This window comes from Streptomyces sp. NPDC002623 (genome assembly GCF_053592635.1).
Map to the genome: position 1 here is coordinate 1 of NZ_JBSFWB010000022.1, position 114554 is coordinate 114554.

A 114554-nucleotide genomic window follows, 5' to 3' on the forward strand; every position below is an offset into this window, starting at 1 on the left:
GCCCGCGAGCTCGGCTACGACGTCAAGGTCGCGAAGTTCCCGTTCACCGCCAACGGCAAGGCGCACGGTCTGGGCGACGCGACCGGTTTCGTGAAACTGATCAGCGACGCGAAGCACGGCGAGCTGATCGGCGGCCATCTCATCGGCCCCGACGTCACCGAACTCCTGCCCGAGCTGACCCTGGCCCAGCAGTGGGACCTCACCGTCCACGAGGTCGCCCGCAACGTCCACGCCCACCCGACCCTGGGCGAAGCCGTCAAGGAAGCGGTGCACGGCCTGGCCGGCCACATGATCAACATGTAGCTCCGCGTACCGCCTCCGGCGGTGCCGTTCACCCGAACGGCACCGCCACGCTCGCCGTCGCCGTACGGCCGGGATGTGCTGGCATCCACCGGCCCGACCCCGGACCGGACCGACGGCGAGGGAGCCCACCATGCCGGAAAGCGGTGACCCCGCCGACGCGGAGCTGGAGGCACTCAGGGCCCGCATCGCGGCGCTGGAGGAGGAGCGCACCCGTCGGCCCACCCACCACCGGGTCCGCTCGATCGTCGCGGTCGTCCTCATCGTCCTCGGCTGTGTCCTGGCCCCGCTGGGCCTGGTGGCGGCCTGGACCTCGAGCATCGTGGGCGACACCGGTCGCTATGTCGACACCGTCCGCCCGCTGGCCTCCGACAAGGATGTCCAGAACGCGGCCGCCACCCGCGTGACGAACGCGGTGATGGACCGCCTGGACCTCACCGCACTTCTGCAGGACGTGGCCCCGGCCCAGCGTCCGCTGCTGGAGAAGGCCCTCGGCAGGCTCGGTCCCTCGCTCGAGAGCGCCGTCCGCAGCTTCGTGCACGACAAGGCCCAGGCGGTCGTGGCCTCCGACGCCTTCGAGAAGATCTGGGTCGACGCCAACCGCCGGATCCACAGCTCCGTCGAGAAGGCCCTCACGGGCAGCGGCGGCGGCGCGGTGAAGATCGAGAACGACACGGTGACCATCGACCTCGCCCCGGTCGTCGACCAGGTCAAGCAACGGCTGGTCGACTCCGGGATGACGGTCGCGGGGAAGATCCCCGAGATCCACACGAACTTCACGGTCGTCGAGTCCGAGGACATCGGCAAGGTCAAGACCTACTTCCGGCTGCTCCAGCTGGCCGGTTTCTGGCTGCCCGTGATCGCGGTCCTGCTGGTGGCGGCAGGCGTTCTGCTCTCGACGCACCGCCGCCGCGTCCTGATCGTCGCCGCGCTCTGCTTCGCTTTCGCCACCCTCCTCCTGGGCGTCGCGCTGACCGTTTTCCGGGTCGTCTACCTGGACGCTCTCCCGGCCGGCGTCTCCCAGCCGGCCGCCGGGTCCGTGTACGACACGCTCATCCGTTTCCTGCGCACCTCCGTGCGGTCGGTGGTCGCCCTCGGTGTGGTGATCGCCCTCGCCGCCTGGCTGACCGGGCCCGGCCGCCATGCCGCGCTGGTACGGCAGCTCTGGCACTCGGGCATCGGCGCCGTGCGCGCGACCGCCGATCACGCGGGCCTGCGCACCGGTCCCGTCGGCCCGTTCGTCGACCGCTACCGCACCTGGATCACCTGGATCCTGGCCGCGGGTGCCGTCCTGGCCTTTCTCCTGTGGCCGTACCCGACCGGCTGGGTCGTCGTCGGCCTGGCCCTCGCCCTGCTCTTCGCGCTGGGCGTCGTCGACTTCCTCGCGACCCGGCCCCGCCGAAAGGACAGCCCCGCATGAGCTCGCAGACCCCGACCGGCGACCCGCACGGAGAGATCGGCACCGCGTGGTCCACCCCGCGCGGCGGACCACGCCGGGCGGCCCCGCACGACGACCGGGCCGGCGCCGGCGTCGTCTTCGCCGGCGTCCTGATGCTGTGCAGCGGGGTGCTCGCCGTCCTCCAGGGCATCGCGGCCGTCGCCGACGACGACGTCTACGCCCGCGTCGGCAGTTACGTCTACGAGCTCAGCCTCACCGGCTGGGGCTGGATCCACATCGTCCTCGGCGCCGTCGCGGCGGCGACCGGCGCGGCCCTCCTCAAGGAGCTGACCTGGGCCCGCTTCACCGGCATCCTGCTGGCCGCGCTCAGCCTGGTCGCCCAGTTCCTCTTCCTGCCGTACGAGCCGCTCTGGTCGGTCGTCGTCATGGCGATCGACGTGTTCGTCATCTGGTCACTGGCGTCATGGCAGAGATCCGAGATCTGACCGGCCGCGGTGCAGCACACATGAGGTCGATGTCGGATTCTCGCCAGCGCCGGGTCGGCGGCCGGGCGATGCTGAACGTATGCAGAACGGGATGTACACCGATCGCGAGCGCTGTGTGCGCGCCGTGCAGTCGAAGGACGCGCGGTTCGACGGCTGGTTCTTCACCGCCGTCCTGACCACCGGAATCTACTGTCGGCCCAGCTGCCCGGTGGCGCCGCCCAAGCCCGAGAACATGGTCTTCCACCCGAGCGCCGCCGCCTGCCAGCAGGCCGGCTTCCGCGCCTGCAAGCGCTGCCGTCCCGACACCACCCCGGGCTCCCCGGAGTGGAACCAGCGCGCCGACCTGGTGGCCCGGGCCATGCGGCTGATCGCCGACGGAGTCGTCGACCGCGACGGCGTGCCCGGCCTCGCCGGCCGCCTCGGCTACAGCACCCGCCAGGTGGAGCGCCAACTCCTCGCCGAACTCGGCGCAGGGCCGCTCGCGTTGGCCCGCGCCCAGCGCGCGCAGACCGCACGCCTGCTCATCGAGACGACCGAACTCCCCATGGCGGACCTGGCGTTCGCCGCCGGCTTCGCCTCCATCCGCACCTTCAACGACACCGTGCGCGAGGTCTTCGCACTGTCCCCGAGCGAACTCCGCGCCCGCGTCCCCCGGAAGAACCCCTCGACCCGCCCGGCCGCTCCCGGCACACTCACGCTCCGCCTCCCCTTCCGCGCGCCCCTCAACCCCGACAACCTCTTCGGGCACCTCGCCGCGACCGGCGTCCCGGGCGTGGAGGAGTGGCGCGACGGAGCGTTCCGGCGCACGCTGCGACTGCCCTACGGGCACGGCATCGTGGCGCTCACCCCGAACCCCGACCACATCGGCTGCCGCCTCACCCTCAGCGACCTGCGCGATCTCACCGTCGCCATCAGCCGCTGCCGGCGCATGCTCGACCTGGACGCCGATCCGGTCGCCGTCGACGACCAACTGCGCACGGACCCGCTGCTCGCGCCCCTGGTGGACAAGGCGCCCGGCCGCCGGGTGCCGCGCACGGTCGACGAGGCCGAGTTCGCCGTACGCGCCGTGCTGGGCCAGCAGGTCTCCACCGCGGCCGCCCGCACCCACGCGGCCCGTCTGGTCACCGCGCACGGCGAACCGGTCGACGATCCGGAAGGCGGCCTCACCCACCTCTTCCCGGCCCCCGAGGCACTCGCCGCCGTGGACCCCGAGTCCCTGGCGATGCCCCGCACCCGCCGCGTCACCTTCACCACTCTCGTCGGGCAATTGGCGGACGGCACACTGCACTTGGGCGTGGAGAGCGACTGGCCCGAGGCCCGCGCCCGCCTTCTGGCCCTGCCCGGCTTCGGCCCCTGGACGGTCGACGTCATCGCGATGCGCGCTCTCGGCGACCCCGACGCGTTTCTCCCCACGGACCTCGGAATCCGGCGTGCGGCCCAGGAGTTGGGCCTGCCTTCCACCCCGGCGGCGCTCACCGCCCGCGCGGCGGCCTGGCGACCCTGGCGCGCGTACGCCGTCCAGTACCTCTGGGCGACCGACAGCCACCCGATCAACTTCATTCCTGTATAAGGACGTTCAGTGAACCAGCAGCAATCGCCGCAGCAGGAGCAACAACGGCTACAACAGCTGCAACAGCAAAAGCAGCAGCAAAAGAAGCAGCAGAAACGGCACACGATCATCGGCAGCCCGTACGGCCCCCTCACCCTCGTCGCCGACGACGGCGTCCTGTGCGGCCTCTACATGACCGAACAGCGCCACCGTCCACCGGAGGAGACCTTCGGCCCCCGCGACGACACGCTGTTCGGCGAGACCGAGACCCAGCTGGAGGCCTATTTCGCAGGCGAGTTGAAGGAGTTCACCCTCGAACTCCGCCTGCGCGGCACCCCGTTCCAACGCACCGTCTGGGCCGAACTGCAGAAGATCCCGTACGGTGAGACCCGCACCTACGGAGAACTCGCCGAAGCCCTCGGGAATCCGTCGGCCTCCCGCGCCGTGGGCCTCGCCAACGGCAAGAACCCCGTCGGCATCGTCGTGCCCTGCCACCGGGTGATCGGCGCCGGCGGCAGCCTCACCGGCTACGGCGGCGGCCTGGAGCGCAAACAGCGCCTGCTGGACTTCGAGAGCGGTGCCGCCCCGGACGAAACGACGCTGTTCTAGCCTCACCGGCCGGGCGATCGCGGAATCCGCCACATCAGGAGCCCGTTCAAGCAGGCCGTGGCGATACGGTCGCCCTGCGGGCTCCAGGCGGCGGCCGACACCTCGTACTCACCGGACACCTGAAACACCTTGTTCCCGGTGTGGACGTCCCATGCGGCGATCTCCCCTTCGGAGTCCCCGCCCAGGATCAGCTGTCCATCGGGGCTGAAAGCCAACGACTCCATTCGCGAACCATGGGAGATGTGCGCCAGCCGTCGTTCCAGATCCGCGCCGAACACGAAGATGTCTCCCACCATGTCGGCGACGGCGATAAGGTCCTGCCGGGAAAAAGCGACCAGGTGGAGCAGCCCGTCCCCGACATCCTCATCACGGGCGGGGCGCGGATCGGAAAGGCTCGCATAACTGTAGAGCCCGTCGAGGCCAATGGTGGCGAAGCGCTCGGAGGACGGCGAGAACGTGACGGCCCGGTCCGACGACGTCCGCAGTTCACGATCGATCCGCCGGGTGCGCAGGTTCCAGACCCTGGTCGTCAAGTCGTCGCACACGGTGACGCACCAATCGGAACGGCGGTCCATCGAAGCGCTGCTCACCTCCTCGTCATGCACGAGAGAAGCCACCAGCGTCCCCGCCAGCACATCCCAGAGAAGAACAGCTTCCTGATCGCCGGCGACGAGGAGTTTGCGGCCGTCCGCACTGAACTCCATGCTTTTGATCGAGCAGTCGGATTTGTCGTACGCCTTCAGCGTTCGAATCGGCCTGCCGTCCGCGGAATCCCAGAACCTGATCGTTCCATCGCTGTGCGCACAGGCAGCGAGCGCGCCTCGGGGCCCGAAGCGGACGGCACAGCCCCAGGTGTCGTCATCGCCCCGGGCGAACTGGAACAGCGGCGGTGGGACGTCCGGGGCGACCGGGGAGGGACCGCCGTCCTCGCCGGACAGCAGATCGCGAATGAGCTGTTCGTTGCGATTTCCGGTGCGGAGCTGGGCGACCGCTCCCGGTAAGGAGATCGCGTTGCTCAGCACGCCCGAGGCGTCCCCCACCGCTCCGAGAGCACCGTCCAGATAGCCGAGCGGACTGATGTGGTTGAGGGATGTAGATATCGACTGAATGATGTCGGGGGAGGGCGGGGGCGCGTCGTTTCCCGGCGGGCTCAAATAGAACCGGTACGACCCGTCGGCGGTGTGCAGGTCGAATCGGGCGGCGGTGAACTTCGCCGACTTCAGCCATACGAGTTCAGCGGAGGAGAAGTCGGCGGCGACCATTTCCCGCCGTTCCATGCGATACGTCAGCCGTTCTCTGCTGATCTCGAGGACACCGACCCAGATTCCGGCCCATGAGTACCTGGCCCAGCGGCGTCCCGGATCGCACCAGGCGATCATCGTCAGCGTTCCGCTCATGCCGCCCCCCGGAAGAATCGCCCGCCAGTATGCTCCGCGCCCCGTTTCCTGGCCAGCCTTGTCGAGGCGCCGGGAATTCCCTCAGGACGCTGCGGTCACTCTGGGCCGTCTTCTTCTCCGAGATGGCGCGACAGCTTCTGCCGACTACCGTCAACGCTGTACGACAGAAGCCTTATCGCGTGCTACCCGGCGTGATACCAGGGCCTATTCGCCGCCGTCGGCGCCCAGCTCCCGCAGCAGCTTCGGCAGGGCCGTCCCGATCGGCTCGCGGACGACGTCGTCGGCGAGGTCGTCGTACGGCGTCGGCTCGGCGTTGACGATGATCAGCCGGGCCCCGTGGTCGGCGGCGACGCCCGCCAGCCCGGCGGCGGGCTGCACCTGGAGGCTGGTGCCTACGGCGACGAAGATCTGGCAGGCCTTGGTGATGGCGACGGCCTCGCCGAGGACCACCGGGTCCAGGCGCTGGCCGAACATCACCGTGGCCGACTTCAGGATGCCGCCGCACTCCAGGCACGGCGGGTCCGTTTCACCGGCCTCGACGCGGGCGAGGGCGTCCTCCATCGGACCGCGCACATGGCACTCGGTGCACACGAACTGCCGTGCGGTGCCGTGCAGTTCGAGCACCTTGCGGGCGGGCAGGCCGGCGAGCTGGTGCAGCCCGTCCACGTTCTGCGTGATCACCCGCACGGGCACGCCGGAGCGCTCCAGGTCGACGACGGCCCGGTGCGCGGCGTTCGGCTCGGCCGTCAGGGCCCGGTTCCTGCGCCGCAGCTGCCAGGACCGCCGCCGGATCTCCGGATCGCCCATGTAGTACTCGTACGTGACGAGCTTCTCGGCCTCGGGATCCTTCCGCCACACACCGTTCGGACCGCGATAATCGGGAATGCCGGAGTCCGTGGAGACCCCGGCCCCGCTGAGAATGGCGACAAGGGGCTTGCTCATGGGTGCGAGCGTAGGTCGGGGGAGTCGAGGGCCGCGAGCGGATATCGGGGTGGACGGCGAGGAGAGGTCAGTGGGCGGGGCGGCCGTTCTCCAGCTCCGCCGTCACCGAGCCCTCGGCCAGGGCGTCCAGCGCGGACAGGACCCGGTGGCCCAGTGAGCCGAGCAGGAAGTCGGTGATCTCCTCGCGCCCGACCAGCCGCCAGGACAGCAGCTCCGACTCCTGCAGCCGGATCGCCCCGAGGTCGTCCGCGCCGAGGACGCCGCCGTCGTACACATACGCCACCTGCGGCGGGCGGCCCGGGCCGAGCACCCAGTCCACCGCGAGCAGCCGCCCGAGCGGGCGGTCGAGGCCGATCTCCTCGAGCGTCTCGCGGCGCGCGGCCTGCCGCGGGCTCTCGCCTTCGTCGGACTCGATCGTGCCGCCCGGCAGCGCCCAGCCCGCCCGGTAGTTGGGTTCGACGAGCAGGACGCGCCCCTCGGCGTCGCGGAAGAGCGCGGCGGCGCCGGCCAGGACCCGGGGCAGGGACGCCACGTACGCGGCGAAGTCGGGCCGGTTGTCGTGCCGGTTGTCGTGCCTGTTGCCGGACTTGCTGTCGGGCCTGCTGGAGGTGCTCATGCAGGAAGGGTAGGGGGCGTCGGGCCGTCGGCCAGCCGTACCGTCCGTTCCGCCAGCTCGCTGATGCGCGCGCCGTCGAAGCCGGACACGGCGCTGCGCACGGTGTCCTGCAGCGGGTCCTTCCAGTGGGCCGGGATCGCCCGCGCGCCGGTCAGGACGCCGGCCACCGAACCGGCCGTCGCCCCGTTGGAGTCGGTGTCCAGGCCGCCGCGCACGGTGAGTGCGACGGTGCGGGTGAAGTCGCCGTCGCCGTACATCAGCCCGGCGGTGAGGACGCCGATGTTCGGGACGACATGGATCCAGCCGAGGCCCGCCGTCTCCCGGTCCAGCGTTGTGAGGGTGTCCTCCCAGGCCAGGCCGCTGTCGTGGAGGGCGACGGCCCGGCGCACGGTACGGGCCAGGCGGCTGCGCGGCGGGACGACGGCCAGCGCCGCGTCCAGCGCGTGGCGCACCGTCGGCGCGGTGAACGCCGCCGAGATCAGCGCGGCCGCGAACATCGCGCCGTACACACCGTTGCCGGTGTGCGAGAGCACTGCGTCCCGGCCGGCGTGCGAGGCGGCGCGGTGGGGGCGGCCCGGGCAGGTCCAGCCGTGGACGTCGGCGCGGATCAGGGCGCCGATCCACTCCTGGTACGGATTGTCGTAGGTGGCCGTCAGCGGCGGCTTGAGGCCGTTGGCGAGGTTGCGGTAGGCGGCGCGCTCGGCGGTGAACGTCTGCAGGAACGGCAGTCGCAGCAGCCACAGGTCGCCGACCTGCTCGGTGCTGAAGTCGAAGCCGTGCGTCTCCAGCAGGTCCAGGCCGAGGATCGCGTAGTCGACGTCGTCGTCGCGGCAGCTGCCGTGGATGCGGCCGCGGACGCAACTGCGCCATTCGGGGCGCAGCCGCCGGGCGTCCTCCTCGGTGGCCGGTTCGGGCAGGTAGTCGGTGAGCGGCAGGGCGTCGGCCCGCCGCAGATAGCCGTCGATGCGCTCGCGCGTCCACACCTCGCCCTGCTCGACCGGTTTGCCGAGCATGTTGCCCGCGATCCGGCCGAGCCAGCCTCCGAGGACGCGGTCGGCGAGTTCCGCCTTGCCGCCCACCGCCGTCATGGCTGCGGTCATGCCTCCGGTCTACCCGATTCCGGGCGCACGCGCGTTTCGACGGCCCCACAGACGGCGCTCAGGCTTGTTCCAGGGTCCGGGCACCGCATGACGGCGGGGTCGTCCGCCGGTTATGGTCGCAGCGGCGCGACTGGCCCCGATGTGCGTGGGGGGCCCGAAGAGCAAGGGGATGCAAGGTGGCGGACGCTGCAGCGCAGGGCACCCGACGGGTGCTCGTGGCCGCGGACAAGTTCAAGGGCTCGCTGACGGCCGTGGAGGTCGCCGAGCGGGTGACGGCCGGGCTGCGCCGGGTCGTGCCGGACGTCGAGGTGGAGGCCCTGCCCGTCGCCGACGGCGGTGACGGGACGGTCGCCGCGGCGGTCGCGGCCGGCTTCGAGCGCCGGGAGGTGCGGGTCGCCGGGCCCCTCGGGCACGAGGTCACCGCCGCCTTCGCGGTGCGCGGCGACACCGCGGTCGTGGAGATGGCGGAGGCGAGCGGACTGCAAAGACTCCCGGCCGGCGTCTACGCACCGCTCACGGCGTCGACGTACGGCTCCGGGGAGCTGCTGCGCGCCGCCCTGGACGCCGGTGTGCGGACGATCGTGTTCGGCGTCGGCGGCAGCGCGACCACGGACGGCGGCGCGGGCATGCTCTCCGCGCTCGGCGCGCGGTTCCTCGACGAGGAGGGCGAGCCGGTGGCGCCGGGCGGCGGCGGCCTCGCGGAGCTGTCCCGCGCGGACCTGTCGGGACTGGACCCCCGCCTCTCCGCCGTGGAACTGGTCCTGGCGAGCGACGTCGACAACCCGCTGACCGGTCCCAAGGGCGCACCGGCGGTCTACGGGCCGCAGAAGGGCGCCTCGCCGGACGACGTCGAGGCACTGGACGCGGCCCTCGCGCACTACGCGAAGGTGCTGGAGGCGGAGCTCGGGTCGAAGGCCGCGGAGTACGCCGCCGCGCCGGGCGCGGGCGCCGCGGGCGGCATCGGCTACGGAGCGCTGCTCGTCGGCGCCCGCTTCCGCGCGGGAATCGAGGTCATGCTCGATGTGCTCGGCTTCGCGCCGGCGCTGGAGCGGGCCGAGCTGGTGATCACCGGCGAGGGGTCGCTGGACGAGCAGACACTGCACGGCAAGGCCCCCGCAGGCGTCGCCGCGGCCGCCCGCGCGGCCGGCAAGGAGGTCGTCGCGGTCTGCGGCCGGCTCGCCCTGCCGCCGGTGGAGCTGGGGCGGGCCGGGATCCGCCGGGCGTACCCGCTGACCGACGTCGAACCCGACGTCGCCACCTGCATCACGGACGCCGGACCGATCCTGGAGCGGGTCGCGGAGCGGATCGCGCGGGACTTTCTCACCTGAGCGCCAGGGCTGAGCGCCAGCGGCCGAGCGCCGCTGGTGAGTACCTCGGCTGAGCATCTCAGCCGAGCACCGCGGCTGAGCACGCGGTATGCACAGCGGCATGCGAAACGGGTGTGGCCCGAGCCTGAAGAGGCTCGGGCCACACCCGTTTCGCGAGGGGACGAGGATCAGGGGGCCTGCGCCGCCCGGGCCTCACGTCGGTTGTCGCGGAAGTTGTTCACCCGGCGGGCCGTGGCGAACAGCGGGATGACCGCACCCATGACCAGCTGGAGCGCACAGCCCGTCTGGAGCAGGAGCTGACCGCCCGGGGCGTCGAACGCCCAGGCCGCCAGCAGACCCATCGACAGCACGATCCAGGAGAGCATCGCGCCGGCGAGCCGGCCGCGCGGCTTCGGGTACTCGACGCGGCTCACCATCAGCCAGGCGGTGCCCAGGATGGCCATCAGCGTCGCTGCGAAGGGCAGCTCGAGGAGCACGATCGAGACGACCGTCAACGCGCCGAACGGCGACGGCATGCCCTGGAAGGTGCCGTCCTTGACCGTGACGCACGAGAATCTCGCAAGCCTCAGCACCACCGCCAGCAGCACCACGATCGCTCCGACCGCGGCGACCCGCTGGTAGGCGTCGTCCGCCACCATGCCGTAGACGAGGACGAAGTACGCCGGCGCCAGGCCGAAGCTGACCAGGTCCGAGAGGTTGTCCAGCTCCGCGCCCATCGGGGAGGAGCGCAGCTTGCGCGCGACCAGGCCGTCGAACAGGTCGAAGACCGCCGCGCAGAGCATCAGGATGACCGCCGTGGCCGCGCTGTTGCGCGCCATGCCGGATTCCTGGCTGTCGGTGAGATGCGGGATCAGGATGCCGGTGGTCGTGAAGTACACCGCCATGAAGCCGCACGTGGCGTTGCCGAGCGTGAGGGTGTCCGCTATCGACAGGCGGAGAGAGAGGGGCATCTCCTCCTCTTCGTCCACCTCGTCGGCCTCCGGCACCCAGCCGGCCTGTGTCTCCGGGTCAATCACGGTCAATGCGAGTCACCCCCGCCGTGGTCTTCTGCCCGACCTCGACCGCGACCTCCACGCCCTCGGGCAGGTAGATGTCGACGCGGGAGCCGAAGCGGATCAGGCCGATCCGCTCGCCCTGCTCGACCTTCGTGCCCTCGGGGAGGTAGGGGACGATACGGCGGGCGACGGCGCCGGCGATCTGGATCATCTCGATGTCACCGAGCTCGGTGTCGAAGTGCCAGACGACGCGCTCGTTGTTCTCGCTCTCCTTGTTGAACGCCGGCACGAACCCGCCGGGGATGTGCTCGACGGACGTCACCGTGCCGGCCAGCGGCGCGCGGTTGACGTGGACGTTGAGCGGGCTCATGAAGATCGCGACCCGGGTGCGCCCGTCCTTCCACGGCATGATGCTCTGCACCACACCGTCGGCCGGGGAGATGACCCGGCCCTGGGCGATCTCGCGCTCGGGGTCGCGGAAGAACCACAGCATGCCCGCCGCGAGAGCGGTGGCGGGCACGGCGACGGCCTTGGCCACGCCCGAGCGGCGGGCGCGCAGAAGACTGACGGCTGCGGTGGCGACGGTCGGCAGAAGCCACGGCGATGCTCCGCGCGCGAGGCGTGCGCCCACCAGGCTGTCGCGGTGTGCAGAGGTTTGGCTGTGGGGCATGGATGACCTTCGTAGCGGATGATGCCGCGCTTCGACGGGGGGACGGCGGCTTTCCGCGATGGTAGCGGTTCGGGGCCACAACTGGGTAAGCCAGGAAGCCGAGTCGACGGCTGAGGGAAGTTGACAGGGTGTGATCTTCTTCTCGAAGAAAACACCCCCAACCCGGACAATCAGCCCTGGAACCGATACTCCTCGAGCAGTCTGCGTCCGATGATCATTTTCTGGATTTCGGCGGTGCCTTCACCGATCAGCAACATCGGGGCCTCCCGGTAGAGGCGCTCGATCTCGTACTCCTTGGAGAAACCGTAGCCCCCGTGGATCCGGAAGGCGTCCTCCACGACCTCCTTGCAGTACTCGGAGGCCAGGTACTTCGCCATGCCGGCCTCGAGGTCGTTTCGCTCCCCGGAGTCCTTTTTGCGTGCAGCATTCACCATCATCGCATGGGCGGCCTCGACCTTGGTAGCCATCTCGGCCAGCTTGAACTGGATCGCCTGGTGCTGGGCGATCGGCTTGCCGAACGTGTGCCGCTGCTGGGCGTACTGGACGCCGAGCTCGAACGCACGCTGGGCGACGCCGCAGCCACGCGCCGCCACGTTCACGCGGCCCACCTCGACGCCGTCCATCATTTGGTAAAAACCTCGGCCGGTGACCCCGCCGAGCACGCGGTCGGCGGGCAGCCGCAGCCCGTCCATGATCATCTCGGTGGTGTCGACGCCCTTGTAGCCCATCTTCTCGATCTTGCCCGGGATGGTCAGGCCGGGGCGGACCTCACCGAAGCCGGGCTCCTTCTCGATCAGGAAGGTCGTCATCGACTTGTGGGGCGCGGTGCCCTCCGGGTGTCCTTCGTCACTTCGCACGAGGACGGCCACCAGGGACGACGTGCCGCCGTTCGTCAGCCACATCTTCTGGCCGTTCAGGACGTACTCCTCGCCGTCCTTCACCGCCTTCGAGGTGATCGCCGACACGTCCGAGCCGAGGCCCGGCTCCGACATCGAGAACGCGCCGCGGACGTCGCCGGCCGCCATCCGCGGCAGGTACTCGTCCTTCTGCGCCTGCGTCCCGTGCTGCTTGAGCATGTACGCCACGATGAAGTGCGTGTTGATGATGCCGGAGACCGACATCCAGCCGCGGGCGATCTCCTCCACGCACAGCGCGTAGGTGAGGAGCGACTCGCCCAGACCGCCGTACTCCTCGGGGATCATCAGACCGAACAGGCCCAGCTCCTTGAGGCCGTCCACGATCGCTTGCGGGTACTCGTCGCGGTGCTCCAGCTCGGTCGCGACCGGGATGATCTCCTTGTCCACGAAGTCGCGGACGGTGGAGAGGATCTCCTGCTGGACGTCGGTGAGACCGGCGGTCTGAGCCAGGCGTGCCATTACTTCTCCTGCTCCTTGAGCTCCGGGCGGCCGGGCTGCTCGCCGCCGCGCTCCTTGATGTACGTCTCGGTCGGCACCATCACCTTGCGGCGGAACACGCACACGAGCGTGCCGTCCTGCTTGTAGCCCTTGGTCTCGACGTACACGATCCCGCGGTCGTCCTTCGACTTCGAAGGCCACTTGTCGAGCACGGTCGTCTGGCCGTAGATCGTGTCGCCGTGGAAGGTCGGCGCCACGTGCTTGAGCGACTCGATCTCCAGGTTGGCGATCGCCTTGCCGGAGACGTCCGGCACGGACATGCCGAGCAGGAGGGAGTAGACGTAGTTGCCCACGACGACGTTCTTGCCGAAGTCCGTCGTCTTCTCCGCATAGTTGGAGTCCATGTGGAGCGGGTGGTGGTTCATGGTGAGGAGACAGAAGAGGTGGTCGTCGTACTCCGTGATCGTCTTTCCCGGCCAGTGCTTGTACGTCGCCCCGACCTCGAACTCCTCGTAGGTGCGCCCGAACTGCATCGCGTCACGCCTCCGGGATCTCGAACGTGGTGGTGCGCTTCATGCCGGCGGCGCGGCCCTTGCCCGACACGACCAGGGCCATCTTGCGGCTGGCCTCGTCGATCATCTCGTCGCCGAGCATCGCCGAGCCCTTCTTGCCGCCGGCCTCGGACGTGTAGTAGTCGTACGCGTCCAGGATCAGCTCGGCGTGGTCGTAGTCGTCCTGCGACGGCGAGAAGATCTCGTTGGACGCCTCGACCTGGCCCGGGTGCAGCACCCACTTGCCGTCGAAGCCGAGCGCCGCGGCGCGCTGGGCGACCGCGCGGTAGCCCTCCACGTTGCGGATCTGCAGATAGGGGCCGTCGATCGCCTGGAGGTCGTTGGCGCGGGCGGCCATCAGGATCTTCATCAGGATGTAGTGGTAGGCGTCCGCCGGGTAGCCGGGCGGCTGCTCGCCCACGACCAGCGACTTCATGTTGATCGACGCCATGAAGTCGGCCGGGCCGAAGATGATCGTCTCGATGCGCGGCGAGGCCTGCGCGATCTCGTTGACGTTGTTCAGGCCCTGGGCGTTCTCGATCTGCGCCTCGATGCCGATCCTGCCGACCTCGAAGCCCATCGTCTTCTCGATCTGCGTGAGCAGCAGGTCCAGGGCGACGACCTGCTGGGCGTTCTGCACCTTCGGCAGCATGATGCAGTCGAGGTTCGGGCCGGCCCCCTCGACGACCGTCACGACGTCGCGGTACGTCCACTCGGTCGTCCAGTCGTTGACCCGGACCACCCGCGTCTTGCCCGTCCAGTCGCCCTCGTTGAGGAACTTGACGATGGTGTGCCGCGCGTCGGGCTTGGCGAGCGGCGCGCACGCGTCCTCGAGGTCGAGGAACACCTGGTCCGCCGGGAGTCCCTGCGCCTTCTCCAGGAAGCGGGGGTTGCTGCCCGGTACCGCGAGACAGGAGCGTCGCGGGCGCAGACGGTTGACGGGCGTGGTCATGCGGGGACCTCCAGAGGGTCGGGCAGGGGGGCGAGCTTGTTCGCTTTGCGGATCTCGTCGACGATGCGGCCGATGATTCCGGTGATGTCGAAGTCCTTCGGGGTGAAGACCGCGGCCACGCCCGCAGCCCTCAGCTGTTCGGCGTCTCCGTTCGGAATGATCCCACCGGCGATCACGGGTATGTCTGTGGCACCGGCCACACGCAGTCGCTCCAGCACGTCCGGGACCAGCTGGGCGTGCGAGCCGGAGAGGATGGACAGGCCCACGGCGTGGACGTCCTCCTCCAGCGAGGCTTCCACGATCTGCTCGGGCGTCAGCCGGATGCCCTGGTAGACCACCTCGAACCCGGCGTCACGCGCGCGTACGGCGATCTGCTCGGCGCCGTTGGAGTGCCCGTCCAGACCGGGCTTGCCGACCAGGAACCGCAGCTTGCCGACGCCGAGGTCCTGCGCGGTCGCCTCGACCCGGCGGCGGACGTCGGCCATGGCCGAACCCTCCTCCGCGGGCACCGCGACCGGGGCCGACGACACGCCGGTCGGCGCCCGGAACTCGCCGAACACCTCGCGCAGCGCCCCGGCCCACTCGCCGGTCGTGACCCCGGCGCGGGCGCACTCCAGGGTGGCCTCCATGAGGTTGCCGGTGCCCTTCGCGGCCTCCTTCAGCCGCTCCAGCGCCTTGCACGGGCGGGGGTGGTTGAAGGGCGGCTGGTAGCGGGTGTCGCGCCAGTTCTGCAGGGCGGCCACGACACGGGTCTCGACCGCCGGATCGACCGTCTGGATCGCCGTGTCGAGATCGGCGGTCAGCGGATTGGGCTCGGTCGTCTCGAAGACGTTGACGCCGACGATCTTCTCCTGGCCGGACTCGATCCGCGCCCGGCGCTCGGCGTGCGAGGAGACGAGCTGAGACTTGAGGTAGCCGGACTCGACGGCGGCCATCGCCCCGCCCATGGCCTCGATCCGCTTCATCTCCGCGAGGGAGTCCTCGACCAGCTGCGCGACCTTCGCCTCGACGACGTGCGAGCCCTCGAAGATGTCCTCGTACTCCAGCAGGTCGCTCTCGTGGGCGAGGACCTGCTGGATGCGCAGCGACCACTGCTGGTCCCAGGGCCGGGGCAGGCCGAGCGCCTCGTTCCAGGCGGGCAGCTGCACGGCACGCGCGCGTGCGTCCTTCGACAGCGTCACGGCCAGCATCTCCAGCACGATCCGCTGGACGTTGTTCTCCGGCTGCGCCTCGGTCAGGCCGAGGGAGTTGACCTGGACGCCGTAGCGGAACCGGCGCTGCTTGGCGTCCTCGATGCCGTAGCGCTCGCGGGTGACCTGGTCCCAGATGCGGCCGAAGGCGCGCATCTTGCACATCTCCTCGACGAAGCGGACGCCCGCGTTGACGAAGAACGAGATCCGGGCGACGACGTCGCCGAACTTCTCGGCCGGCACCTGCCCGGAGTCCCGGACGGCGTCCAGCACGGCGATCGCCGTGGACATCGCGTACGAGATCTCCTGCACCGGCGTGGCCCCGGCCTCCTGCAGGTGGTAACTGCAGATGTTGATCGGGTTCCACTTCGGCAGGTGGGAGACCGTGTACGCGATCATGTCCGTCGTCAGCCGCAGGCTCGGCCCCGGCGGGAACACGTGTGTGCCCCGGGACAGGTACTCCTTGACGATGTCGTTCTGGGTCGTGCCCTGGAGCCGGGTGATGTCGGCGCCCTGCTCCTCGGCGACGACCTGATAGAGCGCCAGCAGCCACATGGCGGTGGCGTTGATCGTCATCGAGGTGTTCATCTGCTCCAGCGGGATGTCCTGGAACAGCCTGCGCATGTCACCGAGATGGGCCACCGGCACGCCGACCCGGCCGACCTCGCCGCGGGCGAGGATGTGGTCGGAGTCGTACCCGGTCTGGGTGGGCAGGTCGAACGCGACCGACAGACCGGTCTGGCCCTTGGCGAGGTTGCGCCGGTACAGCTCGTTGGACGCCTCGGCCGTGGAGTGACCGGCGTACGTGCGCATGAGCCACGGCCGGTCCTTCTGACGCTCAGTCATCGATGACCTCAGGAGTCTCAGATGTTGCGGAAGCGGTTGATGGCGTCGATGTGCTGGGCGCGCTTCTCCTCGTCGCGCACGCCCAGACCCTCCTCGGGGGCCAGCGCGAGCACGCCGACCTTGCCCTGGTGGAGGTTGCGGTGCACGTCGTAGGCGGCCTGGCCGGTCTCCTCCAGCGAGTAGACCTTCGACAGCGTCGGGTGGATCTTGCCCTTCGCGACCAGCCGGTTGGCCTCCCAGGCCTCGCGGTAGTTGGCGAAGTGCGAGCCGATGATCCGCTTCAGCGACATCCACAGGTACCGGTTGTCGTACTCGTGGTTGTAGCCGGAGGTCGAGGCGCAGGTGACGATCGTGCCGCCCTTGCGCGTGACGTAGACGGAGGCGCCGAAGGTCTCGCGACCGGGGTGCTCGAAGACGATGTCGACGTCCTCGCCGCCGGTGAGTTCCCGGATGCGCTTGCCGAAGCGCTTCCACTCCTTGGGGTCCTGGTGGTGCTCGTCCCGCCAGAACCGGTAGTCCTCGGCGGTGCGGTCGATGATCGCCTCGGCGCCCATGGCCCGGCAGATCTCGGCCTTCTGCGGCGAGGAGACGACACAGATCGGGTTGGCGCCGCCGGCCAGCGCGAACTGCGTGGCGTAGGAGCCGAGTCCGCCGCTGGCGCCCCAGATCAGCACGTTGTCGCCCTGCTTCATCCCGGCGCCGTTGCGGGAGACCAGCTGCCGGTAGGCGGTGGAGTTGACGAGCCCGGGGGCCGCCGCCTCCTCCCACGACAGGTGGTCCGGCTTCGGCATCAGCTGGTTGGACTTGACCAGCGCGATCTCGGCGAGGCCGCCGAAGTTGGTCTCGAAGCCCCAGATGCGCTGCTCGGGGTCGAGCATCGTGTCGTTGTGGCCGTCGGACGACTCCAGCTCGACGGACAGACAGTGCGCGACGACCTCGTCGCCCGGCTTCCAGGCGTTGACGCCCGGGCCGGTGCGCAGGACGACGCCCGCGAGGTCGGAGCCGATGACGTGGTACGGCAGGTCGTGCCGCTTGGTGAGCTCGCTGAGCCGGCCGTAGCGCTCCAGGAACCCGAAGGTGGACAGCGGCTCGAAGATCGAGGTCCACACGGAGTTGTAGTTGACCGAGGAGGCCATCACGGCCACCAGGGCCTCGCCCGGGCCGAGCTCGGGCACGGCCACCTCGTCCAGGTGGAGCGACTTGCGCGGGTCCTTGTCGCGGGTCTCCAGGCCCGTGAACATCTCCGTCTCGTCCTTGTGCACGGTGATCGCGCGGTACGACTCGGGGAGCTGCAGGGCGGCGAAGTCGGCCGGCGTCGAGTCCGGCGACTGGATCGCGTCCAGAATGTCCTTTGTGGTCACGGTGTTGCCTCCGGCGGTGAGCGCCCTGAGGGCGGGGCTCTGAGGGTTACGTCGGTGCTGCTGAGGGGTTTGGGGAAGTGCCGTCGGTTCGGCGGTGGTGCTGTTCGGCAGCGCTTTGTGGCGCGGGAGGTTGCCTGTGACGCAGGCGTCCGGGCGCGCAATCCATGAGATTGCGGGGACAGCCGACGTACGAAAGGTCTCTGCACGCCGGCCGCCCGGACACCTTCAACGTATGACACCGCGTGTCACCTCGCAAGGCACTGAGTGCCAGAACTTCCTCTCAGCTGAAATCTTTACGTAACAAATGAGCGATGATCGATCGAACGGGGTATGAAAGGTGCGCGAAAACGGGCTCTGACATGCCAAAACGGCCACCCGGTGGGGTGGCCGTCGTCACAGCGGTCGAAGGAGCTCGGGGTGGTTCAGCGCTCCTTGAGAGCCTGCTCGATGGCGCGCATGACCTCGTCCAGCGGCGCGTCGGTGCGGGCCACCGTCACCAGCACCTCGCCCTGCGCGGAGAGCGTCGCCGGGGCCTGCTGAGGGGCGCCGACGGTGCTGCGGCCGGCGCCGATGCCGGTCCCGAACGTCCTGCGGACGATCGCGAAGGCGTGGTCGAGCTGGGCCTCGACGTCGCCCTGGCCGCCCGCCCTGAGCCAGCGCCGCAGGACGTGGTTGTGGGCGGTGACCACGGCGGACGCGGCGACCTCGGCGAGCAGCGGGTCGTCGTTGGCGTCGTCGTCGTGCGCGTGCTCGTCGAAGTGGCCGAGGAGATAGCGGGTGAAGAGGCGCTCGTAGCGGGCCACCGACGCGATCTCCGCCTCGCGCAGGGTGGGCACCTCGCGCGTCAGCTTGTAGCGGGCGACCGAGATCTCCGGCCGGGCCGCGTACATCTTCATGACCTCCTTGATGCCCCGGCACACCGTGTCGAGCGGATGCTCGTGCGCCGGGGCCGCGTTGAGCACCGCCTCGGCCCGGATCAGGGTGTCGTCGTGGTCGGGGAAGATCGCCTCTTCCTTGGAGCGGAAGTGGCGGAAGAAGGTGCGGCGGGCGACCCCGGCCGCGGCCGCGATCTCGTCGACGGTGGTCGCCTCGTACCCCTTGGTGGAGAACAGCTCCATGGCCGCGGCCGCCAGTTCTCGGCGCATCTTGAGCCGCTGGGCGGCCGCGCGGGTGCCTGCGGCGCTCTCCGGCGCGTCGGGCGTGGCTGGTGTACGTGAGGACCTGGCGGGCTGGGACATGACCCGAACGTACTGCATGTCCGCAGCTCGGTGCGCGTGTCCGGGGTTTCCCCCGCCCTCTGCGGGCGGGGGTCCGCCGGTGGGGTCGAGCAGCCCGCCCCAGTCCCGGTCGTCGGTGAACCAGTCGCCGTCCCGCTCAGCGGCGGGCATATTCGCGGAAGCCACGGCCGGTCTTGCGGCCGAGGCAGCCCGCGGCCACCAGATGCTCCAGGAGCGGCGCCGGAGCGAGTCCCGGGTCGCGGAACTCGCGGTGCAGGACCTTCTCGATCGCGAGCGAGACATCGAGCCCGACGACGTCCAGCAGCTCGAAGGGGCCCATCGGATAGCCGCCGCCCAGCTTCATCGCGGCGTCGATGTCGTCGAGTGACGCGTAGTGCTCCTGCACCATCTTGATCGCGTTGTTGAGGTACGGGAACAGCAACGCGTTCACGATGAAGCCCGCGCGGTCGCCGCAGTCGACAGCGTGCTTCTTGATCCGTGTGCACACCTCGCGCACCGTGGCGTGGACGTCCTCGGCCGTCAGCACCGTGCGGACGACCTCGACCAGCTTCATCGCCGGCGCCGGGTTGAAGAAGTGCATCCCGATCACGTCCTGCGGGCGCGAGGTGGCGCGGGCGCAGGCGACGACCGGCAGCGAGGAGGTCGTGGTGGCGAGGACGGCACCGGGCTTGCACACCTTGTCCAGCGTCGCGAACAGCTGCTGCTTGACCTCCAGGTCCTCGGCGACCGCCTCCAGCGCCAGATCGACGTCGGCGAAGGCGTCGTAGGAGCCGGCCGGGGTGATCCGGTCCAGGATCTGCGCGGCGGCCTCGGCGGTCAGCCGCCCCTTGTCGACCGAGCGCGAAAGCGACTTGCCGATACGGGCCTTGGCGGTCTGCGCCTTCTCCTCGCTGCGGGCGGCGAGGACGACGTCGTAGCCGGCCTTGGCGAAGACCTCGGCGATGCCGGAGGCCATGGTGCCGGAGCCGGCGACGCCGACGGAGCCGACCGGACGGCCGACGGCCCCGGCCACGCCGGAGAGGGGCGTCAGCGCGTCCGGGACGACCGTCGCGCTGCCGGAGGCCTCGTAGGTGTAGAAGCCGCGGCCCGACTTACGGCCGGTCAGGCCCGCCTCGCTGAGCTGCCCCAGGATCGGCGCGGGGGCGTGCAGCCGGTCGTGGGACTCGGCGTACATGGCCTCCAGGACCGTACGGGCGGTGTCGACGCCGATCAGGTCGAGCAGCGCGAGCGGGCCCATCGGCAGGCCGCAGCCCAGCCGCATCGCCGCGTCGATGTCCTCCCGGGAGGCGTACCGGGCCTCGTACATCGCGGCGGCCTGGTTGAGGTAGCCGAACAGCAGGCCGTCGGCGACGAAGCCGGGCCGGTCGCCGACCGCGACGGGCTCCTTGCCGAGGTCGAGGGCGAGGTTGGTGACGGCGGTGACGGCGGCGGGCGCGGTCAGCACCGAGGAGACGACCTCGACCAGCTTCATCGCCGGCGCCGGGTTGAAGAAGTGCAGGCCGAGCACCCGCTCGGGGCGGGCCGAGTCGGCGGCGAGCCGGGTGACGGAGAGCGCGTTGGTGCCGGTGGCGAGGATGGTCTCGGGACGCACGATCCCGTCCAGCTCGCGGAAGATCTGCTGCTTGATCTCGTACGACTCCGGCGCCACCTCGATGACGAGGTCGGCGTCGGCGGCGTCGCGCAGGTCGGTGGAGACGCGGACCCGGGCCAGGAGGGCCCCGCGCTCCTGCTCGGTGAGCCGGCCGCGCTGCACGGCGCGGTCGGTGGAGGCCGCCAGCACGGCGAGGGACCGCGCGGTCAGCTCCTCGCTGACGTCGACGCCGATCACCTCGCGGCCGGCCTTGGCCAGGACCTCGGCGATGCCGGTGCCCATGGTGCCGAGGCCGATGACGGCGATCGTCCGGAGCGGGGACAGAGGGGTGTCGGACAGGGGAGCGACCATCGCGGGACTCCAGATTGAGGGTGACGACTGGGAACGCGCCCGGGTGCGCCGAAGGGACCTCTGCGAGGCCTGGGCGCACCGGGTGCGGAAAAAGCAGTGCGGGTGTAGTCGGGCTGCAGGCGCACACGCCCGGTGCCGTCGCCGTGGGCGTGCACACGCCCCGGGCGAACGGGAGATCCGACCGGCCCTGTCCCGTGGCCGGGTCGTACAGCGGTACCAAGTACCGAACCGACTTCTCGCGGCGACTGCGTCACCAGGCCGCCACGAGGAGGTGAAGCGAGTGGGTAACTCGCTCGTATGAGCTTAACCGGTGGGTAACGAGCGCGCCAGCCCCCACGACTGTGACGTATTCGGCCTGCCTGCGCCCAGCGTCCAGGACAGGTCCTAGGCTCGGCGTATGGACGAAGAGTTGCGATCACTCACGGAGCGCTTACGGCGCGAGTCCGGCGCGACGGCCGCCTATGAGCGGCTGACGGACACCGCGGACCACGACGAACTGGCGGACGTGCTCATCGAGTCGGGGCAGCCGCTGTGGGCCCGGGAGCTGGCCGCGTTCCGACTGGGGCTCGCCGGGGACCGGCGTGCCTTCGAGGCGCTCGTCCTGCTGCTCAACCACCGCGATCCGCCGCGCTGCGCCTCCGCCGCCCACGCGCTGGCCCGGCTCGGGGACCCCCGCACCGCCCGCGCCGCGGCCGCCCTGGCCACCAATGAACTGCGCGTCGCCTACGCCCTGCACCCCGTCCGGCTGCTGGTGGAGCTGCGCGCGCCCGAGTCGGTGCCCGCGCTGATCACGACGCTGCGCCGCCGGCTGCGGCCGCACGACCCGCACCGGCGGGTCGCCCTGGCCTGTGTGGAGGGGCTCGGCGTGCTGGGGGACGGCCGGGCCCGCCCGGTGCTGAACGACGCCCTCGCCCATCCGGTGCTCGCGGAGGCGGCCGTGCACGCGCTGGCGCGCATCCCCCGGCAGCGCTGAGCCGCTGCCGGACCGTCAGGTTCCGGTGCGCTGTCCAACTCCCTGTCCGCTGCGCGCAGTTCGCTTTCCCGATATTCGGAAGCTCGGCATTTATCGCCAATTAGTTCGAGATTCGAATACCTTCGCGAGGGGAAGATCGCCTTCCGGCCGAACTGCAATGGCTCGGCGCGCCCGTCGGGCTGCTGCCGAAGTGACCGCGGACGAGCCGGACCCGTCCGGCTGTGGAGGGTGATAGGCCGTGACCAGCACACAACTGCCCGACGAGATACCAGTCCTGAGACCGTCTCAAGACCCGGCAAAAACATTCGGGGAGTTCCTGGAGGACAAGTGGTCGGCAGTCTGCCGGGGCTTGGGGATAGACCCGTGGGAGACGAAGAGCGTGCTTCAGGAGCTGCGGGAAGTGCTCCACCCGTGGGCCGAGCGCCCCGTCGGAACGCGGTGCGAACCGCCTTCCTTCGTCTCGGCCGACGGCTTCCCCGCCGAACTCTCCGTCAGCTGGAAGGGCGGCCGGCCCGAGGTCCGCATCCTGTTCGAATCGCTCGGCTCCGACGGCACCCCGCTCGGCTGCCAGGAGGCCGGCCGGGAGCTGACGCGACGACTCGCCACGAGACCCGGGACGGACATCACGCGGTACCTCGGCATCGAGGACCTGTTCATCACGTCCGCCCCCGATCGCTACCGCGCCACCCTCTGGCACTCCTTGGCCTGGCGGCCGGGGGAGCGGCCGCACTACAAGGTCTACCTCAACCCGCAGGTGCACGGACTGGACCGCGCGTACGAGGTCATGGCGCAGGCCATGCACCGGCTGGGCCTGGCGGCGGCCTGGGAGCCGGTCGCGCGGCGCGCCGAGGAATTCGCCCGTCGGGGACATGAGCTGGAGCTCATGGCCCTCGATCTGGACGGCGGAGACACCTCCCGGGTGAAGGTCTACTTCCGGCACAGACCGATGCCGATGGCGGAGCTGGACACCGTGGCGGACCTGGCGCACCGCTACGACCCGGCCCGGGCGGCCCGAGCGCGCGCCGTCGTCTACGGGCGGGACAGCGGCGTCGTGAGCAACGAGCCGATGACCTGCCTGGCGTTTCGCGAGGGCGTGTCCGGCCCCGAGGAGGCCAACGTCTATCTGCGACTGCCGGACAACACCCACGGCGACGCGGAGGCGGCCGAACGCATCGCCCGGCTCATGGAGCTGGAGGGGATCGACCCGCGCCCGCACGCCGAGATCCTGGAGCAGTTGACGGCGGACCTGCCGGAGGGCGCCGGGCAACTGCAGGAACTGTGCAGCTACCGGACGATCTCCCCGGACCTGCCCGCGGACATCGGTCTCTACCTGCGGTTCAACACGTACGCCGAACCCGCGATCTGAGGTTCAGTCCCCCACGACCGCGAACGCCTCGATCTCCATCAGGAACTCCGGGCGGACCAGCGCCGCCACCTGGACGGCCGAGGCGGCGGGGAGGCGGTCGTCGGGTATGTGAGCGGCCCGGGCCGCGCGGATCGCCGGCATATGGGCCATGTCCGTGACGAAATAGGTGAGTTTGACGACGTCGTCGAACGTCGCCCCGGCTGCGGCCAGGCACCGCCTCAGGTTCTCGAAGACCTGGCGGGCCTGTGCCTGCGGATCGCCCTCGCCGACCAGTGCGCGGTGCTCGTCGAGCGGAAGCTGACCGGCGACGGCCACGAACCGGCCGGCGCCCATGACGACATGGGCGTACTGGGCCGCGGCGGCGACCCCGTCGGGGGCGGGAATCCTGGTCAGTTCGCTCATGGGTCCATGGTGGACCATGGGTCTGACAACGCCCCCGAGGGGTCGGCGGCCGACGGTTCAGCGCTCAGCCACGGAAGCCCAGCAACCCGTGCAGCGCCGAACCGTGGGCCGTGCGCGCGGCGACCTTCGAGCCCAGCGGCTTCGGGTCGGGCTGCGCCTTGCACACCGCGTCGACCTCGCCCGCACCGCGCGGCACCGTGCCGTTCGCCAGGTAGGTCGCCAGGTGCTTGTCCAGGCAGGTGTTCCCGCTCAGCGTGATGCCGTGGTTCTGGCCGCCGTCCTCGACCACGAGGCTGGACCCGCGCAGCAGCGCGTGGACCGTGGCGCCGCCCTCGTACGGGGTGGCCGCGTCTTCGGTGGCCTGGAACAGCAGGGCCGGCGGCAGCTCGACGTCGGCGAGGTTCACCGGCCCCAGCGGCCTGGTCGGCCAGAACGCGCACGGCGCGTTGTACCAGGCGTTGTTCCAGGTCATGAACGGCGCCTTGGCGTACACCGACCAGTTGTCCGAACGCCACTCGTCCCAGTCGCGCGGCCAGGACGCGTCACGGCACTGCACCGAGGTGTAGATGCTGTAGCCGTTGTCCCCCGCCGCGTCGACGGCGGCGAAGTTCTCGTACGCCTCGACCAACGGGTCGGCGTCCTTGTCGTTCACATACGCCGAGAACGCCTCGGCGAGGTGGGGCCAGTAGCCGTTGTAGTAGCCGCCGGGCAGGAAGGTGTCCTCCAGCTCCGAGGCGCCGACCTTGCCGCCGGCCGGCTTCCTGCCGAGGGCCGCCCGCATCGCGTACCACTCGGTCTCGACCTTCTCCGGGTCGGCGCCGAGCTTGTACGTCTTGTCGTACCGGGCGATCCACGCCATCAGGGCGCGGTGGCGGTCGTTGAAGGCGAGGTCCTGCGCGAGGTTGTCCTCGTACCAGACGCCGGTGGGGTCGACGATCGAGTCCAGGACCAGCCGCCGCACCCGCTGCGGGTAGAGCTTGGCGTACACCGCGCCCAGGTAGGTGCCGTACGAGTAGCCGAAGTAGTTCAGCCGCGGCGCGCCGACCGCGGCGCGGATCGCGTCCATGTCCCGTACCGCGCTGAGCGTGTCGATGTACGGCAGGACGTCCGCGTACTTCTTGCCGCAGGCCGCGGCGAAGGACCGGGCGCGCTCCAGGTTGGCCCGCTCGATCGCCGCGGTGCTCGGCACGGAGTCCGGGCGGACCGGGCCGAAGTGGCCGGGCCTGCAGTCCAGCGCGGGCGTGCTTCTGCCCACCCCGCGCGGGTCGAAGCCGATGACGTCGTACTGCGTCGACACCGCCTTCGGCAGCGCCGAGGCGACGAACGAGGCGAGGCTCAGCCCCCGCCCGCCGGGGCCGCCGGGGTTGACCAGCAGCGGTCCCTGGTACGTCTTCGCGGTGTGCGGGACGCGGGACAGCGCCACGGTGATCTGCTTCCCGTCCGGCTGTGTGTGGTCGAGCGGCACCTTCAGGGACGTGCACTGGAGCGTCGGCTGGGCGGTGGTGCCGCAGCCCTTCCAGGCGAGCTTCGCCGCGCGGGTGGGCTCCGCGGCGTGCGACGGGCTCGCGCCGGCGGGCACGGCCGTGACCGTCCCGGCCACGACGACGGCGGCGGCGCACAGCACGGCTGCGCGTTGGTTCATGGGAGTCCTCCCAGGACGGAGGTGGCCGGACCGCGCAGATCACGGTCCTGGCCGCATCGTCCCGGAAAGATCGTCCGGAAGAACCTGTTATTGCATGAGTTGACCCGTTCGGGTCGTCGGATGCGCTCGAACGCGCTCAGAGCAGCGTGAGTTGGGTCGGCCCCGCCTCCGTGGGCTCCTCGACCGGCTCGGGCTGCGGGATCCGGCGAGGCATCCCCGCGCGCGTGGGGCCGATGCCGTACTCCTCGGCGAGCTCGTGGACCTGGCGGGTGATCCGGCGCTGGTACCACTTCGGGGCGTAGGCACCGTCGGCGTACAGGCGTTCGTACCGGCGTACCAGGTAGGGGTGGTGCTGCCCGAGCCAGGCCATGAACCACTCGCGGGCGCCGGGCCGCAGATGCAGCGCGAGCGGGGTGACGGAGGTGGCGCCCGCGGCCGCGATCGCCCGCACGGTGGCGCGCAGTTGGGCCGGATCGTCGCCGAGGAACGGGATCACCGGCGCCATCAGCACCCCGCAGTCGATGCCGTGGTCGGTGAGGGTCCGCACCGCCTCCAGGCGGCGCTGCGGGGCCGGGGTGCCGGGCTCCACGGTGCGCCAGAGTTCGGTGTCGGTGAATCCGACGGAGACCGACACGCCGATGTCGGCCCGCTCGGCGGACTGCCGCAGCAGATCGAGGTCGCGCAGGATCAGGGTGCCCTTCGTCAGGATCGAGAAGGGGTTCGCGTGGTCGCGCAGGGCGGTCAGGATGCCCGGCATCAGCCGGTAGCGGCCCTCCGCCCGCTGGTAGCAGTCCACGTTCGTGCCCATCGCGATGTGCTCCCCGTGCCAGCGGGGCGAGGCCAGCTGCCGGCGCAGCAGCTCCGGCGCGTTCACCTTGACGACGATCTGGCTGTCGAAGCCGGTCCCGGTGTCGAGGTCGAGATAGCTGTGCGTCTTACGGGCGAAGCAGTACACGCACGCGTGCGTGCAGCCCCGGTAGGGGTTCACCGTCCACTCGAACGGCATCCGGGAGGCGCCCGGCACCCGGTTGAGGATCGAGCGGGCCCGGATCTCGTGGAACGTGATGCCGGCGAACTCGGGCGTGTCGAACGTCCTGGTCGTGACCGCGTCCGCGCCGAACAGCGCGGCGTCGGCCGGCCGGTCGTGGCGGGGCCGGTCCGTGAGGTTGTCCCAGCGCATGGCGCCTCCCTCGGTAGCACTGCACCCACAATAGAACATGTGTTCCCATGATCGTGCGACGGATCCTTCGGCGGTCGATTCAGGAGTCGATGCGGCGTCGGTGCGGCAGTCGATTCGGCAGCCTTTTTCGATCGCCGGGCGATCGCTTGTGCGACCCCGATTTGGGCGGCCGTGGACCGGGGTGGTTGGCTTGCCCCGCACTTGAGCAACCCTGAGCAACACGGACCTGGAGGAACCCCATGGCGCAGGTCGAGGCCACCACCGAGCGGGTCGTCGCTGCGGACCCGGAGAAGGTGTTCGACACCATCGCCGACTACAGCGGCACGCGCGCGAATCTGCTGCCCGAGCAGTTCAGCGAGTACGAGGTGCGCGAGGGCGGCGACGGCGAGGGCACCCTCGTCCACTGGAAGCTCCAGGCCACCAGCAAGCGTGTGCGCGACTGCCTCCTGGAGGTCGCCGAGCCGACCGACGGCGAGCTCGTCGAGAAGGACCGCAACTCCTCGATGGTGACCACCTGGCGCGTCACCCCGGCCGGTGAGGGCAGCTCCCGGGTCGTCGTCACCACCACCTGGACCGGCGCCGGCGGCATCGGCGGCTTCTTCGAGAAGACCTTCGCCCCCAAGGGCCTCGGCCGGATCTACGACGCGATCCTCGCCAACCTCGCCACCGAGGTCGAGAAGTAGATCAACACCCGTGTGCTCCCCGTGCGTTGATCCCCGTCACCGGTTCGAGTGGATCTCCCTTGTGACCGGGATGGCGCCGTAACTCGTCGCGCTTGCTCGTAGTTGTCGCTTTACGCGGGAATTGTGTGGCAGGTGCGACGAGGGGAGCGGCACATGGGCGGGACCACTCTGGTACAGGACGAGCCGGTCACGGCGCCTCCTGCCGAGGACCCGCCACCGGCGCCGACCACGGACACGGGACCGGGCGGACGCCGGGTGCGGCTGGTCTTCCTCGCCCTCATGCTCGCGCTGCTCCTCGCCGCGCTGGAGCAGATGATCATCGCCACCGCCCTGCCGAAGATCGTCGGCGAACTGCACGGCCTCGACAGGATGTCCTGGGCGATCACCGCCTATCTGCTCACCGCCACCGTCGGACTGCCCGTCTACGGCAAGCTCGGCGATCTCCTCGGCCGCAAGGGCGTCTTCCAGTTCGCGATCGTCGTCTTCGTCATCGGCTCCGCGCTCGCGGGCCGGGCCCGGACCATGGACCAGCTGATCGCCTTCCGCGCCGTCCAGGGCGTCGGCGCGGGCGGACTCCTGATCGGTGTGCAGGCGATCATCGCGGACATCGTGCCGCCCCGGCAGCGCGGCCGGTTCATGGGCCTCATCGGCGCCGCGTTCGGCCTCGCCTCGGTCGCCGGACCCCTGCTCGGCGGCTACTTCACCGATCACCTCTCCTGGCGCTGGTGCTTCTACTTCAACGTCCCCTTCGGCCTGGTCACCCTCGCCGTCGTCACCGTCGTGCTGAAGCTGCCGAAGCCGCAGGGCAGGCCCCGGTTCGACGTCCTCGGCGCCCTGTTGCTCGCCGTCGCCTCCACCTGCCTGGTGCTGCTGACCAGTTGGGGCGGCACCGAGTACGCCTGGGACTCCGGCGTCGTCGTCGGCCTCGGTACGGGGGCGGCCGCCGCGACCGTCCTCTTCCTCGTCGTCGAGGGCGTCGCCGCAGAACCCCTCATCCCGCTGCGTCTGTTCAGGGACTCCGTCTTCAACGTCACCGCGCTGGTGGGCCTGGTGATCGGCGTCGCGCTGTTCGGCGCCGCCGGCTATCTGCCGACCTTCCTGCAGATGGTCGACGGAGCCACCGCCACCGAGTCCGGGCTGCTGATGCTGCCCATGACGGGCGGCATCGTCGGCGCCTCGGTCCTCTCCGGACAGCTCATCAGCCAGACCGGCCGCTACCGGATCTACCCCGTCCTCGGCAGCGCCCTCGCCGCCCTCGGCATGTGGCTGCTGTCCCGGCTGGAGACCGACACGCCCCGGCTGCAGTACAGCCTCTGGATGGCCGTCCTCGGCGCCGGCATCGGACTGGTGATGCCCGTTCTCGTGCTCGCCGTGCAGAACTCCGTGCGCCCTGCCGACCTCGGCACCGCCACCAGCGCCAACACCTACTTCCGGCAGATCGGCGGCAGCGTCGGCGCGGCGGTCTTCGGCACCCTCTTCGCCGACCGGCTCGCCGACGCCCTGCGCGAGAGCCTGCCCGCGCGCGCGGGGGCCGGGCTCCCCGACCCCGAGTCGCTCACCCCGCAGCTCGTCCACGAACTGCCCCCGGCGCTGCGGGACGCCTACGTCCAGGCCTACGCCGACGCCATGCCGAGGATCTTCCTCTACCTCGTGCCGGTGCTCGTGCTCGGCGTGCTCATCGCCTTCTTCCTCAAGGAGAAACCGCTGGTGTCCCACAACGCCGCCGAAATCGCCGAGATCGCCGAGATCGCCGAGATCGAGCCCGCGCCCGTGAACACACCGGTCCTGGAAGCCCGTTCCCCCTACGCCGACATCCCGGTCCGCGGCACGGTGCAGCACCCCGACGGGTCCGTCGTGGCCCGCGCGGCGCTCACGCTCATCGACGTCGGCGGACAGCAGATCGGCCGGGGCGCCAGCGGCGACGACGGCCGGTACGCGCTGTCCACGACCGGCGCCGGGGCGTACGTCCTGATCGCCGCCGCCGGCGGCCACCAGCCGCAGGCCGTCTCCGTCACCGTCGGCGAACGCCCCGTCGAGCTGGACATCGTCCTCGGCGGCGCCGGCCGGCTCGCCGGGAGCGTGCGAGGCGCGGACGGCGCCCCGGTGCGCGAGGCCACGGTCACCCTCACCGACGTCCACGGCGAGGTCGTCGCCAGCACCCGCAGCGGACGCGAGGGCGGCTACGTCATCACCGAGCTCGTCGCCGGCGAGTACACGCTCGCCGCCAGCGCGGCCGCCTTCCGCCCGGCCGCCCTGCCGGTCAGCGTCCAGGCCTTGCGGGAGACCCGCCAGGACGTCGAGCTCGCCGGCGGCGCCCTGCTGCGCGGCACCGTCCGGGCCATCGGCGGGCGGTCCGTCGAGGACGCGCGTGTGACCCTGCTCGACGCGGCGGGCAACGTCGTGGACACCCTCACCACCGCAGGCGACGGCACGTTCCGCTTCGTCGACCTGTCCTCGGGCGAGTACACCGTCATCGCCTCCGGCTACCCGCCGGTCGCCACCGTCCTGCACGTGGCGGGCGGCGGCCGCACGGAACGCGATCTGCAACTCGGCCACGCGGACTGACCCTGTCGCACAGGGGCGGCGAGCCGGCTGCGGGACGTGCGGCGTACCCCGGCGCAACCGGCTGAAACCAATTCCAGCATTGCCGCACATGCCGACGGGCGTGCGCCGTACGGTGGTGGCTGGCGGGACAGATCTTGCACAGCTCTGGGGAGAGAGGGCCTGGGCCATGGACCGTGGCACCGAGAGGGACGCACCTCCCCGCCGCGGAGCCGAACACGAGGCGGCCGACTGGCCTGCCGACGCCGGACGCGTTCCCCTGGCCGTGGTCGTGGTGGACCGCGAGGGACTCGTCTCCCACTGGAGCACCGGCGCCCGCAGACTCTTCGGCGTCGTCAAGGAAGAGGCGATCGGTCGGCCCGCGATCGACCTGCTCCCCGTCTCCGGCGCGCTCCCCGAGCCCGACGACGACCTGCCCTACGGGGAGTACGCCGCCTACGACGGCCTCGGGCCCGGGCTGGACTCCTCCCTGGACCGCGGCCTCGGCTACCCGGCCGCCGGACGGGCCCGGCTGACCGTGCCCGAGCGAGGCAAGACGGCGGCACCCCCGCCCGCAGGGCCGGGGAACGACCGTGACCGTGTCGACGTGCTGTGGTGGGCCTACCCGCTGGTCGGGCCCGGCGCCGAACAGCTGCTGGTGCTGGCCGCGGACGCGGCGGCACTCCACCAGGACGCTCCCGACGACCCGCTGGCCGTCGAACGCATCGCGCCCGCCTTCGCGCTGCACACCGACTTCCCCGGCGCCGAGGAACTCGCCCGCCGACTGCCCGAGATCCTGCCCAGCATGAGCGTCGGCGAAAGCGCCCGCATCGTCGCCCAGGTCCTCGAACTCGGCTACCCCGTCCTGGAGTTCAGCCAGAACGACCGGGTGCCCGTGACCCCCGACTGGGGCGTCGCCCGACGCGTCGAGCGCAGAGCACGCCGTGAGCGGGCCGCCCGCGCCGCCGCCGAGGGGCTGCCCGTACCGCAGGAGTTCGTGGACGACGACGGCGAGGACCTCGAGTACGTCGCCGTCCGCGAACGGCTGGAGTTCCTCAACGAGGTCAGCGGCAAGATCGGCACCTCCCTCGACCTCTCCCGCACCATCCTCGAGGTCTCCAGAGCCGTCGTCCCGCGCTTCACCGACGTCGCCGGCACCTATCTGCGCGAACAGGTCATCGCCGGCGAGGGCTTCCCCGACGGCGTGCCGGACACGACCACCATGTGGCACCGGGTCGCCGTCGAGCACACCGACGAACCCGGCCGCTGGGAGGACGTCGTACCCGTCGGCGAGGCCATGCCGTTCCCCGCGCACACCCCGTTCTTCCAGTGCATGACCACCGGCGATCCCGTCCTCGTGCCGCGCATCAGCGAGCAGATGGGGCACGCCATCGCCTCGCAGTTCGAGAAGCGCGACATCCGGCCCCTCATCAACGGCCGCTCCATGCTCGTCGTCCCGCTGAAGGCGCGCAATGTCGTCCTCGGGTTCATGGTCCTGCTGCGCCACCCGGAGCGCGCCGTCTTCAACGACATGGACCGGGTCACCGGCGCCGAACTCGCCGCCCGCGCGGGCCTCGTGCTCGACAACGCGCGCATGTACACCCACCAGGAGAGCGTCGCCGAGACCCTCCAGGACAGCATGCTGCCGCACATCCCGCCGCGCATGGCGGGCTGCGACATCGCCACCCGCTATCTGCCGGGCACGCTGTTGGGGCGGGTCGGCGGCGACTGGTTCGACTCGGTGAAGCTGCCCGGCGCCCGCACCGCGCTCGTCGTCGGCGACGTCATGGGCCACGGCCTCAACTCGGCCGCCATGATGGGCCAGTTGCGCACGGCCGTGCAGACCATGGCCGCCCTCGACCTGCCGCCCGCCCAACTCCTGCGCAACCTGGACGACTTGGCGCAACGCCTGGGCGACAACTACCTCGCGACCTGTCTGTACGCGGTCTACGACCCGATCGAGGGCGAGCTGCACATCGCCAACGCGGGCCATATCCCACCCGTGTTGGTGCGGGCCGCCGACGGCCGCAGTGAACTCCTCGACCTGCCCACCGGCGCCCCCATCGGCGTCGGCGGCGTGCCCTTCGAGGCGGTACGCGTGCGCGTGGAGCCGGGCGACCGGCTGGTGATGTGCACCGACGGACTGGTGGAGGTGCGCGGCGAGGACATCGGGGTGGGGCTGGCGACCCTGTGCGAGTCCGCGGCGCATCCGTCCGCCTCCATGGACGACGCCTGCGACACCATCATCCGCGCCCTCGCCGCGACGTTCTCGGAAGCGGCCCGCGGCGGCCGCAAGGACGACGTGGCCCTGCTCATGACCCGGCTCAACGGCATCGAGCCGGAGGACGTCGCCGAATGGCGGTTCCCCCTCGACCCGGTCGAGGTCGGCCGGGCCCGCGCGGCGGTCCGCGAACAGCTCCACGACTGGGGGCTCGCCAAGTCGGCCGACGCCGTCGCTCTCATGGTGAGCGAACTCGTCACCAACGCGGTCCGGCACTCCCACCGGCGCCCCGTGGCGCTGCGCCTGGTGCGCGGCGAGACCCTGCTGTGCGAGGTGGAGGACGACGACCACGAGCTGCCGACCCTGCTGAGCGCCGGCGCGGGCGACGAGTGCGGACGGGGCCTGCGCGTGGTGAGCACACTGGCCCGCGAGTGGGGCACCAGCCGTACCGGCGCGGGGAAGACCGTGTGGTTCGAGCTGACCCTGCCGCGTCGTCGCGGCTAGGGCCCGTGCCTGTGCTTCGCTGAGCTCGGTCGATCGCGCGCACGGCCGGGTGCGGATCGCGAACGCGGCGTGAAGGAACGTGCGCCGCGCTTGTAGCGGAAACCAGGGAGCGATAGACCGTACTCGCCCGTCACTTACGGCGGATCGGCCTTGCATCCTGGGGAGTTGGGCATGAGCGTGGCGAGTAGATACCGGGCGGCGTGGGAGGGCTTCTGGAGCGAGGCCCCGGAGGAACCCGGCGCAGTGTTCTGGGACGCGGATCCGAGGCTCACCGCAGCGCTCCACCTCGCCCTGTTCGAACCCCGTCTCACCGACCCCGGGCTGCCGCTGGTGGACCTCGGCTGCGGCAACGGCACCCAGACCCGGTATCTGGCCGACCGCTTCCCGCATGTGATCGGCGCCGACCTGGCCGCCGCGGCCCTCGACCACGCCCGGCGCGCCGACCCCGCCGGACAGGCGACGTACCGGCTGCTGGACGCGGCCGAGAAGGGCGCCGCCGAGACCCTGCACGCCGAACTCGGCGACGCCAACGTGTACATGCGGGGCGTCCTGCACCAGTGCGAGCCCGCCGACCGGCAGCCGCTGGTGGACGGGATCGCCGCACTGGTCGGGGAACGCGGCCGGGCCTTCGTCGTCGAACTGTCGGAGGCCGCCCGTCCGGTCCTCGGCGCGCTGGCGCAGAGCCCGGCCGGTCCGCCGCCCAAGCTCGCGCCGATCTTCCGGCACGGGATCGCCCCCGGGGAGGTCGCCGACGACGCCGTGCCCGAGTATCTGCGGACCGCCGGGCTCACCGTCCTGGCCTCCGGCGAACTGCCCCTCACCACCACCGAGTTCACCCCTGACGGCACCCGGATCGAGCTGCCGTCGAAGTGGCTCGTGGCCGCCCGGGCCGAGTGAGGGCCCGCACCTCGGTCGCGGCTCGGTCGCACCTCAGTCGCGGCTCAACCGGCGCAGCGTCTCCTCGAACGAAGTGGCGTCCTCGGGCGGCCGGTTGTGCGGGAGCCGGGACAACAGGGCCGCCATGCCACAGGTGTTGGTCACCGCCGAGAAGACCAGGCCCGCGCCGACCAGAGCGGACAGCCAGTGCGCGCCCGGCACGGCCAGGCCCCCGGCGAAACCGGCGACCACGAGCGAGCCGGCGGCGAGCCGCACCTGGCGGTCCATCGGCCAGGGCGCGCGTCCGCCCGCCGGGCGCTCGACCGGGTGCCCGGCCGCCGCCCAACCGGCGGTGCCGCCCTCCAGCGTGACCGCCGCCACGCCGAGGTCCGCGAGCTGGGCGCAGCCCTTCGCGGACCGGGCGCCGGACGCGCACACGATCAGCAGCGGCCCGCGCGCGGCGGCGGCGCGCAGGGCGTTCGAGGCCTCGCCGAGCCGGTCCAGGGGCACGTTGTGCGCGCCGGGCAGACGGCCGCCGGCGTACTCGCCGGGGGTGCGCACGTCGACGACCGTGTACGCGTCGAGACGGGCGGCCGCGGCCCGGGCGGAGGTCGCCGAGGCGGGGGCGGTGGGGTGATCGGTCACGGAACAGAACCTCTCGGTGGGGTGTTGTCCCGCACGGGTAGGATACCCGCGGGGGTATATAGGAGGAGGAAGTGTGCAACTCGACATGTCGGCCGAGGATCTGAAGTCGGCGCTCAACCGGCTGCGACGCGCCCAGGGGCAGCTCGCGGGAGTGATCCGGATGATCGAGGAGGGGCGCGACTGCGAGGACGTGATCACCCAGCTCGCCGCGGTCTCCCGGGCGCTGGACCGGGCCGGCTTCTCGATCATCGCCACCGGGCTGGAACAGTGCATGACCAGCGAGGATCCGCAGGTGCGGGACTCCGCGCAGATGCGGGCCCGGCTGGAGAAGCTCTTCCTGTCGCTGGCCTGAGCGCGGGCCGGGGCCCGCTCATCGGACGGCCGTCACGCCCATGCCCAGGGCGACCGCCAGCAGCACGCTGCCGAAGACGCGTTGCAGCGCCGCGGCGGAGACCTTCGAGGCCAGCCGCCTGCCGTCCCAGGCTCCGAGGACGGCGGTCGCGAGGAACGGTGTGATCAGCGCCCAGTCCAGGTGGCCGGCCGTGACCGCCCGGGCCGCGAGGGCCGCCAGCGCGTTGGCGACGATGACCAGCAGACTCGTGCCCACCGCCGCGCTCATCGGCACGGCCAGCACGCTCACCAGCGCCGGCACGGCGAGGAACCCACCGCCGACGCCGAGGAACCCGGTCACCGCGCCCAGCCCGGCGCCGGCGCCCGCCGCCCGCGCTGCCGAGACGGTGCCGCTCCCGCGCGGGGCGCGGCGCCGCAGCATGCGCACGGCGGCCAGGGCGGCCAGTGACGCGAACATCAGCGTCAGCACGGGCTCCGGGACGCGGGAGGACAGCGCCCCCGCGGCCGCGGCGGGCGGCAGACCGGCCGCCGCGAACAGCAGACCCGCCCGCCAGCGCACCGCCCCCGCCCGCGCGTGCGCCAGCAGTGCGGTGAGCGAGGTGACGATCACGATGATCAGGCCCGCGGTGGTCGCCGCCGCCGGGCTGAAGCCGAGCAGATAGATCAGGGCCGGGACGGTCAGGATGCTGCCGCCCGCCCCCAGCGCGCCCAGCGCCAGACCGACCAGGCCGCCGGCCAGCAGCGCCAGGACGAGCGCGCTCATACGACGGTCCCGGCCGCCCCTTGGGCGTCCTCGACGGGAAGACCCTGGGCGGCCCAGTCCTGCAGGCCGCCGATCACGTCCGCCGCCTGCGTGCCGTGCTCGGCGAGCAGGGCGGCGGCCCGCTGCGAGCGGTTGCCGGAGCGGCAGACCAGGACGAGATCACGTCCCGCCGCCAGGCTCGGCAGGCTCGCCGTGGTCCGTGCCGACCAGGGCAGCGGAAGGTGCAGCGCACCGGGCGCATGACCGGCCCGGTACTCGTCGGGGTCGCGGACGTCGACCAGGACGGCCGTACCGTCCCGGAGCATGCGGTGGGCCTGGGCGGCGGTGACACGGGAAACGGGCATTTCGGATGGTCCTCGGGTTCGTCGGTCGCGGTCGGTCGCGGTCAGCCGCGGGGCGTGGGGCCGGCGAGGGCGAGTCCGGCGTCGGCCGCCGCGCCGTAGCCGTCGTCCACGGCCACCACGGCACGGCCCGAGGCGTCCAGCAGGGACGCGGCGATGGCCGCGCGCATACCGCCCGCGCAGTGCACCCAGACCGTGCCCGCGGGCACCTCGGCCAGCCGCCGGGGGAGTTGGTGGAGCGGGATGTGCACACTGCCCTCGATCCAGCCGCCCGCCCGCTCGCCGTCGCGGCGCACGTCGACCACCGTCACGTCCTCGCCCCGGCGGCGGGCCGCCGCCAGGTCGGCGAAGACGGCCCGCGGGAACGAGACCGGTCGCGCCCCCTCCTCGACCCAGTCGGCCGGGGAGCCGACGGCCGCTGCGGCCGGACGGTCGATGCCCACCCGGGCCAGCTCGCGCTGGGCGCGCCGGACGTCCTCGGCGCTCTCCGCGAGCAGCGTCACCGGCCTGCCCCACGGGATCAGCCAGGCCAGATAGGTCGCGAGCTGCCCGTCGACCTCGAAGTTGAACGCCCCGGCCACGTGCCCGGCGGCGAAGGCCACCCGGCTGCGCAGGTCCACCACCCACTCACCGGCCGCGAGCCGCCGGGCGATCTCACCCGCGTCGGCGCGCCGGGGCGCGGTCAGGTCCACCGGGGCGGGCCCGCCCGCGTTGGCCGGGCCCATGTGCGCGTAGTACGCCGGGACGTCGTCCAGCCCCGCGAGCAGCTCCTTGACGAACGTGTCCACGTCCTGGGCGAGCGCCGGGTTGGACGCCTTCTCGTCGCCGATCGTGCTCCGGTCGCCGCCTCCTTGCGAGGAGGAGCAGAAGCTGCCGAAGCCGTGCGTGGGCAGCACCGCCACCTCGTCGGCCAGGTCGTGCGCCAGCCGATGCGCGGAGGCGTGCTGCTCCCGGGCCAGCCGTTCGGTCAGCCGGGGCTCGACGAGGTCGGGCCGCCCCACGCCGCCGATCAGCAGCGAGCCGCCGGTGAAGGCGGCCACCGGCCGGCCCGCCTCCTCCAGGACGTAGGCGGTGTGGTGCGGGGTGTGCCCGGGGGTGGCCACCGCGCGCAGGGCGAGGCCCTCGTCGAGCGGCTCGACGTCCCCGTCGGCCACCGGCACGCGGGCGTACGCCACCTCGGCCCCGGCCGGCACCAGATAGCGCGCCCCGGTCAGCCGGGCGAGCTCCAGGCCGCCGGTCACGTAGTCGTTGTGCACATGGGTCTCGGCGACGGCCACGATCCGCACCCCGCGCCGCGCCGCCGCGGCGATCACGCGGTCGATGTCGCGCGGCGGGTCCACCACCACCGCCCGCTCGGCGCCGCCCGCCAGGTGGCTGCGGTTGCCCAGTCCCTCGGTCTCGAGGATGTCGACAAAGAACACGGCACACACTCCTTCGCGGAGAACTCGAAAATTACCCCGGGGGGTATCTGGTCCCCACCGTAACAGAGATACCCCCAGGGGTATTTTCACGCGTCGCTCCCAGGGGAGCCGGAGGCGGCCCGATAGGCTCGGATCCGCTGGATTTCTGGTCGTCTGCAGCGGAGGGGTCCGGACGTGAAGATCGTCATCAGCGCCGACATGGAGGGCGCGACGGGCGTCACCTGGCCCGCCGACGTGCTGCCGGGGACGCCCCAGTGGGAGCGGTGCCGGTCGATGTTCACCTCGGACGTCAACGCCGCCGTGCTGGGCTTCTTCGACGGCGGGGCGGACGAGGTCCTGATCAACGAGGCCCACTGGACCATGCGCAACCTGCTCCTGGAACAGCTCGACGAGCGGGCGCAGATGCTCACCGGCCGGCACAAGTCCCTCTCGATGGTGGAGGGCGTCCAGCACGGCGACGTCGACGGCATCGCGTTCGTCGGCTACCACGCGGGGGCCGGCTCGGAGGGCGTCCTCGCCCACACCTACCTGGCCAACTCCGTCACCGGCGTCTGGCTGAACGACGTGCGGGCCAGTGAGGGGCTGCTCAACGCACAGGTCGTCGCCGAGTACGGCGTGCCCGTCGTCCTGGTCACCGGCGACGACGTGGCCTGCGAGGACGCGCTCGGCTACGCGCCCGAGGCGCTGAAGGTCGCCGTCAAGGACCATGTCTCGCGGTATGCGGCCGTGTGCCGTACGCCGGCCCGCACTGCCGCCGACATCCGCGCGGCGGCGAAGGAGGCGACGCGACTGGCGGTCCGTCAGGAACCGCTGGACGGCGGGCCGTTCACCGTCGCGGTGGAGTTCGACGCCGAGCACCTCGCGATGTCGGCCACCGTCGTGCCCGGCGTCGCCCGCATCGGCGAGCGGAAGGTCGCGTACACCAGCGGCACGATGTACGAGGGCATCCGCACCTTCAAGGCGGTCACCACGATCGTCTCGGCCGCGATCGAGGAGCAGTATGGCTGAGCGGCGCAGACGGGACGGGCGGCAGCGGCCGGCCGAGCGGCGGAGGCGGGAGCGGCATGGTTGACGCGCAGGCGCGGGACGAGGTCGTCCGGTTCACCTCCGATCTCATCCGCATCGACACCGCCAACCGGGGCGGCGGGGACTGCCGGGAACGGCCCGCCGCCGAGTACGCGGCCGCGCTGCTGGCCGAGGCGGGCATCGAGCCGACCCTGCTGGAGCGCACCCCGGGCCGTACGAACGTCGTGGCCCGGGTCGAGGGCACCGATCCGTCGGCGGACGCCCTGCTCGTCCACGGCCACCTGGACGTCGTCCCCGCCGAAGCCGCCGACTGGAGCGTGCCGCCGTTCTCCGGGGAGGTGCGCGACGGCGTGGTGTGGGGGCGCGGCGCGGTCGACATGAAGAACATGGACGCGATGATCCTGGCCGTGCTGAAGGCCTGGTCCCGGCAGGGCGTCCGGCCGCGGCGCGACCTCGTCATCGCCTTCACCGCCGACGAGGAGGCCAGCGCCGAGGACGGTTCGGGCTTTCTCGCTGACCGGCATCCGGGGCTGTTCGAGGGCTGCACCGAGGCCGTCGGCGAATCGGGGGCGTTCACCTTCCACGACGGCTCCGGACGCGAGCTGTATCCCATCGCCGCGGGCGAGCGCGGCACCGGCTGGCTGAAGCTCACCGCTCGGGGGCGCGCCGGACACGGCTCCAAGGTCAACCGGGAGAACGCGGTGACCCGGCTGGCCGCCGCCGTCACCCGCATCGGCGAGCACGAGTGGCCGCTCCGGCTCACCCCGACCGTCCGCGCCGCCCTCACCGAACTCGCCGCGCTCTACGGCCTCGAGACCGACCTGCGCGACGTCGACGGCCTGCTGGAGAAGCTCGGTCCGGCCGCGGCCCTCGTCGAGGCGACCGTCCGCAACAGCGCCAACCCGACCATGCTGGACGCCGGTTACAAGGTCAACGTGATCCCCGGGGAGGCGGTCGCCCACGTCGACGGCCGGTATCTCGCGGGCCACGAGGCGGAGTTCCGCGCGACCATCGACCAACTCACCGGCCCCGACGTCGACTGGGAGTTCCTCCACCGCGAAGTCGCCCTCCAGGCACCCCTGGACACGCCGCTCTACGCCCGCATGCGCGCCGCCGTCGAGGAGTTCGCGCCCGAGGGGCATGTGGTGCCCTACTGCATGTCCGGCGGCACCGACGCCAAGCAGTTCTCACGGCTCGGCATCACCGGCTACGGCTTCGCACCGCTGAAGCTCCCGAAGGGCTTCGACCACCAGGCCCTCTTCCACGGCGTCGACGAACGGGTCCCGGTGGAGGCCCTGCACTTCGGCGTCCGCGTCCTCGACCGCTTCCTGCGGACGGCCTAGGTGAGCGGGATCGAGGTCGGCACCGGGAGCGGGGCCGGGGCCGGGGCCGGGAGCGGGATCGGGAGCGGGGCCGGGAGCGGGGCCGGGATCGGGATCGGGATCGGAGAGAACACGCAGGTCCTGCCCTACGGATCCTGGCCCTCGCCCATCGACGCGCGTCTCGCGGCCGCCCACGACGGGCGCCCCGAGTACGTCGGCTTCGTCGGCGACGAGGTGTGGTGGACCGCGCCCCGGCCCACCGAGAACGGCCGCCGCACACTCGTACGGCGACGCGCGGACGGCACGCAGGAGTCGGTCCTGCCCGCGCCGTGGAACGTCCGCAGCAGGATCGTCGAGTACGGGGGACAGCCCTGGGCCGGGGCCGTCCGCGAAGGCCGGCTCCTCGTGGTGTTCGTGCACTTCGCCGACCAGCGGCTGTACGTGTACGAGCCCGGGGCGGCGCCGGAGGCCGGGGGCGGGCCGCGTCCGCTCACTCCCGTCTCCTCGGTGGGCGGCGGACTGCGCTGGGCGGAGCCGCAGTTGCTGCTCGACCGGGGCGAGGTGTGGTGCGTGCTGGAGGAGTTCACCGGGGCGGGTCCCACCGACGTGCGCCGGGTCCTGGCCGCCGTACCCCTGGACGGCTCGGCCGCCGACGACCGCACGGCCGTGCGCGAACTCACCGACGACAGCCGCCGGTTCGTCACCGGAGCCCGTCTCTCACCCGACGGCCGCCGGGCCGCCTGGCTGGCCTGGGACCATCCGCTGATGCCCTGGGAGGGCACGGAGGTCGTCGTCGCCGACGTCACGGAGGAGGGCGCGCTCGGCGACGCCCGGGTGGTGGCCGGCGGGCCGGGGGAGTCGATCGCACAGGTCGACTGGATGCGGTCGACGGGCGACTGTCTACTGTATACAAGCGACCGTAGCGGCTGGTGGAACCTGTACCGCGACCATCAGGCCGTCTGCCCGCGCGACGAGGAGTTCGGCGGGGCCCTGTGGAAGCTCGGGCAGCGCTGGTTCGCGCCGTTGGAGAGCGGTCTGGTCGCGGTCCTGCACGGCCGGGGGGCGAGCGCCCTCGGGATCCTCGACCCGGAGACCGGCGTACTCGTCGACGCGGCCGGACCGTGGACCGAGTGCGCGGCCACCCTCGTGGTGCACGGCGAACGCGTCGTCACCGTCGCGGCCGGTCCGCGCAGCGCCTACGAGGTCGTGGAGCTGGACGTCCGGACCGGCCGGGCCCGGGCGATCGGCGCGGCGCACGAGGACGCGGTCGACCCGGCCCACTACCCCGAGCCCCGGATCCGCACCTTCGCGGGCCCCGACGGCCGGGACGTCCACGCGCACGTGTACCCGCCCCACCATCCCGGCGTCGTCGCCCCCGGATCCGAGCTGCCGCCGTACGTCGTGTGGGCGCACGGCGGGCCCACCGACCGGGCGCCGCTCGTGCTGGACCTGGAGATCGCCTACTTCACCTCGCGGGGCATCGGGGTCGTCGAGGTCGACTACGGCGGGTCCACCGGGTACGGCAGGGAGTACCGGGAGCGGTTGCGCGGACAGTGGGGCGTGGTCGACGTCGAGGACTGCGCGGCCGTCGCCCTGGCGCTCGCTGCCGAGGGCGTCGCCGACCGCGGACGGCTGGCGATCCGCGGCGGCAGCGCGGGCGGCTGGACCGCCGCCGTCTCCCTGACGGCCACCGACGTCTACGCCTGCGGCACGATCCGCTATCCCGTGCTGGACCTGGTGGGCTGGGCGACGGGCGAGACCCACGACTTCGAGTCGCGCTACCCGGACAGTCTCGTCGGACCCCTCGCCGAGGTGCCCGACCGGTACGCGGAGCGCTCGCCCGTCGAGCACGCCGACCGGATCACCGTCCCGTTCCTGCTGCTGCAGGGCCTGGACGACGTGATCTGCCCGCCCGTCCAGTGCGAGCGCTTCCTGGACCGGCTGGCGGAGCGGCCGGCGCCGCACGCGTATCTCGCCTTCGAGGGGGAGGGCCACGGGTTCCGGCAGGCCGCGACGACGGTGCGCGCCCTGGAGGCCGAGCTGTCGCTGTACGCTCAGGTGTTCGGGCTGCGTCCGCCCGGAATCCCCAGGTTGGAGCTGGTGCAGTGAAGGAACTCGTGCGGCCGGGGCGGCTCGCCGCAGGCGCCCGGGTGGCGGTCGTCGCGCCCAGCGGACCGGTGGCGGAGGAGCGGCTGCAGGCCGGGCTCGACCTGCTGCGCGGCTGGGACCTCGACCCGGTGGTCGCCGCGCATGTGCTGGACCGGGACGACCGGCTGCCCCACCTCGCGGGCGCCGACGCCGACCGTGCCGCCGACCTCCAGCGGGCCTGGTGCGATCCGGACGTCGACGCCGTGCTGTGCGCCCGCGGCGGGTACGGCGCCCAGCGCGTCGTCGACCTGCTCGACTGGGACGCGATGCGCGCGGCCGGGCCGAAGGTGTTCGTCGGCTTCAGCGACAGCACCACCCTGCACGAGGCGTTCGCCGTCCGGCTGGGCCTGGTCACGCTGTACGGGCCGGTGGCCGCCGGCATCGACTTCATCAAGAGCGCCCGGGCGCAGGAACACCTCCGAGCCACCCTGTTCGCCCCGGAGACGGTCCGCACGCTCGCCTCCGCCGGCACGGCCGTCGCTCCGGGCCGGGCGCGGGGCGTCACCCTGGGCGGCTGTCTGACCCTGCTCGCCACCGGCTACGGCACCCCGCACACCCGTGCCGGCGCCCGCGGCGGGCTGCTGCTGATCGAGGACGTGGGGGAGTGGCCGTACGCCGTCGACCGCAGCCTCACCCAACTTCTGCGCACCGGCTGGCTGGACGGCGTCGCGGGCGTCGCACTGGGCTCGTGGGACAGGTGTGGCCCCTACGAGGAGCTGCGCCCGGTCCTCGTCGACCGGCTCGGCGGCCTGGGCGTCCCCGTGGTCGAGGAGCTCGGATTCGGGCACTGCGAGGGGGCGCTGACCGTGCCGTTCGGCGTGCGCGCCGAACTCGACGCGGACGCGGGCACCCTCACCCTCGACGCGCCCGCCCTGCGCTGACGTCCCGACCGGGTGGGGGTGCGGCTCACCCGGAGGTCGCGTCTCACCGTGCGTGCGCACGGGCCAGGGCTCACCCTGGTGGTATGAGCCCGAAGACCTCCGAGACCCGTGGAAAGCACGGCGGCAGGAACCCGGCCATGACGCCCGGCCGGATCGCCGTTCTGGTGCTGGCCGTCCTCTGTCTGATCTTCATCTTCCAGAACACCGACGAAACGGAGATCCGGCTGTTGATCCCCCTGGTGACCGTGCCGCTGTGGACGGCCCTGCTCGCCACGGGGATCATCGGCGCACTGTGCGGGGCGTACTGGGCGTATTCCAGAACCCGGCGAAGGTGACGTGACCGGCGTCGTAGGCTGTTTCGATGCCGCACACCGCATCCCGTTACCTCGCCGAGGGCCCCCGTGTGGGGATACGTCACTTCACCTACGAGGACGGACCGGAGTTCGTCGCGCGCGTGCGCGAGAGCAAGGACCTGCACCACCCGTGGCTGTTCCCGCCGGCCAGCGCCGACGCGTACACGGCCTACGCGGGCCGGCTGATCGAGGACCGGTCGAAGGCCGGCTTCCTCGTGTGCACCCGGGAGGACGGAGCCGTCGCCGGGTTCGTCAACATCAACAACATCGTCGAGGGCGCCTTCCAGTGCGGTGCGCTGGGCTACGGCGCCTTCGCGCACGCGGCCGGGCGCGGGCTGATGCGCGAGGCGCTCGACCTCGTCGTCGACCACGCCTTCGGGCCGCTGCGGCTGCACCGGCTGGAGATCAACGTGCAGCCCGGCAACGCCGCCTCGATCGCCCTCGCCCGGGCCTGCGGCTTCCGGCTGGAGGGGTTCTCCCCGAAGATGATCTACATCGACGGGGAGTGGCGGGATCACGAGCGGTGGGCGATCACCGTCGAGACGCGGGCTTGAAGTTGATCTTCATGGTGTCGAGGTCCGTGACCGTCGACCGCAGCCCGGCGAAGCCGTAACCGAGCTCGCGCAGCGTCGTCTCGGCGCGCTCCTCGGCGAGCGCGCCCGCCATCTCCTCGCCGTCCGCCGCGTCCGACACCACCACATAGCGCATCGAGAAGTGCTTCAGCGGCGACGGCTCGTACGACAGCGTGCCCTCCTCGGTGAAGCGCATGCTCGTCAGGCCGTGGTCGGCGGCCTCGGCGAGCAGCCGGGCGCGGGCCTCCTCGGCGAGGCCGTCCCAGGCGCCCCGGACGATCACCCGGTAGGTGTGCTGCTCACTCACTGTGGCTCCTTGACCCCTGCGCGCCTGCGCCCGTTCGCGCCTGCCGTCGATCGCCCGACTGTACGGCCGCGTGGACGCACCGCACCGGGATTTTCCGGCGCCCGGCGGGGACCTGGGCGTCAGCGCCCGCGCCGGTCCGCGTACTCGTACACCGCTCCGTCCGGATGCCGGACGATCAGGTTGCGGCCCACCGGTGTCGGCACCGGGCCCGCGATGACGTCCGCGCCCAGCTCGGTGAGGGTGCGGTGCGCCTCGTCGACGTCCGTGACGGCGATCGTCGCCGCCACTTGGCGCAGCACCTCCAGCTCCGCCGGGGGGCCGCTCATCAGCAGGAAGCAGCCGACCGCCGCGACCTCCACCCCGCCCCGCTCGAAGCGGAGCGCGGGGGTGCCCGCCAGCCGCTCGTAGAAGGCGACCGAGGCCTCCAGATCGTCGACACAGACACGCAGTGCGGTTCCCAGAATGTCCATGCGCACGAGCCTAGTTGGGGCGGCCGCCGAGACGCCGTCCCTTCACCCGATCCCTTCTCGTCCCGCTCCTCCGGCGCCTTTCCGGCGGCCCGTCCGTGGCGTTAAGCGTCCGTGACGTCGGGTACCCGGCGGCCATGGACACCGCCGAACTCACCGAACTCGGGCAGCAGCTGAGGGTGGACAGCGTGCGGGCCTGCGCCGCCGCGGGGTCCGGGCATCCGACGTCCTCGATGTCGGCCGCGGACCTGATGGCCGTGCTGCTCGCGCACCACCTCCGCTACGACTTCGACCGCCCCGCGCACCCCGGCAACGACCGCTTCGTCCTCTCCAAGGGCCATGCCTCGCCGCTGCTGTACTCCGCCTTCAAGGCCGCGGGAGCCGTCGACGACGAGGAACTCCTGAGTTTCCGCACGCTCGGCAGCCGGCTCGAGGGCCATCCCACCCCGCAGCGGCTGCCCTGGGTCGAGACGGCCACCGGATCCCTCGGGCAGGGGCTGCCGGTGGGCGTCGGCATCGCGCTGGCCGGGAAGCGGCCGGACCGCCCCGGATACCGCGTCTGGGTGCTGTGCGGGGACGGCGAGCTCGCCGAGGGCTCGGTGTGGGAGGCCGCCGAGCACGCGGGACACGAGCACCTGGACAACCTCACCGCGATCGTCGACGTCAACCGGCTCGGCCAGCGCGGCCCCACCCGGCACGGCCACGACCTGGCCGCGTACGCCCGCCGCTTCGAGGCCTTCGGCTGGCACACCGTCCGGATCGACGGGCACGACGTGGACGCGATCGACCGCGCCTACGGCGAGGCGGTCTCCACCGAGGGGCAGCCCACCGCGATCCTGGCCCGCACCCTCAAGGGCAAGGGCGTCGCCTCCGTCCAGGACCGCGAGGGCCTGCACGGCAAGCCGCTGCCCGACGCCGACGAGGCGATCGAGGAGCTGGGCGGGGTCCGCGACCTGCGCGTCCGGGTGCGCGAACCGGCCGACGCCCGCCTGCTGCACTCCGTCCGGACCGGACGGCTCGACCTCCCCCGCTGGGCGCCGGGGGAGCAGGCGGCGACCCGTGACGCCTACGGCCGGGCGCTCGCCGCCCTCGGCGCCGCCCGCGAGGACGTCGTCGCCCTCGACGGCGAGGTGGGCGACTCCACCCGCGCCGAGGCCTTCGCCGAGGAGCACCCCGACCGGTTCTTCGAGTGCTACATCGCCGAGCAGCAGCTCGTCGCCGCGGCGGTCGGCCTCGCGACGCGCGGCTGGGTGCCGTACGCCTCCACGTTCGCCGCCTTCCTCACCCGGGCGCACGATTTCGTCCGCATGGCCTCGATCAGCGGCGTAGGAGTCAATCTGGTCGGCTCGCACGCCGGGGTCGCCATCGGACAGGACGGGCCCTCGCAGATGGGCCTGGAGGACCTGGCGATGTTCCGGGCCGTGCACGGCTCCACCGTGCTGTACCCCTGCGACCCGAACCAGACCGCCCGGCTCGTGACCGCCATGGCCGGCCTGCACGGCGTCCGCTATCTGCGCACCTCGCGCGGCGCCGGCCCGGTGCTCTACGGGCCGGACGAGGAGTTCCCGGTCGGCGGCAGCAAGGTGCTGCGCTCCTCCGACGGGGACCGGCTGACGATCGTCGCGGCCGGCGTCACCGTGCACGAGGCGCTGAAGGCCGCCGAGGCGCTCGACGGCCAGGGCATCCTGGCCCGGGTCGTCGACCTGTACTGCGTCAAACCCGTCGACCGGGCCACGCTGCGGCGGGCCGCCGAGGAGACGGGCTGCCTGCTGAGCGTCGAGGACCACCATGAGCAGGGCGGCCTCGGGGACGCCGTCCTGGACGCCTTCCTCGACGGACGGCCGCCGCCCCGGCTGGTGCGTCTCGCCGTCCGGACGATGCCCGGTTCGGCGAGCCCGGCCGAGCAGCTGCACGCCGCCGGCATCGACGCCGAGTCGATCGCCGCGTCCGCCCGGCTGCTGGTGGAACAGGCGATCGTGCCGTGAGCGGCGGCGCAGGCGGCCGGGGCGCGGGCGCGAGGAGCCGTGGGATGCCGAGGACGGCGGCCGGGAGGACGATGACCGGAGGACCTCCGGCGGGAGAGGAGTCCCTGTGACCGGACTGCGCTATGTGTACGCCGTCTGCCGTCCGCTCGGCGCGCCCCTCCAGGCCGACCTGACGGGCGTGGCGGGCGATCCGCCGAGACTGCTCGCCCACCACGGCCTGATCGCCGTGGTCAGCCATGTGCCGGCGCGGGACTTCGCGCAGGAGGCGCTCCGCCGCCGGCTGGCGGACGTGGACTGGCTCGCGGGAACCGCCCGCGCCCATCAGCAGGTGATCGACGCGCTCACGGCCGTCACCACACCGCTGCCGCTCCGGCTTGCCACCGTGTTCCGGGACGACAGCGGCGTCCGCGTGATGATGGAGGAGCGCGAGGACGACTTCCGGCGCACCCTGGAGCGGCTCGCGGGGCGGGTCGAGTGGGGGGTGAGGGTGTACGCGCAGTCCGCGCGGGACGCCGAGGACGACATCCGGCAGCGCGCCGAGCGATTCTCCGGGCGACTGCACAGCGCGCTGTCCGCGCACGCCGAGGACGTCCGGCTGCGTCCGCCGCAGGCCTCCGTCCTCGCCGAGGCCTGCGGGCAGAACGTGCTGAACGCCGCCTATCTCGTGCCGCGCGCGCATTCCGAGGAATTCGTGGAGACGGTGGACCGCACGAAGGACGAGGAATCCGGCGTACGCGTGGAACTCGCCGGACCGTGGGCGGCCTATTCCTTCGTGGAGTCCGCCGGGGAACCCTGGCCACCGGGCGAGCAGGCATGACCGAGGACGTATGACCGAGGACGTATGACCTGGGACGTATGACCTGGGACGGATCAGGCGGGACGGATCAGGCGGGCTTTCGGCACAGAATCTCGCCGTGCAGGACGCCGAACCAGCCGTCCTCGCGCCGACCCCACTCCCGCCAGGCCTCCGAGACGGCGCGCAGTCCGTCCACGGAGGCGTGCCCGCCCTGCGTGGCGCGCTCCGCGTAGGCCGAGGCCAGGGTGCGGTCGGCCCACAGGCCGCTCCACCAGGCCCGCTCCTCGGGCGTGCTGAACGTCCAGGTGGCGGAGGTGGCGGTGATGTCCGTGAACCCGGCGGCCAGCGCCCAGGACTTCAGCCGCCGCCCGGCGTCCGGTTCGCCGCCGTTGGCCCGGGCCACCCGGCGGTACAGGTCCAGCCAGTCGTCCATCCCGGGCGAGGCGGGGTACCAGGCCATCGCCGCGTAGTCCGAGTCGCGGACGGCGACGTAACCGCCGGGCCTGGTCACCCGCAGCATCTCGCGCAGCGCCTGTACGGGGTCGCCCACGTGCTGGAGCACCTGGTGGGCGTGGACCACGCAGAACGTCGCGTCGGGGTGGTCCAGGGCGTGCACGTCGGCGACCGCGAAGTCGACGTTGGTCAGGCCCCGTCCCTCGGCCGTGGCCCGGGCCTGCTCCAGGATCTCCGGCGCGCGGTCGACGCCGGTGACGTGTCCGTCGGGGACCAGGGCGGCCAGGTCGGCGGTGATGGTGCCCGGGCCGCAGCCGATGTCCAGGATCTTCATGTGGGGCTTCAGCGAACCGAGCAGGTAGGCGGCGGAGTTGGCGGCGGTCCGCCAGGTGTGCGATCGCAGCACCGACTCGTGGTGTCCGTGCGTGTAGACGGCGGTCTCCTGCGCTTTCGGCATGGCTCTGCCCCTTCTCGACGAAACGGGTCCGCACCGGGGGTCCCGGTGCGATCACGGTATGCCGACAGCCGCATGGTGAGACAGATCGTTTTGAAATGTGGACTGACGGATCGTCATATCGGGTGGGGTTACCCTGAAACGGCCGTTTCCCGTGCGGGGGCGGTTCTCGGCATCGGCGACACCGGAGGCCACTGCATGCGCCTGCTGCTCATCCGTCACGGCCAGACCACCGCGAACGTGGACTACCTCCTCGACACCGCCGTCCCCGGCGCCGGCCTGACCGAGCTCGGCGAACAGCAGGCGGCCGCCCTGCCGCAGGCCCTGGCCGACGAGGACATCGACGCGCTCTATGTCTCGACCCTCGTGCGCACCCGGCTCACGGCCGCCCCGCTGGCCGCCGCCCGCGGTCTCGACGTCCTCGTCCGCGACGGGATCCGGGAGATCTCCGCTGGCGATCTGGAGATGCTCCCCGGCGACTCCGAGCACGGCGAGCTCTACATGCGCACGGTGTTCGCCTGGGCGGCCGGCGACGTGGACCTGCGGATGCCCGGCGGGGAGAGCGGCGCGGAGTTCCTGGCGCGCTACGACGGCGTGGTCGCCGAAGCCGCGGCGAGCGGCGCCCGGACCGTCGCCCTGGTCAGCCACGGCGCCGCGATCCGGGGCTGGGCGGCCGCCCGCGTGGACGGCATCGACGTCCCCTTCGCCGCGGCCCACCGCCTCGCCAACACCGGCACGATCGTCCTGGAGGGCTCCCCGGCCGACGGCTGGAAGGCCCTGGAGTGGGCGGGCGCCACGGTGACGCCCGCCGGCGAGGGCGGACCGGCGGGCCGGCCGGTGACCGGGGCCGACGCCTGACGGGTGCGGGCGGCGGTCTGCCCGGGTCGCGTTCATAACGGTTTGCCGCATGCCGTGGGCGGCCCGCACAATGCGTCCTCATGGGACATCTGGAAGCCGCGCACCTCGAGTACTACCTCCCCGACGGGAGGGCGTTGCTCGGCGACGTGTCGTTCCGGGTGGGGGAAGGGGCCGTGATGGCCCTCGTCGGGCCCAACGGCGCCGGCAAGACGACCTTGCTGCGGCTGATCTCGGGCGAGCTGAAACCGCACGGCGGAACGGTCACAGTGACCGGCGGCCTGGGCGTGATGCGCCAGTTCGTGGGATCGGTACGGGACGAGACGACCGTCCGCGACCTGCTGGTGTCCGTCGCCCAGCCCCGTATCCGCGAGGTCGCGCAAGTCCTCGACAAGGCCGAGCACGCGATCATGACCGTCGACGACGAGGCGGCCCAGATCCAGTACGCGCAGGCGCTCTCCGACTGGGCCGAGGTGCGCGGGTACGAGGCCGAGACGCTGTGGGACATGTGCACCACGGCCGCGCTCGGCGTCCCCTACGACAAGGCCCAGTTCCGGCTCGTGCGCACCCTCTCCGGCGGCGAGCAGAAGCGGCTCGTGCTGGAGGCGCTGCTGCGCGGCACCGACGAGGTACTGCTCCTGGACGAACCGGACAACTACCTCGACGTGCCCGGCAAGCGGTGGCTGGAGGAGCGGCTGAAGGAGACCCGCAAGACGGTCCTCTTCGTCTCCCACGACCGCGAACTCCTCTCCCGCGCCGCCGAGAAGATCGTCTCCGTGGAGCCCTCGCCCACCGGCGCCGACGCCTGGGTGCACGGCGGCGGCTTCACCACCTACCACGAGGCGCGCCGCGAACGCTTCGCCCGCTTCGAGGAGTTGCGCCGGCGCTGGGACGAGAAGCACGCCCAGCTGAAGAAGCTCGTCCTGAACCTCCGTCAGGCGGCCTCCATCAGCCATGAGTTGGCCTCCCGGTACGCGGCGGCCCAGACCAGGCTGCGCAAGTTCGAGGAGGCCGGACCGCCGCCGGAGCCGCCGCGCGAGCAGGACATCACCATGCGCCTCAAGGGCGGCCGCACCGGCGTAAGGGCCGTCACCTGCAAGGGACTTGAGCTCAGCGGTCTGATGAAGCCCTTCGATCTGGAGGTCTTCTACGGCGAGCGGGTCGCGGTCCTCGGCTCCAACGGCTCGGGCAAGTCGCACTTCCTGCGACTGCTGGCCGGCGACACCGTGGCGCACACGGGGGAGTGGAAGCTCGGCGCGCGCGTGGTGCCCGGGCACTTCGCGCAGACCCACGCCCACCCCGAGCTCCTGGGCCGCCCCCTCCTGGACATCCTGTGGAAGGAACACGCCCAGGACCGGGGCCCGGCCATGTCCCGGCTGCGCCGCTACGAGCTGACCCAGCAGGCCGAGCAGAGCTTCGACCGGCTCTCCGGCGGCCAGCAGGCCCGCTTCCAGATCCTGCTGCTGGAACTGCAGGGAGTCACGGCCCTGCTCCTCGACGAGCCGACCGACAACCTCGACCTGGAGTCCGCCGAAGCCCTCCAGGAGGGCCTGGAGGCCTTCGACGGCACGGTCCTGGCCGTCACCCACGACCGCTGGTTCGCCCGCTCCTTCGACCGCTATCTGGTCTTCGGCAGCGACGGCCGGGTCCGGGAGACCCCGGAGCCCGTGTGGGACGAGCGGCGCGTGGAACGGGCCCGGTAGCGCGAGGGGCCCCCGGGACTCTGCCGGCGCACGGAGGGCCCGGGAGCCCGAATGTTCGTACAGTGGAGGCAGAAGTCGGAACGACGGACGGGGCACCACCATGACCGGAGTCGACCCGGACCGGCTGGACGACCAACAGCTCATGAAAGAGCTCGAGACGATCCACCGCACGCGCCACGACACACTGCTCCACGGCTCGAACGACGCCCTGCGCGCCCACAACGACCGCATGGCCCAGCTGGAGGGCGAGTACCTGCGCCGCAACCCACGCCGTTTCGTCTCCCCGTCCCGCACCCGCGACGGGGCCAGGGAACGGGCCGCCGGGCCGAACGACGGCCGCGCCCGCCAGACCCCGGCCGGCCGGTCCGGCACTCCGGTCGGCAAGTGGGGCCCCGGAACGACGGGCGGCTCCGGCGGGGCCTGAGCCCACCGGAGCCGGCCGACGGGTCGGTGTCCTTGTCCCTGCTGTCAGCCGGTCCTTTCCCTGCTGTCAGCCGCCGCTCCCGACCAGCGCCTGTGCCAGTTCCTGGGCATTGGCGTAGCGGTCCTTGTGCGGCAGGCGTCGTACGGCCTCCACGAGCGTGTCCGGCGCGTTCCTGCGGCGCAGGCCCATGGCCAGCGCGCCCGGACCCGCGGGGAAGGAACTGCGCCCCAGGATGCGGCCGAGCTCCAGCCGCACCGTCGCCAGCGACGCCCGGGGGCTGCCCGGTGCCACCGGCCCGCCCCAGACCGCGGGGTCGTCCTCGGCGGACGGCTCGGGGTCGTGCCACTCCTCGCTCCGCGTGGGGTGTCCGGACCTCAGCAGGCCCTGCAGTTCGTGCTTCATCTCTTCGTCCCGGTGCACACTGAGCCGGGCACTGCCTCGCTGCATGTCTGTGTCTCTCCCTCCAGAGCTTCCCGATGGCCACCGCGTACCCGAGGACGGGAAGCCGACACGGGATCGACGCAGGCACTTCACCCGGGCGGCGCGGCGGTCCGGGTCTCCAGTGCGTGCAGCACGGACACCATGTCCTCGCCGCCGTGGCCCTGCTCGACGGCCTCGCCGTACAGGGTGTGGCAGACGTCCAGGAGCGGGGAGGCCAGGCCGGCCCGGCGGGCGGCCTCCGCGATCAGCCGGTTGTTCTTCAGGACGTCCGCGGCGGCCGCCTGGACGGTGAAGTCGCGGGCCAGCAGCTTGGGCCCCTTCACTCGGGAGACGGCGCTGGCCATCGGGCCCGCGTCCAGGACGTCCCGCAGCAGGCCTTGGTCGAGTCCGTGCCGGTCGGCGAAGTGGAACGCCTCGGTCAGCCCGGTGACCAGCGTGATCAGGAACAGGTTCACCGAGAACTTCATCAGCAGCGCGCCCGGGACCGGTCCGCAGCCGAACGTCTCCCGGCACATGGGGGCCAGCAGGGGCCGTACGGCCGCCACGGCGTTGTCGTCGCCCGCCAGCATCCCCACGAGTTCGCCCCGCTCCGCCGGGACCCGGGAACCGGAGACCGGGGCCTCGACGTAACCCCCGCCCGCCGCCAGGACGTCGTCCCGCAGACGGCTCGAGTACTCGGCCGAGGTCGTGCCCATGTGGACGACGGTGCGCCCGGCGACGCGCGCGGCGAAGCCCGGTGTGCCGCGCCCCAGCACCGCGTCGACGGCCGGCTCGTCGGCCAGCATCAGGATCACGGCCTCGGCCCGCTCGAAGACCTCGGCCGGGCTCGCCGCGACCTCGGCTCCGGCGGCGCGCAGGGGCGCGCACCGGCCGGGCGTGCGGTTCCACACGACGAGCGGCGTTCCGGCACGGGCGAGGTTGAGCGCCATGGGCTGCCCCATGACCCCGAGACCCACGAAACCGACGTACACGTTGACCTGCCTTTCCGGCCCCGACCACTCGCTCGCTATGACCGTGGTCATAGTAGTCGTCCCTATGACGGTGGTCATAGGGTGGTGCCGGAAGGGCCGGAAGGGCCGGAAGGCCGAGGGCCCGCGCGGTCCAGGGGCTCAGGAGCCCAGGGGGCCAGAGGTCCAGGGGTCCAGGGGTCCAGGAAAGGGAGGTCGGGGATGGCGGTGTCCGAACGGGGGCCGCGCGAGCGGATGGTCTTCAGCGCGGCCCAGCTCATCCGGCGCGACGGGGTCGCCGCGACCGGTATGCGCGAGGTCGCCGCCCACGCCGGCGCGCCGCGCGGATCGCTCCAGCACTACTTCCCCGGCGGCAAGGAACAGTTGGTCAACGAGGCGGTGGGCTGGGCGGGCCGGTACGCCGGCAACCGGGTCGCCCGCTTCCTCGCCGCGCTGCCCGAACCGACGCCCGGCGCCCTGTTCGCCGCGATGGTGCGGCAGTGGACCGACGAGTACGAGGCCGCCGGCTTCGCGGGCGGCTGCCCCGTGGCCGCCGCCACGGTGGACTGCGCGCAGGCCTCGCCGTCCACGCGGGAGGCCGCCTCGGCCGCGTTCGCCACCTGGACCGGGCCGGTGGGACAGGCCCTGACGGACATGGGCGTGCCCGAGGAGCGGGCCGGTGCGCTCGCCACGCTCATGATCAGCGCCCTGGAGGGCGCGATCCTCATCGCCCGTGCCGAGCGGGACGTCCGCGCCCTGACCGCCGTGGCCCGGGAACTCGGCCCCCTCCTCGACGCGACGACGCGTGCGACGACGCCTGCGACGACGGTGAGAGACGTCGACTGACATCGGGTGACGGGGTGTGACTTCGAGGGGCATCGAGAGACGTCGAGCGGCGTCGAGTGGCATCGAGAGACGTCGAGTGGCACCGAGTGGCGTCGGGCAAGGGCGACCGGGCGAGGGAGGGTGATCGACCGACGGGTCGGCTCTCCGGAGCGTGGCCGGGTCCCGAGTCACCCGCATGGGGGCTCCCGTCCCGCCAATGGCGTCCGGCCGCGCGCGCCCCGTGTTCCCTCGGGCTGTGATGGCTGTGGGGCAGCAACGTCCCGCCCCGCAGTCACCGGCCGAAGGAGCCGTTCCATGGGTCGCAGCGCCCACTTCCTCTCCGCCCTCGCCGTGGCCGGTGCCGTCCTGGTCGCCGCCGGTCCGGCCGCGTACGCGGATCCCGCGGCGGAGGTCAGCCCCGGCAGCGTCGCCCCCGGCGGCAGCGTCACCGTGTCCGTCTCCTGCGGACCTCTCGGCGTCGCCGCCCCCGAGAGCGTCGACGCCGTCTCGCAGGCCTTCGCCGACGGCACCGTCAAGCTGACCAAGGTCCCCGGGGACGACGCGCAGACCGGGCCCGTCTACCGGGGCACCGCACAGATCGCACCCGCCGCCGACCTGGAGGCGAGTCCGGCGGCGGTCGGAACGGACGCCGCCTGGACCGTCGACGGGACCTGTCCGGCGGCGGCCGGCGGACCGGGCAAGGCGTGGAGCGCGACCCTGGACGTCGCGCGCGGCGGGGCACAGCCCTGCGGGTCGGCGACCGTCGGCGTGTCCTGCGCCACCGGTCGACCGTGTCCGCCGGCGGCGCAGGGCGTCTCCCGGCCGAACCCCGACGCCTGCCCCACCGTCGAGCCGTGCGACCGGCCCGCGCCCCAGCCCCGGGGCACCGCGTCCCACGACGCCACCTGCGCCCCCGCTGCCCTCGGGCACGGCGTCCGGGCCGGTGCGGGCGGCGCCTTCACGGACTCCGTTCCCGCGCTCGCCGCCGGTGGCCTGCTGATCGCCGGTGCGCTCGCCGCCGCCGTGCACCGACTGCGCCGCCGCGACCCCGCGAGGAACGCCTGACTCCGCCGCAGAGCCGGTCCGGCCCGCGCTGTGACCGGCGCAACGCGCGGGGCCGGTCATGGGGCGAGGCCCCACCGGGTACGCAGAGCCCAGAGGCACGAACGACCTCGACCACCTCGACCACCTCGACGGCTTCGACGGCTTCGACGACCTCGTACGGCGGCCCGGTCTCGCACGAGCGCCGAGCCTCGTACGAACGCCGGGTCCCGAACGAGACGTCAAGCACCACCAGCGCCATCAGCACCACCCCCAGCACCCGCACCACACGTACGACCCGCACCACACGGCCCACGCCGGCGCCCGGCGGCGGGGGACGGCACAGGACACCGGCGACGGCATCGGGCACGGACTGCGCGGAGGTCGACATGCGGCGGACGGAACCGGAGGACCACGGGCCCGTCCGCTACGGTCCGCCGCTCCCCCCGGACGGACTGCCGGTGCTGCCCGAACTCGCCTCGGTGCTCGCCGAGGCGGCCGGCCTCGCCGACGGCGAGCCGGTCGGCGGCGGCCCCGCCCTTCTCGACGCGGCCCGCGGCTACTGGGCCCGACGCGGCGCCCCCGCCGAGCCCGGGCGGGTCGTGGCCGGGCCCGGCGCTCCCGCGCTGCTGCTCGCGCTGACCGCAGCCCTCGGCGGCGACGTCCTGGTGCCCCGGCCCTGCGCGGCCTGGTGGGCGCCGTACGCGCGCCTGCTGGGAAGACCCGTCTTCCATGTGGCGACGCCCGCCGAGTGCGGGGGCGTCCCGGACCCGTACGCCCTGCTGGAGACCGTGCGGCGGGTGCGCGCCGAGGGCGGGGACCCGCGACTGCTGGTGCTGTCCGTCGCCGACGACCCCACCGCGACCGTGGCGCCGCCCGAGGTGCTGCACGAGGCGGTGGAGGCCGCCGCGGGCGAGGGCCTGCACCTGGTCAGCGACGAGACCTGGCGCGACACGCTGCACGCCCCCTACGACACCGTGCTGGTCAGCCCCGCCGAGATGCTGCCCGAGCAGGTCACCGTCGTCAGCGACCTGGCCGGCGCCCTGCTGCCCGTCGGCTGGCCCGCGGCCGTCGCCCGCTTCCCCGCCTCGGCCGTCGGCGACGGCCTGCACGCGCGCGTGCTCGACGTCCTCACCGCCCTCGACGCGCGCGTGGCCGCACCCGTCGCCGCGGCCGCCGCGTACGCCCTGGCCGAGCCGGAGCCGGTCACCGCGCGCACGGCCGCCGCCGTACGCCTGCACGCGCGCGTGGCGGACGCCGTGCACGCCGCCGTGACCGCCGCGGGCGGTCTGGCCCTGCCGCCCCGGGCCGGCCGCCACCTGTACGTCGATCTCGGGCCGCTGCGCGAAGCGCTGTCCGCGCACGGCGTGGGCGACGCACAGGAACTGGAGGACTTCCTCTCCGCCCGGCTCGGCATGCCCGCGCCGGGCGGTCACCGCTTCGGGGACGACCTCGGGGCGCTGCGCGTCCGGCTGTCCACCGGCATGCTGCTGGACGGCACGCACGCGCAGCGCGCGGAATGTCTCACGTCACCCACACCGTTGGAACTGCCACACGTGCAACGCGCGTTGACGCTTCTGAGGTCGGTCTTCGACGATCTCCGTGACGACGCTCAGCGATGGGAGCCTCCTCGATGACGCAGCAGTCAGAGTCGACCACCACCAGCACGGTGACCACCGCCGACATCTCCGCCGACATCTCCGCAGACACCTCGGCCCCTTCGTCCCCGTCTCCACTCGCGCCGCCCGTGCCGCCCGCGCCGCCGCTCGCCGAGCCCCGCCGGCCAGGCGAACGGCGGGTGTGGCCGCGGACCTTCCACGACCGGTTGACCTCTCCGCTGCCCGGCCTCAAAGCCGTCGCCCGGTTCGCCCGCGAGGGCTCCGTGCGGCCCGGCCGGAAAGGCCTCGCGGACATCCCCCGACTGCCCTTCGAACCCGGCCCGTTGCCTCGCGTGGACGCCCGCACGATCGCCGTCACCTGGGCGGGACACGCCAGTTGGGTCGTGCGGATTGGCGGCCTGACCGTGCTGACCGACCCCGTCTGGTCCCGCCGCATCCTCGGCACCCCGGCCCGTATCACCCCCGTCGGCGTTCCCTGGGAGGCGCTGCCGCGCGTCGACGCGGTCGTCGTCAGCCACAACCACTACGACCATCTGGACGCCCCCACGCTGCGCCGACTCCCGCGCGACACACCGGTGTTCGTGCCGGCCGGGCTCGGTCGCTGGTTCGTGCGCCGCAAGTTCACCCGGGTCACCGAGCTGGACTGGTGGGAGGCGGCCGAACTGTCCGGCGTCCGCTTCGACTTCGTGCCCTCCCACCACTGGTCCAAGCGCACCCTCACCGACACCTGCCGCTCCCTGTGGGGCGGTTGGGTGCTCACCGACCCCGACGGACAGCGCCTCTACTTCGCCGGAGACACCGGTTACGGCCACTGGTTCTCCCACATCGGCCGCCGTTACCCGGGCATCGACCTGGCCCTGCTGCCCATCGGCGCCTACGACCCCCGCTGGTGGCTCAGCGACGTCCACTGCGACCCGGAGGAGGCCGTCCGCGCCGCCCTCGACCTCGGCGCGCGGCGCATGGCCCCGATGCACTGGGGCACGTTCGTGCTGTCCGCCGAGCCCGTCCTCGAACCCCTCACGCGCGTGCGTGCGGCCTGGGAGGAGGCGGGGCTGGACCGGGACGCCCTGTGGGACCTGCCGGTGGGAGGCTCACGGGTGCTGGAGTAGCCCCGACGGTCGATCGGCCGACCGGTCGGCCGATCGGGCGGGCGCCGGGGCCGCGGTCTCGGCGCCGTCGGCGCTTCCGGCGCAGCCCATCGCGTCGCCAAGGGCCGCTCAGGGCCGACCAGGGCCGACCGGAGCCGACCAGGGCCGATCAGGGCCGACCCGGGCCGACCCGGGTCGGATTCCCTGCTCGGCCCGGGCAGGGTCTATGCGGCGCGGGTTCCCCTGACCCGGCGCCACAGGCTCGGGAGCACGCCGATCACCACGGTCAGCGCGATCGCGGCGACCACGCCCTCCCAGGGCTCGGGGAACAGCGAGCCGCCCAGGATGCCGATCAGCTGATAGGTCAGCGCCCAGGCCAGGCAGGCCGGGAAGTTGCCCCGCATGAAGCGGCGCAGCGGCCACTGCGCCATCAGACAGGCCAGCATCACCGGGATCCGGCCCGCCGGAACCAGCCGGGACAGCACCAGCACCGCCGTGCCGTGCTCGGCGAGCTTCTCCTGCGCCTGCGTCAGCCGCTCCTCCGGCGCCCGTGAACGGATCGCCTCCAGCCAGCGCGAGCCGTTCCTCGACCGCATTCCGCGCCGCCCCAGCCAGTACAGCGCCGCGTCCCCGCAGAACGCCGCCAGCGACGCCGTCACGAACACCAGCGCCAGCGAGAAGGGCGCCGTCTGATGGAAGGCGACCACCGCCGCCGAACTCACCAGCGCGCCCGTCGGCACCACCGGCACCAGCGCCCCGATCAGCACCAGCAGGAACAACGACGGATAGCCGAGGGCCTGTTGGGTGGACTCCGTGGGCACGGCCGTCACGGCCGCGGCGAGCCGCCAGCTCACCGCGCGACCTCCGGGCGCACGCTCTCCCCGTGCCCGAGCCGGTGCACCGCGACCCCCGGCGCACGCTCCGCCGCAAGTCGTACGAACTCCTCGCCGGGGGCATGGAATTCATGGGGGCGCACGGCGTCCATGCCGATCGGCCAGAACGTGCCGTAATGCACCGGCACGGCACTGCGCGGCGCGATCCGGGTCAGTGCCTCGGCCGCGCGCCCCGCGTCCAGGTGTCCCTCGCCGAGATACGGCCCCCAGCCGCCCACCGGCAGCAGCGCCACGTCGACCGGTCCGACCTCCTCGGCCATGTCCTCGAACAGGCCGGTGTCCCCGGCGAAGTACGTCCGTGCCTCGCCCTCGACCACGTATCCGAGTGCGGGGGAGTGGTGCCGGCCGACCGGCAGCCGACGCCCGTCGTGGCGGGCCGGCACGGCCCGGATCCGCAGGTCGCCCACGGTCGTCTCGTCCCCCGCCGCCATCTCGGTCAGTTCCAGCTGCCGCAGCCGGCGCAGCCCGGGGACGGCGCGCGGTGCGCCCCGGGGCACCAGCAGGCGCGTGCCCGGCGCGAGGCGCGCCAGCGAGGGCAGATGCAGGTGGTCGGCGTGCAGGTGGGAGACGAGCGCCACGTCCGCCCGCCAGGCGTCGGGCGGGGGCGGCGCGCCCCGGCGGCGGCGCAGATGAGCGAGGCGGCGGGCGAACAGGGGATCGGTGAGCACACGTACGTCCGAATCCTCCACCGTGCAGGTGGCGTGACCCCACCACGTGATCTCCACCGGCACCCCTTTGCCTCCTTCGCGCGACTCCCCCGAAGCGTACGGGCAGGAGTAGGGTCGGCGGCGAAACCCGGAGGTGAGGGGGACGCCATGGGACCGGTGCGGGTCATGCGGGTCACGGCGATCGCGAGTCTGACGCCGCTCGAGGAACTGGACGACGATCCCTTTCTGGTGGACTCCCGCAGCCAGCACGCGATGTGCGCGCGGTGGGCCGCGGAGCGCGGATACGTCGTCAGCCGGGAACTGCTGGTGCGCGGGCTGCGCGCCGACCACTGCGTGCTGTGGGACGGGGTCCGGCCCGGCGTCGACCTGTTCGTCGCGCCGAGCCGCAGGGTGCTGGAGAGCGCGCTGTCGTCCGTCGAGGAGTTCTCCGAGGAGTGCGCGCGGCGCGGGGTGCGGGTGGAGACCGTGGGCAGCGCCGAGCCCGCCTACGACGCGCAGATGAAGGCCCGGGTGCACCGCAGACTGTCGATGCCGACCGCCGGTTACGACGGGCGATAGCCGCCGCGCCGGGTGGCTGTCGGCGCGGTGTGACAGGGTGGAAGCCGGCCCCCGCGGTCGTCGGGGGCGGAACGCGAGGTGTACGGGGCGTGCGTGGGGTGCGGTGGCGGCGGGCCGTCAGCCAGGTGGGGCGCAGCGTCGCGGTGTGGGGTGTCTCCACGCTCACGATGCTGGTGCTGGCAGGGATCCTGCCGGACTTCCGGCTGCAGTCCGCCGACGGCGACAGCGCGACCACCATCGCCGTGACGGCGGCCGTCGGCGCCGGGGTGTTCGGTGTGCTGTCGGCTCTGGTCTGGCCCCTGCTCGTCCGTCTGCTGCTGCTGGTGCCCGCGCTGGTGCTGGGCCTGCTGGTGTTCTTCCTCAACGGCTCGCTGCTGCTGCTCGCCCTGCGGCTGACTCCCTCCGGGCAGAGCGAGGCGGCGCCCGAGACCGCCGTCATCGTCGCCGCCGTGATGTCCGCCGTCGCCTCCGCGACGGGCGGCGCGCTGGCCGTGCGCGACGACGACGCCTACCGCCGTCGGCTGTACCGCCTCTCCGACCGGCGTCGCAGAGGCGTCCCCGCCTGCCCCGCCACCCCCGGCACGGTCTTCCTCCAACTCGACGGCGTCGGCCACGACGTACTGGTCGGCGCCGTGGACAAGGGCCTGATGCCGACCGTCGCCACCTGGCTGGGCGGGCCGTCCCCGGAGTCGAGCGGCCCACCGCGCCCGGAGTCGAGCGGCCCACCGCGCCCGGACGGCGACCCGCGGCAGGGCGACGACCCGCGGCAGGGCCGCGCGCCCGACCCGCGGATCCGGCCCACGCATCGGCTCATCTCCTGGCGGACCGACTGGTCCAGTCAGACCGGGGCCAGTCAGCTGGGGATCCTGCACGGCAGCAATCACGACGTGCCCGCCTTCCGCTGGTACGAGAAGGACAACCGGGAGGTGATGGTCTGCAACCGTCCCACCAGCGCCGCCGAACTCCAGCGCCGGGCCGTCGAGCACACCGCTGACGGCGGGCTGCTGTCCGCCGACGGCGCCAGCCGCGGCAACCTCTTCAGCGGCGGCGCCGACGAACAGGCGCTGGTGCTGTCCATCGCCACCCGCCGACGCAGCCGGGAGACCCGGTCCCGGTCCGGCTACTTCGCCTACTTCTCCGACCCGGCCAACGCCGTGCGCACCGCCCTGTCGTTCGTCGCCGAGGTCGTCCGCGAGATCGCCCAGTCCACCCGCGCCCGGCTGCGGGAGGACCGCCCGCGCGTGGCACGCGGCGGCCTCTACCCGTTCGTCCGCGCCTTCGCGACCGTCGTCGAGCGGGACGTCGTCGTGGCCGCCGTGATGGGCGACATGCTCGCCGGCCGCACCGCCGTCTACGCCGACCTGGTGGCCTACGACGAGGTCGCGCACCACTCCGGGCCGCTCGGCCGGGACACCGAGCAGGTCCTCGGCCGGCTCGACCGGGCGCTCGCGCTGATCGGGACCGTCGCCGAGCATGCTCCCCGCCCGTACCGGATCGTCGTCCTGTCCGACCACGGCCAGAGCCCCGGCGAGACGTTCCGCGCCCGCTACGGCCTCACCCTCGGCGACCTGGTGCGGGCCGGCTGCGGGCTGCCCGTGCCGCGGAAGGCCGAACGGACCCACAGCGGCGCCGAGGCCCGCGCGGCCGTCCGCGCGGCGCTGCGCCGGCCCGTCGAGGAGGGCGGCGAGCGGCACCGGCCGGCCGGCCGCCGCTCGGAGCCGATCGTGCTGGCCTCGGGCAACCTCGGCCTGATCTCCTTCCCCGACGTCCCGCACCGGATGAGCAAGGAGGAGATCGACGCCCGCCACCCCGCCCTGCTGACCACCCTCGCCAACCACCCCGGCATCGGATTCCTCCTCGTCCGCAGCGAGGAGCACGGCGGGGTCGTCCTCGGCGCGTACGGCGCGGAGATCCCGCTGGACCGACTCGACCGCAATCCGGGCCCGTTGGCCGTCTTCGGGCCCGGCGCGGCCGACGCCGTGCGCCGCACCCACTCCTTCCCGCACACCGCCGACATCATGGTCAACTCCTTCCACGACCCGGCCGACGGCGAGGTCCTCGCCTTCGAGGAGCAGATCGGCTCGCACGGCGGCCTCGGCGGCGCCCAGGCCAGGCCCTTCCTGCTGTCGCCGCTCGCCCTGTCCGCGCCGGTCGAGGACGACGAGGAGCTCGCCGGGGCGGAGCACGTCCACCGCGTCCTGCGCCGCTGGCTGCGCGAGTCGAACGGGCCCCAGGTGCCCGTGCGGCCGGCGCCGGAGGAGCACGCCGCCTGAAATTCGGCTGCGCCGACGGGGGCGTACGCACACACTGGGCCGTACGCACACCGGGCCGTACCGATCCGCGCCCTTGCGGCATTCCTCCGTTTCTTCTCCTTGCTTCTGTTTCTTTCGATTCCCCCGAGGGGGCTTTGCCTTGCAGGCTGCCGTGACCGTCACGCCCGCCCGTATCCCCGAACTCCTGCTCGGCCTCGCCACCGTGCGGCCGGTGTTCCTCTGGGGTGCCCCCGGCATCGGAAAGTCCTCCCTGGTCAGGGAGTTCGCCGAGTCGCTCGGGCTGGAGTGCGTCAGTCTGCTCGGCACCCAGCTCGCGCCCGAGGACCTGATCGGCGTCCCGCAGATCCGCGACGGCCGGTCGGTGTTCTGCCCGCCGGAGGCGATCGCCCGTGACGAGCCGTACTGTCTGTTCCTGGACGAGCTCAACGCGGCCACGCCCGATGTCCAGAAAGCGTTCTACTCGCTGATTCTCGACCGCCGCATCGGCAACTACGAGCTGCCGAAGGGCTCGATCGTCATCGGCGCCGGCAACCGGGCCACGGACAACGCGCTCGCCCGGCCCATCGCCTCCGCGCTCGTCAACCGGCTCACCCACGTCCACCTGGAGGCGTCCCCGAAGGACTGGCTGAAGTGGGCCGCGGCCAACGCCATCCACCCGTGGGTCCTCGATCACCTGATCGACCGCCCCGACCACCTGTGGTCCAAGCCGCCGAAAACCGAGGAACCGTTTTCGACGCCCCGCTCCTGGCACATGCTCTCCGACGCGCTGCACTCCTTCGGACCGGGCCTCGACGAGGACACCCTGAAGGTCCTCGCGCACGGCACGCTGACGCCCGCGCACGCCACCGCCTTCTGCGGCTACGTCAAGATCGTGCGCAGCCGGTACGGCATCGAGGCCGTCCTCAAGGGCGACGCCCCCTGGCCGCACCGCGTCGAGGACCGTGACCTGCTCTACTACCTGGCCGAGTCGTTCCGCGGCCGGCTCCGCAAGGAACTGCCCGCCGTCAAGGAGCACATGTCGGCGAACGGCCGGCAGACGGCGTACCGAGCCAAGTCGCTGCTGGTGCAGCTCGCCGAGATCTCCGTCGAGGTCGCCCAGACCGTCATCGCCTCCGACGCCGACGGCAACCCCGTGCTGCCCGCCTGGTTCCTGGTCGAGGCGGCCCGGGACATGCCCCGCCTGGTGGAGGCGCGCCGGTGAGCCGCGGCGGGCGCGGCAAGAGGAAGCGGGACGCCGCCGCGGAGGCGTTCGCCGAGGGGGCGCGGCTGGTGCGGGCCAACCCGGCGCTGGCAGCCGTCGACTTCGGCGTCTGCCGTGAACCGGACTGCGCCGAGGCGCCCCGGGACGGGCTCCTCGTCGTCCACTCCAGCGGCCAGATCCACGCCCACCCCGACCGTATCGCCGACCCCGCCCTGTGGGCCTGGTCGCTCGCCCACGCCGCCCTGCATCTCGGCTTCGGGCATCTGCCGATCGCCCGGGGCGTACGCGTCCAGCCCGACCGCTTCGAACTCGCCGCGCGCTGTGCCGTCGTGAACCGTTTTCTGCTTACGTTTCCCATCGGGCGCGCCCCCGAGGATCTGCCGCGTGCCTACCCCGACGGCACCGAGGAGCAGCTCGCCGAGCGCTGGCGGAACAGCGGTCTGCCGCCCGTCTACGAGCACTGCGGGACCGCGGGCACGGAACCCGACCAGGTGCTCCTGACCTGGGAGGACCGGGGCCGGGGCAAGCCCCACGACTGGCAGCTGGGATTCGCCACCGCGCTCACCCGGACCGTGTCCGCCGCGATGGACATGGCCGGCGGCCGTCGCGACTCCCTCGACGGCGAGACGGCCGACCGACGCCCCTGGGAGGAGGCGCTGAGCTGGTTCGTCTCCTCGTACCCGCTGCTCGGCGGCATCGCGGCCGGCGTCAAACTCGTCGCCGACGCCGAACTCGCCCGCGCCTACGGCATCCAGGTCGCCGCCGTGAACGCGGAGGCGGGCGAGATCTACGTCAATCCGCTGCGCACCTTCGAGGACGAGGAGTGGCGGTTCATCCTCGCCCACGAGATGCTGCACGCCGCCCTGCGGCACGGCGACCGCTGCGGCACCCGCGACCCCTACCTCTTCAACGTCGCCTGCGATTACGTCGTCAACGGCTGGCTGCGCGAGATGCAGGTCGGCACGATGCCCGAAGGGCTGCTGTACGACGCGGAGTTGGCGGGCCTGTCCGGCGAGGAGGTCTACGACCGCATCGCCGGCGACCTGCGCCGGATGCGCCGCCTGGCCACCCTGCGCGGCAAGGGCCTCGGCGACATCCTCGGCGCCCCGATCGGCCCGCCCGGCGACCACGTCGACCTCGACGGCTTCTACCGCCGCGGCCTAGCCCAGGGCCTCGACCTGCATCAGCGGCAGGAACGCGGCTTTCTGCCCGGCGGGTTGGTCGAGGAGATCCGGGCGCTCAGCCACCCGCCGCTGCCCTGGGACGCCCGACTCGCCCGCTGGTTCGACGAGTTCGTACCGCGCCCCGAGCCGCTGCGGACGTACGCCCGTCCCGCGCGCCGCCAGGCCTCCACCCCCGACATCCCGCGCGCCGGCCGCTGGTTCCCGCCGGAGGAGATCGCGCGGTGCACCTTCGGCGTCGTCCTGGACACCTCGGGCTCCATGGACCGCACCCTCCTCGGCAAGGCGCTGGGCGCCATCGCCTCCTACGCCGAGGCCCGCGACGTACCGGCCGCCCGGGTCGTGTTCTGCGACGCGGCCCCGCACGACGCGGGCTACCTCCCGGTCACCGAGATCGCCGGCCGGGTCCGTGTGCACGGCCGCGGCGGCACGGTGCTGCAGCCCGGCATCGATCTGCTGCACCGCGCCGACGACTTCCCGCCCGGTGCGCCGGTCCTCGTCATCACCGACGGCTGGTGCGACGTCCTGCGGGTCCGCCGCGAGCACGCCTATCTGATCCCGCAGGGCAGCCGACTGCCGTTCACGGCACAGGGGCCGGTGTTCCAGGTGCGGTGAGGCGGAGTGTGATCGGATGGGGGACACGGAATCCCGTCCGACGGGAACCCCATCCGAAAGGAAGAATCGTGGCTACCACGCGCTCCGCACACACCGTCTGGGAAGGCAACCTGCTCGAGGGCAACGGTGTCGTGACCTTCGACTCCTCCGGCATCGGTGAGCAGCCGGTGTCGTGGCCGTCGCGCGCCGAGCAGGCGAACGGCAAGACCAGCCCCGAGGAGCTGATCGCCGCCGCCCACTCCAGCTGCTTCTCGATGGCACTGTCGCACGGCCTGGCCGGCGCCGGCACCCCGCCCACCAGGCTCACCACCTCGGCCGACGTCACCTTCCAGCCGGGTGAGGGCATCACGGGCATCCATCTGACCGTGGAGGGCACCGTGCCCGGCCTCGACGAGGACGGCTTCGTCGCCGCGGCCGAGGACGCCAAGGCCAACTGCCCCGTCAGCCAGGCCCTCAAGGCCGTCCCGATCACCCTCGCGGCCAAGCTCGCCTGAGCGAGCGCGCCGCGCCTGCACGTAGTTCGGGCCGGCATGCAGTGCACTGCATGCCGGCCCGTATGCGCTATTCGGCCACGTAGGTGCGGCGCACCCACGTGAAGACCCGCAGTTCGCGACCGTCGTGGTGCGCATGCCGTGTGTCGCTCGGCTCGTAGTGCTCATGCCGGTTGCCGAGGAAGAGCTTGAAGGGCTCGGCCGTGTTGGACAGGAAGCGGATCCTCTCGTCGGTGGGAATGAGAGGTCCGCCGCCCTCCAGGATGACGTTGGGGGTCTGCGCCATGAAAATTCACCCTCCATCCGGTGTCGGCACTGAGCTCTCTCCACTCTCAGGCCGAGGCGAGGCGAAGGGCTAGGACCGCCTGCACAAATGCCGATGCTCCGGTTGGTGCTGCAGCGCAGCTCTGAGCGGTTGCCGCTAGGGCTTGCGGGCGACGCCCGCGTACACCGGGACGATGCCTTCCGCCTGGGCGGCCACGTCCTCGGGGTCCGGCCGCCAGCCGGAGACCGGGATGACGCCCGGGCCGAGCAGCTCCAGGCCCTCGAAGAAGCGGGAGAACTCGGGGAGCGAGCGGGGGTGGAACGGGGTCCCGCTGCGCCGGAAGTTCTCGGCGGCCTTCTCGATGGCCTGCGGACTCAGGTCCGGGGTGACCTGGGAGAGGATCAGCCAGCTGCCCGGGGCGAGCGCGGCCACGTACCTCTTCAGCAGGCCGTACACGTCGTCGCCGGCCTCGTCCTCGCCCAGATAGTGCGTGAGCGCCACCAGCGACAGCGCGACCGGCTGCGCGAAGTCCAGGGATTCGCCGGCCCGCCGCAGCAGCGAGTCGAGGTCGCGGACGTCCGCGTGCACGTACTGCGTGGAGCCCTCGGCCGAGCTGTGCAGCAGCGCCTCCGCGTGCCGCAGCACGATCGGGTCGTTGTCCGCGTACACGATCTTGGACGCCGGGGCGACGCCCTGCGCCACCTGGTGCAGGTTGGGCTCGGTGGGGATGCCGGTGCCGATGTCCAGGAACTGGCGCAGACCGGCCTCGGCGGCCGCACGGGCGGCGCGCTGCATGAACCGGCGGTTGGCCCGCGCCCCGCGCAGCACCGTGCCGTCCACGGCGAGGATGCGACGGGCCAGCTCCTCGTCCACGGGGTAGTTGTCCTTGCCGCCCAGCCACCAGTCGTAGACACGGGCCGGATGCGGCCTGGTGGTGTCTATCGGGGCGGCGGCGGCCTGCTCTGCCTCGGATCCGGTCATAGCGGTTCTGCTCCTGGAGGATCGGTCGAGCGTCCGGAGGAACGTGGGGCCGCGTCGCGCGGGCGGCAGGCCGGCCGGTCGGCCGTGCTCAGAGGTCCGCGCGGACGTTCCGCAGGATCTCCTTGGTGCGCTGCGCGGACGCGGCATGGGTCGTCATGTGGTCGAGGACCTCCAGGTGCGCGGAGACCTCCTTGCGGTCGTCGAGGTACAGAGCACCGGTCAGATACTCGGTGACGACCATGTCGGGCAGCTCCGGCTCGGCGAAACGGAACAGCGAGAACGGCGCGGACGTCCCCGGATGCGGGCCGGACGCGAACTCGGAGACCTGCAGCGTGATCCGGTCGCGCTCGGCGAACTCCATCAGCTTGTCGAGCTGTTCGGCCATCACGTCCGCCTCGACGCTCACCGGGCGGCGCAGCACCGTCTCGTCCATCACCACCCACAGATGCGGCGGGTCGCCGCCTTCCAACAGCCGTTGACGGGCCATGCGCAGTGACACGTGCCGTTCGAGCGAATCCGGGGTCGTCCGCCCGACCGTCCCGGCCTCCAGCACGGCACGCGCGTAGGCCTCCGTCTGCAGCAGCCCGGGCACGAAGTGCGGCTCGTAGGAACGGATCAGCCGCGCCGCGCCCTCCAGGCTCACATACAGGCTGAACCACTCCGGCAGCACGTCGTGGTAGCGCTGCCACCAGCCGGGCCGGTTCGCCTCCTCGGTGAGCGAGACGAACGCCTCGGCCTCCGCCTCGGGGACGCCGTACGTCTCCAACAGCACCTGTACATAAGGGACCTTCAGGGCGACGTCGGCCGTCTCCATACGGCGCACGGTCGCCGCGGCCACGCGCAGGGCGCGGGCCGCCTCCTCGCGGCCGAGACCGGCCGCCTCGCGTAACTCCTGCAGCCGCCTGCCGAGTACTACCTGGCCCACCGTAGGTGCGGGCCGTCGCTCACTCACGCCACGTCTCCCCTACGTGTCCGGGCACGCGGGCCAGTGTGACACGTTCCAGCGTTGATCTCACGAGAACGGAGTCGAACATTCACCTGGGAACCTACCCGAAAATTTCACTGATGGATCATCAGTTCACCAGCGAATGAAGATATTTGGCCGTGGCGGGGTCCGCCGGGAGGAATGTCTCGATGGCCAGCTCGGCGACGGTCACGTCCATCGGGGTGTTGAAGGTGGCGACGGACGAGAGGAAGGAGAGCGTCCGCCCCTCGTGCTCGATCTGCATCGGCAGCGCGAAGTACGGTACGGGCTCGGCCTGTTCGACACCCGAGACGGCCTCGGGGGCCGGATAGGCGGCGACCTCCTCGTACAGCTCCCGCAGCGCCGCCGAGCGGTGCAGGGCGATCTGGCGCTCCATCTGCGCGAGCAGGTGGCCCCGCCACTCCCGCAGATTGCGGATGCGCGGCGCGAGGCCCTGCGGGTGGAGGGTGAGGCGCATCGCGTTGAGCGGCGGCGCGAGCAGGGACTCCGGGACGCCGTCCAGCAGCATCGCGATGCCCCGGTTGGCCGCCAGCACGTCGTACCGGGCGTCCATCACCAGCGCCGGATACGGCTCGTAGCCCTGGATCAGCCGTTCCATGCCCCCGCGCAGCGCGTCCAGCGCCGGGTCGTCCAGCGGGGTGTGCGGATAGCGGGGGGCGTGACCGGCCGCCAGGAGCAGCGCGTTGCGCTCGCGCACGGGCACGTCGAGGTGCTCGGCGAGCCGCAGCACCATCTCCTCGCTGGGCCGGGAGCGGCCCGTCTCGACGAAACTGATGTGCCGGGCCGAGGAGTCGGCGCGCAGCGCCAGCTCCAGCTGACTCATCCGCCGCCGCACCCGCCAGGCCCGCAGCAGCGGTCCGACGCCCTCACCGGCGGGTGCGGTGAAGCCGGAGTTCGTACTGGTCGAGACAATGGTCATAAGCACGACCGTAGTTGAGGCCCGAGGGTTCAAGGCCGAGGGCCGAGGGCCGAGGGTTGAGGGTTGCGGAGAGAGCGGATGAACGACTGGCGGAGGTCCTCGCTGGAGTCGGCGGCGGTGTACCGCGCCCGGGTCCGGGGCTGTCTCCTCGGCGGAGCTCTCGGCGACGCCCTCGGCTACGCCGTCGAGTTCTCCTCCCTCGACCACATCCGCGCGGCCCACGGCCCGAGGGGTCCGACCCGCCTCGTCCCGGACGGCGAGGGCGTGGTCGGCCGGGTCAGCGACGACACCCAGATGACGCTGTTCACCGTCGAGGGTCTGCGGACGGCGGCGAGGCGGGCCCGGCTGAAGGGCATCGGCGGCGCGGAGACCGCCCTGGTCCGCCAGGCCTACGGGCGCTGGCTGGAGACCCAGCAGCGGCAGGGACCGGCTGACGGAGTCAAGGGCGGTCTCCTCGCCGAGCGCTGGCTGTACGCCCGCCGCGCGCCCGGCAACGCCTGTCTCTCCGTGCGCTCGGCCCCCTTCGGACTAGGGCCTGTCCGGCCGATCATGCCCCAGACGCGGGGTCTGGCACGCACTCCCCCACTGCCTTAAAGGCGTGGGGGTACCCCCAGCGGCGTTGTCGTCGCTCGCCGACTCCCCCACGCTCGGCTTCGCTCGCGCGGGGGGACCCCCATCGCGTCGACTCCCTCCTCCGCCTTCCAGCTGCACGCACCACACCCCGCTCACCCATGTTCCAAGGCTCGGCCGGTTTCCTGTGACTTGATCGGCCGGACAGGCCCTAGCCCACCGCTCCGCCGATCAGGCCTTCGCGACGGCCGCCCGCTGCGCCCAGACGACCCACGGCCACCCCACCGGCTACTACGCGGCCGGTGCGCTCGCCGCGATCGTCGCGTACCTGGTGCAGGGGGAGTCCGTCGAGGGCGCGACGCTGCGCACCCTGCGGCTGCTCGGCCGCCACTCCGGTCACGAGGAGACCTCGGCCGCGTTGAACCAGGCCCTCGATCTGGCCGCCGAGCGTGAGCCGACTCCGGAGAAGGTGGAGAAGCTGGGCGCGGGCTGGGTCGCCGAGGAGGCCCTCGCCATCGGGGTCTACGCGGCGCCGGCCACCCGCCGGGTGGCGGACGCCCTGCTCCTGTCCGTGAACCACTCCGGCGACAGCGACTCCACGGGGTCGATCTGCGGCAACGTCCTGGGCGCCCGGCACGGCGACGTGGGGCTGCCGCACGAGTGGGTGGAGCAGGTCGAGGGGCGGGCCACGATCATCGCGCCGGCGGACGACCTTGCGGCGGAATGCGCTGGTGACTGAGCAGGGGAAACCCGTCTGACCAGGGCTGCGGCGGCTCTCCTGTGGCACGCTTGACAGGTATGCGCTGCCCAGGAAGGGAGCCGGGCCATGGCCGTCGAACCGCTGTCGCCGAAGGAGATCGAGGAGCGGCTGTCCGAGCTGCCCGGCTGGTCCCTGGACGGCGACCGCCTCACCCGCAGATACCGGCTCGGCTCCCACTTCGCCGCGACGGCCCTGGTCGTGCATGTCGCACGGATCCAGGAGGAGCTCGATCACCACTCCGAGCTGACCCTCGGCTACCACTCGGTGTCCCTCGCCGTGAACACCCACAGCGTGGGCGGCGCCGTCACCGAACTCGACTTCGAACTCGCCCGTCGAGTGACGGACGCGGCTCCCGCACACGGAGCGCACTGACCTGCGCGGACTGACTTGCGCGCACGGTCCTGTGCACGGACCTGCGCGTCGGCCCGCCGACCGGCACAGGCGCAGGCGCAGGCGTGGGCACGGGCAGAGGGACGAGTGCCGATCCGAGTACCGATACCGATACGGGTACAGGTACGGGTACGGGTACGGCTGCGACGGAACGGGAGCGCGGGTGCTGGACTACGACAAGGAAGCCGAACGCTACGACGTCTCGCGCGGCGGCGAGCCCCGGGCGGCCGCCGCCGCGGAGGGCGTCCTCGGCCTCGTCCCGGTTCAGGCGCGCAGCCTGCTGGACGTCGCCTGCGGCACGGGCATCGTCACCCGGCGGCTCGCGGCCGGCCGGGCGGGGCTGCGGGTGACGGGCGTGGACCGGGCGCCCGCCATGGCCCGGCACGCCGCCGCCCGGCTGCCCGGTGCGGTCGTCCTCGCCGACGGTCGCCGACTCCCCTTCAGGGAGGGGGAGTTCCACGCCGTCAGCAGCGTGTGGCTGCTGCACCTCGTCGAGGATCCCGTGGACGCGCGGCGGATCGTCGCCGAATGCGCCCGGGTGCTGCGGCCCGGCGGGACGTATGTCACCACGGTCGACAAGGGCGCCTCGCACAACGTGGGCAGCGACATCGATGTCGTACTGGCCTCGCGTCCGCGCCGGCCGGCCTCCGACACCGCCGCGCTCGTGGAGTCGTACGCCGTCGGATGCGGCCTGGTCCCGGCCGGGCAGGCCCGCTTCCCCGGCCGGGGGCAGGGCCGCAGCCCGCGTCGGGCCATCGCCGACCTGCGACGCGGGTGGTTCGTCACCCTGCCGCCGGGACACCCCCTGGCCGACGACTTCGCCGCCCGCCTCGCGGCCCTGCCCGACCAGGACCGGCCCCGCCCGGACCCCGCGTTCACGCTGAGGGCGTTCCGGAAACCGGTTCCTGGTTCGTTTCCGGACGGGTGAAGTCCATGACCCAGTTGGTCAGCCAGGTCTCCCCGCCGTCCAGCGAGAAGGCCTGCTCCCAGCGGGCGGACGTCGCCGAAACCCCCGACCAGACGAACCGGGCCCGCACGTCCTTGCCGTCGTGCGTGTCGTCGCCGTAGAACACACCGCGGTCGCGCCGCCGACCGTCACCGGAGTCGGCGCGGGAGTCTCCGTCGCCACCGAAGCAGCCGATCATCGGTGGAAACAGTCTGCCGCTGCTGCTGGACGACCAGTTCAGCGACCACAGACGGCTCTCCCGGTCGAAGAGCCGCAGGGTCAGCCCCTTTGCCCCGAGGTGCGGCATGTCGATCTCGTCGATGTTCGCGGCCCCGTCGAACAACGGCCGGCATCGGGTCGTGGACGGGAACTCCTCCCACTCGCTGTCGGCGTCGAGGAAGTCGGTGCGCCGACGGTGGCGGACCTCCCACTCGCCGTGGAGGAAGTCGAAGTCGTGCGGGCTGCTCATGTGCGGTCCCCCGTGGTGCCTTCGGGCAGGGAGTCGGCCAAGTAGGCCTCCAGGTCCGGGACTTGGGGTGCCTCGCGGGCGAGGATGTGCCGCACCCACGCGTCCCGTTCGTGCAGGATCGGCGGCAGTTCCCAGACGCAGCCGATCCACGGCACGTCCGGAGTGACGAAGTGGGTGGGGTCGAGGTCGGGGCAGCCCAGCACCGGCTGGCCCGCCGCCGCGCCCCGGAAGTGCAGGACGTTGTCCCATGCCCAGCTGTACGCGTTCAGGTAGGCGCCCGTGTCGTCGCCCCGGTGCAGCACGACGAACGTGGCGGGTGGCGTCCCGTCCGGCTCCGGCAGCAGCCGCGGCAGGATCGCGTACGCGGCCCGCTCCACCTCGGGTGCGATGCCCGCGGGGTCCCGGGTGACGTGGTAGCGCTTGATCCGCCGCCCCGCCACCTCGATGGGCGGCGGCACGGTCAGGAGCTTCTCGGCGAAGCCCGAGGGTGAGGTCGAGGTCATGGCGGCGACGTTAGGCGCGCTTCACTGACATCCTGTGTCAGTGAAGTCCAGTCGACTCGTCTCGATCCTCCTGCTGCTCCAGACCAGGGGCCGGATGACCGCCGCTCAGCTCGCCGAGGAGCTGGAGGTCTCGGTCCGCACGGTCTACCGGGACGTGGACGCGCTGAGCGCGGCGGGGGTCCCGCTGTACGGCGACGCCGGTCACGCCGGCGGCTATCGCCTGCTCGACGGCTACCGCACCCGCCTGACCGGGCTGAACGCGGACGAAGCAGAGGCCCTCTTCCTCGCCGGTGCGCCCGGTCCGGCCGCCGAACTGGGCCTGGGCTCGGTCCTCGCCGCCGCCCAGCTGAAGGTGCGGGCCGCGCTGCCGCCGGAACTGCGCGCCCACGCCGACCGGATCAGCGGACGCTTCCACCTCGACACGCCGGGCTGGTACGCGCAGGCGGAGGAGACGCCGTATCTCCCGGCGGTGGCGGACGCGGTGTGGAACAGCCGGGTGCTCCACGTCCGCTACCGCCGCTGGGCCGAACCCACCGACGTGGAGCGCCGTCTGGAACCGTACGGCCTGGTGCTGAAGGCGGGCCGCTGGTATGTCGTCGCGGGACCGGGCCCGCGCACCTTCCGCGTGGACCAGATCCTCGAACTCGCCGCCTCCGACGAGGAGTTCACCCGACCCGAGGACTTCGACCTGGCCGCGTACTGGACGGCGCACCAGCGGGACTTCCACGACCGGCTCCACCGGGGGGAAGCGGTCGTCCGACTCGCGCCCGGTGTGCGGCTGCCGAAGTCGGTCGACGGACCGACGGACGAGCGAGGGTGGACGCTCGCCACGGTCCCGATCGAGTCCGTCGATCACGCGCATGGCGAATTCCTGCGCCTGGGCACGGACATCGAGGTGCTGGAGCCGCCCGAACTGCGCGCACGCATGGCTCGCACGATTGCCGAACTGGCCGAAAGATACGGCAACTTGACTCCCCGCGGCGGCGACTGAGTGCGGAACCCGTCCGTCCTCTCTGGAGGTTCGTCCCGTGCAGCACCCGCACAGGCATCGCAGACGCCATGCCCTTCTCTCGGCGGCGACAGCCGCGGCCGCCCTCGTGGCCGCCGGCCTGACCGCACTCGGCACCGGCACCGCCGAAGCCGCCACCGCCCGCCAGGTCGAGAAGTTGGACCGGGGCGTCGTCAGCGTCCACACCGACAGCGGCAACCTGGTCAGCTGGCGCTGGCTCGGCACCGACCCGAACGACGTCTCCTTCAACGTCTACCGCGCCGGTGCGAAGGTCAACTCGACCCCGATCACCGGCTCCACCAACTACTTCCACTCCGGCGCGCCCGCCCAGGCCGACTACACGATCCGCGCGATCGTGAGCGGCGTCGAGCAAGCGGACTCCGTTCATGCGGTGCAACTGCGCACCGGTTACAAGGACGTTCCCATCTCCCCGCCCGCCGGCGGCACGACCCCCGACGGCGTGGCCTACACCTACGAGGCCAACGACGCCTCGGTCGGCGACCTGGACGGCGACGGCGCCCTGGACATCGTCCTGAAGTGGCAGCCGACCAACGCCAAGGACAACTCCCAGTCCGGCTACACCGGAAACACGATCCTCGACGGCGTCAAGCTCGACGGAACCCGGCTGTGGCGCGTCGACCTGGGCCGCAACATCCGCTCCGGCGCCCACTACACACAGTTCCAGGTGTACGACTACGACGGCGACGGCAAGGCCGAGGTCGCGACCAAGACCGCCGACGGCACGGTGGACGGCGCCGGCACGGTGATCGGCAGCTCCTCCGCCGACTACCGCAACTCCAGCGGCTATGTGCTCTCCGGCCCCGAGTATCTGACCATGTTCAACGGCCAGACCGGCAGGGCGATGCAGTCCGTCGACTACGTCCCGGCCCGCGGCACGGTCTCGTCCTGGGGCGACTCGTACGGAAACCGCGTCGACCGCTTCCTCGCGGGAACCGCTTACCTGGACGGCGCACGCCCGTCGTTGATCATGGCGCGGGGTTACTACACGCGCACGGTGATCGCGGCCTGGGACTGGCGGAACGGCTCCTTCACCCGCCGCTGGACCTTCGACAGCTCCTCCTCCACCAACACCGGCAAGGGCTACGACGGCCAGGGCTCCCACAGCCTCTCCGTCGGGGACGTGGACGGCGACGGCAAGGACGAGATCGTCTACGGTGCGATGGCGGTCGACGACAACGGAAACGGCCTGTGGACGACGAAGACCGGCCACGGCGACGCCCAGCACCTCGGCGACCTGGACCCCTCGCACGCCGGCCTGGAGTACTTCAAGGTCTCGGAGTCGACGTCCCAGCCCGCCGAGCTGTACATCAACCCGGCGAACGGCACGGTCAACTGGTCCATAGCGGCCTGCTGCGACAATGGCCGCGGGGTCGCCGGTGACATCTGGGCGGGCAACGACGGAGCCGAGGTCTGGTCGGCCTCCGACGCCTCGATCCGCGACGAGGCGGGAGCCACGAAGGGCCGCGAACCGTCCTCGGTCAACTTCCTCTCCTGGTGGGACGCCGACCCCGTCCGCGAACTCCTCGACGGCACCCACATCGACAAGTACGGCACGGCCTCGGACACCCGCCTGCTGACCGGCTCGGGCGTCCACTCCAACAACAGCACCAAGGCCACCCCGTCCCTGTCGGGCGACATCCTCGGCGACTGGCGCGAGGAGGTCGTCTGGCCCACGTCGGACAACACGGCACTGCGGATCTACTCGACCCCCGTCGAGACGACCACGAAGATCACCACCCTGCTCCACGACACGATGTACCGCACCGGCCTGGCCTGGCAGAACACGGCCTACAACCAGCCGCCGCACCCGAGCTTCTTCCTCGGCAACGGCATGGCGACGGCACCGAGGCCGACGGTGTACACCCCCTGACGAGGACGTGCCGAGGCCCCGCCCGGAGCAGCGGGGCGGGGCCTCGGCACGGTCGTGCGGCAGATCAGTTCAGCGCCTTGGGCACGCTCCCGATGAACTGGATGGCAGGCCAACCGCGAGAGGTGAGCAGCTCGTTGATGGCGTCGGCGACATCCAGCGCGGTGACCTTCTGCGCCGTGGGCGAGGACATGAAGTCGATGTTGAAGGACACGACAATGCTCCCCTCCTCGGGGCCCGGCGGGGTGACTCCACGGAACGGGACGTTCCAGCCCCAGTCCGGGTCCGTCTCCGTCTCCGTCTCCGTCTCGGCGGCCTGTGCGGCGCCGACGCTCCCCTCGGCCTGGGCCTGGGCCTGGGCCTCGGCCTCTGCCTGCGCCGGGCCGGCGGACGCGAGGACCGCTCCCGCCGCGGCCGAACTCGAATAGCCCAACAGGGCGCGTCTGGACACTCCCATGTTCCCCTCCAAGCTCTTCTGCCTCCTGGGTGGAAGCAGGATCGATCGTATGAGCGAGAACTCGGTCGTGGCGCTGAACGAGATCATCCGGTTGACCGGTGCCGGGTTCAGCTCACCGTGCAGCTCTGATCACCCAGTCGGAACGCCGTCGGTTTGGCGTTCGTGCCCGACCAACTGCCCGTGAAGCCGAAGTTCACGGACGAGCCGGCTGCCACGTTGGCGTTCCAGCCGACGTTCTTCGCCGTCACCGTGGAACCCGACTGGGTGTAGTCGGCGTTCCAGAGCTGGGTGACGCTCTGGCCGCTCGGGAACGCCCAGCCGAGGCTCCAGCCGGACCACGCGCTCGTCCCGGTGTTGGCCAGCTTGACGTCCGCCTGGAAGCCGCCGGACCACTGGTTGGTGATCGTGTACGTCACTGCGCAGGCGCCCGTCGGAGTGGGGTCGGTGGGGTCGGTGGGATCCGTGGGGTCCGTCGGATCCGTGCCCCCGCCGCTGGTGTCGGAGGTGTCGCCGTAGACGACGCCCCGGCCGTTCGTCGAGACGTAGACCCGCCCGTACACCCTCGGGTCGCCCGTGATCGCGCCTCCCGTCCAACCCCACTGGTGGGCATCGTCGTTGACACGGGTCCATGTCACGCCCTTGTCCGTGGAGCGGAAGATCCCGCGGACGCCGGCGATCTTCGCGCTGGTGTACAGCGTCTGGTACGACGCGCCCGTCGCCGCCTTGCCGAAGCCGATGGTGTCGGCCTGCTCGACGGTCGACAGCTTGGCGAAGGTCGCGCCGGAGTCGGTGGAGTGCCACAGCCCGTAGGCCCCGTCACTCGCCCCGCCGGCCAGCCAGACATCGCCCTTCGTGCCCGGCAGCGCCTTGAAGCGCACGCTGTCCCCGGCGGGCAGGCCGGTCGCCGCGGACGCGGTGAAGGTCGCCCCGCCGTCCGAACTCACATAGAACTTGCCCGACTTGAAGCCGTAGAAGACCTTGGGATCGACCCGGTCCGACTCCACGATCGCACCGGACGGGATCCCGCTCGACGCCTGCCACGAGGTTCCGAAACCGGTTGTGTACTGAACGCCGGTGCCCGCGGGGCTCCACACGAAGCGGCTGCCGTCCGCCGCCGCGGCGACCGTCCCGCCGCCGCTGACCCCCGAAGGGTCCGTGCCCGCCCACCAGTTGGCGCCGTTGTCCGTCGAGAACGCCACATGCGGCCCCGAGTCCAGATTGCCGACCCGGACCACCGTGTTCGGGTTCGTCTCGGCGTAGTCCAGACTCGTCGTGGACGTGAAGTTCGGCGAGGTGAACATCATCGACGGCACCTTCGTCAGGTCCGTGTGGCGGAAGCCGCCGATGTCACCGAGCGCGCTGAGCAGCGGGGCGCCGGACGGGGGAGAGGCGAGGTCGAGGACGGCCGTCTCCTCCAGCCCCTGCACCATCGGCTTGATCGTGAACTGGCCGCCGCTGTCCCAGTTGGCCAGGTTCTCCGTGCCGTAGATCGTCGCTCCCGTCCCGTACATCATGCGGCTGGAGTTGAACGGGTCGATCTCCAACGCCTCGGTCATCCAGCCGAGTTTGGGCGTCTGCTCGGGAGGCGAGGGATTCGCGCCCCAGGTCAGCCAGGGCGACGAGGAGACGTCCATCGTGTACCGGTTCGCACGGTTGGGATACGACGTGTAGTCCCACGCCTTCGTCCAGGTGCCGCCGCTGTCCGTCGAGCGGAAGATCTGGGTGTCCGGCCACCAGGAGCTGTACGCGGTGGCCATGACGGTGCCCGGCTTCTGACGGTCGACGGTCAGCCCGCTGAAGCCGTAGTAGGTGTCGGCCTCCGCCACCGGGCTGATGTCCGTCCAGGTACCGGTCGCCGTCGCGTACCGCCACAGCCGGCCCTTGCCGCCGTCGTACGGCCCGCCCTTGTCGCTGTATGCGATGTACAGATGACCGTTGACGGTATCCAGTACACCCTTGTGCGCCAGATACCCCGTCGGCTGCCCGGCCACCCGCGTCCAGGTCGCGCCCGCGTCCGTCGAGCGGTACACCGCGTTGTCCTTGTCCGCCACCCCGACGTAGATCGTCTTCGTCGCGCTGCCGGACGTCCCCGTGGACTCGTCGAAGGTGACCCAGACGATGCCCTGGTTGTCGGAGGCGTATCCGCTCGTGTCCGTCGGATCCTGCTGGTAGTTGCCGACGTTGGGGAAGTTCGTCACCTGCGACCAGGTGACACCCGAGTCCGTCGACCGCCACAGCCCCTTACCGCTCGGCGCGCCCAGATACAGCACGCTGTTCCTGTTCGGATCGACCGCGAGGCGCTCGCCCATGCCCCGGCCGGGCATGTTGCCGCCCAGCTTGAACGGCAGGGCTGTCTTCTGCCAGCTCGCACCCCGGTCGGCGGAGCGCAGCACGGCCCCGTTGCCCGGGTCCCAGCTGTTGGTGTACGTGCCGACCGCCGCGTACACCTTGTTCGGGTCGGCGGAGTCGGAGGCCAGGCTCACCACGCCCGTGTGCCCCCAGTCCGCCCAGCCGACCGAGTCCAGCAGCGGCGTCCAGGTCTTGCTCGACTCCTGCCAGCGGTACGCGCCGCCGATGTCGGTGCGTGCGTAGGCGAGGTTCTTCTCCTTGCGGTTGAAGACGATGCCCGGCACGAAGCCGCCGCCGTCGATCCGGGCGTTCTTCCAGGTGTACGACTCTGCGGCCAGTGTCGCTCTCGGGCTGTCCGCCGCCAGCACGGGCGGGCTGCCCGCGATGAGGCCGGCGGCGAGCGCCAGTACGGCCGTGAGGATGCGGGTTCTTCGCACGGTGGGGGTCCTTCCTCGCGAAGCCATGTGGGAGGAGATCTGTGCGGGAGGAATCGGTGCGCGGTGGGGAGAGAGATCTGTGCGGGAGGAGATCGGTGCGGGGGACACGGGACGTGCGACTGCCGGGCGGCCCCCTGTGCGGGTGAGGGCCGCCCGGCCGGGGCCCCGTCGTCAGGTGACGGGGCCACGCACGCGGAGCATCGGGCGACTCCGCGGACGAGCGGTGCGGTACCGCGCCCCTTCAGGGGCGCGGGGAACTGCGCGACCAGCCACACACGGCCCGCAGACAGGAACCGCCCGACCCGCGGAGCGCCCGGCGGGGGCTATTCGAGTAGCTCCGCGTACGAGCCCATGGCCAGGGCGATGTCCGCCTGGGCCCAGAAGCGGTGGTACGTGAACACGGGCGCGGCTCCGCCCGCCAGATAGCTCTCGATCTTCGACCAGGCCGGGTCGCTCTCGTAGAACGAGCGCAGCGAGGCGAAGGTCGAGGAGGAGTTGATCGTGTCGCCGTTCGGCATCGTGCCGCTCCAGCCGCTCGGGACGTACACGCCGTCGTCGAAGCGGTTGTAGTCGGCGCGGGTCTCGGGGACCGCGATGCCGAGGGCGTCCTGGTTGTTGCTCCACATGCCGTCCAGGAGCGCCTTGGCGGTCGTCTTCGCCTCCGTGTCACCGGACTTGGCGGCGTAGTACGTCAGGGTCTTGGCGTACGCGGCGGCCACCCCGACGTCGTTGGTGTAGTCGGCGACCGTGACGTGAAGTCCCGTGTTCGCGCCGGGACTCGACGCGTTCCAGGTGTCGGGCTGGCCCGACCACTGGAGGGTGGAGGGGATCCGGAAGGTGCCGTCCGGGTTGATCGTGGTCTTGGACAGCGCCCAGTCGACCCACTTGTCGAGGACCGCCTTGGCGCTCGCGTTCCCCGTCTGCTGGTAGTACTCGGCGACCCGTTCCATCGACCACGCCTGGAAGCCGAACCACTGGTTGGACGGCGGGTCGTGGTAGACGGGCTGCTGGTCGTAGTACATGCCGTAGAAGGTCGACGTGCCGGTCGGAGGAGTCGCGTAGCGGCCCGCCCAACTGTTCGTCGCCCCACCCGCGATGGCGCCCTCACTGGACTGCAGCCAGCGGTAGAACTCCAGCTGACGGCCGAGCGACTTCGCCCAATCCGCCTGTCCCGTCGCCGACTTGGGCTTCAGGTCGGCGTAACTGCTGAGGGCGTAGGCGGCCAGGGGGTTCTGGTAGCCGCCGTGCGTGTGGCTCAACCCGATGCGCCAGGCCCAGCCAGCGCTGGTGTCCGTGGCGCCGCCCCAGGCGTAGTACCAGGACATCAGATAGTGCGAGGCGTCCTTGCCGGTGCCGGCCGCGCAGGCGGTCGGTCCGACGCAGTTGCCGATCTTCTTGAAGTACTTGTCGTACATCGAGTAGCGCAGGTAGTCGCCCATCTTCGCGGCCTTGCCGACGGTCGCGGAAACGTCACTGCCCTTGCCCTGCGCCTTGGCCCAGACGTCCGCCCAGTACGCGGCCTGCACGGCCCGCGCGTCGGCGTCCGGGGCGTTGGTGAACTTCCACTGCTTGGCGTAGGAGGCGTCGCCGGTGAACAGGTCCAGATAGCCGTTCGTGCCGCCGTACTTGAAGGCGTCGCAGGTCGGCTGCGGCACCGTCTCCCACACCGACTCCTGCGCGCCGCGCTGGAAGGTGTTGATGTACGACGGACCGGTGTCCGTCGGGCCGGCCTCGCACTTGCCGGGCGCGTTGCCGTAGCCGTAGGTGTTGTCGACGTCCTGCAGCCAGTGCATACCGTAGACGTCGTCCGTGCCGTATGCAGTCTTCAGTTCACCGGCGATCGGATCCGATCCCACGGACACACCGGTGTCCAGTCGCGCCGGATACTCGTTCGGGGTGTCCAGCTCGGGCGCGTACGTCGCCGGCTTGGAGGCGTTGTAGAAGGAGTTGGTCGGCTGGTCGGCATGGGTGGGGATCATGAACTTCTCCATGATGTCCCAGGCGCCGTTGAACTTGGTCCAGTCGCCCGTGATCTTCCCGTACATGGCCTGCAGCCAGAGAAGGTAGCTGTAGGCCTCCGACGTGGTCTCGTGACCCTGGTCCGGGGCCTCGACGATCAGCGTCTCGACCGAGTGGTAGGGGATGCCCTCGGGTGAGAAGTAACCGTTTGCCGGGTTGGTGATCTTGCCGTAGAGCTCCAGGAACCGGGCGTCGTACGCCTTTGCGCCCGCGATCTCGGTGGCCGTGACCGAGGCCTTCGCATGCCCGGTCGCCGTCGACTCGAAGGTCGCGGCGCCCGTGCCCGTGGCGTCGGCGGTGATGGTCACGTTCTGGGCGCTGGACCAGTTCGACGGTGTGAAGGTCAGGCTCGCGCCGCCCGTCACCGCCAGACCCGTGTTGCCCGAGGTGCGCGCGGTCGTGACGGTCACATTGGCCGACGGCTGGGTCGACAGCTTCAGCGAGTAGGTGCCCGTCTTGCCCTGCTGCACCGCCAGTTGGTTCGCGGAAGCGACCACGGCCGGTCCTGAGACGACCGTGATGCCGACCGGCGTCGACGACGCCGACGCCCCCAGACTGTCGTAGGCCTTGGCGACCAGGGAGTGGGTGCCCACGGACAACCCGGAAGCGGACAGGGAGTACGGCGACGTCGTGTCCGTGCCCAGCAGGGTCGTGTCGTCGTAGAACTCGATCTTGGTGATCGTCGCGCTGTCGGCGGCCGCGGCGGTCGCCGCGAGCGGCACCGCGTTTCCCTGCGTGTAGACGGCGCCCGCTGCCGGGCTGGTCAGCACAGTGACCGGTGGCTGATGCGCGCCGACGCAGGTGGTGCCGTTGACGGCGAAGCTCGTGGGAGCGGCGTTCGTGCCGCTGTAGGTGAACTGCGCGCCCGTGCTGACCGCCGCGCCGACGGCGATCGTCCCGTTGTAGGTGGCGTTGTTCACCGTGATCTGCTGACCGGACTGCGACCAGCTGCCGTTCCAGCCGTTCGTCAGCTTCTGGTTGCCCGCGTAGGAATACGTCAGGGCCCAGCCGCTGATCGGGTCGGTGCCCCGGTTGGTGAGGGTCAGATCCGCGGTGAACCCGGAGCCCCAGTCGTTGGTCTTGTAGTCCACACTGCACTGAAGTGCGGCTGCCTGTGCGGGAGTTGAAGTCGAGCTCAGCATGGCGAGGGGAAGCGCGAGGGCCGCTGTGACGGCGGTCCACAGGCGCCGCGCCCCGCGGCGTCTGCGTGAGGGATCCATGGTGCTGGTTCCTCCTTGCGGCTCGGAGAAGGGGGAGGAGCAACAAGCCTTGAACCAGTGGGAGCGCTCCCATAGTGAGGACGGGGGTGAACGCGGTCAAGGTGCTTGAAGAGTCGAAAAGATTCGACGTCAGAAGTTGAGGGAAAGTCAGCGGCTCCCCTGTTCTTTGCCAGCGCTTGGCGCTAACTTCGAGACACCAGTGGGAGCGGTTCCATCAGTCGACGCGTCCGTCACGACGCGCCTGAGCTGCAAGGAGTCGCTCATGCGACACCCCCCGCGTTCAATCTTTTTAGCCGCCGCCGGCACGGTCGTCCTCGTCTCGGGCGCCCTGTTACCGGTCGTCGCGGCGCAGGGAGCCACGCCCGCGTGCACGGTGGAGTACTCCGTCACCAGCCAGTGGGACGCGGGCTTCCAGGGTGCCGTGAAGATCACCAACAATGCGGCGGCCGTCAGCAGTTGGAGCCTCGCCTTCGACTTCGCGAACGGTCAGAAGGTCACCCAGGGCTGGAACGGCAAGTGGTCCCAGTCCGGTACGACCGTCACCGCGGCGAACGAGAGCTGGAACGGCTCCCTGGGCACCGGCGCCAGCGTCAGCGCGGGATTCCTCGCCTCGAAGTCGGGGGCGAACGCCGTGCCGACGACGTTCAGGCTCAACGGCACGACCTGCAACGTCGACACGGAACCGACCCCCACCCCGACCCCCACCTCGACAGCGACCCCCACGCCCACCTCCACCCCCACTTCGACCACCCCGCCGTCGACCGATCCGCCGGACACCGGTGACGGGCCGCCTGCGCTGCACGTCTCGGGCAACAAGCTCGTGGACGCCGACGGAAAGACCCGCCGTTTGCTGGGCGTGAACCGCTCCGGCGGTGAGTTCATGTGCGTACAGGGGCGCGGCATCTGGGACGGACCCGTCGACGACGCCGCCGTCCAGGCCATCGCCGACTGGAACGTCAACACGGTCCGCATCCCGCTCAACGAGGAGTGCTGGCTGGGTCTCGCCAACATCAACTCCGCGTACGGCGGCGCCAATTACGTCAACGCCGTCAAGGACCTGGTGGCCCGCGTCGAGGCACACGGCATGACCCCGGTCGTCGAACTGCACTGGAACTACGGCCAGTACACGGGAAACTCGGCCGGCTGCTCCGACGTGCACGCCAGCTGCCAGAAGCCGATGCCCGACATGCAGTACACCCCGTCGTTCTGGACCTCGGTGGCCAACGCCTTCAAGAACGACCAGGCCGTCGTGTTCGACCTGTTCAACGAGCCCTACCCGGACCGCGCCACCTCGACGATCACCCAGGCGTGGCAGTGCTGGCGGGACGGCGGCACCTGCCCCGGCATCGGGTACGAGGTCGCCGGTATGCAGGATCTCGTCGACTCCATACGGGCTACCGGCGCCGAGAACGTGATCCTGGCCGGCGGGCTCGCGTACTCCAACGACCTCGGCCAGTGGCTGACGTACAGGCCGACCGACCCGACCGGCAATCTCGCCGCCGCGTACCACGTCTACAACTTCAACAGCTGCGCGAACGAGAGCTGCTGGAACTCCACACTCGCCCCTGTCGCCGCCCAAGTGCCGCTCGTGGCGGGGGAGATCGGTGAGAACACCTGCTCGCACGGTTTCGTCGACCAGGTCATGAAGTGGTTCGACGAGCGTGGCCTGTCCTACCTGGGCTGGACCTGGAACACCTGGGACTGTTCCACCGGTCCGTCCCTGATCTCGGGCTACGACGGGACGCCCACGGCATACGGCACCGGCCTGCGCGACCACCTGCGCGCACTCGACGGATAGGCGCCATCGGCAGACGTAACGGTACGTATCAGTACGCACCGGTAGGCCACTCGCCAGATCGATCCACCGGACAGGGACGGCCGGCTGCCTGCGGATCCACCGAACCTCTGCAACCGGACGGATCCACCGGACGGATCCACCGGACGTGTCCACCGGGCGGATCCAGTGAACGGCGCCACCGAACGGCACCAGCGAACCGATCCACCGAACGGAACCAGCGAACGGAACCAGCGAAGGAACGGACAGCCCCCTCAACCAAGAAGGAAACCCGCACTCATGAGCCGTAGCAGAACAGCGGTACTCGCCGCGTTGGCGCTGGTCGCCGGCGCCTCCGGGACGGCGCTCGCGGTCGTCCCCGGCGATTCGAGCATCGCCGCCATCCCGTGCACCGTCGCCTACCAGGTGCAGAACCAGTGGAGCACCGGCTTCACCGCCGCCGTCACCGTGACCAACAACTCGGCCGCCAAGTCGAGTTGGTCGGTGAAGTGGGCGTACGCCGGCAACCAGACGGTCACCAACGGCTGGAACGCGAAGATCACCCAGTCCGGTACGGCCGTCACCGCCAACAACGAGACCTACAACGGCACCCTGGCGACCGGCGGTTCGGTCAGCTTCGGGTTCCAGGCCTCGTACAGCGGCGCCAACGCGATCCCGACCAGCTTCACTCTCGACGGTGTGACCTGCAACGTCGACAGCGGCACCGGTGGACCCACCGACCCGGGGCCGACCGACCCCGGCACTCCGTCCACCAAGGTCGACAACCCCTACTCCGGCGCCAAGGTGTACGTGAACCCCGAGTGGTCGGCGAAGGCCGCGGCCGAGACGGGCGGCAGCCGTATCTCCAACCAGCCCACCGGTGTCTGGCTCGACCGCATCGCCGCCATCAACGGCGTGAACGGCGGCATGGGGCTGCGCGCCCACCTGGACGCGGCGCTCGCCCAGAAGGGCAGCGGCGAGGAAGTCGTCCAGCTGGTCGTCTACGACCTCCCCGGACGTGACTGCGCGGCCCTCGCCTCCAACGGCGAACTCGGCCCGACGGAGATCGACAAGTACAAGACGCAGTTCATCGACCCGATCGCGACGATCCTCGCCGACAGCAAGTACGCCGGCCTGCGCATCGTCACGACCATCGAGATCGACTCGCTGCCCAACCTCGTCACCAACACCGGAAGTCGGCCCACCGCGACCGCGGCCTGCGACACCATGAAGGCCAACGGCAACTACGTGAAGGGCGTCGGCTACGCGCTGAACAAGCTCGGCGCGATCCCCAACGTCTACAACTACATCGACGCCGGTCACCACGGCTGGCTCGGCTGGGACGACAACTTCGCCCCGTCCGCCCAGCTGTTCTACCAGGCCGCCACCGCCGAGGGCGCGACCGTCGACGACGTGCACGGCTTCATCACCAACACGGCGAACTACAGCGCCCTGAAGGAGAACAACTTCACCATCAACGACTCCGTGGCCGGCAAGTCGGTACGCGAGTCCAAGTGGGTGGACTGGAACCGCTACGTCGACGAGCTGTCGTACGCCCAGGCCTTCCGCAACCAGCTGGTCTCGACCGGCTTCAGGTCGAACATCGGCATGCTGATCGACACCTCCCGCAATGGCTGGGGCGGCGCCGCCCGGCCCGCCGGCCCGGGCGCGACGACCACCGTCGACACCTATGTCGACGGCGGCCGTTACGACCGTCGCATCCACATCGGCAACTGGTGCAACCAGTCGGGCGCCGGCCTCGGCGAGCGCCCGCAGGCCGCACCGGCCGCCGGGATCGACGCGTATGTGTGGATGAAGCCGCCGGGCGAGTCCGACGGCTCCAGCTCCGCCATCCCGAACGACGAGGGCAAGGGCTTCGACCGGATGTGCGACCCCACGTACACGGGCAACCCCCGCAACGGCAACAACATGTCCGGTTCCCTCGCGAACGCCCCGCTGTCCGGACACTGGTTCTCGGCCCAGTTCCAGCAGCTGATGCAGAACGCCTACCCGCCGCTGTAGGCCGGTGAGCCGATCCCGCACGGCGGTGAGGTGAAGGAGATGGCGAACGAGAAGGTGAAGTGACGGTGATCCGCCGGGGTCGGCCGGCTCTCTCGGGCCGGACCCCGGCGGATCGCTCGTTCCACCGCCGGGCGGTTCGCGTCCCTGGTCCTCGGTGGATCGGCTTGCTGTTCGCATCCTAATTTTTGCCGTCCCGGCAACATGAGTGGCCCTCGGGCGGTGCGTCGGCGCACGCTGACAGCACACCGGACGAGAGGCTGAGCACCATGGCGCACCACCCACACGAATCCCACGGCGACCAGCACACCCCGGGTCAGGCACAAGGTCATGCCCACGGCCCGAGCCATGGCCATGCGCACGGTCATGGCGCCGACATCGACTGGGCCGAGATGGCCCCGCACCTGGAGGCGCAGGCCGAACTGTTCATGCCCCTGTACGAGCGGGCCCTGTCATGGCTCGGCAAGGAGGTGACCGAGCCGGGGCTGATCGTGGACGTGGGCAGTGGCCCCGGGGTGGTCTCCTGCCTGTTCGCCGAGACGTTCTCCGGTGCCCGGGTCATGGCGGTAGACGGTTCCGCGCCGCTGCTGGAGCGGGCACAGCAGCGTGCCGACCGGCTCGGGTACGGCGATCGCTTCGGCACCCTGACCGGTGAACTCCCCGGTGTGCTGGACGAGTTGGACTACCCGGCCGATCTGCTGTGGGCCGGGCGAAGCCTGCATCACCTGGGCGACCAGGGCGCCGCCCTGAGGGCTTTCGCGGAGCGGCTCGCGCCCGGTGGAACGCTGGCGATCATGGAGGGCGGACTGCCGCCCCGGTTCCTGCCGCGCGACCTCGGCTTCGGACGGCCCGGCCTGGAGGCGCGGCTCGACGCGCTGCAGGAGGAGTGGTTCGCACGGATGCGGACCGAACTGCCCGGATCCGTGGCCGAGACCGAGGACTGGGCGGCTCTGCTCGGCGCGGCCGGCCTGAAGCACTTCCGCACCCGCAGCTTCCTGCTCGACCTGCCCGCCCCCGCCTCCGACCGGGCCCGCGCCTATATCGCCACGTCCCTGTCCCGGCTGCGGGACGTCGTCGGCGACACCCTGGACTCCGACGACCGGGCCACGCTGGACCGGCTGCTCGACCCGCAGGACGAGGCAGGCCTGCACCGCAGGGCCGACGTGTTCGTGCTGGCGGCGCACACCGTGCACACGGCTGTGAAACCGGTCTAGCAACAGCCTGCAGCCTTGGTCCTGTGCCAAGTCCCCCTGGTGGGGCTTGACTTGGAGAACGCTCCAAGTGATGAACTGCGTGCCGCGTCACTCATCTTGAGCAGGACGACGCAGGCAATGCAGGTAACGCAGGCACTGTAGGCAGTGCAGGCAACGCTATGGGGGCACGCATGACCAACTCTTCCGGCACGCCGGATTCTCCGGTCGCACTGATCACCGGCGGCGGCAGCGGAATCGGCGCCGCCGTCGCGCGGCAACTGCTGGACGCCGGGTACCGGGTCACCGTCACCGGCCGCGGTGAGGAGCGGCTGCGCGCCTTCGCCGTGGAACTCGGCGAGCCGGCGGGACTGCTGACGGTTCCCGGGAACGCCGCCGACTACGACTGCGTACAGTCGGCGGTCGACCGTACGCTCAAGGAATACGGTCGACTGGATACAGTCGTCGCCAATGCGGGGACCGCCACCCACGACTCGGTCGCCGAGGGTGACCCGGCCGGCTGGACCGACATGGTGCTGACCAACGTCCTCGGCCCCGCACTCCTCATCCGTGCGTCGATCGACGCGCTGAAGGAGAGCCGCGGACGGATCGTCCTGGTGGGCAGTGTCGCCGGTTTCGTGCCCACGCCGGGCAACATCTACGGAGCGACGAAGTGGGCGGTGACCGGCCTCGCGGAGAACACCCGCCGCCAGGTCACCGAGTGGGGCGTCGGCGTGACGCTGATCGCGCCCGGCCGGGTGGAGACCCCGTTCTGGGACAGCTACGGCAGCCTGCCGCCCGGGCAGTTGCTGACCGCCGACCAGATCGCGGACTCCGTGGTGTGGGCGATCCGGCAGCCTGCGGGCGTCGACGTCAACACCGTCGTCGTACGGCCGATCGGGCAGCCCAACTGACCTGGACCGACCTGGCGACGATTGACTGTGACGCGCGTAGCGGGCGCCCCGACCAGGGGTGCCCGCTACGCGTCACAGGGGCCGTTCGCCCCTGTTCGGTGCTCAGCCGACGTCGAACGTCGCCGGATCGGGACCGATGCGACGGTCCTCGTTCAGCGCGCTGATCGCCGCCAGGTCCTCGGTGTCCAGACTGAAGTCGAACACGTCGATGTTCTCCTTGATCCGCGACGGCGTCACGGACTTCGGGATCACGACGTTGCCGAGCTGGAGGTGCCAGCGCAGCACGACCTGGGCCGGCGTGCGGTTGTGCTTCTGGGCGATGGCCACGATCGCCGGGACCTCGAGGAGCCCCTTGCCCTGGCCGAGCGGGGACCAGGCCTCGGTGGCGATGCCCTGCTCCGCGTGGAACTCGCGGGAGGCGTGCTGCTGCAGGTGCGGGTGCAGCTCGATCTGGTTGACCGCCGGGATGACCGACGTCTCGCCGATCAGCCGCTCCAGGTGGTCGGGCAGGAAGTTGGACACGCCGATCGCCCGGACGCGCCCGTCCGCGAGGAGCTTCTCGAACGCCTTGTACGAGTCGACGTACTTGTCGCGGGCCGGGAGCGGCCAGTGGATGAGGTACAGATCCAGGTAGTCCAGACCGAGCTTCTCCAGGGATGCGTCGAACGCGCGGAGCGTCGCGTCGTACCCCTGGTCGCCGTTCCAGAGCTTGGTGGTGACGAAGATGTCCTTGCGGGGCACGCCGGAGGTGGTGATGGCCTTGCCGGTGCCCTCCTCATTGCCGTAGATCGCCGCTGTGTCGATGCTGCGGTACCCGGCCTCCAGCGCGGTGGCGACCGCCTGCTCCGCCTCGTCGTCCGGCACCTGCCAGACACCGAAGCCCAGCTGGGGCATCTCCACGCCGTTGTTGAGGATGATCGGGGGGACCTTGCTGCTCACGAGCTCTTGATCCTTCGGTTGTCCGTCAAAGTGATGCTCCCATCGTGAACGATCACGGCGGGTGCTGCATTCCTGACCCCTGTTCTCGTTCGCGGGAGCCCATCGGAAACACGTTTCACGCGGTTCCAGGATCACATGAAACGCATGAACCACATTTACCGTCTGTGGGAAACCCTACGAGCGGTATAGCGCGTCGACCTCGTTCGCGTATGCGTTTTCGATGGCTTTGCGCTTCAGCTTCAGCGACGGGGTCAGCAGACCGTGCTCCTCGGTGAAGGGCTGGGCGAGGATCCGGAAAGTACGGATCGACTCGGCCTGTGAGACCAGCGTGTTCGCCGCCACGACGGCCCGCCGCACCTCTGCCTCCAGGTCCGGATCGCGCACCAGCTCGACCGGCGTGAGCTGCGGTTTGTCGCGCATCTGCAGCCAGTGCTCGACGGCCTCCGGGTCGAGGGTGATCAGAGCGGCCACGAACGGCCGGTCGTTGCCGACGACGATGCACTGATTGACCAGCGGATGGTCGCGGACCCGCTCCTCCAGCAGCCCCGGCGAGACGCTCTTGCCGCCGGAGGTGACCAGGATCTCCTTCTTGCGGCCGGTAATGGTGAGGAAACCGTCTTCGTCGAGGGCGCCGATGTCGCCGGTGGCGAGCCACCCGTCGTGCAGGGTCTCGTCGGTGGCCTTGGGGTTGTTGAGGTAACCCTGGAAAATGTTCTCGCCGTGCAGCCAGATCTCGCCGTCGTCCGCGATGTGCACGGTCATGCCGGGGATGGCCTGGCCGACGGTGCCGTAGCGGGTGCGTCCGGGCGGGTTGGCGGTCGCGGCCGCCGTCGACTCGGTCAGACCGTAGCCCTCGTAGATCTGCACGCCCGCGCCGGCGAAGAACAGGCCGAGCTTGCGGTCCATGGCCGAGCCGCCGGACATGGCGTGCCGGACGCGGCCGCCCATGGCCGCGCGGACCTTGGAGTAGACGAGCTTCTCGAAGAGCTGGTGCTGCATGCGCAGGCCCGCAGAGGGGCCGGGCCCGATGCCCCACGCCTTCGCCTCGACCGCCTCCGCGTAGTTCACGGCCACGTCGACGGCCTTCTCGAAGGGCCCTGCCTTGCCCTCCCGCTCAGCCTTGCGGCGGGCCGCGTTGAAGACCTTCTCGAAGATGTACGGCACGGCCAGGAAGAAGGTCGGCCTGAAGGCGGCCAGGTCGGGCAGCAGGGCGGACGCGTGCAGCTGCGGCTGGTGGCCGAAGCGGACCCTGCCGCGGATCGCGGCGATCTGCACCATCCGGCCGAAGACATGCGCGAGCGGCAGAAACAGCAGCGTCGCCGCCTCGTCGCCCTTCTTCGAGTGGAACACCGGCTCCCACCGCTCGATCACGGTGTCCGCCTCGAACATGAAGTTCCCGTGCGAGATGACACAGCCCTTGGGCCGGCCCGTCGTGCCGGAGGTGTAGATGATCGTCGCGGTCGAGTCGGGGGTAACCGCTTCCCGGTGCCGGTGGACGACGTCGTCCTCGATGGAGGCACCGGCGTCGTACAGCTCCTGCACGCACCCCGAGTCCAGCTGCCACAGCTGACGCAGCCGGGGGAGCCGGTCGATGACGGTGGCGATCGTCATCGCGTGGTCCTCGTGCTCGACGACCGCGGCCGTGCACTCGGCGTCGTAGAGCATCCAGAAACACTGCTCGGCGGAGGAGGTCGGGTAGACCGGCACCACCTGGGCGCCGACCGTCCACAGGGCGTAGTCGAACAGCGTCCACTCGTAGCGCGTGCGGGACATGATCGCGACGCGGTCGCCGAAGCGGATGCCCTGGGCGAGGAGGCCCTTGGCGAGGGCGAGGACCTCGTCGCGGAACTCGGCGGAGGTGACGTCCCGCCACTCGCCCCGGTCGTCCTTGCGGCCGAGGGCGATGTAGTGCGGCTCCTCCTGGGCGTGCCGGAAGACGACGTCGGCCAGACCGCCGACGGGCGGTGCCAACGCCAACGGAGGGTTGGTGAACTCGCGCAAACCCAGCACCCCGCTTCTCATGGCCGCACAGCGCCGTGAAAGCTACCCCACCGAACGACTGGGCGGGAGGGGGGCGGAAAGCGAGCGATGCTCGTGTCTGCGCTGGTCAGTGCTGGAAAATGGGCTCACATGGGGAAGGGTCGGACAGAAAACTGACGGTTGAGTAAGTTTCGGTACCGTAATCTCCACCGAATCTGCCCCTACCGCTTACGCTGCCCGACCCCTTCCGAGGCCCGTCACGGCCTGCACCGCCAGACCCCGTACCCCGACGTCACGGGTGAGGGGTCACCCTCTCCTCGGACAGCGCCGGAGTCGCCGATTCCGTTACTTGTTCCGTTGCCTCTTCTGTTACTCCTCCTGTTGCTTCCGTTGCTCCTGCCGCGGCCGCGCGCGGCCTCCTGACCAGCGCGAGGACGAGCGCGGCGGCCGCGATGCCCGTGCAGCCCGCCACCACCAGCGCCGCGTCCAGCCCGGAGGCGAACGCGGACCGCAGGGTGTGCTCGGAGAACGTGCCGCGCAGGGCCGCGGCACCTCCGCCCGCCAGCGTGTGGGCCGCGTCGTGCGGCAGGGTGTCGGCCATCCGGGAGGTCGCGACGGTGCCGAAGACCGCCACCCCGAGCGCAAAGCCGAGCTGCCGCACGGTGTTCACCGCACCGCCCGCCATGCCGGCCCGCGCCGGCTCCACCGCGGCCAGCGCCGCCCCTGCCACGGTGGGCGCGACGAAACCGGTTCCTATGCCCACCAGCACGAACCCGGGTACCAACGCCGTCCAGTCCGAGCCCGAGTCGAGCACGGCCTGGCAGAAACAGCCGGAACCGATCAGAAACAGTCCGCCTCCGATGGTCAGCCGGGCCGGCGCCCCGTGCAGCAGCTTCCCGACCAGGATCGCGGTGACCATGGCGGCCACCGTCATCGGCAGCAGCGTCAGTCCGCCCCGCACCGGACTCATCCCCAACAGCGTCTGCATCCAGAGGGAGAGATACGGCGTCACCCCGAACGCCACGCCGTTGAAGGCCAGCGCACCCACCATCACCCCCACGAACGCGGGCCGGCGCAACAGCGACAGATCCAGCAGCGGATGCGCCGCCCGACGCTCCACCAGTACGAAACACACCAGCGAGAGCGCGGCGAGCCCGAACGAGGCGAGCGTCGCCGACGCCGTCCAGCCGTCCTCACCGGCCCGCACCACCGCGTACGTCGTCCCGCCCGCGAAGGCCGCGAAGGTCGCCGTGCCCGCCCAGTCGACCCGCATCCCGCGCGCGCCCCTCGACTCCGGCACCGCCCTCAGCGTCAGCCACACCGCGACCAGGCTCACCGGCAGGTTCACATAGAAGATCCACCGCCAGCCCGGGCCCTCCGTCAGCAGCCCGCCCAGCACCGGTCCGACGGCCGCCGCCGCGCCGCTCACCGCACCCCACACCCCGAGCGCCACCGACCGCTGCCGGCCCTGGTAGACCGAGCCGAGCAGCGGGAGCGTCGTCGCGAACATCGCGGCCGCACCCACGCCCTGCACGGCCCGCGCGGCCACGAGGGTCTCCGGCCCGCTCGCCAGCCCGCACAGCAGCGACGCGGCCGCGAACAGCACCACCCCCGCCACGTGCACCCGGCGCCGACCCAGGATGTCGGCGGCGGCTCCCGCGCCCAGCAGCAGCGCGGCCAGTGCGAGCGCGTACCCGTCGACCACCCACTGCAGATCGCTCAGCGAGGCGTCCATCGCCCGCGCCATGTCCGGCAGGGCCACCAGCACGATCGTCACGTCCAGCAGCAACATGAACGTGCCCAGGCATACCGCGGTCAGCGGCCCCCATGTGCGCATGTTTCCACTTGTGCGCATGTCCCCACTCCTCGATCTTCCCGTTTTCCTGCGATGGATTTCCTGCGTCTCCACCCTGGGACGGAAGCGGTCGATCACCATGGAAACTGATGACCGGTCGACGAAATCCGATGGAGGACAGCTCGATGGAGATGGAATCCCACACCCTGGACAAGCTGGACCTCCAGCTGCTGTCGGCGCTGGAGGTGGACGGCCGGGCCTCGTTCAGCAGGATCGGCACGGTCCTCGGGGTCTCCGACCAGACGATCGCCCGTCGCTACCGTCGGCTCTGCGCCGAGGCCGGGCTCAGGGTCGTCGCCGTCCGGGACGCCGAACGCCTCGGGCAGGACCAGTGGATGCTGCGCCTGCGCTGCATTCCCGACAGCGCCACGGTCATCGCCGACGCGCTCGCCAAACGGCCCGACACGTACTGGATCGGCCTCGGCTCGGGCGGCACCGAGATCGTCTGTATGACCCGGCCCCGCCACCCCGGCGACCACGACGACCTGCTGCTCGGCAAGCTTCCGCGCACGCCGAGCGTGGTGGAGATCCGCGCCCAGCAACTCCTCCACCGCTTCTACGGCGGCCCCACCGGCTGGATGCGCAAGTTCAGGGCGCTCGACGACGAACAGGTCGCCGCCCTGACCCCGCGCCTCGACCCGGGAACGGCAGCGGGAGCGGTCGCGGGAACAGCGGCGGGAACAGCGGCGGGAGCGGTGGGGGGTGCGGTGGGGGCGGCGTTGGGGCCGGCCCGTATAGACCCCGAGGACGAGCCCCTGCTGGCGGTACTCGAACGCGACGGCCGTGCCACCTACCCCGAACTCCAGAAGGCCACCGGCCGTTCCGAGTCCGCCGTCAAACGCCGTCTTGCGGCCCTGCTCGCCTCCGGTGCCGTCTACATCGACGTCGAGTACCACTCCGAGTGCCTGGGCTATCCCCTCGCCGCCGTCCTGTGGATCACCACGACGCCTTCCGCGCTGCATGCGGTCGGCGAGGCGCTCGCCACCCACGAGGAGGTCGCCTTCGCCTCGGCCACGGCCGGCCCCTCCCAGATCGTGGTCACGGCGGTGGCCCGCGGGACGGCAGACCTGTACGGCTACCTCAGCGGGCCCTTGGGCCGGCTGGAGGGCGTCCAGCACGTGGATGCCACGCCGTTCCTGCGGAGGGTGAAGCAGTTGACGTATCAGCGTGGTGGGCGGTGAGGGACGGCGGACGCCGTCCGGCGGTGCAGTCGGTCGCCGCCCGCCAGGATCGCCGCCGCCAGCGCGTCGGCGGCACCCTGCGCCGACGAAGCCTTGCGTCCGTGTACGAGCACGAAGTCGACCCGCCCCAGCTCAGGCATTCCTGCCCGTTCCGGGATCCGCACCAGACCCGGCGGGATCAGGCCCCGTGAGTGCGCCATCACACCCAGGCCCGCTCGGGCCGCCGCGATGAGTCCGTTGAGGCTGCCGCTCGTGCAGACGATCCGCCAGGCCCGCCCCTGCCGCTCCAGCGCCTCCAGAGCCAGGGCGCGGGTGATGCCGGGGGGCGGAAACACGATCAGCGGGACCGGACGATCGGCGTCCAGCCGCAGCCGCTCCGCGCCGATCCACACCAGCTTGTCGTGCCACACCAGCTCGCCGCGCGGATCCTCGGGGCGGCGCTTGGCCAGCACCAGGTCCAGTTTTCCCGCGGCGAGCTGCTCGTGCAGGGTGCCCGACAGCTCCACCGTCAGTTCCAGGTCGACTTCGGGATGGTCGTGGCGGAAACCCTCCAGGATCTCCGGCAGCCGGGTCAGCACGAAGTCCTCCGACGCGCCGAAGCGAAGCCGCCCGCGCAGCCGGGTGCCGGTGAAGAACGCCGTGGCCTGCTCATGGACGTCCAGGATCCGGCGGGCGAACCCGAGCATCGCCTCGCCGTCCTCCGTCAGTTCCACGGAGTGCGTGTCCCGGGTGAACAGCGCCCGCCCGGTTGCGTCCTCCAGCCGACGCACGTGCTGGCTGACGGTGGACTGACGCAGCCCGAGCCGCCGCGCGGCCTGCGTGAAACTCAGGGTCTGCGCCACGGCGAGGAAGGTCCGCAGATGAGAGGGCTCGTACACGCCGCCACTGTAAACGGTTGTCATCGCGTTTCGTGATGACAGTGAGAGCCGTATACCGGATTCCCGATCACGGTTCGGAGGAGGACGATGGAGAGGGCCCCTCCGGGCCCCGACGCACGCCCATCGAACCGCACGTGGAGCACCGTGAAACGCCTGCACTGGCCCAGTTGGATGCCGGTCGACCCCTACATCCTGCTGTTGCTCGGGACCGTCGGGCTGGCTGCTCTGTTCCCGGCGCGCGGCGCCGCCGCCGATGTGGCCTCCGGCGCCTCCACGGCCGCGATCGCTTTCCTCTTCTTCCTGTACGGCGCTCGCCTGTCCACCCGGGAGGCGCTGGACGGACTGAAACACTGGCGCCTCCATGTGACCGTCCTGGTCTGCACGTTCGTGATCTTTCCGCTGCTGGGCCTGGCGGCGCGCGGCCTGGTCCCGGTGTTTCTCACCCACCCGCTCTATCAGGGGCTGCTCTTCCTCACGCTCGTGCCGTCGACCGTCCAGTCGTCGATCGCCTTCACCTCCATCGCCCGCGGCAACGTGCCCGCCGCGATCTGTGCGGGTTCCTTCTCCTCGCTGGTCGGCATCGTCGTCACACCGTTGCTGGCCGCCGCCGTGCTCGGCAGCAGCGGCGGTGGATTCTCCGCGGACTCAGTCGTCGAGATCGTGCTGCAACTGCTCGTACCGTTCGTCGCGGGCCAGTTGCTGCGCCGCTGGATCGGCGGATTCGTCACCCGGCACAAGAAGGTGCTCGGACTCGTCGACCGCGGCTCGATCCTCCTCGTCGTCTACACCGCGTTCAGCGAGGGCATGGTCCAGGGCATCTGGCACCAGGTCAGCGCCGTACGGCTGGGTGGGCTGCTCGTCGTCGAGGCCGTTCTGCTCGCTGTGATGCTTGCTGTGACCTGGTACGGCAGCAAGGCGCTGCGTTTCAACCGTGAGGACCGCATCGCCATCCAGTTCGCGGGCTCCAAGAAGTCCCTCGCCTCCGGGCTGCCCATGGCGAGCGTCCTGTTCGGCGCACACGCCTCTCTCGCGGTACTGCCGCTGATGCTCTTCCACCAGATGCAGCTCATGGTCTGCGCGATCATCGCCAAACGTCGTGCGCGAGATCCACTGGAGCCGTCCGGGGAACGGGTGGACGAGCGGGCTCCGGCCCCAGCGTGAGACCGTCTGCCGTCTGCCGTCTGCCGTCTGCCGTCTGCCGTCTGCCGGCTACTGTCTACAGTCGACCGCGAGTCGACGGTATGCAGTATGCGCGACGTTCTCCGGGGTGTTCGTCGAGGTCGTCAAGGGCTGAGGCGGGGCCCCTCGGCGCAGGGGGCGCTCCCCGCCGGTCGGGGCCCCGCCGCCGTGCAGCGGGGAAACCGGGTCAGCCCTGGGCGGCCGCGGTCCGCAGAGCGATGCGGTCCTCGCCCGCGTACACGTTCATGGAACTTCCTCGCAGGAAACCCACCAGAGTCAGCCCGGTCTCCACGGCCAGGTCCACCGCCAGGGAGGAGGGCGCCGAGACCGCCGCGAGCACCGGGATCCCCGCCATCACTGCCTTCTGCGCCAGCTCGAACGAGGCCCGGCCGGAGACCAGCAGGATCGTCCGGGACAGGGGCAGGTCCCCGTTCTGCAGCGCGCGGCCGACCAGTTTGTCGACCGCGTTGTGCCGACCCACGTCCTCCCGCACGTCCAGCAGCTCGCCGTCCTCGGAGAAGAGGGCCGCCGCGTGGAGCCCCCCGGTCCGGTCGAACACCCGCTGGGCCGCGCGCAGCCGGTCGGGGAGGCTCGCGAGGAACTCGGGCTCGATCCGGAGCGGGGGAGTGTCGGCGATGGGCCAGCGGGTCGTCGTGCGGACCGCGTCCAGGCTCGCCTTGCCGCACAGGCCGCAGGACGAGGTCGTGTAGACGTTCCGCTCGAGGGTGATGTCGGGAATCTTCACACCGGGGGCTGTCCGTACGTCCACCACGTTGTAGGTGTTGGATCCGTCGACGGTCGCGCCCGCACAGTAGACGATATTCAGTAGATCGGATGCGTTGGCCAGTACGCCTTCGCTGACCAGGAAGCCGGCGGCCAGCGCGAAGTCGTCACCGGGCGTGCGCATGGTGATGGCGAGCGGCTTGCCGTTGAGCCGTATCTCCAGTGGTTCCTCGGCGACGAGGGTGTCCGGTCGGGCGGAGACCACTCCGTCCCTGATGCGGATCACCTTGCGTCGTTCGGTGACTCGTCCCATGTCGTGATCAGCCCCGGTTCTGTACGTGCTGGTAGCCGAAGCGGCCCTTGATGCAAAGATTGCCGTGAGTCACCGGGTTGTCGTGCGGTGAGGTGACCTTCACGATTTCATTGTCCTGCACATGGAGTGTGAGGTTGCAGCCCACCCCGCAGTATGCGCATACGGTCGTGGTCCGTGTCTGGGAAGCCTCGTCCCACTCTCCGGCCTCCCGCCGGTCGAACTCGGACTTGAACGACAGCGCTCCCGTCGGGCACACCTCGATGCAGTTTCCGCAGTACACGCACGCCGAGTCGGTCAGCGGAGCGTCGTGCTCGACCGCGATCCGGGCGTCGAAGCCGCGTCCCACGACGGAGATCGCGAAAGTGTTCTGCCACTGATCACCGCACGCGTCGACGCACTTGTAACAGAGGATGCACTTGTCGTAATCGCGTACATAGAGTTCGTTGTCGATCTTCGGTTCCTCGTTCAGCCGGGCCGCGTCCGGTCCGAAGCGGTCCGGCTTCGCCTCGTACTCCTTGATCCATTCCGCGGCCATCGGTGTCGTGGACAGGTCGACCGAGGATGCGAGCAGTTCCAGGACGATCTTGCGGCTGTGCCGGGCGCGCTCGGTGTCGGTACGGACCTCCATGCCGGGCTCCGCCCTGCGGGAGCACGCCGGCACCAGGGTCCGGGAGCCCTCGACCTCCACCACGCAGACCCGGCAGGCGTTCTTCGGGGTGAGCGTGTCGCCCTGGCACAGGGTCGGGACGTCCTTCCCGGCCGCCCGGCAGGCGTCGAGGATCGTCGCCCCCTCGGGGACCCTGGCCTCCTGCCCGTCGATCGTGAACTCCACCAGCCGACGCGGCACTCCCAGCGATACGGCGGTCATACGGCGGCTCCTGTGCGTCCGGTCGTGGTCATTCGTACGCCCCCAGGCGGTCGATGGCTGATTCCACGGCGTTCCACGCGGTCTGCCCGAGGCCGCAGATCGAGGCGTCGCGCATCGCGCGGCCCACCTCGCGCAGCAGGGCGATGTCGCCGGCGGCGTCGGCGCCGGTCCGTGCCGCGATGCGGTGCAACGCCTCCTCCTGCCGCACGGTCCCGACCCGGCAGGGCACGCACTGCCCGCACGACTCGTCCCGGAAGAACTCGGCGATCCGCAACAGCAGTCGGGGCAGCGGGACCGTGCCGTCGAAGGCCATCACGACCCCTGACCCGAGCGTGGCGCCGGCCTCCCGGGTGCCCTCGAAGGTCAGTGGGATGTCGAGTTCGTCGGGCCGTACGAAGCCGCCGGCCGCGCCGCCGAGCAGCACGGCGCGCAGGCCCTCGCGGACCCCGGCGAGCTCGAGCAGTTCGCCCAGCGTCGCGCCGAAGGGGAGTTCGTAGACGCCGGGGCGGTCGACGCTGCCGGACACGCAGAACAGCTTGGGGCCGGTGGACCTGGCCGTGCCGATGGCCGCGTAGGCCGGAGCGCCCATGGTGAGGATCGGCAGTACGTTGACCAGCGTCTCCACGTTGTTCTCGACCGTCGGCTTCCCGAACAGGCCCTTCTCCACGGGGAACGGCGGCTTCGAGCGCGGTTCGCCCCGGTAGCCCTCGATGGAGTTGAACAGGGCCGTCTCCTCGCCGCAGATGTACGCGCCCGCGCCCCGGCGGATCTCGATGTCGAAGGCGTAGCCCTGGCCGAGGATGTCGTCGCCGAGCAGCCCGCGCTCCCGTGCACGGTCGACCGCATATTGCATACGGTATATCGCACGCGGATACTCGCCGCGGAGATACAGATAGCCCTGGTGGGCGCCGATCGCATACGCCGCGACCGTCATCGCCTCCACCAGGGCGTACGGGTCGCCCTCCATCAGCACGCGGTCCTTGAAGGTGCCGGGCTCGGATTCGTCCGCGTTGCACACCAGATAGTGCGGGCGGTCGGGCTGGGACGCCGTGGCCTGCCACTTACGGCCGGTGGGGAAGGCGGCGCCGCCCCGCCCCAGCAGCCCGGAGTCGGTGACCTCGCGGATGACCGCGGCCGGACCGAGCGCGAAAGCCCGGCGCAGCGCCGTGTACCCGCCGTGCGCCCGGTAGTCGTCGAGCGACGACGGATCCACCGCACCGACCCGGCCGAGCAGGGTCAGCGACGGGTTCCCGGCCTGGGGCACCGCCGTCACCGCGGGCGGTTCCTCGGCCGCCGAGTCGGGCGCGCTCGCGGCGAGCACGGCCGTCTCGACGCTCGCCGGCGCCGACACCGCCGTACGCACCGGATCGCCCGCCTTGATCGCGAGCGCGGCCGGGGCGCGCTCGCACAGGCCGAGGCAGGGGCTGCGTTCGACGCGGACGCCGCTGCCCGGGCCCAGGCGTCCCTCGATCCCCGCGCACAGCTCCGAGGCGCCGGCGGCCGTGCAGGCGAGGTCCGTGCACACGTGCAGCACCGTCGCCGGCCGCGGTCGGACCGAGAACATCGCGTAGAAGGTGGCGACGCCGTACGCCTCCGCCGGGGGCACGGTCAGGCGGCGGCACAGATAGTCGAGGGCGCCCTCGCTGATCCAGCCGACCCGGTCGTTGACGGCGTGCAGCCCCGGCAGCAGCAGCTCGCGGCGGTCCCGGGCCTCGCGTCCGCCCCGGGCCCACCTGAGATCGGCGGCCCGCATCTCGTCGCGGGCGGCGCCCTCCCATGAGGACTCCGGTGGGCCCAACAGGGCGTCCACGGCAGCCCGTTCCTCGTCCGTCGGCTTGCTGTCGCCGAAGTGCAGGTCCACGCCATCACCTCACCTGGGTCGGGGCCAAAAGCTTCTCGATCCGGATCGCCGACGCCTTGAACTCCGCCGTCCCCGCGATCGGGCAATTCGCCTCGATCGTCAGCTGGTTGGTGTCCACCTCGTCGGGAAAGTGCATGGTCATGAAGGCGAGCCCGGGCCGCAGGGCGGTGTCGACCCAGACGGGTGCCACCACGGATCCACGCCGTGAGGTCACCCGGACCTCCTCGCCGACGACGATTCCGTAGCGCTCCGCGTCCTCCGGGCACAGCTCGACGAACTCGCCGCGCCGCAGCGGGGAGGCGAAACTCCCGCTCTGCACACCGGTGTTGTAGGAGTCGAGCCGACGGCCGGTCGTCAGCCGGATCGGGTAGTCCTCGTCTGTGAGATCGACCGGCGGGTCGTGCCGGACGATCCCGAACGGCGCCCGCCTGCCTCGCCGCTCCGGCTCCTTCTCCCACAACCGGCCGTGCAGATAGGTGGGTTCGAGTCGCTCGGTGCTCGGACACGGCCACTGGATGCCCTGGTGCTCCGCCAGCCGGTCGTACGTCATGCCGTAGTGGTCCGGGGACACCGACCTCAGCTCGTTCCAGACCGCCTCGGCGTCCGCGTACTTCCACTCGTGACCGAGCCGTGCCGCCAGATCGCAGAGGATGTCGATGTCCTCGCGCGCCTCACCGGGCGGGGTGACGGCGCGCCGCACCCGCTGAACCCGCCGTTCGCTGTTGGTGGTTGTGCCGTTCGTCTCCGCCCAGCCGGCTGTCGCGGGCAGCACGACGTCCGCCAACTCGGCTGTCTTCGTGAGGAAGATGTCCTGCACGACGAGGAAGTCGAGGGCCCGCATACGGCGTACCGCCTGCTCGCTGTCGGCCTCCGACTGCGCGGGGTTCTCCCCGATGCAGTAGACGGCCTTCAGCGAGCCCTCCTCCATCGCCTCGAACATCTCCGTCAGGTTCAGCCCGTAGTGCGGCTCGATGACGGTGTCCCAGGCCGACTCGAACCTCAGCCGGGCGCCCGGGTCGAGGATGTCCTGGAAGCCGGGCAGCCGGTTGGGGATCGCCCCCATGTCACCGCCGCCCTGGACGTTGTTCTGCCCGCGCAGGGGCTGCAGACCGGAGCCGTACCGGCCCACGTGCCCGGTCAGCAGCGACAGGTTGATGAGCGCGCGCACGTTGTCCGTGCCGTTGTGGTGCTCGGTGATGCCGAGGGTCCAGCAGAGCTGGGCCCGCTCGGCGCGGGCATAGGCGTGCGCCAACTCCCTTATGGCGGCGGCCGGTACGCCCGTCACCTTCTGCGCGAGGGACAGCGTCCAGGGTTCGACCAGCGCCCGGTACTCCTCGAAGTCGCTGGTCGCCCGCTCGATGAACGCCTCGTTGACCAGACCCGCCTGGATGATCTCGCGGCCGATCGCGTGCGCCATCGGGATGTCCGTGCCCACGTTGAGGCCGAGCCAGCTCTCCGCCCACTCGGCGGTGGACGTCCGCCGCGGGTCGACCGCGTACATCCGGGCGCCGTTCCGGATGCCCTTCAGCGCATGCTGGAAGAAGATCGGATGGGCGAAACGGGCGTTGGAACCCCACATCACGATGACGTCGGTGTGCTCGATCTCCTCGTAGGACGACGTCCCGCCGCCGGAGCCGAAAGCGGCCGACAGGCCCGCGACGCTCGGGGCGTGGCAGGTGCGGTTGCACGAGTCGACGTTGTTGGTGCCCATGACGACCCGGGCGAACTTCTGGGCCACGTAGTTCATCTCGTTGGTCGCGCGGGCGCAGGAGAACATGCCGAACGCGCCGCGGTTGCGCTGCAGGCCCAGCGCGGTGCGCTCCAGGGCCTCCTCCCAACTCGCCTCACGGAAAGGCTCGTTGCGGGAGTCCCTGACCAGTGGTCGGGTGAGCCGGGTGTAGGTCTTCGGGGTCCGGTCGCGTTTCCTCATGCGGCACTCCTCAGCGCGAGCAGGTCCGAGATGGCGTGCACGGTGCGCAAGGTGGGCACCCGGACGCCGGTGATCTCCGCCAACTCGACGACGGCCGCGAGGAGGACGTCGAGTTCGAGCGGTTTGCCGCGCTCCAGGTCCTGGAGCGTGGAGGTGCGGTGGTCGCCGACCTTCTCCGCGCCCGCGAGCCGGCGTTCGATGGAGACGCCCACCTCGCAGCCGAGGGCCTCGGCGACGTCGAGCGTCTCGCGCATCATCGTCTCGATGACCTCGCGGGTGCCGCCGTGCAGGCACATCTGCCGCATGGTCGCGCGGGCGAGTGCGCTGATCGGGTTGAAGGAGATGTTGCCCAGCAGCTTGAGCCAGATGTCGTTGCGCAGGTCCGGCTCCACCGGGCACTTCAACCCGCCCGCCTGCATGGCCTCGCTGAGCGCCAGACAGCGCACCGAGACGCTCCGGTCGGGCTCGCCGACGGAGAACCGGGTGCCTTCCAAATGCCGTACGAGGCCCGGGCCTTCGAGCTCGGTGGCCGCGTAGACCACGCAGCCGACGGCCCGTTCGGGCGCGAGCACCGCACTGACCGCGCCGTCCGGGTCCACGCTCTCGACGCGTCGGCCGTCGTGGGGGCCGCGGTGCCGGTGGAAGTACCACCAGGGGATGCCGTTCTGGGCCGCGACGACTGCGGTGGAGTCGTGCAGCAGGGGCTCGATCAGCGGCCCGCACGCCGCGTACGAGTTTGCCTTGAGGCCGAGGAAGACGAAGTCGACCGGGCCGATCTCCGCCGGGTCGTCGGTGGCGTGGGCGCGGGCGGTGAAGTCGCCGCGCGGACTGAGCACCCGCACCCCGTTACGCCTCATGGCCGCGAGATGCGGTCCACGGGCGACGAGATGCACGTCGGCGCCTGCGCGGTGGAGCGCTGCACCGACGTAGGCGCCGATCGCACCGGCGCCGAGGACTGCGACTTTCATTGCGAGGGAGCTCCGTTCGGTCGAGGGTACCGAGGAACTGCCGAACTCTGTCGACGAAATATTGTCTACAGTATGGAGGTTGGGGCGGCAAGGGTTCGCGCAGCGTCGACGGCGGAGACTGCGGCCGAGGTGCCGCGGAAACCGGTCGGTCCGACCGTTCGCCGCAGCCCCCATACCGTTCAGCGAATGCCGTCGACGCGCCGCCTTCTCAACGCCCTTGCCGGTTCCTACTGTTCAGGATTTATGAGTCCCCCCGTCGCGCCGCCAGGCTGGAGCCGCTGGCTCGTCCCCCCGGCCGCCCTCTCGGTCCATCTCTCCATCGGCCAGGCCTACGCGTGGTCCGTGTTCAAACCGCCGCTGGAGTCCGCCCTCGACCTCAGCGGTACGCAGAGCGCGCTCCCGTTCCAGCTCGCCATCGTGATGCTCGGCCTCTCCGCGGCCTTCGGCGGCACGCTGGTGGAGCGCAACGGGCCGCGCTGGGCGATGACCGTCGCCCTGGTCTGCTTCTCGTCCGGCTTCCTGATCTCCGCGCTCGGCGCCGCCACCGAGCAGTACTGGCTGATCGTCCTCGGCTACGGCTTCGTCGGCGGAATCGGCCTCGGAATCGGTTACATCTCGCCCGTCTCCACACTGATCAAGTGGTTCCCGGACCGTCCCGGCATGGCCACCGGCATCGCCATCATGGGCTTCGGCGGTGGCGCGCTCATCGCCTCGCCCTGGTCGGCGCAGATGCTGGAGTCGTTCGGCTCCGACAGCTCCGGGATCGCGCTCGCGTTTCTCGTACACGGGCTTTCGTATGCGGTATTCATGACGCTGGGCGTCCTGCTGGTGCGGGTGCCGCGCGGCGAGCGGCCGGTCGCGGGCGCGCCGAGCGCGGTCGAGGGCGTGCAGGTCTCGGCGCGCAGCGCGGTGCGCACCCCGCAGTTCTGGTGCCTGTGGGTCGTGCTCTGCATGAACGTGACCGCGGGCATCGGCATCCTGGAGAAGGCCGCGCCGATGATCAAGGACTTCTTCGCCGACACCTCCACCCCTGTGTCGGTGACCGCGGCCGCCGGCTTCGTCGCCCTGCTGTCCGCGGCGAACATGGCCGGCCGGATCGGCTGGTCGTCGACCTCCGACCTGATCGGACGCAAGAACATCTACCGCGTGTACCTGGGCGCCGGCGCCCTGATGTACGCCCTGATCGCGCTCGTCGGCGACTCGTCGAAGCCGATCTTCGTCCTGTGCGCGCTGGTGATCCTCTCCTTCTACGGCGGCGGCTTCGCGACGATCCCCGCCTACCTCAAGGACCTGTTCGGCACCTACCAGGTCGGCGCGATCCACGGCCGCCTGCTCACCGCCTGGTCCACCGCCGGCGTCCTCGGCCCGCTGATCGTCAACTGGATAGCCGACCGGCAGGAGGAGGCCGGGAAACACGGCTCGTCGCTGTACACCCAGTCCCTGTTCATCATGATCGGGCTGCTGGCCGTCGGATTCGTCGCCAACGAACTCGTCCGGCCCGTCGACGCCCGTCACCACGTTCCCGCAGAGAGGAAGGCCGCCGATGTCGAACGACAGCAGCCCGAGTCCGCAGCCTGACCGGCGGCCGTTGATCGCCTTCGCCTGGTTGTGGGTGGGGGCGCCGCTCGCGTACGGGGTGTATGAGCTGGTACGGAAGGCGACGCAGTTGTTCACCGGGTAGCGGCAGCGGCACGGCGCGTGTTCGGCGGGAAGGCGTTCGGCGGCTGTTCGGGCGGCCTGGGGCTATGGGGAAGCCGACAACCTGGGAACCGGTTTCCTGTCGCTTCACGCGCCCTCGTACCGGTGAGTCACTGATCAGACTGGTGGATCCCGCTACCCACGGCAACGAGGGGGACCCCCCAATGAACGGCTCACGCATCGCCGCCGTCGGCCACTACCAGCCCGCCAAGGTGCTCACCAACGAGGATCTGGCGCGCCTGGTCGACACCAGTGACGAGTGGATCAGGAGCCGGGTGGGCATCCGCACGCGCCACATCGCCGGCCCCGACGAGCCCGTGGACGAGCTGGCCGCGCACGCCGCCGCCAAGGCCCTCGCGACGGCCGGCCTCACGCCGGGCGACATCGACCTGGTGCTGGTGGCGACCTCTACGGCCATCGACCGCTCGCCCAACATGGCAGCCCGGGTCGCGGCCCGCCTCGGCATCCCGGGGCCGGCCGCGATGGACGTCAACGTCGTCTGCGCCGGTTTCACGCACGCGCTGGCCACCGCCGACCACACCGTCCGGGCGGGCGCCGCGACCCGCGCCCTGGTGATCGGTGCCGACAAGATGTCCGAGGTGACCGACTGGAGCGACCGCACCACCTGCGTGCTCGTCGGCGACGGAGCGGGCGCCGCCGTGGTCGAGGCCTGTCCCGACGGCGTCGAGCCCGGCATCGCGCCCGTGCTGTGGGGATCGGTGCCCGAGATGGGGCACGCGGTGCGCATCGAGGGGCAGCCGCCGCGGTTCGCGCAGGAGGGGCAGAGCGTCTATCGCTGGGCCACCACCCAGCTGCCGCCCCTCGCCCGGCAGGCCTGTGAGCGGGCCGGACTCACGCCCGAGGACCTCGCGGCGGTCGTCCTGCACCAGGCGAACCTGCGCATCATCGAACCGCTCGCGCAGAAGATCGGCGCGGTCAACGCGGTGGTCGCGCGTGACGTCACCGAATCGGGTAACACCTCCGCCGCCAGCATTCCGCTCGCCTTCTCCAAGCTCGTCGAGCAGGGCGCGGTCTCCACGGGGGACCCGGTGCTGCTGTTCGGCTTCGGCGGCAATCTGTCGTACGCGGGACAGGTCGTGCGCTGCCCGTGAACGAGGGGCGGGACGCAGTCGGCGGGCCGGTCGTGCGGGTGGTCGCGGCATAGTGTGACGCGATCGACTGCTCCCGGCTCTGGTCTACTGTGCGCCGTAGACTGTAGACGAAAGACAATCGATACTCGGCTGTGGACAGTCGTACCCGTCGTTCGGCTGCGGACAGCCGATACGTCGATCGATCTGGCTTTCCGTCTGCAGTTGTCCGGTGTTGCTCAGGAGGGGGACCGACCGATGTTGTCGCCAGGACTGCCACAGGGTGCGGTGCCCAAGCTCGAACGGCCGGGCCCGCTGCGCGACCGCGTCTACGAGGCACTGCTCGAACTGATCACCACCCGCGCCCTCCAGCCCGGCCAGCACCTGGTCGAGAGTGAGCTCGCCACGCACCTCGGCGTCTCACGGCAGCCGGTGCGCGAGGCGCTGCAGCGGCTGAACACCGAGGGGTGGGTCGATCTCAGGCCCGCCCAGGGCGCGTTCGTGCACGAGCCGACCGAGGACGAGGCGGATCAACTCCTCACCGTTCGTACGCTGTTGGAGGCCGAGGCCGCGAGGCTCGCCGCAGCGCACGCGGACAAGGCCGGCATCGAGGCCCTGGACGAGATCGTGGCGCAGGGAATGATGGCCGTGGCCCGCGACGACGTGGACGCCGCGGTCGCCATGAACGCCCGCTTCCACGCGAAGGTCATCGAGCTGGCGGGCAACGCGGTCCTCGCGGAGCTGGCGTCACAGGTCGACCGCCGGGTGCGCTGGTACTACACGCCGGTCGCGCGCCAGCGCGGTCACCAGTCCTGGATCGAGCACCGCGATCTGATCGCCGCGATCGTCGCCCACGACGAGCAGTTGGCCACTCAGCTGATGCGTGAGCACACCGAGCACACCCGTCGCTCGTACCACGCCCGCGCCAAGTCCTGAGCACCTGCGGGGCGTCTGTCCCGCAGGCTTCCATCAGCGGCATGCTCCCATCGACACCCTTACCGGCACGGTGAGTTCGGCGACCGCCGATGCCCTGTGCCGGGGCTCCCGCCTGCCCCGGCACAGTGCACGCCTGCCGCAGCCGCAGCCGCAGCCGCAGCCGTATCGCATCGCACCGCTGTGCCAGATCTTTGTCCTGGGAGTGGAGAAAGTTGACGGCAATCCGTGCACATCTTCTTCCCAGGTTCGGCAGCCGCTGCTACGTTCCCTACGAAAGCCCGACGATGGTGGCCGAATTGAGGCGGGGAGGGGTTCGTGAGACGTATGACGGCACGACCCGCGAACGCTCATCAGGCCCGTCTGCTCAAGCTGTTGCGGGACAGCGGCCCCAACTCCCGTGCCCAACTGGGTGATCAGGTCGACCTGTCACGGTCCAAGCTGGCGGTGGAGGTGGACCGGCTCCTGGAGACGGGGCTGGTCGTGGCCGACGGACTCGCCGCCTCGCGTGGCGGCCGCCGCTCCCACAACGTCCGGCTCAACCCGGGGCTGCGCCTGCTCGGCGTCGACATCGGCGCGACCTCGGTCGACGTCGCCGTCACCAACGCCGAACTGGAGACCCTCGGACACCTCAACCAACCCCTCGACGTACGTGACGGCCCGGTCGCGGTCTTCGAGCAAGTCCTTTCCATGGCAGCGAAGTTGAGGGCGACGGGGCTCGCCGAAGGCTTCGACGGCGCCGGCATCGGCGTACCCGGGCCGGTCCGCTTCCCCGAAGGCGTGCCGGTCGCGCCGCCGATCATGCCGGGCTGGGACGGCTTCCCCGTACGGGAGGCGCTCAGCCAGGAACTCGGCTGCCCGGTCATGGTCGACAACGACGTGAACCTCATGGCGATGGGGGAGCAGCATGCGGGCGTCGCCCGTACCGTCGCCGACTTCCTCTGCGTCAAGATCGGCACCGGCATCGGCTGTGGCATCGTCGTCGGCGGCCAGGTCTACCGCGGTACCACCGGCAGCGCGGGGGACATCGGGCACATCCAGGCCGTGCCCGACGGCCGTCCGTGCGCCTGCGGCAACCGCGGTTGCCTGGAGGCCTACTTCAGCGGCGCGGCCCTGGCCCGCGACGCGGTGGAAGCGGTCCAGCAGGGCCGCTCGGCGGAACTCGCGGCACGGCTGGAGACGAACGGCGGCCTCACCGCCGTCGACGTCGCCGCCGCGGCCGCCGCGGGCGACGCCACCTCCCTCGAGATGATCCGGGACGGCGGCAATCGCGTCGGCCAGGTCATCGCCGGACTCGTCTCGTTCTTCAACCCCGGCCTGGTGGTGATCGGCGGCGGGGTGACCGGGCTCGGCCACACCCTGCTCGCCGCGATCCGCACCCAGGTGTACCGCCAGTCGCTGCCGCTCGCGACCGGCAACCTGCCCATCGTTCTGGGGGAGTTGGGCCCCACCGCCGGTGTGATCGGCGCGGCCCGACTGATCAGCGACCACCTGTTCTCACCCGCATAGACCAGCTGCCTGTCTCCTACCTGCCACCCGCTACCCGACACACGGTTTCGGCAAGCCCGCAGTCGATCCCGTTGACACGGTTCACCGGCACGCGTCCTGCTCGACCCTGCCCTGAGAACGACGACCTGTTCTGCCCTGACTCCGGCCCGCCCGCCCGCCGAGGGGAACCCACATGGCATCACCACCACCGCTGCTCAGCATGTCCGGCATCACCAAGTCCTTTCCCGGAGTACGGGCGTTGGACGGCGTCGACCTCGACGTCCAGGCCGGCGAAGTGCACTGTCTGCTCGGCCAGAACGGTGCCGGGAAGTCCACCCTCATCAAGGTCCTGGCCGGCGCGCACCAGCCCGACGACGGCGTCATCCGCTGGCAGGGCGACCCCGTCACGCTCCGTTCCCCCATTGCCGCCATGCGGCTGGGCATCGCCACCATCTACCAGGAACTCGACCTGGTGGAGCACCTTTCGGTGGCCGAGAACGTCCACCTGGGACATGAGCCCACGGCCGCCGGGTTCGTCGTACGGGGAAAGGCCGCCCGCGCCTCGACGGCCGTTCTGCTGAAGCGACTTGGGCACCCCGAGATCGATCCGGCGCGTCTGGTGGGCGAGTTGTCGGCGGCGCAGCAGCAGATCGTCTCGATGGCCCGGGCCCTCTCCCACGACGTACGGCTCATCGTGATGGACGAACCGTCCGCCGCCCTCGATCCCGACGAGGTCGACAACCTGTTCCGCATCGTCGGCGGCCTGACCACTGACGGAGTGGCTGTCGTCTACATCTCGCACCGCCTGGAGGAGATCCGCCGCATCGGCGACCGCGTGACCGTTCTGAAGGACGGACGGGCGGTGGCGGGCGGGCTGCCCGCCAAGGCGACGCCGACACGGGAGGTCGTGGCGTTGATGACGGGGCGCAACGTCGAGTACGTCTTCCCCGAGCGGCCGTCGGACGACGCGGCAGCCGCAGCTGCGGCCGGGTCCGGGAAGCCGGTGCTGGAGGTGCGAGGGCTCGCCCGGGACGGCGAGTTCGCGTCCCTCGACCTGACCGTGCGGCCCGGAGAGATCGTCGGGCTGGCCGGGTTGGTCGGCTCGGGACGCTCGGAGATCCTGGAGACGATCTACGGAGCGCGAAAGCCCAGCGCGGGGCAAGTCCTGGTCGACGGGCGGCCGTTGCGCCCCGGCAGTGTGCCCGCGGCCGTACGGGCCGGGCTCGGGCTCGCCCCCGAGGAGCGCAAGGCGCAGGCTCTGCTGATGCTGGAGTCCGTCACCCGCAACGTCTCCGTCTCCTCCATGTCCCGTTTCTCGCGCGGGGGTTGGATCGACCGGCGGGCCGAACGGGGGGCGGCGCGGGCCGCGACGCGTGAGCTGTCCCTACGCCCCGACAACCCGTCCGTCCCCGTGCGCACTCTGTCCGGCGGCAACCAGCAGAAGGCCGTCCTGGCCCGATGGCTGCTGCGCGGCTGCCGCGTGCTGCTGCTCGACGAGCCGACGCGCGGCGTCGACGTCGGCGCCCGCGCCGAACTGTATGCAGTCGTCCGTCGACTGGCGGACGAAGGCCTCGCCGTGCTGCTGGTCTCCAGCGAGGTGCCCGAGGTGCTCGGTCTCGCCGACCGTGTGCTGGTGCTCCGCGAGGGCCGCGTCGTCCACACGGCGCCCGCCCGTGAGCTGGACGAACACCGCGTACTCGATCTCGTCATGGAAGGAAGTCCGGCGTCATGACGCAGCCCGTCTCCCCACCGCGGGACAGCACCGACAAGGTGCCGCAGATCCCGCTTCCCGCCTGGCGCACCCTGATGTCCCGCACCGACGTCCGCACCCTCTCCCTGCTGGGCGTGCTCGCCGCGCTTGTCGTGATCGGCGGGATCACCAAGCCGGACGAGTTCCTCGACACCCGCAATCTGCAACTCGTCCTCACCCAGGCCTCGGTGATCGGCGTCGTCACCGTCGGCATGACCTTCGTCATCACCTCCGGGGGGATCGACCTCTCGGTCGGCGCGATCGTCGCCCTCTCCTCGGTGTGGGCCACCACGGTCGCCACCCAGGAATACGGTTTCGCGGGCATTTTCTTCACCGCGGTGATCGTCGGCGTGGGCTGCGGCCTGGTCAACGGACTGCTCATCGCTTACGGGGGGATGGTGCCGTTCATCGCGACGCTCGCCATGCTGGCCTCCGCCCGTGGCCTGGCGCTGCAGATCACGGACGGCCGGACGCAGATCGTGACGGTCGACGGCATCCTCGACCTGGGCGAGCGCGACTCGTATGTGCTCGGCGTCCCGCCGTTGGTGATCGTCTTCGCCATTGTGACGATCATCGGCTGGCTGGTGCTGAACCGCACCACCTTCGGCCGCCGCGCCGTCGCCGTCGGCGGCAACGCGGAGGCCGCCCGGCTCGCCGGCATCGACGTACGCCGCCAACGGCTCTACCTCTACCTGCTGTCCGGCCTGTGCTGCGGCATCGCGGCCTTCCTGCTGATCATCCTGTCCGGCTCGGGCCAGAACACCAACGGAAACCTCTACGAGCTCGACGCCATCGCGGCCGCGATCATCGGCGGCACGCTGCTCACCGGGGGCCGCGGCACCATCACCGGCTCCGTGCTCGGCGTACTGATCTTCACCACGATCACCAACATCTTCGCCCTGAACAACCTGCAGAGCGACGTCCAGCAGATCGCCAAGGGCGCGATCATCGTCGCTGCCGTGCTGGTCCAGCGCCGTACCGCGAGCACGACCTGAGGAAAGGGTTCACCGCCATGCCAGAGCCGACACCTTATCCGAGCCGCTTCACCAGTCGCAGAAACATGCTCTTCGGGGCCGCCGCCGTCTCCGCCGGCACCCTCCTCGTGGGTTGCACCAGCAACGAATCCAAGGACGAGGAACCGGCGGCGAACGATCAGCCGGCCGCCGACGACAAGCCCGGCAAGCAGGTCACCATCGGCTTCGCCGGACCGCAGGCCGACCACGGCTGGCTCAACGCCATCAACGACAACGCCACGAGCCGTGCGAAGAAGTACTCCGATGTGAGCCTGGAGATCACCGAGGGCTCGAACGACACCGCCCAGCAGATCGGCCAGATCGAGACCCTCATCAACAAGAAGGTCGACGTCCTGGTGGTACTGCCCGCCGACGGCAAGGCCCTCACCCAGGTCGGCCTGAAGGCGATGCGCGCGGGCATCCCCGTGGTCAACCTCGACCGGATCTTCAACACCCCCCAGGCGTACCGGTGTTGGGTCGGCGGAGACAACTACGGCATGGGGCTCAACGCAGGCCACTACATCGGCGAGAAACTCAAGGGCAAGCCCGACGCCCGGGTGATCGAGCTGGCCGGCCTGGACAACCTGGAGCTCACCAAACAGCGATCCAAGGGCTTCGACGACGCTCTGAAGAACTACCCCAACATCAAGAAGGTGGCCCGCCAGGCCGCCGAGTTCACGGTCGAGTCGGGGCAGGCCAAGATGGCCCAACTCCTGCAGGCCCAGCCCAAGTTCGACGCGTTGTGGAACCATGACGACGACCAGGGCGTGGGCGCGCTGCGCGCCATCGAGCAGGCCGGGCGCGACGACTTCATGATGGTCGGCGGCGCGGGCGCCCTGGCCGCCTTCCAGGCGATCAAGGCGGACAGCGGTGTCCTGAAGGCAACCGTTCTCTACCCGCCCACCATGGCCGCCTCCGCGATCGACCTCGCCCGCGCACTCGGCCAGGGCAAGGGCGTCGGAGGTCTCGCCGAGTACGAGATCCCCGCCTCGATCACCCTCTACTCGGCGGTCGTCGACAAGACCAACGTCGACCAGTACATGTCCACCGGCTTCAAGTAGGACGCGCCCGGTCCGACGGGCGGGAGCCGCCCACCGGGGACGGGTGCGGGCAGGGGCCGGGACAGGGGCACGGGGCACGGGTCAAGAGCACTGGACACGGGCCGTGGGCCGACGGGGGCGAGATCCGCGGCTTCCGGTGCGGAGCCATCAGCACCAGGCAGGCGCGTTCCAGGCGGCGCTGTCGGAGGCCGCGGGCTCCTCACCGTAGGCGCCACAGGTTGCCGACGGCCGGGGGCTGCCCGACGGACCGACGGAGCTCGGTGCTCGACAGACCGATGTGTCCGATGTCCCCGAAGGGCCGGCGTGTCCATCGGCCGACGTGCTCATCGGCCGAGGCGGCTGAGGCGGCTGAGGCGGCCGAGATTCGAGCGATCGCGGCCCGTCCTGGCGGGCTCCGCCCGAGACCCGGCCCCAGCGCCTCCCGGGCGGTGCCACCGGCTCCCGCCAGGGGTCCGTCGGCGGACGGTCCGCCCCTGAGCCCGACGGCGTCCCACCCCCCACCGTGCCACGACGACGAGGAGGACAACCGTATGGAACAGCCGCAGCAGTCAGCAGGACCGGAGGCCGGCAAGCCGCCGCTCCGCGTGGGGATGGTCGGTTACGCGTTCATGGGCGCCGCCCACTCCCAGGGCTGGCGCACCGCGGGTCGCGTCTTCGATCTGCCCCGCCGTCCGGTCCTCGCCGTGATCTGCGGCCGCGACGCCTCCGCCGTGCGCGCGGCGGCCGACCGGCACGGCTGGGCGGCGACCGAGACCGACTGGCGTGCCATGATCGCCCGGGACGACGTCGACCTCGTCGACATCTGCACCCCCGGCGACTCGCACGCCGAGATCGCCGTCGCCGCGCTGGCCGCCGGCAAGCACGTACTGTGCGAGAAGCCCCTCGCGAACACCGTCGAGGAAGCCGAGACCATGGCCCGCGCCGCCGAAACCGCCTACGAGCGCGGTCAGTTGGCGATGGTCGGCTTCAACTACCGTCGCGTCCCGGCCACCGCCCTGGCCCGGCGCATGGTCGCCGAGGGACGGCTGGGAACCCTGCGCCATGTGCGGGTGACATACCTTCAGGACTGGCTCGTGGACCCGGAGTTCCCGCTGACCTGGCGACTGCGCAGGGAACTGGCCGGCTCCGGGGCCCTCGGCGACCTCGGCGCGCACATCGTCGACCTCGCCCAACACCTGGCGGGGGAGCGGCTCGCCGGAGTCTCCGCGCTCACCGAGACCTTCGTACGGCAGCGGCCGCTGCCCGGCGGTCCGACGAGCGGGCTGAGCGCGACGTCCGCCGACGGCGTGGGCACGGTCACCGTCGACGACGCCGCGCTCTTCACCGGCCGCTTCACCTCCGGGGCGCTGGCCTCCTTCGAGGCGACCCGGTTCGCCACGGGCCGCAAGAACGCCCTGCGCCTTGAACTCAACGGTGAGCGCGGCTCGTTGGCGTTCGACCTGGAACGCCTCAACGAACTGTGGTTCCACGACGCCACCGAACCCGGCACGCACGCGGGCTTTCGCCGCATCCTCGTCACCGAACCCGACCACCCCTACCTGGACGCCTGGTGGCCGCCGGGCCATGGCCTCGGTTACGAGCACACGTTCGTCCACCAGGCCCGCGATCTGGTCCACGCCGTCGCCGAGGGCCACCGGCCCGAGCCGTCCTTCGCCGACGGGCTGCAGGTGCAGCGCGTCCTGGCGGCGGTCGAGGAGAGCGCCGAGAAGAACTCCGTCTACACCCCGATAGCGGACTGAGGACCGAGGAGGGCCTGGAGCATGCCACGCACATTCACACTCTTCACCGGCCAGTGGGCCGACCTGCCCCTGGAAGAGGTCTGCCGCCTCGCCCGCGACTTCGGCTACGACGGCCTCGAACTCGCCTGCTGGGGCGACCACTTCGAAGTGGACAAGGCGCTTGCGGATCCGGACTATGTGAAGTCCCGCCACCAACTCCTCGACAAGTACGGCCTCAAGTGCTGGGCCATCTCCAACCACCTGGTCGGGCAGGCGGTGTGCGACGCCATCATCGACGAACGCCACCAGGCCATCCTGCCCGCCCGCATCTGGGGCGACGGTGAGCCGGAGGGTGTGCGGCGGCGGGCCGCCGCCGAGATCGCCGACACCGCGAGGGCCGCGGCGGCCTTCGGGGTCGACACGGTGATCGGCTTCACCGGCTCCGCCATCTGGCACCTGGTCGCGATGTTCCCGCCCGCCCCCGAGTCGATGATCGCGCGCGGCTACGAGGACTTCGCCGAGCGCTGGAACCCGATCCTCGACGTCTTCGACGCGCAGGGCGTGCGGTTCGCGCACGAGGTCCACCCCAGCGAGATCGCATACGACTACTGGACGACCGTACGCACACTGGATGCAGTCGACCGTCGACCGGCTTTCGGCCTCAACTTCGACCCCAGTCACTTCGTGTGGCAGGACCTCGACCCGGTCGGCTTCCTGTGGGACTTCCGCGACCGCATCTACCACGTGGACTGCAAGGAGGCCCGCAAGCGCCTCGACGGTCGCAACGGCCGCCTCGGCTCCCATCTGCCCTGGGGCGACCCGCGCCGCGGCTGGGACTTCGTCTCCGCCGGCCACGGCGACGTCCCCTGGGAGGACGTCTTCCGCATGCTGCGCTCCATCGACTACCAGGGTCCGATCTCCGTGGAGTGGGAGGACGCCGGCATGGACCGACTGCAGGGCGCCCCGGAGGCCTTGACCCGCCTCAAGGCCTACGACTTCGAACCGCCGACCGCCGCTTTCGACGCGGCCTTCGGCAACTGAGCCCGAATCGGCATTCTCTGATCCTTCGTCAGAACTGATCAGTCACTGACGCTCCACCAGTCTCCGGGATGACGGCGCATCCCGGCGCACGCACCCGCCCGTACAACCAGCCCCTTCCTGGAGGCATCCGTGCACGGGAACGACCCCACCACCGGCACCCGCAGAGCCGAGACCCACAGACGACGCCCTTCGCTGCGCAGAGCGATCGCCCTCCTGAGCGGCGCGCTGCTGGCCGGCGCGTCCCTCACCCTCACCACACCCCAGGCCGGCGCAGCCGTCGCCGACCCGGTGGTCGCGGCCGCCGAGGACTTCCAGCAGGTCACGCTGGCCAAGGGGGAGGCCGAGGTCGGCGAGCCCATGTCGCTCGCGGTGCTGCCCGACCGCTCGGTCCTGCACACCTCACGCGACGGCGAACTCCGCATCACCGACGCCGCCGGCAACACCCGACTGGCGGGCAAGCTCGACGTCTACTCCCACGACGAGGAAGGCCTCCAAGGCATCGGCGTGGACCCGGAGTTCACGGCGAACCGCTTCATCTACCTCTACTACGCACCGCCGTTGGACACCCCGGCGGGCGACGCTCCCGAGACCGGAACGGCCGCCGACTTCGCTCCCTTCGACGGCGTCAACCGCCTCTCCCGCTTCGTGCTGAAGACGGACGGAACCCTCGACGCCGCGAGCGAGACGAAGATCCTCGACGTGCCCGCGTCGCGCGGCCTGTGCTGCCATGTCGGCGGTGACATCGACTTCGACGCGGCGGGAAACCTGTATCTGTCCACGGGCGACGACACTAACCCCTTCCAGTCGGACGGCTTCACACCGATCGACGATCGCGAAGGCCGCAACCCCGCCTTCGACGCCCGTCGTTCCTCCGGGAACACCAACGACCTGCGCGGCAAGATCCTGCGCATCAAGGTGAACGCCGACGGCTCCTACGCCATCCCCGACGGCAACCTCTTCGCGCCCGGCACGGACAGGACGCGGGCCGAGATCTATGCGATGGGGTTCCGCAACCCGTTCCGCTTCAGCGTCGACAAGGCCACCGGCATCCTCTACGTCGGCGACTACGGCCCCGACGCCGGCGCCGCCGATCCGGCCCGTGGACCGGCCGGTCAGGTCGAGTTCGCCCGCGTCACCGGCCCCGGCAACTTCGGGTGGCCGTTCTGCACGGGCGACAATGACCCGTATATCGCATACGATTTCGCGACCGGTGTCTCCGGCGCGCCCTTCGACTGCGACGCCCCGAAGAACACCTCGCCGCACAACACCGGCCTCACCGACCTGCCCCCGGCCCAGCCCGCCTGGATCCCGTACAACGGCCCGTCGGTACCCGACCTCGGCGACGGTTCGGAGTCCCCGATGGGCGGCCCCGTCTACCACTACGACGCCTCGCTCGACTCGCCGGTGAAGTTCCCGGAGGCCTACGACGGCGACTTCTTCGCCGGGGAGTTCGGCCGCCGCTGGATCAAGCGCATCACCAGCGACGCGAACGGCGCCGTGCAGTCGATCAACTCCGTCCCGTGGACCGGCACCCAGGTGATGGACATGGCGTTCGGGCCCGACGGCGCGCTGTACGTCCTCGACTACGGCACCGCCTGGTTCGGCGGCGACGAGCACTCGGGTCTGTACCGCATCGAGAACGCCACCGACGGCCACTCCCCGGTCGCCCAGGCCACGGCCGACCGCACGTCGGGACAGGCCTCT

The 114554-nt window shown here is 71.3% G+C and carries 98 protein-coding genes and 2 pseudogenes (1 of these 100 running past the window's edge); 55 read left to right on the plus strand and 45 right to left on the minus strand.

Annotation, left to right across the window (positions count from 1 at the left end):
• The 5 genes and pseudogenes from ACWD4O_RS32740 to ACWD4O_RS32760 all read left to right on the plus strand — a co-directional run.
• Window positions 1-303 (plus strand): annotated as a pseudogene (locus ACWD4O_RS32740) (dihydrolipoyl dehydrogenase); the annotation flags it as partial.
• Window positions 304-433: 130 nt separating this feature from the next.
• A complete protein-coding gene (locus ACWD4O_RS32745; protein WP_451285459.1) occupies window positions 434-1720 on the plus strand; it encodes a hypothetical protein in 1287 nt (428 codons plus the stop codon).
• Window positions 1717-2184, plus strand: a complete 468-nt coding sequence (locus tag ACWD4O_RS32750) for a DUF7144 family membrane protein (protein ID WP_451285461.1) — start codon at window positions 1717-1719, stop codon at window positions 2182-2184. The genes ACWD4O_RS32745 and ACWD4O_RS32750 overlap by 4 nt, the downstream gene beginning before the upstream one ends.
• Before the next feature lie 91 nt (window positions 2185-2275).
• Entirely contained in the window at window positions 2276-3754 is a 1479-nt protein-coding gene (locus ACWD4O_RS32755) for an AlkA N-terminal domain-containing protein (protein ID WP_451285463.1), read from the plus strand.
• A gap of 57 nt (window positions 3755-3811) precedes the next feature.
• Window positions 3812-4342, plus strand: coding sequence for a methylated-DNA--[protein]-cysteine S-methyltransferase (locus tag ACWD4O_RS32760; RefSeq protein ID WP_451285655.1), 531 nt, complete (start codon window positions 3812-3814; stop codon window positions 4340-4342).
• A 2-nt stretch (window positions 4343-4344) separates the two neighbouring features.
• Here ACWD4O_RS32760 and ACWD4O_RS32765 read toward each other — a convergent pair whose 3' ends face one another.
• The 4 genes from ACWD4O_RS32765 to ACWD4O_RS32780 all read right to left on the minus strand — a co-directional run bounded on the left by ACWD4O_RS32765 (window position 4345) and on the right by ACWD4O_RS32780 (window position 8385).
• Window positions 4345-5739, minus strand: a complete 1395-nt coding sequence (locus ACWD4O_RS32765) for a WD40 repeat domain-containing protein (protein ID WP_451285465.1) — start codon at window positions 5737-5739, stop codon at window positions 4345-4347.
• A 204-nt stretch (window positions 5740-5943) separates the two neighbouring features.
• Window positions 5944-6681: an SIR2 family NAD-dependent protein deacylase gene (locus tag ACWD4O_RS32770; protein WP_451285467.1), complete on the minus strand. Its 738-nt coding sequence runs from the start codon at window positions 6679-6681 to the stop codon at window positions 5944-5946.
• A 67-nt stretch (window positions 6682-6748) separates the two neighbouring features.
• Window positions 6749-7297 carry an NUDIX domain-containing protein gene (locus tag ACWD4O_RS32775; RefSeq protein ID WP_451285469.1) on the minus strand — a complete coding sequence of 183 codons (549 nt, stop codon included), beginning with the start codon at window positions 7295-7297 and terminating at the stop codon, window positions 6749-6751.
• Window positions 7294-8385 (minus strand): ADP-ribosylglycohydrolase family protein, encoded by a 1092-nt coding sequence (locus tag ACWD4O_RS32780; protein WP_451285657.1) that lies wholly within the window; start codon window positions 8383-8385, stop codon window positions 7294-7296. Before ACWD4O_RS32780 ends, ACWD4O_RS32775 begins: the two co-directional genes overlap by 4 nt.
• Before the next feature lie 221 nt (window positions 8386-8606).
• On the opposite strand from ACWD4O_RS32780, the gene ACWD4O_RS32785 reads away from it, so the two are divergent.
• Window positions 8607-9725 carry a glycerate kinase gene (locus ACWD4O_RS32785; RefSeq protein ID WP_451285659.1) on the plus strand — a complete coding sequence of 373 codons (1119 nt, stop codon included), beginning with the start codon at window positions 8607-8609 and terminating at the stop codon, window positions 9723-9725.
• Between the two features lie 167 nt (window positions 9726-9892).
• Here ACWD4O_RS32785 and pssA read toward each other — a convergent pair whose 3' ends face one another.
• The 9 genes from pssA to ACWD4O_RS32830 all read right to left on the minus strand — a co-directional run bounded on the left by pssA (window position 9893) and on the right by ACWD4O_RS32830 (window position 20825).
• Window positions 9893-10711 carry a CDP-diacylglycerol--serine O-phosphatidyltransferase gene (pssA, locus tag ACWD4O_RS32790; RefSeq protein ID WP_351905573.1) on the minus strand — a complete coding sequence of 273 codons (819 nt, stop codon included), beginning with the start codon at window positions 10709-10711 and terminating at the stop codon, window positions 9893-9895.
• Between the two features lie 22 nt (window positions 10712-10733).
• The gene (locus ACWD4O_RS32795; protein WP_351905144.1) at window positions 10734-11390 is read right to left on the minus strand and encodes a phosphatidylserine decarboxylase; all 657 of its coding nucleotides are present in this window, start codon (window positions 11388-11390) and stop codon (window positions 10734-10736) included.
• Between the two features lie 170 nt (window positions 11391-11560).
• Complete coding sequence (locus ACWD4O_RS32800) at window positions 11561-12766, minus strand: acyl-CoA dehydrogenase family protein (RefSeq protein WP_451285471.1); 1206 nt, start codon at window positions 12764-12766, stop codon at window positions 11561-11563.
• Window positions 12766-13278, minus strand: a complete 513-nt coding sequence (locus ACWD4O_RS32805) for a MaoC family dehydratase (RefSeq protein WP_451285473.1) — start codon at window positions 13276-13278, stop codon at window positions 12766-12768. Before ACWD4O_RS32805 ends, ACWD4O_RS32800 begins: the two co-directional genes overlap by 1 nt.
• Window positions 13279-13282: 4 nt before the next feature.
• Complete coding sequence (locus ACWD4O_RS32810) at window positions 13283-14248, minus strand: HpcH/HpaI aldolase/citrate lyase family protein (RefSeq protein ID WP_451285475.1); 966 nt, start codon at window positions 14246-14248, stop codon at window positions 13283-13285.
• A complete protein-coding gene (locus ACWD4O_RS32815) occupies window positions 14245-16284 on the minus strand; it encodes a protein meaA (protein ID WP_351905132.1) in 2040 nt (679 codons plus the stop codon). Before ACWD4O_RS32815 ends, ACWD4O_RS32810 begins: the two co-directional genes overlap by 4 nt.
• 17 nt (window positions 16285-16301) lie before the next feature.
• Window positions 16302-17645, minus strand: coding sequence for a crotonyl-CoA carboxylase/reductase (ccrA, locus tag ACWD4O_RS32820; RefSeq protein WP_358803884.1), 1344 nt, complete (start codon window positions 17643-17645; stop codon window positions 16302-16304).
• 422 nt (window positions 17646-18067) lie between these two features.
• Window positions 18068-18901 (minus strand): TetR family transcriptional regulator, encoded by an 834-nt coding sequence (locus tag ACWD4O_RS32825; RefSeq protein WP_451285661.1) that lies wholly within the window; start codon window positions 18899-18901, stop codon window positions 18068-18070.
• Between the two features lie 118 nt (window positions 18902-19019).
• Window positions 19020-20825 (minus strand): 3-hydroxyacyl-CoA dehydrogenase family protein, encoded by a 1806-nt coding sequence (locus ACWD4O_RS32830; protein ID WP_451285478.1) that lies wholly within the window; start codon window positions 20823-20825, stop codon window positions 19020-19022.
• A 397-nt stretch (window positions 20826-21222) separates the two neighbouring features.
• Between ACWD4O_RS32830 and ACWD4O_RS32835 the strand changes: the two genes are divergently transcribed.
• Both ACWD4O_RS32835 and ACWD4O_RS32840 read left to right on the plus strand, forming a co-directional pair.
• Window positions 21223-21798: an adenylosuccinate lyase gene (locus tag ACWD4O_RS32835; RefSeq protein WP_451285480.1), complete on the plus strand. Its 576-nt coding sequence runs from the start codon at window positions 21223-21225 to the stop codon at window positions 21796-21798.
• 379 nt (window positions 21799-22177) lie between these two features.
• On the plus strand, window positions 22178-23164 hold the full coding sequence (locus ACWD4O_RS32840; protein WP_451285481.1) for a tryptophan dimethylallyltransferase family protein: 987 nt from the start codon (window positions 22178-22180) through the stop codon (window positions 23162-23164).
• A gap of 3 nt (window positions 23165-23167) precedes the next feature.
• On the opposite strand, the gene ACWD4O_RS32845 is transcribed toward ACWD4O_RS32840, so the two are convergent.
• The 3 genes from ACWD4O_RS32845 to ACWD4O_RS32855 form a co-directional block, all read right to left on the minus strand.
• Entirely contained in the window at window positions 23168-23566 is a 399-nt protein-coding gene (locus ACWD4O_RS32845) for a RidA family protein (protein WP_351905117.1), read from the minus strand.
• Window positions 23567-23630: 64 nt separating this feature from the next.
• Entirely contained in the window at window positions 23631-25208 is a 1578-nt protein-coding gene (locus tag ACWD4O_RS32850) for an alpha/beta hydrolase (protein WP_451285484.1), read from the minus strand.
• Between the two features lie 136 nt (window positions 25209-25344).
• The gene (locus ACWD4O_RS32855) at window positions 25345-26388 is read right to left on the minus strand and encodes an Rv2578c family radical SAM protein (protein WP_451285486.1); all 1044 of its coding nucleotides are present in this window, start codon (window positions 26386-26388) and stop codon (window positions 25345-25347) included.
• Window positions 26389-26627: 239 nt separating this feature from the next.
• On the opposite strand from ACWD4O_RS32855, the gene ACWD4O_RS32860 reads away from it, so the two are divergent.
• The 4 genes from ACWD4O_RS32860 (at window position 26628) to ACWD4O_RS32875 (ending at window position 33234) form a co-directional block, all read left to right on the plus strand.
• Window positions 26628-27071: an SRPBCC family protein gene (locus ACWD4O_RS32860; RefSeq protein ID WP_351905108.1), complete on the plus strand. Its 444-nt coding sequence runs from the start codon at window positions 26628-26630 to the stop codon at window positions 27069-27071.
• Window positions 27072-27224: 153 nt separating this feature from the next.
• Window positions 27225-29636 (plus strand): MFS transporter, encoded by a 2412-nt coding sequence (locus ACWD4O_RS32865; RefSeq protein WP_451285488.1) that lies wholly within the window; start codon window positions 27225-27227, stop codon window positions 29634-29636.
• Between the two features lie 166 nt (window positions 29637-29802).
• Entirely contained in the window at window positions 29803-32337 is a 2535-nt protein-coding gene (locus ACWD4O_RS32870; RefSeq protein ID WP_451285490.1) for a SpoIIE family protein phosphatase, read from the plus strand.
• Between the two features lie 171 nt (window positions 32338-32508).
• The gene (locus tag ACWD4O_RS32875) at window positions 32509-33234 is read left to right on the plus strand and encodes a methyltransferase domain-containing protein (protein WP_451285491.1); all 726 of its coding nucleotides are present in this window, start codon (window positions 32509-32511) and stop codon (window positions 33232-33234) included.
• Window positions 33235-33267: 33 nt separating this feature from the next.
• On the opposite strand, the gene ACWD4O_RS32880 is transcribed toward ACWD4O_RS32875, so the two are convergent.
• The gene (locus tag ACWD4O_RS32880) at window positions 33268-33858 is read right to left on the minus strand and encodes a rhodanese-like domain-containing protein (RefSeq protein WP_451285493.1); all 591 of its coding nucleotides are present in this window, start codon (window positions 33856-33858) and stop codon (window positions 33268-33270) included.
• A gap of 73 nt (window positions 33859-33931) precedes the next feature.
• Between ACWD4O_RS32880 and ACWD4O_RS32885 the strand changes: the two genes are divergently transcribed.
• Window positions 33932-34210, plus strand: coding sequence for a metal-sensitive transcriptional regulator (locus tag ACWD4O_RS32885; protein WP_351905092.1), 279 nt, complete (start codon window positions 33932-33934; stop codon window positions 34208-34210).
• 18 nt (window positions 34211-34228) lie between these two features.
• Here ACWD4O_RS32885 and ACWD4O_RS32890 read toward each other — a convergent pair whose 3' ends face one another.
• Genes ACWD4O_RS32890 through ACWD4O_RS32900 form a run of 3 tightly spaced genes read right to left on the minus strand, consistent with a single transcriptional unit; the run spans window position 34229 to window position 36734 of the window.
• Window positions 34229-34972 (minus strand): sulfite exporter TauE/SafE family protein, encoded by a 744-nt coding sequence (locus ACWD4O_RS32890; RefSeq protein ID WP_451285494.1) that lies wholly within the window; start codon window positions 34970-34972, stop codon window positions 34229-34231.
• Window positions 34969-35316 (minus strand): rhodanese-like domain-containing protein, encoded by a 348-nt coding sequence (locus ACWD4O_RS32895; RefSeq protein ID WP_451285496.1) that lies wholly within the window; start codon window positions 35314-35316, stop codon window positions 34969-34971. The genes ACWD4O_RS32890 and ACWD4O_RS32895 overlap by 4 nt, the downstream gene beginning before the upstream one ends.
• A 41-nt stretch (window positions 35317-35357) precedes the next feature.
• Window positions 35358-36734 carry a rhodanese-like domain-containing protein gene (locus ACWD4O_RS32900; protein ID WP_451285498.1) on the minus strand — a complete coding sequence of 459 codons (1377 nt, stop codon included), beginning with the start codon at window positions 36732-36734 and terminating at the stop codon, window positions 35358-35360.
• 174 nt (window positions 36735-36908) lie between these two features.
• On the opposite strand from ACWD4O_RS32900, the gene ACWD4O_RS32905 reads away from it, so the two are divergent.
• From ACWD4O_RS32905 to ACWD4O_RS32930, 6 genes are all read left to right on the plus strand, one after another.
• Window positions 36909-37742, plus strand: coding sequence for a M55 family metallopeptidase (locus ACWD4O_RS32905; RefSeq protein WP_451285500.1), 834 nt, complete (start codon window positions 36909-36911; stop codon window positions 37740-37742).
• A gap of 56 nt (window positions 37743-37798) precedes the next feature.
• Complete coding sequence (locus ACWD4O_RS32910; RefSeq protein ID WP_451285502.1) at window positions 37799-39103, plus strand: M20/M25/M40 family metallo-hydrolase; 1305 nt, start codon at window positions 37799-37801, stop codon at window positions 39101-39103.
• Between the two features lie 99 nt (window positions 39104-39202).
• Window positions 39203-41191: a prolyl oligopeptidase family serine peptidase gene (locus ACWD4O_RS32915; RefSeq protein ID WP_451285663.1), complete on the plus strand. Its 1989-nt coding sequence runs from the start codon at window positions 39203-39205 to the stop codon at window positions 41189-41191.
• Window positions 41188-42111, plus strand: a complete 924-nt coding sequence (locus tag ACWD4O_RS32920) for a S66 peptidase family protein (RefSeq protein ID WP_451285504.1) — start codon at window positions 41188-41190, stop codon at window positions 42109-42111. Before ACWD4O_RS32915 ends, ACWD4O_RS32920 begins: the two co-directional genes overlap by 4 nt.
• A gap of 83 nt (window positions 42112-42194) precedes the next feature.
• Entirely contained in the window at window positions 42195-42446 is a 252-nt protein-coding gene (locus ACWD4O_RS32925) for a DUF1049 domain-containing protein (RefSeq protein WP_451285506.1), read from the plus strand.
• A 26-nt stretch (window positions 42447-42472) separates the two neighbouring features.
• The gene (locus ACWD4O_RS32930) at window positions 42473-43018 is read left to right on the plus strand and encodes a GNAT family N-acetyltransferase (protein ID WP_451285508.1); all 546 of its coding nucleotides are present in this window, start codon (window positions 42473-42475) and stop codon (window positions 43016-43018) included.
• On the opposite strand, the gene ACWD4O_RS32935 is transcribed toward ACWD4O_RS32930, so the two are convergent.
• Window positions 42996-43343, minus strand: a complete 348-nt coding sequence (locus tag ACWD4O_RS32935; RefSeq protein WP_351905066.1) for a DUF6204 family protein — start codon at window positions 43341-43343, stop codon at window positions 42996-42998. The genes ACWD4O_RS32930 and ACWD4O_RS32935 overlap by 23 nt on opposite strands.
• A gap of 119 nt (window positions 43344-43462) precedes the next feature.
• Window positions 43463-43813 (minus strand): VOC family protein, encoded by a 351-nt coding sequence (locus ACWD4O_RS32940; RefSeq protein WP_451285510.1) that lies wholly within the window; start codon window positions 43811-43813, stop codon window positions 43463-43465.
• A gap of 134 nt (window positions 43814-43947) precedes the next feature.
• Between ACWD4O_RS32940 and ACWD4O_RS32945 the strand changes: the two genes are divergently transcribed.
• On the plus strand, window positions 43948-45795 hold the full coding sequence (locus ACWD4O_RS32945; RefSeq protein ID WP_451285512.1) for a transketolase: 1848 nt from the start codon (window positions 43948-43950) through the stop codon (window positions 45793-45795).
• A gap of 106 nt (window positions 45796-45901) precedes the next feature.
• Window positions 45902-46612: a GvpL/GvpF family gas vesicle protein gene (locus ACWD4O_RS32950; protein WP_451285514.1), complete on the plus strand. Its 711-nt coding sequence runs from the start codon at window positions 45902-45904 to the stop codon at window positions 46610-46612.
• A 67-nt stretch (window positions 46613-46679) separates the two neighbouring features.
• Here ACWD4O_RS32950 and ACWD4O_RS32955 read toward each other — a convergent pair whose 3' ends face one another.
• Complete coding sequence (locus ACWD4O_RS32955; protein WP_451285516.1) at window positions 46680-47501, minus strand: class I SAM-dependent methyltransferase; 822 nt, start codon at window positions 47499-47501, stop codon at window positions 46680-46682.
• Between the two features lie 195 nt (window positions 47502-47696).
• Between ACWD4O_RS32955 and ACWD4O_RS32960 the strand changes: the two genes are divergently transcribed.
• The 3 genes from ACWD4O_RS32960 to ACWD4O_RS32970 all read left to right on the plus strand — a co-directional run bounded on the left by ACWD4O_RS32960 (window position 47697) and on the right by ACWD4O_RS32970 (window position 50480).
• A complete protein-coding gene (locus ACWD4O_RS32960) occupies window positions 47697-48356 on the plus strand; it encodes a histidine phosphatase family protein (protein WP_451285518.1) in 660 nt (219 codons plus the stop codon).
• A gap of 80 nt (window positions 48357-48436) precedes the next feature.
• Window positions 48437-50056 carry an ABC-F family ATP-binding cassette domain-containing protein gene (locus tag ACWD4O_RS32965; RefSeq protein WP_451285520.1) on the plus strand — a complete coding sequence of 540 codons (1620 nt, stop codon included), beginning with the start codon at window positions 48437-48439 and terminating at the stop codon, window positions 50054-50056.
• Between the two features lie 100 nt (window positions 50057-50156).
• Window positions 50157-50480: a DUF6158 family protein gene (locus ACWD4O_RS32970; protein WP_451285522.1), complete on the plus strand. Its 324-nt coding sequence runs from the start codon at window positions 50157-50159 to the stop codon at window positions 50478-50480.
• 66 nt (window positions 50481-50546) lie between these two features.
• Here ACWD4O_RS32970 and ACWD4O_RS32975 read toward each other — a convergent pair whose 3' ends face one another.
• Together ACWD4O_RS32975 and ACWD4O_RS32980 are read right to left on the minus strand one after the other, a co-directional pair.
• Window positions 50547-50927 carry a DUF2795 domain-containing protein gene (locus ACWD4O_RS32975; RefSeq protein ID WP_398423543.1) on the minus strand — a complete coding sequence of 127 codons (381 nt, stop codon included), beginning with the start codon at window positions 50925-50927 and terminating at the stop codon, window positions 50547-50549.
• Between the two features lie 83 nt (window positions 50928-51010).
• The gene (locus ACWD4O_RS32980) at window positions 51011-51943 is read right to left on the minus strand and encodes an NAD(P)-dependent oxidoreductase (protein WP_451285524.1); all 933 of its coding nucleotides are present in this window, start codon (window positions 51941-51943) and stop codon (window positions 51011-51013) included.
• A 147-nt stretch (window positions 51944-52090) separates the two neighbouring features.
• Between ACWD4O_RS32980 and ACWD4O_RS32985 the strand changes: the two genes are divergently transcribed.
• The 4 genes from ACWD4O_RS32985 (at window position 52091) to ACWD4O_RS33000 (ending at window position 56462) form a co-directional block, all read left to right on the plus strand.
• Window positions 52091-52714, plus strand: coding sequence for a TetR/AcrR family transcriptional regulator (locus tag ACWD4O_RS32985; protein ID WP_451285526.1), 624 nt, complete (start codon window positions 52091-52093; stop codon window positions 52712-52714).
• A gap of 294 nt (window positions 52715-53008) precedes the next feature.
• Window positions 53009-53758, plus strand: a complete 750-nt coding sequence (locus ACWD4O_RS32990; protein WP_451285528.1) for a hypothetical protein — start codon at window positions 53009-53011, stop codon at window positions 53756-53758.
• 365 nt (window positions 53759-54123) lie between these two features.
• The gene (locus tag ACWD4O_RS32995) at window positions 54124-55371 is read left to right on the plus strand and encodes an aminotransferase class I/II-fold pyridoxal phosphate-dependent enzyme (RefSeq protein WP_451285530.1); all 1248 of its coding nucleotides are present in this window, start codon (window positions 54124-54126) and stop codon (window positions 55369-55371) included.
• A complete protein-coding gene (locus ACWD4O_RS33000) occupies window positions 55368-56462 on the plus strand; it encodes an MBL fold metallo-hydrolase (protein ID WP_451285532.1) in 1095 nt (364 codons plus the stop codon). The genes ACWD4O_RS32995 and ACWD4O_RS33000 overlap by 4 nt, the downstream gene beginning before the upstream one ends.
• Before the next feature lie 203 nt (window positions 56463-56665).
• Here ACWD4O_RS33000 and ACWD4O_RS33005 read toward each other — a convergent pair whose 3' ends face one another.
• Window positions 56666-57295, minus strand: a complete 630-nt coding sequence (locus ACWD4O_RS33005) for a DedA family protein (protein ID WP_451285534.1) — start codon at window positions 57293-57295, stop codon at window positions 56666-56668.
• Window positions 57292-58065 carry an MBL fold metallo-hydrolase gene (locus ACWD4O_RS33010; protein WP_451285535.1) on the minus strand — a complete coding sequence of 258 codons (774 nt, stop codon included), beginning with the start codon at window positions 58063-58065 and terminating at the stop codon, window positions 57292-57294. The genes ACWD4O_RS33005 and ACWD4O_RS33010 overlap by 4 nt, the downstream gene beginning before the upstream one ends.
• A gap of 84 nt (window positions 58066-58149) precedes the next feature.
• On the opposite strand from ACWD4O_RS33010, the gene ACWD4O_RS33015 reads away from it, so the two are divergent.
• The 5 genes from ACWD4O_RS33015 (at window position 58150) to ACWD4O_RS33035 (ending at window position 64324) form a co-directional block, all read left to right on the plus strand.
• On the plus strand, window positions 58150-58560 hold the full coding sequence (locus ACWD4O_RS33015) for a hypothetical protein (RefSeq protein WP_351914766.1): 411 nt from the start codon (window positions 58150-58152) through the stop codon (window positions 58558-58560).
• A gap of 89 nt (window positions 58561-58649) precedes the next feature.
• Window positions 58650-60833 carry a phage holin family protein gene (locus ACWD4O_RS33020; RefSeq protein WP_451285537.1) on the plus strand — a complete coding sequence of 728 codons (2184 nt, stop codon included), beginning with the start codon at window positions 58650-58652 and terminating at the stop codon, window positions 60831-60833.
• 139 nt (window positions 60834-60972) lie between these two features.
• A complete protein-coding gene (locus ACWD4O_RS33025) occupies window positions 60973-62034 on the plus strand; it encodes an ATP-binding protein (RefSeq protein ID WP_451285538.1) in 1062 nt (353 codons plus the stop codon).
• Window positions 62031-63830, plus strand: coding sequence for a vWA domain-containing protein (locus ACWD4O_RS33030; protein WP_451285540.1), 1800 nt, complete (start codon window positions 62031-62033; stop codon window positions 63828-63830). The genes ACWD4O_RS33025 and ACWD4O_RS33030 overlap by 4 nt, the downstream gene beginning before the upstream one ends.
• Before the next feature lie 68 nt (window positions 63831-63898).
• Window positions 63899-64324: an OsmC family protein gene (locus tag ACWD4O_RS33035; RefSeq protein WP_363172626.1), complete on the plus strand. Its 426-nt coding sequence runs from the start codon at window positions 63899-63901 to the stop codon at window positions 64322-64324.
• A gap of 67 nt (window positions 64325-64391) precedes the next feature.
• Here ACWD4O_RS33035 and ACWD4O_RS33040 read toward each other — a convergent pair whose 3' ends face one another.
• From ACWD4O_RS33040 to ACWD4O_RS33055, 4 genes are all read right to left on the minus strand, one after another.
• A complete protein-coding gene (locus ACWD4O_RS33040) occupies window positions 64392-64607 on the minus strand; it encodes a DUF5988 family protein (protein ID WP_451285542.1) in 216 nt (71 codons plus the stop codon).
• Between the two features lie 135 nt (window positions 64608-64742).
• Window positions 64743-65567 carry an SAM-dependent methyltransferase gene (locus ACWD4O_RS33045; protein WP_451285544.1) on the minus strand — a complete coding sequence of 275 codons (825 nt, stop codon included), beginning with the start codon at window positions 65565-65567 and terminating at the stop codon, window positions 64743-64745.
• 88 nt (window positions 65568-65655) lie between these two features.
• Window positions 65656-66519: a helix-turn-helix domain-containing protein gene (locus tag ACWD4O_RS33050; RefSeq protein WP_451285546.1), complete on the minus strand. Its 864-nt coding sequence runs from the start codon at window positions 66517-66519 to the stop codon at window positions 65656-65658.
• A gap of 121 nt (window positions 66520-66640) precedes the next feature.
• Window positions 66641-67471: a helix-turn-helix domain-containing protein gene (locus ACWD4O_RS33055; RefSeq protein WP_451285548.1), complete on the minus strand. Its 831-nt coding sequence runs from the start codon at window positions 67469-67471 to the stop codon at window positions 66641-66643.
• Between the two features lie 78 nt (window positions 67472-67549).
• Here ACWD4O_RS33055 and ACWD4O_RS33060 point away from each other — a divergent pair.
• The 3 genes and pseudogenes from ACWD4O_RS33060 to ACWD4O_RS33070 all read left to right on the plus strand — a co-directional run bounded on the left by ACWD4O_RS33060 (window position 67550) and on the right by ACWD4O_RS33070 (window position 70119).
• A pseudogene (locus ACWD4O_RS33060) lies at window positions 67550-68780 on the plus strand (ADP-ribosylglycohydrolase family protein).
• 87 nt (window positions 68781-68867) lie between these two features.
• The gene (locus tag ACWD4O_RS33065) at window positions 68868-69173 is read left to right on the plus strand and encodes a 4a-hydroxytetrahydrobiopterin dehydratase (RefSeq protein ID WP_450947042.1); all 306 of its coding nucleotides are present in this window, start codon (window positions 68868-68870) and stop codon (window positions 69171-69173) included.
• 181 nt (window positions 69174-69354) lie between these two features.
• Window positions 69355-70119 carry a class I SAM-dependent methyltransferase gene (locus tag ACWD4O_RS33070; RefSeq protein WP_451285549.1) on the plus strand — a complete coding sequence of 255 codons (765 nt, stop codon included), beginning with the start codon at window positions 69355-69357 and terminating at the stop codon, window positions 70117-70119.
• Here the strand turns inward: ACWD4O_RS33070 and ACWD4O_RS33075 are convergent.
• Window positions 70067-70606 (minus strand): hypothetical protein, encoded by a 540-nt coding sequence (locus ACWD4O_RS33075; RefSeq protein WP_451285551.1) that lies wholly within the window; start codon window positions 70604-70606, stop codon window positions 70067-70069. The genes ACWD4O_RS33070 and ACWD4O_RS33075 overlap by 53 nt on opposite strands.
• Window positions 70603-71109 carry a hypothetical protein gene (locus ACWD4O_RS33080; protein WP_451285552.1) on the minus strand — a complete coding sequence of 169 codons (507 nt, stop codon included), beginning with the start codon at window positions 71107-71109 and terminating at the stop codon, window positions 70603-70605. The genes ACWD4O_RS33075 and ACWD4O_RS33080 overlap by 4 nt, the downstream gene beginning before the upstream one ends.
• A gap of 40 nt (window positions 71110-71149) precedes the next feature.
• Between ACWD4O_RS33080 and ACWD4O_RS33085 the strand changes: the two genes are divergently transcribed.
• Together ACWD4O_RS33085 and ACWD4O_RS33090 are read left to right on the plus strand one after the other, a co-directional pair.
• Entirely contained in the window at window positions 71150-72100 is a 951-nt protein-coding gene (locus tag ACWD4O_RS33085; RefSeq protein ID WP_451285554.1) for a helix-turn-helix transcriptional regulator, read from the plus strand.
• Window positions 72101-72137: 37 nt separating this feature from the next.
• A complete protein-coding gene (locus ACWD4O_RS33090; protein WP_451285556.1) occupies window positions 72138-74009 on the plus strand; it encodes a rhamnogalacturonan lyase in 1872 nt (623 codons plus the stop codon).
• Window positions 74010-74073: 64 nt separating this feature from the next.
• Here the strand turns inward: ACWD4O_RS33090 and ACWD4O_RS33095 are convergent, their stop codons facing one another.
• The 3 genes from ACWD4O_RS33095 to ACWD4O_RS33105 all read right to left on the minus strand — a co-directional run bounded on the left by ACWD4O_RS33095 (window position 74074) and on the right by ACWD4O_RS33105 (window position 80488).
• Complete coding sequence (locus ACWD4O_RS33095) at window positions 74074-74463, minus strand: hypothetical protein (protein WP_451285558.1); 390 nt, start codon at window positions 74461-74463, stop codon at window positions 74074-74076.
• Window positions 74464-74570: 107 nt separating this feature from the next.
• Entirely contained in the window at window positions 74571-77249 is a 2679-nt protein-coding gene (locus ACWD4O_RS33100; RefSeq protein ID WP_451285560.1) for a cellulose binding domain-containing protein, read from the minus strand.
• Window positions 77250-77572: 323 nt separating this feature from the next.
• The gene (locus ACWD4O_RS33105; protein WP_451285561.1) at window positions 77573-80488 is read right to left on the minus strand and encodes a glycoside hydrolase family 48 protein; all 2916 of its coding nucleotides are present in this window, start codon (window positions 80486-80488) and stop codon (window positions 77573-77575) included.
• Between the two features lie 262 nt (window positions 80489-80750).
• On the opposite strand from ACWD4O_RS33105, the gene ACWD4O_RS33110 reads away from it, so the two are divergent.
• The 4 genes from ACWD4O_RS33110 (at window position 80751) to ACWD4O_RS33125 (ending at window position 86385) form a co-directional block, all read left to right on the plus strand.
• Window positions 80751-82286 carry a cellulase family glycosylhydrolase gene (locus tag ACWD4O_RS33110; RefSeq protein WP_451285563.1) on the plus strand — a complete coding sequence of 512 codons (1536 nt, stop codon included), beginning with the start codon at window positions 80751-80753 and terminating at the stop codon, window positions 82284-82286.
• 276 nt (window positions 82287-82562) lie between these two features.
• Window positions 82563-84284, plus strand: coding sequence for a glycoside hydrolase family 6 protein (locus ACWD4O_RS33115; RefSeq protein WP_451285564.1), 1722 nt, complete (start codon window positions 82563-82565; stop codon window positions 84282-84284).
• Window positions 84285-84550: 266 nt separating this feature from the next.
• Complete coding sequence (locus ACWD4O_RS33120) at window positions 84551-85495, plus strand: class I SAM-dependent methyltransferase (RefSeq protein ID WP_451285566.1); 945 nt, start codon at window positions 84551-84553, stop codon at window positions 85493-85495.
• Window positions 85496-85665: 170 nt separating this feature from the next.
• Entirely contained in the window at window positions 85666-86385 is a 720-nt protein-coding gene (locus ACWD4O_RS33125) for an SDR family oxidoreductase (RefSeq protein ID WP_451285568.1), read from the plus strand.
• A gap of 102 nt (window positions 86386-86487) precedes the next feature.
• Here the strand turns inward: ACWD4O_RS33125 and ACWD4O_RS33130 are convergent, their stop codons facing one another.
• From ACWD4O_RS33130 to ACWD4O_RS33140, 3 genes are all read right to left on the minus strand, one after another.
• Window positions 86488-87324 carry an aldo/keto reductase gene (locus ACWD4O_RS33130; RefSeq protein ID WP_450947054.1) on the minus strand — a complete coding sequence of 279 codons (837 nt, stop codon included), beginning with the start codon at window positions 87322-87324 and terminating at the stop codon, window positions 86488-86490.
• A gap of 174 nt (window positions 87325-87498) precedes the next feature.
• Window positions 87499-89325, minus strand: a complete 1827-nt coding sequence (locus ACWD4O_RS33135; RefSeq protein ID WP_451285665.1) for an AMP-dependent synthetase/ligase — start codon at window positions 89323-89325, stop codon at window positions 87499-87501.
• A 271-nt stretch (window positions 89326-89596) separates the two neighbouring features.
• Window positions 89597-91141, minus strand: coding sequence for an MFS transporter (locus tag ACWD4O_RS33140; RefSeq protein WP_451285667.1), 1545 nt, complete (start codon window positions 91139-91141; stop codon window positions 89597-89599).
• A gap of 143 nt (window positions 91142-91284) precedes the next feature.
• On the opposite strand from ACWD4O_RS33140, the gene ACWD4O_RS33145 reads away from it, so the two are divergent.
• On the plus strand, window positions 91285-92340 hold the full coding sequence (locus ACWD4O_RS33145; RefSeq protein ID WP_451285669.1) for an Lrp/AsnC family transcriptional regulator: 1056 nt from the start codon (window positions 91285-91287) through the stop codon (window positions 92338-92340).
• Here ACWD4O_RS33145 and ACWD4O_RS33150 read toward each other — a convergent pair.
• The gene (locus tag ACWD4O_RS33150; RefSeq protein WP_451285570.1) at window positions 92322-93218 is read right to left on the minus strand and encodes a LysR substrate-binding domain-containing protein; all 897 of its coding nucleotides are present in this window, start codon (window positions 93216-93218) and stop codon (window positions 92322-92324) included. The two genes, ACWD4O_RS33145 and ACWD4O_RS33150, sit on opposite strands and share 19 nt — an antisense overlap.
• Window positions 93219-93389: 171 nt before the next feature.
• On the opposite strand from ACWD4O_RS33150, the gene ACWD4O_RS33155 reads away from it, so the two are divergent.
• Window positions 93390-94379 (plus strand): bile acid:sodium symporter family protein, encoded by a 990-nt coding sequence (locus ACWD4O_RS33155; protein ID WP_451285671.1) that lies wholly within the window; start codon window positions 93390-93392, stop codon window positions 94377-94379.
• A gap of 205 nt (window positions 94380-94584) precedes the next feature.
• On the opposite strand, the gene fdhD is transcribed toward ACWD4O_RS33155, so the two are convergent.
• The 5 genes from fdhD to ACWD4O_RS33180 are packed head-to-tail and all read right to left on the minus strand — an operon-like array spanning window position 94585 to window position 101060.
• Window positions 94585-95433, minus strand: coding sequence for a formate dehydrogenase accessory sulfurtransferase FdhD (gene fdhD / locus ACWD4O_RS33160; protein ID WP_451285571.1), 849 nt, complete (start codon window positions 95431-95433; stop codon window positions 94585-94587).
• A 7-nt stretch (window positions 95434-95440) separates the two neighbouring features.
• Complete coding sequence (locus ACWD4O_RS33165) at window positions 95441-96301, minus strand: 2Fe-2S iron-sulfur cluster-binding protein (RefSeq protein WP_451285572.1); 861 nt, start codon at window positions 96299-96301, stop codon at window positions 95441-95443.
• A 28-nt stretch (window positions 96302-96329) separates the two neighbouring features.
• Complete coding sequence (locus ACWD4O_RS33170) at window positions 96330-98162, minus strand: NAD(P)H-dependent oxidoreductase subunit E (RefSeq protein WP_451285574.1); 1833 nt, start codon at window positions 98160-98162, stop codon at window positions 96330-96332.
• A gap of 4 nt (window positions 98163-98166) precedes the next feature.
• Window positions 98167-100092 carry a molybdopterin oxidoreductase family protein gene (locus ACWD4O_RS33175; protein ID WP_451285576.1) on the minus strand — a complete coding sequence of 642 codons (1926 nt, stop codon included), beginning with the start codon at window positions 100090-100092 and terminating at the stop codon, window positions 98167-98169.
• Complete coding sequence (locus ACWD4O_RS33180; protein WP_451285578.1) at window positions 100089-101060, minus strand: 2-dehydropantoate 2-reductase; 972 nt, start codon at window positions 101058-101060, stop codon at window positions 100089-100091. The genes ACWD4O_RS33175 and ACWD4O_RS33180 overlap by 4 nt, the downstream gene beginning before the upstream one ends.
• 243 nt (window positions 101061-101303) lie before the next feature.
• On the opposite strand from ACWD4O_RS33180, the gene ACWD4O_RS33185 reads away from it, so the two are divergent.
• The 11 genes from ACWD4O_RS33185 to ACWD4O_RS33235 form a co-directional block, all read left to right on the plus strand.
• Window positions 101304-102638, plus strand: coding sequence for an OFA family MFS transporter (locus ACWD4O_RS33185; protein ID WP_451285580.1), 1335 nt, complete (start codon window positions 101304-101306; stop codon window positions 102636-102638).
• Entirely contained in the window at window positions 102604-102741 is a 138-nt protein-coding gene (locus tag ACWD4O_RS33190; RefSeq protein WP_450947062.1) for an MFS transporter small subunit, read from the plus strand. Before ACWD4O_RS33185 ends, ACWD4O_RS33190 begins: the two co-directional genes overlap by 35 nt.
• Before the next feature lie 181 nt (window positions 102742-102922).
• Complete coding sequence (locus ACWD4O_RS33195) at window positions 102923-103870, plus strand: beta-ketoacyl-ACP synthase III (RefSeq protein ID WP_358803943.1); 948 nt, start codon at window positions 102923-102925, stop codon at window positions 103868-103870.
• Window positions 103871-104104: 234 nt separating this feature from the next.
• A complete protein-coding gene (locus ACWD4O_RS33200) occupies window positions 104105-104782 on the plus strand; it encodes a GntR family transcriptional regulator (RefSeq protein WP_451285581.1) in 678 nt (225 codons plus the stop codon).
• A gap of 324 nt (window positions 104783-105106) precedes the next feature.
• Window positions 105107-106288: an ROK family protein gene (locus ACWD4O_RS33205; RefSeq protein ID WP_451285582.1), complete on the plus strand. Its 1182-nt coding sequence runs from the start codon at window positions 105107-105109 to the stop codon at window positions 106286-106288.
• A 172-nt stretch (window positions 106289-106460) separates the two neighbouring features.
• Complete coding sequence (locus ACWD4O_RS33210; protein WP_451285584.1) at window positions 106461-107999, plus strand: sugar ABC transporter ATP-binding protein; 1539 nt, start codon at window positions 106461-106463, stop codon at window positions 107997-107999.
• A complete protein-coding gene (locus tag ACWD4O_RS33215) occupies window positions 107996-109012 on the plus strand; it encodes an ABC transporter permease (RefSeq protein WP_451285586.1) in 1017 nt (338 codons plus the stop codon). Before ACWD4O_RS33210 ends, ACWD4O_RS33215 begins: the two co-directional genes overlap by 4 nt.
• A 17-nt stretch (window positions 109013-109029) precedes the next feature.
• Window positions 109030-110091 carry a substrate-binding domain-containing protein gene (locus tag ACWD4O_RS33220; protein ID WP_451285588.1) on the plus strand — a complete coding sequence of 354 codons (1062 nt, stop codon included), beginning with the start codon at window positions 109030-109032 and terminating at the stop codon, window positions 110089-110091.
• 530 nt (window positions 110092-110621) lie between these two features.
• The gene (locus ACWD4O_RS33225) at window positions 110622-111830 is read left to right on the plus strand and encodes a Gfo/Idh/MocA family protein (protein ID WP_451285589.1); all 1209 of its coding nucleotides are present in this window, start codon (window positions 110622-110624) and stop codon (window positions 111828-111830) included.
• Between the two features lie 21 nt (window positions 111831-111851).
• Window positions 111852-112850, plus strand: coding sequence for a sugar phosphate isomerase/epimerase family protein (locus ACWD4O_RS33230; protein ID WP_451285591.1), 999 nt, complete (start codon window positions 111852-111854; stop codon window positions 112848-112850).
• A 129-nt stretch (window positions 112851-112979) separates the two neighbouring features.
• Window positions 112980-114554, plus strand: the 5' portion of a protein-coding gene (locus ACWD4O_RS33235; RefSeq protein ID WP_451285593.1) for a carbohydrate-binding protein. It continues 924 nt past the right edge of the window; 1575 of the gene's 2499 nt are visible here — the first part of the coding sequence; it begins with the start codon at window positions 112980-112982; its stop codon lies beyond the right edge, outside the window.

Excerpts from the sequence above, each read along its gene's own strand:
- ACWD4O_RS32850 (WP_451285484.1), bottom strand. The coding sequence starts at position 25,208 with ATGAACCAACGCGCAGCCGTGCTGTGCGCCGCCGCCGTCGTCGTGGCC.
- ACWD4O_RS33065 (WP_450947042.1), top strand. The coding sequence starts at position 68,868 with ATGGCCGTCGAACCGCTGTCGCCGAAGGAGATCGAGGAGCGGCTGTCC.
- ACWD4O_RS32945 (WP_451285512.1), top strand. The coding sequence starts at position 43,948 with ATGGACACCGCCGAACTCACCGAACTCGGGCAGCAGCTGAGGGTGGAC.
- ACWD4O_RS33205 (WP_451285582.1), top strand. The coding sequence starts at position 105,107 with ATGACGGCACGACCCGCGAACGCTCATCAGGCCCGTCTGCTCAAGCTG.
- ACWD4O_RS32960 (WP_451285518.1), top strand. The coding sequence starts at position 47,697 with ATGCGCCTGCTGCTCATCCGTCACGGCCAGACCACCGCGAACGTGGAC.
- ACWD4O_RS32865 (WP_451285488.1), top strand. The coding sequence starts at position 27,225 with ATGGGCGGGACCACTCTGGTACAGGACGAGCCGGTCACGGCGCCTCCT.
- ACWD4O_RS32860 (WP_351905108.1), top strand. The coding sequence starts at position 26,628 with ATGGCGCAGGTCGAGGCCACCACCGAGCGGGTCGTCGCTGCGGACCCG.
- ACWD4O_RS32955 (WP_451285516.1), bottom strand. The coding sequence starts at position 47,501 with ATGCCGAAAGCGCAGGAGACCGCCGTCTACACGCACGGACACCACGAG.
- ACWD4O_RS33210 (WP_451285584.1), top strand. The coding sequence starts at position 106,461 with ATGGCATCACCACCACCGCTGCTCAGCATGTCCGGCATCACCAAGTCC.
- ACWD4O_RS33145 (WP_451285669.1), top strand. The coding sequence starts at position 91,285 with ATGGAGATGGAATCCCACACCCTGGACAAGCTGGACCTCCAGCTGCTG.
- ACWD4O_RS33230 (WP_451285591.1), top strand. The coding sequence starts at position 111,852 with ATGCCACGCACATTCACACTCTTCACCGGCCAGTGGGCCGACCTGCCC.
- ACWD4O_RS33220 (WP_451285588.1), top strand. The coding sequence starts at position 109,030 with ATGCCAGAGCCGACACCTTATCCGAGCCGCTTCACCAGTCGCAGAAAC.
- ACWD4O_RS32975 (WP_398423543.1), bottom strand. The coding sequence starts at position 50,927 with ATGCAGCGAGGCAGTGCCCGGCTCAGTGTGCACCGGGACGAAGAGATG.
- ACWD4O_RS33140 (WP_451285667.1), bottom strand. The coding sequence starts at position 91,141 with ATGCGCACATGGGGGCCGCTGACCGCGGTATGCCTGGGCACGTTCATG.
- fdhD (WP_451285571.1), bottom strand. The coding sequence starts at position 95,433 with ATGGGACGAGTCACCGAACGACGCAAGGTGATCCGCATCAGGGACGGA.
- ACWD4O_RS33155 (WP_451285671.1), top strand. The coding sequence starts at position 93,390 with ATGCCGGTCGACCCCTACATCCTGCTGTTGCTCGGGACCGTCGGGCTG.
- ACWD4O_RS32810 (WP_451285475.1), bottom strand. The coding sequence starts at position 14,248 with ATGACCACGCCCGTCAACCGTCTGCGCCCGCGACGCTCCTGTCTCGCG.
- ACWD4O_RS32745 (WP_451285459.1), top strand. The coding sequence starts at position 434 with ATGCCGGAAAGCGGTGACCCCGCCGACGCGGAGCTGGAGGCACTCAGG.
- ACWD4O_RS32755 (WP_451285463.1), top strand. The coding sequence starts at position 2,276 with ATGTACACCGATCGCGAGCGCTGTGTGCGCGCCGTGCAGTCGAAGGAC.
- ACWD4O_RS32855 (WP_451285486.1), bottom strand. The coding sequence starts at position 26,388 with ATGCGCTGGGACAACCTCACGGACCGGCCCCGCCACGACCGGCCGGCC.
- ACWD4O_RS33075 (WP_451285551.1), bottom strand. The coding sequence starts at position 70,606 with ATGAGCAGCCCGCACGACTTCGACTTCCTCCACGGCGAGTGGGAGGTC.
- ACWD4O_RS32895 (WP_451285496.1), bottom strand. The coding sequence starts at position 35,316 with ATGCCCGTTTCCCGTGTCACCGCCGCCCAGGCCCACCGCATGCTCCGG.
- ACWD4O_RS32805 (WP_451285473.1), bottom strand. The coding sequence starts at position 13,278 with ATGCAGTTCGGGCGCACCTACGAGGAGTTCGAGGTCGGGGCGACGTAC.
- ACWD4O_RS32825 (WP_451285661.1), bottom strand. The coding sequence starts at position 18,901 with ATGCAGTACGTTCGGGTCATGTCCCAGCCCGCCAGGTCCTCACGTACA.
- ACWD4O_RS32995 (WP_451285530.1), top strand. The coding sequence starts at position 54,124 with ATGCGGCGGACGGAACCGGAGGACCACGGGCCCGTCCGCTACGGTCCG.
- ACWD4O_RS33040 (WP_451285542.1), bottom strand. The coding sequence starts at position 64,607 with ATGGCGCAGACCCCCAACGTCATCCTGGAGGGCGGCGGACCTCTCATT.
- ACWD4O_RS33105 (WP_451285561.1), bottom strand. The coding sequence starts at position 80,488 with ATGGATCCCTCACGCAGACGCCGCGGGGCGCGGCGCCTGTGGACCGCC.
- ACWD4O_RS32970 (WP_451285522.1), top strand. The coding sequence starts at position 50,157 with ATGACCGGAGTCGACCCGGACCGGCTGGACGACCAACAGCTCATGAAA.
- ACWD4O_RS32870 (WP_451285490.1), top strand. The coding sequence starts at position 29,803 with ATGGACCGTGGCACCGAGAGGGACGCACCTCCCCGCCGCGGAGCCGAA.
- ACWD4O_RS32815 (WP_351905132.1), bottom strand. The coding sequence starts at position 16,284 with ATGACTGAGCGTCAGAAGGACCGGCCGTGGCTCATGCGCACGTACGCC.
- ACWD4O_RS32875 (WP_451285491.1), top strand. The coding sequence starts at position 32,509 with ATGAGCGTGGCGAGTAGATACCGGGCGGCGTGGGAGGGCTTCTGGAGC.
- ACWD4O_RS32800 (WP_451285471.1), bottom strand. The coding sequence starts at position 12,766 with ATGGCACGCCTGGCTCAGACCGCCGGTCTCACCGACGTCCAGCAGGAG.
- ACWD4O_RS32750 (WP_451285461.1), top strand. The coding sequence starts at position 1,717 with ATGAGCTCGCAGACCCCGACCGGCGACCCGCACGGAGAGATCGGCACC.
- ACWD4O_RS33110 (WP_451285563.1), top strand. The coding sequence starts at position 80,751 with ATGCGACACCCCCCGCGTTCAATCTTTTTAGCCGCCGCCGGCACGGTC.
- ACWD4O_RS33165 (WP_451285572.1), bottom strand. The coding sequence starts at position 96,301 with ATGACCGCCGTATCGCTGGGAGTGCCGCGTCGGCTGGTGGAGTTCACG.
- ACWD4O_RS33015 (WP_351914766.1), top strand. The coding sequence starts at position 58,150 with ATGGGACCGGTGCGGGTCATGCGGGTCACGGCGATCGCGAGTCTGACG.
- ACWD4O_RS33185 (WP_451285580.1), top strand. The coding sequence starts at position 101,304 with ATGAGTCCCCCCGTCGCGCCGCCAGGCTGGAGCCGCTGGCTCGTCCCC.
- ACWD4O_RS33175 (WP_451285576.1), bottom strand. The coding sequence starts at position 100,092 with ATGAGGAAACGCGACCGGACCCCGAAGACCTACACCCGGCTCACCCGA.
- ACWD4O_RS32795 (WP_351905144.1), bottom strand. The coding sequence starts at position 11,390 with ATGCCCCACAGCCAAACCTCTGCACACCGCGACAGCCTGGTGGGCGCA.
- ACWD4O_RS33225 (WP_451285589.1), top strand. The coding sequence starts at position 110,622 with ATGGAACAGCCGCAGCAGTCAGCAGGACCGGAGGCCGGCAAGCCGCCG.
- ACWD4O_RS32835 (WP_451285480.1), top strand. The coding sequence starts at position 21,223 with ATGGACGAAGAGTTGCGATCACTCACGGAGCGCTTACGGCGCGAGTCC.
- ACWD4O_RS32910 (WP_451285502.1), top strand. The coding sequence starts at position 37,799 with ATGGTTGACGCGCAGGCGCGGGACGAGGTCGTCCGGTTCACCTCCGAT.
- ACWD4O_RS32770 (WP_451285467.1), bottom strand. The coding sequence starts at position 6,681 with ATGAGCAAGCCCCTTGTCGCCATTCTCAGCGGGGCCGGGGTCTCCACG.
- ACWD4O_RS32930 (WP_451285508.1), top strand. The coding sequence starts at position 42,473 with ATGCCGCACACCGCATCCCGTTACCTCGCCGAGGGCCCCCGTGTGGGG.
- ACWD4O_RS32830 (WP_451285478.1), bottom strand. The coding sequence starts at position 20,825 with ATGGTCGCTCCCCTGTCCGACACCCCTCTGTCCCCGCTCCGGACGATC.
- ACWD4O_RS33120 (WP_451285566.1), top strand. The coding sequence starts at position 84,551 with ATGGCGCACCACCCACACGAATCCCACGGCGACCAGCACACCCCGGGT.
- ACWD4O_RS32965 (WP_451285520.1), top strand. The coding sequence starts at position 48,437 with ATGGGACATCTGGAAGCCGCGCACCTCGAGTACTACCTCCCCGACGGG.
- ACWD4O_RS33180 (WP_451285578.1), bottom strand. The coding sequence starts at position 101,060 with ATGAAAGTCGCAGTCCTCGGCGCCGGTGCGATCGGCGCCTACGTCGGT.
- ACWD4O_RS32985 (WP_451285526.1), top strand. The coding sequence starts at position 52,091 with ATGGCGGTGTCCGAACGGGGGCCGCGCGAGCGGATGGTCTTCAGCGCG.
- ACWD4O_RS33195 (WP_358803943.1), top strand. The coding sequence starts at position 102,923 with ATGAACGGCTCACGCATCGCCGCCGTCGGCCACTACCAGCCCGCCAAG.
- ACWD4O_RS32780 (WP_451285657.1), bottom strand. The coding sequence starts at position 8,385 with ATGACGGCGGTGGGCGGCAAGGCGGAACTCGCCGACCGCGTCCTCGGA.
- ACWD4O_RS32845 (WP_351905117.1), bottom strand. The coding sequence starts at position 23,566 with ATGAGCGAACTGACCAGGATTCCCGCCCCCGACGGGGTCGCCGCCGCG.
- ACWD4O_RS32980 (WP_451285524.1), bottom strand. The coding sequence starts at position 51,943 with ATGACCACGGTCATAGCGAGCGAGTGGTCGGGGCCGGAAAGGCAGGTC.
- ACWD4O_RS33125 (WP_451285568.1), top strand. The coding sequence starts at position 85,666 with ATGACCAACTCTTCCGGCACGCCGGATTCTCCGGTCGCACTGATCACC.
- ACWD4O_RS33115 (WP_451285564.1), top strand. The coding sequence starts at position 82,563 with ATGAGCCGTAGCAGAACAGCGGTACTCGCCGCGTTGGCGCTGGTCGCC.
- ACWD4O_RS33055 (WP_451285548.1), bottom strand. The coding sequence starts at position 67,471 with ATGACCATTGTCTCGACCAGTACGAACTCCGGCTTCACCGCACCCGCC.
- ACWD4O_RS33190 (WP_450947062.1), top strand. The coding sequence starts at position 102,604 with ATGTCGAACGACAGCAGCCCGAGTCCGCAGCCTGACCGGCGGCCGTTG.
- ACWD4O_RS32925 (WP_451285506.1), top strand. The coding sequence starts at position 42,195 with ATGAGCCCGAAGACCTCCGAGACCCGTGGAAAGCACGGCGGCAGGAAC.
- ACWD4O_RS33080 (WP_451285552.1), bottom strand. The coding sequence starts at position 71,109 with ATGACCTCGACCTCACCCTCGGGCTTCGCCGAGAAGCTCCTGACCGTG.
- ACWD4O_RS33000 (WP_451285532.1), top strand. The coding sequence starts at position 55,368 with ATGACGCAGCAGTCAGAGTCGACCACCACCAGCACGGTGACCACCGCC.
- ACWD4O_RS33200 (WP_451285581.1), top strand. The coding sequence starts at position 104,105 with ATGTTGTCGCCAGGACTGCCACAGGGTGCGGTGCCCAAGCTCGAACGG.
- ACWD4O_RS33215 (WP_451285586.1), top strand. The coding sequence starts at position 107,996 with ATGACGCAGCCCGTCTCCCCACCGCGGGACAGCACCGACAAGGTGCCG.
- ACWD4O_RS32765 (WP_451285465.1), bottom strand. The coding sequence starts at position 5,739 with ATGAGCGGAACGCTGACGATGATCGCCTGGTGCGATCCGGGACGCCGC.
- ACWD4O_RS32990 (WP_451285528.1), top strand. The coding sequence starts at position 53,009 with ATGGGTCGCAGCGCCCACTTCCTCTCCGCCCTCGCCGTGGCCGGTGCC.
- ACWD4O_RS33095 (WP_451285558.1), bottom strand. The coding sequence starts at position 74,463 with ATGGGAGTGTCCAGACGCGCCCTGTTGGGCTATTCGAGTTCGGCCGCG.
- ACWD4O_RS32940 (WP_451285510.1), bottom strand. The coding sequence starts at position 43,813 with ATGGACATTCTGGGAACCGCACTGCGTGTCTGTGTCGACGATCTGGAG.
- ACWD4O_RS33045 (WP_451285544.1), bottom strand. The coding sequence starts at position 65,567 with ATGACCGGATCCGAGGCAGAGCAGGCCGCCGCCGCCCCGATAGACACC.
- ACWD4O_RS32775 (WP_451285469.1), bottom strand. The coding sequence starts at position 7,297 with ATGAGCACCTCCAGCAGGCCCGACAGCAAGTCCGGCAACAGGCACGAC.
- ACWD4O_RS32890 (WP_451285494.1), bottom strand. The coding sequence starts at position 34,972 with ATGAGCGCGCTCGTCCTGGCGCTGCTGGCCGGCGGCCTGGTCGGTCTG.